97 protein-coding genes, 7 tRNA genes, 2 pseudogenes and 1 other annotated feature (1 of these 107 only partly in view) are annotated in these 114,966 nt (G+C 62.5%); of the genes and pseudogenes, 49 read left to right on the top strand and 57 right to left on the bottom strand.

The features are described from left to right. A protein-coding gene (locus J9893_RS16620) for a SulP family inorganic anion transporter (protein WP_134997567.1) crosses the window boundary here: on the top strand, window positions 1-508 show its final stretch. The gene continues 983 nt to the left of window position 1, outside the view; only the last 508 of its 1,491 coding nucleotides appear in the window; its start codon lies beyond the left edge, outside the window; it ends in the stop codon at window positions 506-508. A 145-nt stretch (window positions 509-653) separates the two neighbouring features. On the opposite strand, the gene J9893_RS16615 is transcribed toward J9893_RS16620, so the two are convergent. After that, entirely contained in the window at window positions 654-1,733 is a 1,080-nt protein-coding gene (locus tag J9893_RS16615; RefSeq protein ID WP_210601688.1) for an ATP-binding protein, read from the bottom strand. Next, complete coding sequence (locus J9893_RS16610; RefSeq protein ID WP_201892295.1) at window positions 1,730-2,458, bottom strand: response regulator; 729 nt, start codon at window positions 2,456-2,458, stop codon at window positions 1,730-1,732. Before J9893_RS16610 ends, J9893_RS16615 begins: the two co-directional genes overlap by 4 nt. Before the next feature lie 155 nt (window positions 2,459-2,613). Between J9893_RS16610 and J9893_RS16605 the strand changes: the two genes are divergently transcribed. The 6 genes from J9893_RS16605 (at window position 2,614) to J9893_RS16580 (ending at window position 12,527) form a co-directional block, all read left to right on the top strand. After that, the gene (locus J9893_RS16605; protein WP_210601689.1) at window positions 2,614-3,771 is read left to right on the top strand and encodes an efflux RND transporter periplasmic adaptor subunit; all 1,158 of its coding nucleotides are present in this window, start codon (window positions 2,614-2,616) and stop codon (window positions 3,769-3,771) included. A 14-nt stretch (window positions 3,772-3,785) separates the two neighbouring features. Next, the gene (locus J9893_RS16600; protein WP_210601690.1) at window positions 3,786-6,911 is read left to right on the top strand and encodes a multidrug efflux RND transporter permease subunit; all 3,126 of its coding nucleotides are present in this window, start codon (window positions 3,786-3,788) and stop codon (window positions 6,909-6,911) included. Between the two features lie 833 nt (window positions 6,912-7,744). After that, window positions 7,745-9,070 carry a putative glycoside hydrolase gene (locus J9893_RS16595; protein WP_155397123.1) on the top strand — a complete coding sequence of 442 codons (1,326 nt, stop codon included), beginning with the start codon at window positions 7,745-7,747 and terminating at the stop codon, window positions 9,068-9,070. Between the two features lie 61 nt (window positions 9,071-9,131). Next, the gene (locus J9893_RS16590) at window positions 9,132-10,421 is read left to right on the top strand and encodes a carbohydrate porin (RefSeq protein ID WP_246875621.1); all 1,290 of its coding nucleotides are present in this window, start codon (window positions 9,132-9,134) and stop codon (window positions 10,419-10,421) included. 74 nt (window positions 10,422-10,495) lie between these two features. Next, window positions 10,496-11,365 carry a MalM family protein gene (locus tag J9893_RS16585; RefSeq protein ID WP_039041337.1) on the top strand — a complete coding sequence of 290 codons (870 nt, stop codon included), beginning with the start codon at window positions 10,496-10,498 and terminating at the stop codon, window positions 11,363-11,365. Between the two features lie 139 nt (window positions 11,366-11,504). Continuing rightward, entirely contained in the window at window positions 11,505-12,527 is a 1,023-nt protein-coding gene (locus tag J9893_RS16580) for a LacI family DNA-binding transcriptional regulator (protein WP_041201452.1), read from the top strand. Between the two features lie 339 nt (window positions 12,528-12,866). On the opposite strand, the gene J9893_RS16575 is transcribed toward J9893_RS16580, so the two are convergent. From J9893_RS16575 to J9893_RS16565, 3 genes are all read right to left on the bottom strand, one after another. Further along, window positions 12,867-14,198, bottom strand: a complete 1,332-nt coding sequence (locus J9893_RS16575; RefSeq protein WP_210601691.1) for an extracellular solute-binding protein — start codon at window positions 14,196-14,198, stop codon at window positions 12,867-12,869. Window positions 14,199-14,208: 10 nt separating this feature from the next. Beyond that, window positions 14,209-16,182, bottom strand: coding sequence for a methyl-accepting chemotaxis protein (locus J9893_RS16570; RefSeq protein WP_210601692.1), 1,974 nt, complete (start codon window positions 16,180-16,182; stop codon window positions 14,209-14,211). Between the two features lie 93 nt (window positions 16,183-16,275). Then, entirely contained in the window at window positions 16,276-18,954 is a 2,679-nt protein-coding gene (locus J9893_RS16565) for a glycoside hydrolase family 3 protein (RefSeq protein WP_210601717.1), read from the bottom strand. A gap of 841 nt (window positions 18,955-19,795) precedes the next feature. Between J9893_RS16565 and J9893_RS16560 the strand changes: the two genes are divergently transcribed. From J9893_RS16560 to J9893_RS16535, 6 genes are all read left to right on the top strand, one after another. Next, window positions 19,796-22,024, top strand: a complete 2,229-nt coding sequence (locus J9893_RS16560) for a glycoside hydrolase family 9 protein (protein WP_232090119.1) — start codon at window positions 19,796-19,798, stop codon at window positions 22,022-22,024. Window positions 22,025-22,863: 839 nt separating this feature from the next. Next, window positions 22,864-23,169: a PTS sugar transporter subunit IIB gene (locus J9893_RS16555; protein ID WP_210601693.1), complete on the top strand. Its 306-nt coding sequence runs from the start codon at window positions 22,864-22,866 to the stop codon at window positions 23,167-23,169. Window positions 23,170-23,196: 27 nt separating this feature from the next. Next, window positions 23,197-24,549 (top strand): PTS cellobiose transporter subunit IIC, encoded by a 1,353-nt coding sequence (locus J9893_RS16550; protein ID WP_010673338.1) that lies wholly within the window; start codon window positions 23,197-23,199, stop codon window positions 24,547-24,549. Window positions 24,550-24,606: 57 nt separating this feature from the next. Next, window positions 24,607-25,986, top strand: coding sequence for a glycoside hydrolase family 1 protein (locus J9893_RS16545; protein ID WP_210601694.1), 1,380 nt, complete (start codon window positions 24,607-24,609; stop codon window positions 25,984-25,986). Window positions 25,987-25,996: 10 nt separating this feature from the next. After that, window positions 25,997-26,308 (top strand): PTS lactose/cellobiose transporter subunit IIA, encoded by a 312-nt coding sequence (locus tag J9893_RS16540; protein ID WP_010673336.1) that lies wholly within the window; start codon window positions 25,997-25,999, stop codon window positions 26,306-26,308. 240 nt (window positions 26,309-26,548) lie between these two features. Continuing rightward, window positions 26,549-27,244, top strand: coding sequence for a family 16 glycosylhydrolase (locus J9893_RS16535; protein ID WP_080560416.1), 696 nt, complete (start codon window positions 26,549-26,551; stop codon window positions 27,242-27,244). Between the two features lie 94 nt (window positions 27,245-27,338). Here J9893_RS16535 and J9893_RS16530 read toward each other — a convergent pair. Continuing rightward, window positions 27,339-27,426, bottom strand: a tRNA-Ser gene (locus J9893_RS16530). Window positions 27,427-27,624: 198 nt separating this feature from the next. On the opposite strand from J9893_RS16530, the gene J9893_RS16525 reads away from it, so the two are divergent. Beyond that, window positions 27,625-28,374: a DsbA family protein gene (locus J9893_RS16525; RefSeq protein WP_039041345.1), complete on the top strand. Its 750-nt coding sequence runs from the start codon at window positions 27,625-27,627 to the stop codon at window positions 28,372-28,374. A 174-nt stretch (window positions 28,375-28,548) separates the two neighbouring features. Here J9893_RS16525 and galE read toward each other — a convergent pair whose 3' ends face one another. From galE to J9893_RS16425, 20 genes are all read right to left on the bottom strand, one after another. Next, complete coding sequence (gene galE / locus J9893_RS16520) at window positions 28,549-29,574, bottom strand: UDP-glucose 4-epimerase GalE (RefSeq protein WP_049637027.1); 1,026 nt, start codon at window positions 29,572-29,574, stop codon at window positions 28,549-28,551. 84 nt (window positions 29,575-29,658) lie between these two features. After that, a complete protein-coding gene (locus J9893_RS16515) occupies window positions 29,659-30,678 on the bottom strand; it encodes a hybrid-cluster NAD(P)-dependent oxidoreductase (RefSeq protein WP_049637026.1) in 1,020 nt (339 codons plus the stop codon). A gap of 100 nt (window positions 30,679-30,778) precedes the next feature. Next, window positions 30,779-32,428: a hydroxylamine reductase gene (hcp, locus tag J9893_RS16510; protein WP_109112613.1), complete on the bottom strand. Its 1,650-nt coding sequence runs from the start codon at window positions 32,426-32,428 to the stop codon at window positions 30,779-30,781. 236 nt (window positions 32,429-32,664) lie between these two features. Further along, on the bottom strand, window positions 32,665-33,132 hold the full coding sequence (locus J9893_RS16505; protein WP_210601695.1) for a Dps family protein: 468 nt from the start codon (window positions 33,130-33,132) through the stop codon (window positions 32,665-32,667). Window positions 33,133-33,263: 131 nt separating this feature from the next. After that, entirely contained in the window at window positions 33,264-33,806 is a 543-nt protein-coding gene (locus J9893_RS16500; RefSeq protein ID WP_103244407.1) for a DUF3833 domain-containing protein, read from the bottom strand. Between the two features lie 11 nt (window positions 33,807-33,817). After that, window positions 33,818-34,360, bottom strand: a complete 543-nt coding sequence (locus J9893_RS16495) for a chalcone isomerase family protein (protein ID WP_210601696.1) — start codon at window positions 34,358-34,360, stop codon at window positions 33,818-33,820. Then, on the bottom strand, window positions 34,317-34,535 hold the full coding sequence (locus tag J9893_RS16490; RefSeq protein WP_010673326.1) for a TIGR02450 family Trp-rich protein: 219 nt from the start codon (window positions 34,533-34,535) through the stop codon (window positions 34,317-34,319). The genes J9893_RS16495 and J9893_RS16490 overlap by 44 nt, the downstream gene beginning before the upstream one ends. Beyond that, window positions 34,532-35,011, bottom strand: a complete 480-nt coding sequence (locus J9893_RS16485) for a DUF2878 domain-containing protein (RefSeq protein WP_210601697.1) — start codon at window positions 35,009-35,011, stop codon at window positions 34,532-34,534. Before J9893_RS16485 ends, J9893_RS16490 begins: the two co-directional genes overlap by 4 nt. A 2-nt stretch (window positions 35,012-35,013) precedes the next feature. Next, window positions 35,014-36,270 (bottom strand): cyclopropane-fatty-acyl-phospholipid synthase family protein, encoded by a 1,257-nt coding sequence (locus J9893_RS16480; protein ID WP_210601698.1) that lies wholly within the window; start codon window positions 36,268-36,270, stop codon window positions 35,014-35,016. A 106-nt stretch (window positions 36,271-36,376) separates the two neighbouring features. Then, window positions 36,377-37,156, bottom strand: coding sequence for a DUF1365 domain-containing protein (locus tag J9893_RS16475; protein WP_042017709.1), 780 nt, complete (start codon window positions 37,154-37,156; stop codon window positions 36,377-36,379). Continuing rightward, complete coding sequence (locus J9893_RS16470) at window positions 37,153-38,412, bottom strand: FAD-dependent oxidoreductase (RefSeq protein ID WP_210601699.1); 1,260 nt, start codon at window positions 38,410-38,412, stop codon at window positions 37,153-37,155. The genes J9893_RS16475 and J9893_RS16470 overlap by 4 nt, the downstream gene beginning before the upstream one ends. Next, window positions 38,409-39,143, bottom strand: coding sequence for an SDR family NAD(P)-dependent oxidoreductase (locus J9893_RS16465; protein WP_210601700.1), 735 nt, complete (start codon window positions 39,141-39,143; stop codon window positions 38,409-38,411). The genes J9893_RS16470 and J9893_RS16465 overlap by 4 nt, the downstream gene beginning before the upstream one ends. Further along, window positions 39,140-39,568: a nuclear transport factor 2 family protein gene (locus tag J9893_RS16460; RefSeq protein ID WP_210601701.1), complete on the bottom strand. Its 429-nt coding sequence runs from the start codon at window positions 39,566-39,568 to the stop codon at window positions 39,140-39,142. The genes J9893_RS16465 and J9893_RS16460 overlap by 4 nt, the downstream gene beginning before the upstream one ends. A 1-nt stretch (window position 39,569) precedes the next feature. Continuing rightward, on the bottom strand, window positions 39,570-40,994 hold the full coding sequence (gene phrB, locus J9893_RS16455; protein ID WP_202041094.1) for a deoxyribodipyrimidine photo-lyase: 1,425 nt from the start codon (window positions 40,992-40,994) through the stop codon (window positions 39,570-39,572). Then, complete coding sequence (locus J9893_RS16450) at window positions 40,991-41,878, bottom strand: MerR family transcriptional regulator (protein ID WP_111896709.1); 888 nt, start codon at window positions 41,876-41,878, stop codon at window positions 40,991-40,993. The genes phrB and J9893_RS16450 overlap by 4 nt, the downstream gene beginning before the upstream one ends. A gap of 139 nt (window positions 41,879-42,017) precedes the next feature. Beyond that, window positions 42,018-42,962 (bottom strand): DUF523 and DUF1722 domain-containing protein, encoded by a 945-nt coding sequence (locus J9893_RS16445; RefSeq protein ID WP_010673317.1) that lies wholly within the window; start codon window positions 42,960-42,962, stop codon window positions 42,018-42,020. 173 nt (window positions 42,963-43,135) lie between these two features. Beyond that, window positions 43,136-43,765: an autotransporter outer membrane beta-barrel domain-containing protein gene (locus J9893_RS16440; protein ID WP_210601702.1), complete on the bottom strand. Its 630-nt coding sequence runs from the start codon at window positions 43,763-43,765 to the stop codon at window positions 43,136-43,138. Between the two features lie 178 nt (window positions 43,766-43,943). Beyond that, the gene (locus J9893_RS16435) at window positions 43,944-44,498 is read right to left on the bottom strand and encodes a DUF3157 family protein (RefSeq protein WP_210601703.1); all 555 of its coding nucleotides are present in this window, start codon (window positions 44,496-44,498) and stop codon (window positions 43,944-43,946) included. Window positions 44,499-44,586: 88 nt separating this feature from the next. Further along, window positions 44,587-45,417: a hypothetical protein gene (locus tag J9893_RS16430; RefSeq protein WP_069651771.1), complete on the bottom strand. Its 831-nt coding sequence runs from the start codon at window positions 45,415-45,417 to the stop codon at window positions 44,587-44,589. A gap of 147 nt (window positions 45,418-45,564) precedes the next feature. Then, window positions 45,565-46,164, bottom strand: a complete 600-nt coding sequence (locus J9893_RS16425; protein WP_210601718.1) for an HAD family phosphatase — start codon at window positions 46,162-46,164, stop codon at window positions 45,565-45,567. 191 nt (window positions 46,165-46,355) lie between these two features. Further along, window positions 46,356-46,489, top strand: a sequence feature (Phe leader region). Between the two features lie 38 nt (window positions 46,490-46,527). Here J9893_RS16425 and pheA point away from each other — a divergent pair. Beyond that, entirely contained in the window at window positions 46,528-47,700 is a 1,173-nt protein-coding gene (gene pheA / locus J9893_RS16420) for a prephenate dehydratase (RefSeq protein ID WP_010673312.1), read from the top strand. Window positions 47,701-48,280: 580 nt separating this feature from the next. On the opposite strand, the gene J9893_RS16415 is transcribed toward pheA, so the two are convergent. Next, window positions 48,281-48,706, bottom strand: a complete 426-nt coding sequence (locus J9893_RS16415) for an LPP20 family lipoprotein (RefSeq protein WP_010673311.1) — start codon at window positions 48,704-48,706, stop codon at window positions 48,281-48,283. Window positions 48,707-48,794: 88 nt separating this feature from the next. Then, window positions 48,795-49,415, bottom strand: coding sequence for a FlgO family outer membrane protein (locus J9893_RS16410; protein WP_010673310.1), 621 nt, complete (start codon window positions 49,413-49,415; stop codon window positions 48,795-48,797). 265 nt (window positions 49,416-49,680) lie between these two features. Here J9893_RS16410 and J9893_RS16405 point away from each other — a divergent pair, with 265 nt between their 5' ends. From J9893_RS16405 to J9893_RS16390, 4 genes and pseudogenes are all read left to right on the top strand, one after another. Next, the gene (locus tag J9893_RS16405) at window positions 49,681-50,832 is read left to right on the top strand and encodes a flagellar assembly protein FlgT (RefSeq protein ID WP_039041370.1); all 1,152 of its coding nucleotides are present in this window, start codon (window positions 49,681-49,683) and stop codon (window positions 50,830-50,832) included. A 50-nt stretch (window positions 50,833-50,882) separates the two neighbouring features. Further along, a tRNA-Arg gene (locus J9893_RS16400) sits at window positions 50,883-50,959 on the top strand. Window positions 50,960-51,223: 264 nt separating this feature from the next. Further along, window positions 51,224-52,048 (top strand): polyphosphate kinase 2, encoded by an 825-nt coding sequence (ppk2, locus tag J9893_RS16395; RefSeq protein WP_210601704.1) that lies wholly within the window; start codon window positions 51,224-51,226, stop codon window positions 52,046-52,048. Between the two features lie 159 nt (window positions 52,049-52,207). Then, a pseudogene (locus J9893_RS16390) lies at window positions 52,208-53,405 on the top strand (PQQ-dependent sugar dehydrogenase); the annotation flags it as partial. Window positions 53,406-53,483: 78 nt separating this feature from the next. Here J9893_RS16390 and J9893_RS16380 read toward each other — a convergent pair. After that, window positions 53,484-54,278 carry a DeoR/GlpR family DNA-binding transcription regulator gene (locus J9893_RS16380; RefSeq protein ID WP_010673300.1) on the bottom strand — a complete coding sequence of 265 codons (795 nt, stop codon included), beginning with the start codon at window positions 54,276-54,278 and terminating at the stop codon, window positions 53,484-53,486. 256 nt (window positions 54,279-54,534) lie between these two features. Here J9893_RS16380 and ltnD point away from each other — a divergent pair, with 256 nt between their 5' ends. The 14 genes and pseudogenes from ltnD to J9893_RS16310 all read left to right on the top strand — a co-directional run bounded on the left by ltnD (window position 54,535) and on the right by J9893_RS16310 (window position 72,359). Then, on the top strand, window positions 54,535-55,443 hold the full coding sequence (gene ltnD / locus J9893_RS16375; RefSeq protein ID WP_210601707.1) for an L-threonate dehydrogenase: 909 nt from the start codon (window positions 54,535-54,537) through the stop codon (window positions 55,441-55,443). Next, on the top strand, window positions 55,440-56,690 hold the full coding sequence (gene otnK / locus J9893_RS16370; RefSeq protein ID WP_210601708.1) for a 3-oxo-tetronate kinase: 1,251 nt from the start codon (window positions 55,440-55,442) through the stop codon (window positions 56,688-56,690). The genes ltnD and otnK overlap by 4 nt, the downstream gene beginning before the upstream one ends. Next, a complete protein-coding gene (locus tag J9893_RS16365; RefSeq protein ID WP_041214644.1) occupies window positions 56,683-57,315 on the top strand; it encodes an aldolase in 633 nt (210 codons plus the stop codon). Before otnK ends, J9893_RS16365 begins: the two co-directional genes overlap by 8 nt. After that, entirely contained in the window at window positions 57,312-58,085 is a 774-nt protein-coding gene (gene otnI / locus J9893_RS16360; protein ID WP_210601709.1) for a 2-oxo-tetronate isomerase, read from the top strand. Before J9893_RS16365 ends, otnI begins: the two co-directional genes overlap by 4 nt. Before the next feature lie 11 nt (window positions 58,086-58,096). Next, window positions 58,097-59,071: a D-erythronate dehydrogenase gene (gene denD / locus J9893_RS16355; protein ID WP_246875620.1), complete on the top strand. Its 975-nt coding sequence runs from the start codon at window positions 58,097-58,099 to the stop codon at window positions 59,069-59,071. Next, window positions 59,068-60,573 carry a gluconate:H+ symporter gene (locus tag J9893_RS16350; protein WP_010673294.1) on the top strand — a complete coding sequence of 502 codons (1,506 nt, stop codon included), beginning with the start codon at window positions 59,068-59,070 and terminating at the stop codon, window positions 60,571-60,573. Before denD ends, J9893_RS16350 begins: the two co-directional genes overlap by 4 nt. A gap of 90 nt (window positions 60,574-60,663) precedes the next feature. Continuing rightward, on the top strand, window positions 60,664-61,554 hold the full coding sequence (locus tag J9893_RS16345; RefSeq protein WP_103859117.1) for a DMT family transporter: 891 nt from the start codon (window positions 60,664-60,666) through the stop codon (window positions 61,552-61,554). 59 nt (window positions 61,555-61,613) lie between these two features. After that, on the top strand, window positions 61,614-63,551 hold the full coding sequence (locus J9893_RS16340; RefSeq protein WP_128313715.1) for a methyl-accepting chemotaxis protein: 1,938 nt from the start codon (window positions 61,614-61,616) through the stop codon (window positions 63,549-63,551). Window positions 63,552-64,232: 681 nt separating this feature from the next. Next, complete coding sequence (locus J9893_RS16335; RefSeq protein ID WP_210601710.1) at window positions 64,233-65,633, top strand: OprD family outer membrane porin; 1,401 nt, start codon at window positions 64,233-64,235, stop codon at window positions 65,631-65,633. A 114-nt stretch (window positions 65,634-65,747) separates the two neighbouring features. Beyond that, window positions 65,748-66,011 (top strand): annotated as a pseudogene (locus J9893_RS16330) (SDR family NAD(P)-dependent oxidoreductase); the annotation flags it as partial. Between the two features lie 60 nt (window positions 66,012-66,071). Continuing rightward, entirely contained in the window at window positions 66,072-67,892 is a 1,821-nt protein-coding gene (locus J9893_RS16325; RefSeq protein ID WP_210601711.1) for a recombinase family protein, read from the top strand. Window positions 67,893-68,564: 672 nt separating this feature from the next. Then, entirely contained in the window at window positions 68,565-69,494 is a 930-nt protein-coding gene (locus J9893_RS16320) for a hypothetical protein (RefSeq protein WP_210601712.1), read from the top strand. A 323-nt stretch (window positions 69,495-69,817) separates the two neighbouring features. After that, window positions 69,818-70,905, top strand: a protein-coding gene (locus tag J9893_RS16315; protein WP_088821966.1) for an IS3-like element ISAs22 family transposase whose coding sequence is annotated in 2 segments (ribosomal slippage) — window positions 69,818-70,070 and window positions 70,070-70,905 — 1,089 coding nt in all. Because the reading frame shifts where the segments join, the coding sequence is not laid out codon by codon here. A 425-nt stretch (window positions 70,906-71,330) separates the two neighbouring features. Further along, the gene (locus J9893_RS16310) at window positions 71,331-72,359 is read left to right on the top strand and encodes an MBL fold metallo-hydrolase (protein WP_104455875.1); all 1,029 of its coding nucleotides are present in this window, start codon (window positions 71,331-71,333) and stop codon (window positions 72,357-72,359) included. Window positions 72,360-72,542: 183 nt separating this feature from the next. Here J9893_RS16310 and yjfF read toward each other — a convergent pair whose 3' ends face one another. The 5 genes from yjfF to J9893_RS16285 form a co-directional block, all read right to left on the bottom strand. Continuing rightward, a complete protein-coding gene (gene yjfF, locus J9893_RS16305) occupies window positions 72,543-73,550 on the bottom strand; it encodes a galactofuranose ABC transporter, permease protein YjfF (protein ID WP_010674604.1) in 1,008 nt (335 codons plus the stop codon). Next, complete coding sequence (ytfT, locus tag J9893_RS16300) at window positions 73,543-74,562, bottom strand: galactofuranose ABC transporter, ATP-binding protein YtfT (protein ID WP_210600947.1); 1,020 nt, start codon at window positions 74,560-74,562, stop codon at window positions 73,543-73,545. The genes yjfF and ytfT overlap by 8 nt, the downstream gene beginning before the upstream one ends. A gap of 1 nt (window position 74,563) precedes the next feature. Beyond that, window positions 74,564-76,072 (bottom strand): galactofuranose ABC transporter, ATP-binding protein YtfR, encoded by a 1,509-nt coding sequence (gene ytfR, locus J9893_RS16295; RefSeq protein WP_210600948.1) that lies wholly within the window; start codon window positions 76,070-76,072, stop codon window positions 74,564-74,566. Window positions 76,073-76,157: 85 nt separating this feature from the next. Next, window positions 76,158-77,117, bottom strand: a complete 960-nt coding sequence (gene ytfQ / locus J9893_RS16290) for a galactofuranose ABC transporter, galactofuranose-binding protein YtfQ (protein ID WP_010674607.1) — start codon at window positions 77,115-77,117, stop codon at window positions 76,158-76,160. Window positions 77,118-77,400: 283 nt separating this feature from the next. Beyond that, complete coding sequence (locus J9893_RS16285) at window positions 77,401-78,354, bottom strand: LysR family transcriptional regulator (protein WP_210600949.1); 954 nt, start codon at window positions 78,352-78,354, stop codon at window positions 77,401-77,403. A 129-nt stretch (window positions 78,355-78,483) separates the two neighbouring features. Between J9893_RS16285 and J9893_RS16280 the strand changes: the two genes are divergently transcribed. Next, window positions 78,484-79,335, top strand: a complete 852-nt coding sequence (locus J9893_RS16280; RefSeq protein WP_210600950.1) for a type 1 glutamine amidotransferase domain-containing protein — start codon at window positions 78,484-78,486, stop codon at window positions 79,333-79,335. A gap of 62 nt (window positions 79,336-79,397) precedes the next feature. Here the strand turns inward: J9893_RS16280 and J9893_RS16275 are convergent, their stop codons facing one another. Further along, complete coding sequence (locus J9893_RS16275) at window positions 79,398-80,276, bottom strand: LysR family transcriptional regulator (RefSeq protein WP_210600951.1); 879 nt, start codon at window positions 80,274-80,276, stop codon at window positions 79,398-79,400. Window positions 80,277-80,437: 161 nt separating this feature from the next. Here J9893_RS16275 and fdhD point away from each other — a divergent pair, with 161 nt between their 5' ends. Both fdhD and J9893_RS16265 read left to right on the top strand, forming a co-directional pair. Continuing rightward, the gene (gene fdhD / locus J9893_RS16270) at window positions 80,438-81,223 is read left to right on the top strand and encodes a formate dehydrogenase accessory sulfurtransferase FdhD (RefSeq protein ID WP_210600952.1); all 786 of its coding nucleotides are present in this window, start codon (window positions 80,438-80,440) and stop codon (window positions 81,221-81,223) included. Further along, window positions 81,207-83,504 carry an FdhF/YdeP family oxidoreductase gene (locus tag J9893_RS16265; protein ID WP_010674611.1) on the top strand — a complete coding sequence of 766 codons (2,298 nt, stop codon included), beginning with the start codon at window positions 81,207-81,209 and terminating at the stop codon, window positions 83,502-83,504. Before fdhD ends, J9893_RS16265 begins: the two co-directional genes overlap by 17 nt. An 83-nt stretch (window positions 83,505-83,587) precedes the next feature. Here J9893_RS16265 and J9893_RS16260 read toward each other — a convergent pair whose 3' ends face one another. Continuing rightward, window positions 83,588-85,162 carry a sensor domain-containing diguanylate cyclase gene (locus J9893_RS16260; RefSeq protein ID WP_210600953.1) on the bottom strand — a complete coding sequence of 525 codons (1,575 nt, stop codon included), beginning with the start codon at window positions 85,160-85,162 and terminating at the stop codon, window positions 83,588-83,590. 101 nt (window positions 85,163-85,263) lie between these two features. Beyond that, on the bottom strand, window positions 85,264-86,181 hold the full coding sequence (locus tag J9893_RS16255) for a LysR family transcriptional regulator (RefSeq protein ID WP_210600954.1): 918 nt from the start codon (window positions 86,179-86,181) through the stop codon (window positions 85,264-85,266). 163 nt (window positions 86,182-86,344) lie between these two features. Between J9893_RS16255 and J9893_RS16250 the strand changes: the two genes are divergently transcribed. Beyond that, window positions 86,345-87,778, top strand: coding sequence for a glycoside hydrolase family 1 protein (locus J9893_RS16250; RefSeq protein WP_039039079.1), 1,434 nt, complete (start codon window positions 86,345-86,347; stop codon window positions 87,776-87,778). 95 nt (window positions 87,779-87,873) lie between these two features. Here the strand turns inward: J9893_RS16250 and J9893_RS16245 are convergent, their stop codons facing one another. Continuing rightward, complete coding sequence (locus J9893_RS16245; RefSeq protein ID WP_010674615.1) at window positions 87,874-88,632, bottom strand: SDR family oxidoreductase; 759 nt, start codon at window positions 88,630-88,632, stop codon at window positions 87,874-87,876. 130 nt (window positions 88,633-88,762) lie between these two features. On the opposite strand from J9893_RS16245, the gene J9893_RS16240 reads away from it, so the two are divergent. Next, on the top strand, window positions 88,763-89,698 hold the full coding sequence (locus J9893_RS16240; RefSeq protein ID WP_048207600.1) for a LysR family transcriptional regulator: 936 nt from the start codon (window positions 88,763-88,765) through the stop codon (window positions 89,696-89,698). On the opposite strand, the gene J9893_RS16235 is transcribed toward J9893_RS16240, so the two are convergent. After that, complete coding sequence (locus tag J9893_RS16235) at window positions 89,678-90,688, bottom strand: AraC family transcriptional regulator (RefSeq protein ID WP_210600955.1); 1,011 nt, start codon at window positions 90,686-90,688, stop codon at window positions 89,678-89,680. The two genes, J9893_RS16240 and J9893_RS16235, sit on opposite strands and share 21 nt — an antisense overlap. 231 nt (window positions 90,689-90,919) lie before the next feature. Here J9893_RS16235 and J9893_RS16230 point away from each other — a divergent pair, with 231 nt between their 5' ends. The 3 genes from J9893_RS16230 to J9893_RS16220 all read left to right on the top strand — a co-directional run bounded on the left by J9893_RS16230 (window position 90,920) and on the right by J9893_RS16220 (window position 94,996). Beyond that, window positions 90,920-92,956, top strand: coding sequence for a glycoside hydrolase family 3 N-terminal domain-containing protein (locus J9893_RS16230; protein ID WP_210600956.1), 2,037 nt, complete (start codon window positions 90,920-90,922; stop codon window positions 92,954-92,956). A gap of 169 nt (window positions 92,957-93,125) precedes the next feature. Beyond that, the gene (gene nfo / locus J9893_RS16225) at window positions 93,126-93,983 is read left to right on the top strand and encodes a deoxyribonuclease IV (protein WP_210600957.1); all 858 of its coding nucleotides are present in this window, start codon (window positions 93,126-93,128) and stop codon (window positions 93,981-93,983) included. A 35-nt stretch (window positions 93,984-94,018) separates the two neighbouring features. Beyond that, on the top strand, window positions 94,019-94,996 hold the full coding sequence (locus J9893_RS16220; RefSeq protein ID WP_210600958.1) for a Gfo/Idh/MocA family oxidoreductase: 978 nt from the start codon (window positions 94,019-94,021) through the stop codon (window positions 94,994-94,996). 85 nt (window positions 94,997-95,081) lie between these two features. On the opposite strand, the gene J9893_RS16215 is transcribed toward J9893_RS16220, so the two are convergent. Further along, on the bottom strand, window positions 95,082-95,966 hold the full coding sequence (locus tag J9893_RS16215; RefSeq protein WP_039039086.1) for a LysR substrate-binding domain-containing protein: 885 nt from the start codon (window positions 95,964-95,966) through the stop codon (window positions 95,082-95,084). A gap of 103 nt (window positions 95,967-96,069) precedes the next feature. Between J9893_RS16215 and J9893_RS16210 the strand changes: the two genes are divergently transcribed. From J9893_RS16210 to J9893_RS16195, 4 genes are all read left to right on the top strand, one after another. Further along, the gene (locus tag J9893_RS16210; protein WP_210600959.1) at window positions 96,070-97,050 is read left to right on the top strand and encodes a TDT family transporter; all 981 of its coding nucleotides are present in this window, start codon (window positions 96,070-96,072) and stop codon (window positions 97,048-97,050) included. Between the two features lie 220 nt (window positions 97,051-97,270). Continuing rightward, the gene (locus J9893_RS16205) at window positions 97,271-98,260 is read left to right on the top strand and encodes a lipid A biosynthesis (KDO)2-(lauroyl)-lipid IVA acyltransferase (protein ID WP_010674623.1); all 990 of its coding nucleotides are present in this window, start codon (window positions 97,271-97,273) and stop codon (window positions 98,258-98,260) included. 154 nt (window positions 98,261-98,414) lie between these two features. Further along, window positions 98,415-99,410 (top strand): lauroyl-Kdo(2)-lipid IV(A) myristoyltransferase, encoded by a 996-nt coding sequence (locus tag J9893_RS16200; RefSeq protein WP_210600962.1) that lies wholly within the window; start codon window positions 98,415-98,417, stop codon window positions 99,408-99,410. 94 nt (window positions 99,411-99,504) lie between these two features. Next, a complete protein-coding gene (locus J9893_RS16195; RefSeq protein WP_029314478.1) occupies window positions 99,505-100,365 on the top strand; it encodes a PA4780 family RIO1-like protein kinase in 861 nt (286 codons plus the stop codon). A 59-nt stretch (window positions 100,366-100,424) separates the two neighbouring features. Here the strand turns inward: J9893_RS16195 and J9893_RS16190 are convergent, their stop codons facing one another. Continuing rightward, window positions 100,425-101,303: a pirin family protein gene (locus tag J9893_RS16190; RefSeq protein WP_210600960.1), complete on the bottom strand. Its 879-nt coding sequence runs from the start codon at window positions 101,301-101,303 to the stop codon at window positions 100,425-100,427. Window positions 101,304-101,542: 239 nt separating this feature from the next. Here J9893_RS16190 and J9893_RS16185 point away from each other — a divergent pair, with 239 nt between their 5' ends. Then, window positions 101,543-103,945, top strand: a complete 2,403-nt coding sequence (locus J9893_RS16185; RefSeq protein ID WP_210600961.1) for a DNA polymerase II — start codon at window positions 101,543-101,545, stop codon at window positions 103,943-103,945. A 140-nt stretch (window positions 103,946-104,085) separates the two neighbouring features. Here the strand turns inward: J9893_RS16185 and J9893_RS16180 are convergent. From J9893_RS16180 to J9893_RS16150, 7 genes are all read right to left on the bottom strand, one after another. Further along, window positions 104,086-104,162 (bottom strand) — tRNA-Val (locus J9893_RS16180). Window positions 104,163-104,201: 39 nt separating this feature from the next. Further along, a tRNA-Val gene (locus J9893_RS16175) sits at window positions 104,202-104,278 on the bottom strand. Window positions 104,279-104,399: 121 nt separating this feature from the next. Beyond that, window positions 104,400-104,476, bottom strand: a tRNA-Val gene (locus J9893_RS16170). A gap of 17 nt (window positions 104,477-104,493) precedes the next feature. Beyond that, a tRNA-Val gene (locus J9893_RS16165) sits at window positions 104,494-104,570 on the bottom strand. A gap of 11 nt (window positions 104,571-104,581) precedes the next feature. Then, window positions 104,582-104,658, bottom strand: a tRNA-Val gene (locus tag J9893_RS16160). A gap of 194 nt (window positions 104,659-104,852) precedes the next feature. After that, a complete protein-coding gene (locus J9893_RS16155; protein ID WP_029314480.1) occupies window positions 104,853-106,232 on the bottom strand; it encodes an MATE family efflux transporter in 1,380 nt (459 codons plus the stop codon). 151 nt (window positions 106,233-106,383) lie between these two features. After that, a complete protein-coding gene (locus J9893_RS16150; RefSeq protein WP_010674629.1) occupies window positions 106,384-106,590 on the bottom strand; it encodes a YaeP family protein in 207 nt (68 codons plus the stop codon). 133 nt (window positions 106,591-106,723) lie between these two features. Between J9893_RS16150 and J9893_RS16145 the strand changes: the two genes are divergently transcribed. Beyond that, window positions 106,724-107,335 (top strand): riboflavin synthase, encoded by a 612-nt coding sequence (locus tag J9893_RS16145; RefSeq protein ID WP_010674630.1) that lies wholly within the window; start codon window positions 106,724-106,726, stop codon window positions 107,333-107,335. 102 nt (window positions 107,336-107,437) lie between these two features. After that, the gene (locus J9893_RS16140; protein WP_113978641.1) at window positions 107,438-107,728 is read left to right on the top strand and encodes a YciI family protein; all 291 of its coding nucleotides are present in this window, start codon (window positions 107,438-107,440) and stop codon (window positions 107,726-107,728) included. A 78-nt stretch (window positions 107,729-107,806) separates the two neighbouring features. Here the strand turns inward: J9893_RS16140 and J9893_RS16135 are convergent, their stop codons facing one another. The 4 genes from J9893_RS16135 to J9893_RS16120 form a co-directional block, all read right to left on the bottom strand. Further along, window positions 107,807-108,010: a CPXCG motif-containing cysteine-rich protein gene (locus J9893_RS16135; RefSeq protein WP_005336871.1), complete on the bottom strand. Its 204-nt coding sequence runs from the start codon at window positions 108,008-108,010 to the stop codon at window positions 107,807-107,809. Between the two features lie 130 nt (window positions 108,011-108,140). Further along, window positions 108,141-108,800 carry a hexitol phosphatase HxpB gene (gene hxpB, locus J9893_RS16130; protein ID WP_069785071.1) on the bottom strand — a complete coding sequence of 220 codons (660 nt, stop codon included), beginning with the start codon at window positions 108,798-108,800 and terminating at the stop codon, window positions 108,141-108,143. A 128-nt stretch (window positions 108,801-108,928) separates the two neighbouring features. Beyond that, window positions 108,929-110,107, bottom strand: a complete 1,179-nt coding sequence (purT, locus tag J9893_RS16125) for a formate-dependent phosphoribosylglycinamide formyltransferase (RefSeq protein WP_041211381.1) — start codon at window positions 110,105-110,107, stop codon at window positions 108,929-108,931. A 73-nt stretch (window positions 110,108-110,180) separates the two neighbouring features. After that, window positions 110,181-111,071, bottom strand: a complete 891-nt coding sequence (locus J9893_RS16120) for a DMT family transporter (protein ID WP_104455889.1) — start codon at window positions 111,069-111,071, stop codon at window positions 110,181-110,183. A gap of 226 nt (window positions 111,072-111,297) precedes the next feature. Here J9893_RS16120 and J9893_RS16115 point away from each other — a divergent pair, with 226 nt between their 5' ends. Beyond that, complete coding sequence (locus J9893_RS16115; protein ID WP_010674635.1) at window positions 111,298-111,885, top strand: FMN-dependent NADH-azoreductase; 588 nt, start codon at window positions 111,298-111,300, stop codon at window positions 111,883-111,885. A 91-nt stretch (window positions 111,886-111,976) separates the two neighbouring features. Here the strand turns inward: J9893_RS16115 and J9893_RS16110 are convergent, their stop codons facing one another. The 5 genes from J9893_RS16110 to tnpA form a co-directional block, all read right to left on the bottom strand. Continuing rightward, entirely contained in the window at window positions 111,977-112,156 is a 180-nt protein-coding gene (locus tag J9893_RS16110; protein ID WP_010674636.1) for a hypothetical protein, read from the bottom strand. 161 nt (window positions 112,157-112,317) lie between these two features. After that, window positions 112,318-112,506: a DUF4250 domain-containing protein gene (locus tag J9893_RS16105; RefSeq protein ID WP_010674638.1), complete on the bottom strand. Its 189-nt coding sequence runs from the start codon at window positions 112,504-112,506 to the stop codon at window positions 112,318-112,320. After that, window positions 112,503-112,973: a MarR family winged helix-turn-helix transcriptional regulator gene (locus tag J9893_RS16100; RefSeq protein WP_010674639.1), complete on the bottom strand. Its 471-nt coding sequence runs from the start codon at window positions 112,971-112,973 to the stop codon at window positions 112,503-112,505. Before J9893_RS16100 ends, J9893_RS16105 begins: the two co-directional genes overlap by 4 nt. Window positions 112,974-113,123: 150 nt before the next feature. After that, on the bottom strand, window positions 113,124-114,293 hold the full coding sequence (locus J9893_RS16095; protein ID WP_010674640.1) for a UPF0149 family protein: 1,170 nt from the start codon (window positions 114,291-114,293) through the stop codon (window positions 113,124-113,126). An 86-nt stretch (window positions 114,294-114,379) separates the two neighbouring features. Further along, window positions 114,380-114,784 carry an IS200/IS605-like element ISAs26 family transposase gene (tnpA, locus tag J9893_RS16090; RefSeq protein ID WP_202211882.1) on the bottom strand — a complete coding sequence of 135 codons (405 nt, stop codon included), beginning with the start codon at window positions 114,782-114,784 and terminating at the stop codon, window positions 114,380-114,382. Window positions 114,785-114,966 lie beyond the last annotated feature (182 nt).

The following is a 114,966-nucleotide window of genomic DNA, read 5'->3' as shown; positions in this document are numbered from 1 at the left end:
CATGGTCTCCATCGGCACGTTTTCCTGGGAGTCGGTACGCAACCTGAAGAGCCACCCCCTCTCCACCAACCTGGTGATGGTAACCACCGTCGCCGTGGTGGTCGCGACCCACAACCTGGCACTCGGGGTCTTCGTGGGGGTGCTGCTCGCCTCCCTCTTCTTCGCCCACAAGGTTGCCCGCGTCATGCTGGTCAAGAGCGACAGCGAGCGCAGCGGCGCCGTGCGTACCTATCTGGTGCGGGGCCAGGTCTTCTTTGCCAGCGCCGAGCAGTTCCTGGCCAGTTTCGATTTCAGGGAGGAAGTGGAGAAGGTGGTCATCGACCTGACGCACGCCCACTTCTGGGACATCACCGCCATCACGGCCCTCGACAAGGTGGTCATCAAGTTCCGCCGCGAGGGGAAAGAGGTGGCGGTCATCGGCCTGAACGACGCCAGTGCCACCCTGGTCGATCGCTTTGCCATCCACGACAAACGCCAGGAGGGAGAGCCCCTGCTGGCCGAGCATTGATCCCGGCGCCCCCATGAGGGCGCTGCCTGCAAGCCATAAAAAAAGCCCGTCTCTCACCATGAGATGGGCTTTTTTTGGGCTGTTGGATCACAGTCAACACACGCGCCTCGGCGCGCCCATCCCGAGCCGATGCGGCAACGCGGGGTCATGACCTGCCGTCAGGGTGCAAGAGGGGCCATGAAAGCAGGAACAGGGTGCCGCCCCGCCCGCCGGGTTGGCAAACCGCGCTGCCGCCGTGGGCCTCGGCAATCGCCTTGACCACCGCCAGCCCGAGCCCGCTGCCGCCACTCTTGCGCGAGCGTGACGGATCCCCTCGGCGAAACGCCTCGAAGATATGGGCGGCGACCTCCTCGCTGATACCAGGCCCCTCATCCTCCACGCTCAGGATGCACTGGGGGCCCGAACGATGCAGGCGCACGGTCAGCATGCCCGGCACCGCGTGCTTCTGGGCATTTTCCAGCAGCGCCATCAGGGCCTGACGGATGCGAAGAGCATCACAACAGACCCAGAGCTCGGCATCGAGCTCCCGCTTGAGGGTGAAACCGCTCGCGGCCAGAGGGGTGGCAAACGCCTCAAGCACCACGGCAAGCTCGTCGACCAGCCTGATCTCCTCTCGTTGCAGCTCCAGGTGGCCGCTGTCGTTGAGACTGAGTACCCGCAAGTCTTCGATCAGGTGGGTCAATCCCTCCACCTGGCGCAACAAGCCTTCAAAGAGCGCACGCTCTGGCGGAAATACCCCTTCGGCCAGCCCCTGCAAGCGGCCACGCAAGATGGTCACCGGGGTGCGCAATTCGTGGGCGATGGCGGCATTCCAGAACTCCCGCTCGCGGGTCATGCTTTGCAGTCGCTCGGCCATGGTGTTGAAGTCCCGCACCAGTTGCGCCGTCTCCCCGATCGCCTGTTCATCCAGCGGCACGCGCGCATCGAGTTTGCCCTCTGCCACCTCGCGCAGGCTGTTCGCCACCGAATTGAGCGGGGTCAGGATGCGCCGAGAGAGGCGCACCGCCACGTACAGCGCCATCCCCAATGCAATGAGAATGGTCGAGCCGATCCAGATCATCTCGACCCTGGAGGGCATCCAGCTCTCGGAAATGCTGTCAGGCACATAGGTCACGGCAATGGCGTAGAACACATAGGTGCCGATCACCGCGAGGCAGATGATGCCGAGCGCCATCAGCCCCAGGGAGCGGATGATCTGCCTGCGCAGGCCGGGTGCCGATGTCACGCATCGCCCCCGAAGCGATAGCCGACGCCCCAGACACTGGCGGGCACCCCCTGGATGCCCTGTGCCTCCAGCTTCTTGCGCAGCTTGCTGATGTGGCTGTCCACCGTGCGCTCCTGGGTATCCCCCTCCGGCAGGCAGTGGGTCAGCAGTTCGGCGCGGCTGAACACCCGCTTGGGTGCCCGCATCAGAGAGGCGAGTAACTTGAACTCGGTCAGGGTCAGATCCAGCATCTGCTGCCCCTCATCGCGGCAAAGGCTGGCCTCGTGGCTCTCCAGATCGATCTGGAAGGGGCCGACCCGCAGCACCCGGGCCGTGGTCTGTTTCGCAGCCTGGCTGCGTCTGAGCACCGCCTGTACCCGAGCCACCACTTCGGCCGGGTTGAAGGGTTTGACCACATAGTCATCCGCCCCCATGCGCAGCCCCATCAGCTTGTCGAGGTCCTGATCCAGGGCGGTCAGCATGATCACCGGCGTGTCGCCACGGGCCCGGATCTCGCTGAGCACCTGCCAGCCATCGAGCTGCGGCATCTGCACATCCAGCAACAGGAGATCGGGTTTGCATGTCTGGTGCATGGCCAGGGCTTCGCGGCCATCGGCGGCATGCAGGGTGCGCAATCCGTGGCGTTGCAGGTAAGCGGCGAGGATGTCGGCTATCTCGGCTTCATCCTCTGCAATCAGTACCAGTGACTGGGCCGCCGGGTTGGCGGAAGCAGGAAGATACGACATGGTCGGACTCGAAAATGGTGGGCTTGAACTTTATCACCGCCTCCATGGATTCTCCACAAAGCCTCGAATCATTCGCAATAGCCCCTCTCCATAATGCCCGCTCGATGTGCTCTCGCGGCAGCACCATGCCCGGGAGGCGGTTTAACGAGGTGAGTATGATGTTTGTCAAACAGCGGTATGCGGGCACCCTGCTCGCCGTCATTGCCGTATTCGGATTGGCAGGTTGCGATGGGGCGTCGCAAGCGCAAGATGCGCCGACCCTTCCTCAGGTGTCGGTGATGACGCTGGCAGGTCAGGACCTGGTCATCAGCGAGGATCTGCCCGCCCGGGTGGCCGCGCTGCGCAGCGCCGAAATTCGGGCCCAAATCAGCGGCATCGTGCAGCGCCGCCTGTTCGAGCAGGGCGCCGAAATCGGCGCAGGCACCGTTCTGTTCCAGATAAATCCGGCCCCCTTCAAGGCGGATGTAGACAGCGCCGCCGCCGCATTGCAGCGCGCGGAGGCCGTGCTGGCCCGCGCCCGTATCCAGATTGACCGTCTGGTGCCGCTGCTGCGCACCGAGGCCATCAGCCGCCAGACCTATGACGATGCCGTCTCCCAGCGGGATCAGGCGGCCGCCGACGTGGCTCAGGCCAGGGCGACCCTGGCCCGGCACCAGCTGAACCTGCAATTTGCCAGCGTGGAAGCCCCCATCGCCGGGCGCATCGATCAGGCGCTGGTGAGTGAAGGGGCCCTGGTGTCCCCCACCGACGCCACCCCCATGGCCAGGATCCAGCAGATCGATCAGGTTTACGTCGATGTCCGTCAACCGGCCTCGGTACTGGACACCCTGCGCCAGCAGGCTGGCTCGACGGCACCGGAACTGGCGGTGGACATCCTCGGCAGCGACGGCAAGCCGCTCGGCATGCAGGGGCACATCCTCTTCTCCGGCATCGAGGTGGATGCCGGTACCGGTGACGTACTGCTGCGGGTACTGGTGGACAACCCGGAGCGGCGGCTGTTGCCCGGTCTCTACGTACAGGCGCGCATTCCCCGGGCTCACTATGCCCACGCCCTGAGCGTGCCTCAGCAGGCGGTGGTGCGTACATCGGGCCAGACCAGCGTGTGGGTGCTGGATGACCAGGGGCAGGCACAACTGGTTCCGGTCAACACCGCTGAGCTGATGAATAGCCATTACCGCATCACGTCCGGACTCAGCGCCGGACAGCGGGTGGTGATCGAGGGGATCGACCGCCTGACCCCGGGGACGCAAGTCATTGCCCATCCCTGGCAATCCCCCGCAGTCAGCCAGCAGGCTGACGCCGGTAACCGTTGAATCGGAGACATTTCATGCCGCAGTTTTTCATTCATCGCCCGGTGTTTGCCTGGGTGCTCGCCCTCTTCATCATGCTGGCGGGGGTCATCGCCATCCCCAAGCTGCCCATCTCCCGCTACCCCTCGGTGGCGCCGGTGTCGGTGACCCTCTATGCCACCTATCCGGGCGCCACGCCGCAGACCCTGAATGATGCGGTGGTGAGCCTGATCGAGCGCGAGCTGTCGGGGGTCAAGAACCTGCTCTACTTCGAGTCATCGGTAGATGCCTCCGGCAGCGCGCAGATCACCGCCACCTTCAAGCCGGGCACCGATCCGGAGCTGGCCCAGATGGACGTGCAAAACCGCATCAAGGCGGTCGAGCCTCGCTTGCCACTGGCGGTGCGGCAAACCGGCCTGCAGGTGGAATCCGCCTCGTCCGGCTTTCTGATGATGGTCGGCATGACTTCACCGGATGGCCGCTTCGATGAGGTCGCGCTGAACGACTACATGGCGCGCAATATCGTGCCGGAGCTGCGCCGCATAGACGGCGTGGGGCGAGTGCAGCTGTTCGGCGCCGAGCAGGCCATGCGCATCTGGGTGGATCCGGGCAAGCTCGCCGCCTACGGGTTGACCATCAGCGAGGTGGCGCAGGCCATCGAGCAGCAGAACGTGCAGATTGCACCGGGGCGCCTCGGCGACGAACCCGCCCTGCCTGGTCAGCGACTGACGGTTCCCCTCACGGTACAGGGGCAGCTGACCACTCCCGAGGCGTTCGCCGCCATCGTGCTGCGGGCCGGTAGTGATGGCGCCAAGCTGGTGCTGGGTGACGTGGCCCGGGTCGAGCTGGGGGCGCAATCCTACGCCTTTTCCAACCGCGAGAACGGGGTGGCTGCCACCAGCGCCGCCATCCAGCTCTCCCCCGGCGCCAACGCCGTGCGCACCGCCGATGCGGTACGCACTCGCCTTACCCAGCTCTCGCCAACCCTGCCGGCGGGCATGGCCTATTCGATCCCCTTTGACTCGGCCCCCTTCGTCAAGGTCTCCATCGACAAGGTGATCCACACCCTGCTGGAAGCCATGGTGCTAGTGTTCCTGGTGATGTTTCTCTTCCTGCAGAACCTGCGCTACACCCTGATCCCGGCTATCGTCGCCCCCATCGCCCTGCTTGGCACCTTCGCGGTGATGCTGCTGGCCGGTTTTTCGATCAACTCCCTGACCATGTTCGGCATGGTGCTGGCCATCGGCATCATCGTCGACGACGCCATCGTGGTGGTGGAAAACGTCGAGCGCCTGATGGCCACCCGGGGGCTCTCGCCCAGGGAGGCAACATCGCGGGCCATGAAGGAGATCACCGGGGCGGTGATCGGCATCACCCTGGTGCTCACGGCGGTGTTCATTCCCATGGCATTCGGCAGCGGCTCCGTGGGGGTCATCTACCAGCAGTTCACCCTGTCGATGGCGGTGTCGATCCTGATTTCCGCCTTCCTCGCCCTGACCCTGACGCCCGCACTCTGCGCCACCTTGCTGCGCCCGGTCAGCCCGAGTCATCATGAGAAGCGCGGCTTCTTCGGTGCCTTCAACCGGGGCGTCGAGCGCCTCACCACAGGCTACGGCGTTCGGGTCACCCGGCTGGTCGGGCGCAGCGGACGCGTGATGGCTACCTTCGCCGCCCTCTGCGCCGTGCTGGCCATTGCGGCCACCCAGCTGCCCTCCTCTTTCCTGCCGGACGAGGATCAGGGCTACTTCATGACCTCCATCCAGTTGCCGACCGGCGCCACCAGCGAGCGCACCCTGGCCGTCATCAAGGAGTTCGAGGCCCATGTGGCCTCTCGCGAGGCGCTCGACACCAACCTGGTGGTGCAGGGCTTCAGCTTCTCCGGCGCCGGCCCCAATGCGGCCATGGCCTTCACCATGCTCAAAGAGTGGGATCAGCGCCATGGTGCCACGGCTGCCGAAGAGGCGGAGCTGGCACAGGCCGCCATGGCCAACAGCAAGGAAGGCACTGTGATGAGCCTGTTGCCGCCCGCCATCGACGAACTGGGCACCTCTTCCGGTTTCACGCTCTTCCTGCAAGACAGGGCCAACCAGGGAGAGGCCGCGCTGCAGGCCGCCCAGGCGCAACTGCTGGCACTGGCGGCCCAAAGCGAGGTGGTGAGCGATGTCTATCCCGACAGCCTGCCCCCCGGCGAGAGCATTCACCTCGAGATCAACCGGCAGAAGGCCGAGGCCATGGGACTCTCGTTCACCAGCGTGAGCAGCACCCTGTCGGCGGCGATGGGGTCGCTCTACATCAACGACTTTCCCAACGGCGGGCACATGCAGCAGGTCATCCTGCAGGCCGACGCGTCGGCGCGCATGCAGCTCGATGACGTACTCGGCCTGCGGGTGCGCAATGCCAGCGGCGGCATGGTGCCCCTGAGGGAGGTGGTGACACCGACCTGGCGCCAGTCGCCGCAACAGATGATGCGCTTCGAGGGCTTCCCCGCCGTGCGTCTCTCCGGGAGTGCCGCCCCCGGGGTTTCCAGTGGCGCCGCGATGGCGGAAATGGATCGCCTGGTGGCGCAATTGCCGCCAGGCTTCGCCCTGGCCTGGACGGGACAGTCGCTGCAGGAGCGCCGGTCGGCGGCCGAGGCCCCCCTGCTGATGCTGCTGTCGGCGCTGGTGGTCTTCCTGGTGCTGGCCGCGCTCTACGAGAGCTGGTCCATTCCGCTCTCCGTGATGCTGGTGGTCCCCCTGGGCCTGCTCGGCGCCGTGGCGGCGGTGATGCTGCGCGGCATGCCCAACGACGTCTTCTTCAAGGTGGGCATGATCACCATCATCGGTCTGTCGACCAAGAACGCCATCCTCATCGTGGAGTTTGCCCGCCAGTTGCACGGCGAAGGACGCTCGCTGCTTGACGCTGCGGTGACCGCCGCCCGCCTGCGCCTGCGCCCCATCCTGATGACGTCGCTCGCCTTCACCCTCGGCGTGGTGCCGCTGATGCTTGCCAGCGGTGCCAGCGCCGAGACCCAGCATGCCATCGGCACCGGCGTGTTCGGCGGCATGATCAGCGGCACCCTGCTGGCCATCTTCTTCGTGCCGGTCTTTTTTGTCTTCGTCATCGGCACCCAGACGCGCATTCAGGCCTGGCGGGCACAGCGAGCACAGCACCGATCATGCTGACCGCTGCGCGGGTTTGCCGGCCCTGGGGAGGCGATGATCATGCAATGCATGCCTGGCACCATTTTGCGTTCCTTCGAAGAGGATGAGCGCGCCATGGTGCCGGGCCTGTGGTTCATGGCCGATGCTGCGGGGCGACCCTATCGCGGGTTGCCTCTCCAGGATTTGTGACCAACCCTCCGTCGCCAGCGCATCCTTGGTCTTCTCCAAGATGGCGATCTGCTATCTGGCACAGGGGGCTTGCACCATCCCGGGTCGGTGCCGACCCAGCAGGAACCCGGCCTCAGCATCGCTCTGAAGACCGACGCCATTGGCCTCATCGACTGCATGCTGTCTGCCATCACCAGTCAAGGCTGGACACTCCTGGTGCCTGAACCGCTGGAGAGGCCCCGCAAGGTTGATGACACCCTGGTTCTCAAGCAATACACCATGAAATCGAAGTCAATTTAAGTGTTGCTCAGAAATCGACACATCGCAATCACCTCAGATACATTGCAGATCTACTCCGATACTTTCCCTCTGATCGTCAGCCTCAAGAGAAAAAGAAAATAAGCCATTAAAAACAACACTATGAACTCTTTTCATTTAAAGATAACTCTTTCTTGCACATCCCATCAGCTGGTCATCAGGACACGCTTTCTGTGATTTGAAACACAAACTTTGATCATCACAGGGGATAAGCATTGCATTGGAAATCGATTTCAAGAAAATAAAGCCAGCATGATTTGTCTTGGCATCGATTGCATAGCGTCTGTTTGAGTCTTGACGGTTCATCGCGGTGGATATTTTTCCCATTGATTGGAGTGGTCAGTATGAATGCATCAAAAAAAGGACTTTTGGCGTCGTTGATCGCCGCTGCCCTGCTTGGCGGGTGTGGTGGGGCCGATAATATCGACTCGAATAGTGGCAACACCGGTGGTAATAACGGTGGCGACAACGGTGGCACCACGCCCCCTGGCGACAGCACCCTGATCCTGTTCGGGGTCGGTGCCAATGGGGGTACAACCCCCAGCATCCAGTCAGAGAAGGACAACTGGAGCTTGCAACCGGTCACCGCTTCTCCCGTCGCCATGACCAGCATCAGCGCCGTGCTCATCAACAATGCCGGTACCGATGACACCGCCGATGTGCAGGTAGCCGGTGACGGAGATGGCACCTTCATGCTCAAATCCGCCACCCCTCTGAACCTGAGCAAATACGCCTCCGGTTTCATCGAGTTCCAGTTGCGGACCAAGAGCAAGGTGCCGGAAGTGCTCAATGCCTCCATCGACAACGAATATCCCAACCGCAGCAGCCTGCCCATTGCCAGCGCCCTGACCGGTTCGGGCGACTGGGAAACGCTCACGCTGCCCATCAACTGCATGAAGCCCTTCCCCGGTGCCACGGCCATCAACCTCGCCACTGTGGGCACACCGTTCCACCTGGCCACCAAAGAAGCCTTCAACTACGAAATCACCAACATCAAGTACCTGCTCACCACCTCGGCCAAGCCCGTTGTCGACCCGGTCACCTGTGAAGCGCCTGGCGGCGCTACCGACCCGGGCACAGACCCAGGCACCGATCCGGGAACCGATCCCGGTACCGATCCAGGTACCAATCCGGACACAGGCTCCGGCGTCAACAATGCCCCCGCGCTGGTGGCCACCGATGCCGCACTCTACTACTCCGGTGACAAGAGCCAGGCCTTGGACCGCAGCGCCGATTACCCGGCAGCCAGCTTCGGCGGCACCCTGACCGATGAAAACCAGGTCATCACCATGGACCTGCCAGGCAATGGCGCCGCCTTCCTCGGGACCGACAGCGCCAATGGGGATCTCTCCGCCTATCAGGACGGCGCCATGCTGCTCGACCTGAAAGTCTCCAGCTACGGTGACTCCCCCAACATCCAGATCCGCATGGACGGTACCGCCGGCCCGGACTTTGGCACCTTCTTCACCATGGACAGCAACATCGTGCCCGATGACGACACCTGGTACCGCTGCATCCTGCCGGTCGCCTCTCTCATTCCTGCGGCCAACACAGGCTCGGTGCAAAAGGCGCTCTACCTGAGCGGGGCCTGGGACTCCATGGCCGGTCTGCGCTTCGCCTTCACCAACGTGGCCCTGAAAACAGCCATCCCGGCAGACTTTGACAGCAATCAGCCCTGCCAGCAGATCAAGTGACAAGGCATTGAATCTTCGAGAAATCGATTGAAAATAATTTTCTACGGATTGGAGCAATAAGATGAAATTGAAGTCACTCGCCTTGTTTGTCGGGGCATGTTGCGGGCTGGTAGCGCCCGCAGTATCGAATGCCGCCGAGAGTTTTGGCTTCCACGGTTATATTCGTGCCGGCTCGATGTTTGACGCCAAGGACAACTTCGCCAAGGCGGGGTACGAATATGAGATGGACAAGACCATGGGGCGCCTGGGCTCCGAGCTGGACAACAGCTGGGAAGCGGGCCTGAACAAGTTGTGGGATCTGGGCAGCAACAAGTCGGTCAACATCCACTTCAAGGTGGAGTCCGATGCCGACGGCCTGCAAACCCGTGCCGCGCCTCGCGAAAGCGGTGTGTCAGAAACCTATGTGGAGCTGGGTGGCATCACCCCGACCGGGACCATGTGGGGTGGCCTGCGCTATTACGACCGCGAGAACTACATCTGGACCACCGACTATTTCTACACGGACTACTCGGGAACCGGCGTCGGCATCAAAGCCATGGAGATGGCGGGTGGCAAGTGGGACTTTGCCTATATCAACAGCAACGACACCAGCCACTCCGACCGCGCCAATGGCACTGAAGCCACCATGCACACCCTCCACACCAGCGCCCTCTATGGTGCCTGGGACATGGAGATCGCACTCAAGCAGATGCCCAGCAACGAGTTCACCGGCGATAACAAGCAATATGCGACCAAGGGGGCAGAAGGAACCGTCATCTATTCCCGCGACGACTTCTTCTTCATGCCGGGGGGCTTCTCTAAGTTCATCGCCCAGGCAGGACGTGGGCTGGGTTCAGGAGACTTGCTGGGTGCCAACCTGACCAATACCGCCATGTATCGCAAGGGCTCCCTGTATCAGAAGACACTGCAGGACAAGGCGGATGGCTATAAACCCTACCAGTCCAAGGTGATGGAAGGCGATCAATCCTACCGCCTCTTCCTCTGGGGTGGCTGGTATGGCGCCAATATTCATCTGCTGCCGACCCTCTCCTATCAATACAACGACTACGAGCTGGGTGGCCATGATTCCTGGTATGCCGCATCTCTGCGCCCGGTATTCCCGATCAATGAGTTCTTCTCCATCCAGACGGAAGTCGGATATGTGAAAAACAACCTGATCATCGACAACGTCGAACGGGGTGGCACCTCTCACAAGGTCAGCATAGTGCCGACCTTCACCGTCAATACCGGCATGGGGCCCTCACCGGAGATCCGCATTCTGACGACCTATGTCGATCACAACAACGAGACCCCCTGGCAGGAAGACCGGGAAGATTTCCTGGTCGGTGTACAGGCGGACATGTGGTGGTAGGTTAGGTCGCGATACTTATCTGCACTATAATCTCGGGTCCCTTGGAGGACCCGCATTGCATACGAGGAAACACGATGAAGGGAACGAAGCAGTGTCTGCCTTTCCTGGTCAGTCTGCTGATGGCCGGATGCGCCGGCATGGGCCCGGAGCATTCGCCAGGATCGGCAGTCTCCGCCCTGCAGCAACAGGTTGAACAAGGTCGGGAACAATTGTCGAACAAGGTGGCGGTCGAGTCGTTCAAGGAACTTCGCTTCCAGTCCCTCGGGCAGGAGAGCCGCTGGGTCGATGTGAGCACCGACAGCCAGGTCTATGCATTTGATTCAGGCAAAAGCTATGTAATGGCCTTCTCGCTGCCCGAAGTCAGCCAGGCGACTCGCGTCAAAATAACCATTCCGGTCGACTATACCGTCTTCCTGCCCAGCATCCTGTTGCTGGACGAGCAATACAACGCCGTTCAAACCATTCCCGGTTCCACATTCAGTTATGACGGTCGTTCGTTAATTTCAGGGCAGAACATTCAGGGGGAATTCACCATTCCAGCCCCCATCGGCAGCGCTCGGGCCGCCTATATGGTGATCTATTCCACGGCGAAGGACATGCAGGGCAGTACCCGGCTCAACCCGGACGATCTCCAGCGCGCCATGCAATATGATCGCACCACGGATGTCGCCCGCCTCATCAATGTGGAAGTGCCTCACTCTGCTACCGGACGCCTATATTTGACGCTGGACGCAGAGCCCGCTGCAAATGCGACGCAGATCGCAAAAACCATATCGCCCGTGATGGTCTCACCCGATAAATCGTTGGGTGAGCTGGATTATTATCAGCATATTCGCACTGCCGTTCAGAGCAAAAACTATGAGCAGGCGCTCGCCTGGGTCAAAGCCGCCGAGCAAGCCGGTTTTACCAAGGCAAAAGAGGTCTTTTTTGCCGCCCAGCAGTAGCATTCCCTCCCCTGGCAAGGCGCATCATCGCTTGTCACCACCAGGGGAAACGGGTATCCTAACTTGCTGATTTATTAAGAAGATATTCATATAACACTGGCCATGACCAGGGGTTTTCACAGTCGAGTACGGAGGGGGGATGTCGAAGTCAGCTCAGGAGAAAAAAGCCACTGTCTATGATATCGCCCGCCGAGCCGGTGTCTCGGCAAGCACTGTATCCCGGATATTGAACGGCTCGGCCAAAGTGGCCGCAGATAAACGTCAGGCGGTGGAAGATGCCATTCAGGAATTGAATTTTCGTCCCAACCTGATGGCGCAATATTTGAAAACGGGTCAGTCCATGACCCTGGGTGTTTTGACCCAACATGTGGAGAGTCCATTTTCCAACGAAATGTTGCGGGGTGTTGAACACACTCTTCAGGGCATGGAGTATGTGCCGCTGATTGTCAGCGGTCACTGGAATGCGGAAGAAGAAGTTGAGCGGTTGCGTCTGCTGGTGGCCCGGCGGGTTGATGGCCTTATTATTTTGACCGGCCACGTCAATCAGCAAACACTGCTCGAGTTTTCCCAGCAAATACCGATTGTGGCCACAGGTCACAATATCATGACCGAGCGGGTACACTCCTTCAGCATCAATAACCGGCTGGGTGGCTACATGGCGACTCGCTATTTATTGGATCTGGGTCATCGTGACATCGCCCATATCGTCGGTTTACCGGATCATAACGATGCCATCGAGCGTCATCATGGCTATCGCCAGGCCCTGGTGAGCGCAGGTATCGAATATGACCCCTCCCTGGTCATCCAGGGGGATTTCGCCGAGGTCGGCGGGCTCAATGCCGTCAAGAAGCTGGTGGAGAGCGGCCGGAAATTCTCCGCCATCTTCTGCGCCAACGATCAGACCTGTTACGGGGCCATTCTGGGGCTCAAGCAGTGCGGCTTGCGGGTGCCTGAGGATGTCTCTCTCATCGGTTTTGACGACCTGCCCTTCTCTACTTATTCCAACCCGCCATTGACCACGGTACGCCAGCCCATCTACGAGATGGGGGTCAAGATGGTCAAGACTCTGTTGGGTTTGATCGAGAACACGGAGCTGAACTCGGACGAACTGCCCGAATTGAGCATTGTGGTGCGTGATACCACACTGCCCTACAAGGGGTGAACACAGACCGGGGCAGTTCCCTGCGCAGCATCAGATCCCTGCACAGCATCAGCGCAAAGCGGCCTTCGGGCCGTTTTTCTTTTGTCAGCCACCTGTCCAGCGAGCGACGAGCCCCTGCCGCGACTTCCACCTTGACTCTCTGACATAGCACAGAGACTACACACAACCTGGCGTCCCTCTTCTGCCGACCCCTCAATCCGGCCTGGCCCCATGACACCAGCCAAAGCCTAGCAATGGCAATGGCAATGGCAACCCGATGAACCCGGTCGACCTGAATGAAACAAGGCGCCTGAAGGCGCCTTGGGGAGTGTGCAGATCCCTGCGGGAGCGTGGCCACCGTCAAGGCGCTGCAAAGGGGGATTCCGTCCCGGTGGCCGCGCTGGTTGCCAGCGTGGGGAGAGGCTCGTCCGCTTCACACAGACTGGCTCTTCTCGTGGCCGCCTTCTGGGGGGGATACCAGCTTGCCAACCCCTGCTGGATGCGCGCGGCAGCCGCTTCCGGCGTCATGGTGCCGAGCACCACGGATTGCGATACCTCCGCAAGCTCTGTGGTAAGCAATGGCTCACCCCGGGTGAGGAACTGCGCCCCCAGACGCAAGGTGGAATCGCAGGTATCCCGCCAGCCCATCATGGTGCTCGCCACCGGATCCTTGAGCTCGAAGAAGTGATTGGAGAGGGAGAAAAAGCCGGGCACCGAATTGGAGAAACGCTCGGCAAAGTCGGCGCTAGCCATCCACTCCACCAGTTTCAGGGCGGCCTCCTTGTTCGGGCTGGCGGCATTGATGCCGATCCCCATGTCGGTGTGATCGGTGAAATAGCAGGTGTCCCCCTCCCGTGCAACGGGGGGCGGGAAGGCACCAAAATTGACCTTGCCGGTGAACTGGGCCAGCGACCAGGAGCCCGCCACTATCATGGCGGCCTTGCCCGCAGCAAAGGCATCCACCGCCTGTGCTTCGGTGGCATCGGCAGGATGGTCCCCTATGTAGGGCCGCCAGCTCGCCAGCTCACGAAACGCTGCCACATAAGGGGCATCGGTCACTCGCGCCTGACCGTTGATCAGCGCCAGGCGGCCATCTTCCCCATGCCAGTAATTGGGACCGATATTCTGATAACCAAGCTCGGAGACCACCCAGCTGTCGTGAGCCGCCAGTGCCAGCGGCAGATAGCGGCCATCCTGCTTCATCTTCTCCAGCACGGCGAAGAAGTCGGCACGGGTTCGCGGCGGTGTCAGCCCAAGGGCGTTGAAGATATCGACATTGAAGTAGAAACCCTGGATCACGGAGGCAATGGGCAGGCAGAAGGTCTGGGCCCCGGAGTCGGTCTGCCAGGCGGCCTTGGCAAAGCTCGGGAAGTTCTCCATCCCGGGCAGGTCCGTCAGATCCAGCAGATGCCCCTGCTGGAACAGCCGCAGGGACTGATCATAAGGACGGCAAGTGATGAGATCCCCTGCCTTCCCCGCTGCCAGCCGCTCGGCAAGCTCCCGATCATAATCCGCCGAGCGCTGCGAATGCAGCTTAAGGGTGATCTCGGGATGGATCGCCTGAAAACGGGGCAGAAACTGCTCCTTCCAGAGCGCCTCGTCATCCACGCGCCAGGTTTCCAGCACCAGCTCCTGGGATACCGCCGCCGTACTCAGCCCCCAGACCAGCAGGGCACTCACAGATTTCCACATCGCCTCTCTCCTACACCTTGAAACGGGCCACCAGACTCTGCTGCTGGCTGGCCAGCCCCGACAACACCTCACCACTGCTCGCCGATACCCGGGACGCCTGCTCGGTCTCGTGAGCCACGTCTGCGATGGCCGCCACGTGCTGGGCCACTCCCTGACTCACCGAAATCTGCTCCGCTGCGGCATAAGCCATGTGATCCGCAATATCCTTGATGGCCTCCATGCGCGAGGCGATCCCCGCCAGGGCACTCTCGACATCCCGGGTCTGCAGCACACTCTGCTGGGTCTGCTCATGGCTCTGGGCCATCACGCTCGCCACATCGCGGGCGCATCCCTGCAGGTTGTCGATCATCACCTGGATCTCCTGGGTCGCCCCTTGTGAACGGGTAGCCAGCGCCCGCACCTCCTCGGCCACCACGGCAAAGCCCCGCCCGGCCTCCCCGGCACGGGCCGCTTCGATGGCCGCATTGAGGGCCAGCAGGTTGGTCTGTTCAGCCATGCCACGGATCACCTCGAGAATGTTGCCAATGTTGCTGCTGTAGCCTTCGAGCTTGCGGGTGATCGCCATGGCCCCGGCGATGTCGGTCGCCAGTTGCTCGATGCCATCCCGATTGGCCTGCATCAGATGACGTCCGCGCCGGCTCTCGTCATTGGCCTCCCCCACCTCCCGACGAACATGATCGCTCGAGCGCGCCACTTCGGTCGCACTGGTCTCCAGCTCGAAGATGGCGGCCGCTACCTGATCGGTCTGGGCCTTCTGCGCCTGCACCTGCGACATCACCTGCTCGCCGATCTCTGCGGTCTTGCGCGTCTCGCTCACCAAGTACTCAGAGCCGGTCTGGACCTCCATCAGAAGCGTCTTGGTGTGGTGGGCCAGCTGGTCGATGGAGTTCGCAACCTCACCAAGCTCGTTCCTGGCGGGGTAGCGAACCCGCAGCGTCATGTCACCTTGTGCCATCAGACCGAGAACCCGATTGATCCGCACCAGCGGCACCTGGATGCTGCGGGCCGTACTCCAGGCAACAATGAGGGCGATGAGCACGGAACACAGGGCCACCATCACGATCCAGGTGCGGGCGCTGTCAACCGCGACGTCGGCACTCAGCCTGTCCTCCTGCATGCTCTGGTTGCTGATGGCGATAAGCCTGTCCAGGACCTCCCCCAGTTGCTGGCTCTGCGCCTCCTGCTGTTCACGCAAGCCATGGAGTTGCTGGCTGATTTGCTGACGGCGCACCAGGGTGGCAATCAGCCCCTTGTCGCCAAATACCAGCTGGGGAATGCGCGCCACATGGCGGGTGAACCTGGCCTTGACGTCATCGGGGACAACAATCCGCTCCAGACGCTGGTTCGCAATGTCGATGTCTTTGGCCAGCACCCCCTGTAGCGCCACCAGATCCGTGTTGCCGTCGGCACGCAGGATCAGCTTGAGATCCCGTGCAATACCGCTGGTGATGAGCTCCGCCTTGTTCTGCAAAGAGCGCCGCCCTGCCGTGTAACGCACCAGCAGGTCTGCCGCCGAACGGTAGTTGTCGTCCAGGTGCAGCAGCTCGCTCCGCATCCGTGCGAGCACCCGTTCCAGCTCGACCGACTCTTCGTGCAGGCTCATCAACTGCTCAGAGATGGTAAACAGCCGGGGGGCCTGGTCGGTGACCCGGGCGAGTTGCCGCTCACTCTCGGTATCGAGTGTCAGGGCCGCGAATGCCTTGATGTGCTGCTCATAGCGGACCTTGTCATGGGCAACACGCTGACGGGACTCGGGGAACGCCGACGTCTCCCGGATGGCGAGATGCGCCAGGCTGTCCCTGTCAGCCATCAGCAATGCGGCGCGCAGCCGGCTGGCGGTCAGGGCCTGAGGCGTCGCCTCCTCGGTCACCTGCTGGAAACGACCGTGAATGGAGGTCGTCTTCAGGTAACTGATGGCCCCGAGCAATAGCAACAGGACCAGCAGCAGCGTAAAGCCCAATCTGATCCGCTGTACGATCGACATCCTTCTCTCCCACCTCTCCCTCCGCATCGGGGCGGAGCCGGTTATCAAGGCACCAGGAGCCCGACAGGCATCCTGGTGCATCTGGCTGACGGCTTATCGACTCAACCTGCCCTGGCAATCGAGCCTGACCACTTCCCCTGAGGCCCCCAGCAGAGAAGCCGGTACCCAGCGTACGGTCGCCATGTCGATGCGTGCCTGTCCACTGGTGCCCAGGATGAAGGGGGTATTGACCTTCGCGAAGTCCATGCCCTCTTCGAGGCAGCGCAGGGGCAGACTCAGGGTCACCCACTTCTGCGGGGGCAACTGGCGCAAGGCCGGCGCAATCTCGATGGACTTGCCGCAGGGCCAGCCACACTGCAGCCCCAGCGTCATGTCCCCCGCTGGCGCCTGCTGCACCCGCAGCGTCACCTGCAGCTCGCTCTCGCCCTTCAGGTAGGTGCGACGATCCGCCCCCTTGACCTGGGTGGTCTGCAACTGGATCGTGGCCCCGGAGTCGACACCCGGCTTGTTAGCCCCGAGGAAGGTGACCGCTCGCGCATCCTGCTGGCGCAGGTAGTCGATGGGCTGAACCTTGATGAAGGTCATCTCGGTCACGCTGTTGCCGGAGACTTCAGTCCCCGTCCAGTTGCTGGCATCCCCCATGCGCAGACGGTGTTCTTCACCCGCCTTTGGCCCGAACAGCTCGAGCACCTTGTCAGCGGCGCTCAGTTTGGCAGGGTCGCTCTCGTTGCAGCCGAAGGTACGATTATCCAGGGTCAGGGTATTGAGGTTGCTGACCCGGGCCGCCACAGGGGAAGGCTTGCCGTAGCTGAGCCCGTAGCCATAGGGGAAGAGCGGTGCGTACTCACCCGCGGGATCCTGCTCGAAGGCTGGACGCTGCCAGCCCGGGATATGGGTGGGCGTGCGATTGATGGTGGTGGCGCACTTGCTGAAGGGCCACGAGAAGGAGAGGCGTCCCTGGAAGTCATGGGCCACCTTGCCCTTGGCATCCCTGAACAGCAGATCGGTGATCCCCTCCCCCTCGGTGCCCGGTAGCCAGGCGGCGACAAAGGCGGAAGAGAGATTGAGCTCCTCATTGACGTAGAGCGGACGTCCGGAGAAAAGCACGGTCACCACGGGGATGCCGGCCGCCTTCAGCCGCTTGAGGGTCAACAGATCCTCGTGATAGCTGCTCTTGAGATCCCCATAGGCAAGGGTCTTGTTGTCAGGAATGTCGCCGAACCACTCGGCATAGGGATCCTCCCCCATGACCAGGATGGCGACATCGGGCTTGGCTCCCGCAAACTCACCGGATCCCGTGCTCACCTGCACATGATCCGCACCGACGGTGGCGGTCACCGCATCCAGCACGCTCTGGGCACCGGGGAAATCACCGCGCCCGTTTTCGCTGCCTTGCCAGGTCAGGCTCCAGCCCCCCACCTGCTTGCCCAGATCGTTGGCGGCGCTCCCAGCCACCAGCACCCGGCTCTGCCGGCTCAGGGGCAGGATCCTGCCCTCGTTCTTGAGCAGCACCAGCGACTTGCGTACCGCCTCCCGGGCAAGCGCCTTGTGCGTCACGGCACCAAGTTCACCCTGCTTGCCCGCCAGCTCACGGGCCGACGGCATGGGTTTCTCCCACAGCCCGGCCCGCATCTTGACCCGCAGGATACGCGTCACGGCATCGTCGATCCGGCTCATCGGGATCTGCCGGCTCGCCACGCCATCGAGCAGGCTCTGGCGAAACTCCATCCAGTCCTTGCGCGCCGTGACCATGAAAATGTCGACCCCGGCCAGCACCGCAGGCAGGCAGCTCCCCATGGTGCAACCGGCGATCTCGCTGTGACCGTTCCAATCAGAGACGACAAGGCCATCAAAGCCCATCTTGCCCTTGAGCACGTCGGTCAGCAGATAGCGGCTGCCGTGCAGCTTGCCGTTGTACTCAACCCCGTCCTCTGGCAGCACATCGCGGTTGAGCTCGTTGTGCCAGCTGTTGAACGAAGCCATGACCACCTGGGCACCGGCATCCAGCCCCGAGAAGTAGCCCACCGCGTGCAGGTTGCGCAGGTCCTCTTCCGAATAGAAGTTCTGACCCCGGTCGACCCCGTTCAGGGTGCCGCCGTCCCCCACGAAGTGTTTCACGTTCGAGATGACATGGCGCTGGCCGCGCAGATCCGTCGCGGAACCTTGCAGGCCACGCACCATCTCGCCAGCATAGTGATAGACGATGGCGGGATCTTCGGAATAGCCCTCATAGGTCCGGCCCCAGCGATCATCCCTCGGCACCGCCACCGTCGGGGCGAAGGTCCAATCCAGCCCGGTGGCGGCCACTTCCCGCGCCGTCACCTGGCCGATACGGTAGATAAGATCCGGATCCCGCGCCGCCCCCAGGCCGATATTGTGCGGGAACAGGGTCGCCGCGAAGACGTTGTTATGGCCGTGCACCGCATCGGTCGCCCACATGAAGGGGATGCGATACCCCCTGCCCTCAAAGCCCGCTTCCGCCGCCTGCCAATAGGTGTCGGCCTGGTGTGCCCAGTCCTGGGCCGACGCGTGTTTGTTGTTGCCGGGCCAGCCACCCCCCCCGTTGAGGACGGAGCCAATCTTGTAGCGCGTCACCTCCTCAGGTGTCACTTCACGAAAGTCGGGCTGGATCATCTGGCCAACCTTCTCCTCCAGGGTCATCCGGGAAAGCAGAGCCTGGATCTGGCGCTCCATCCCCTCGTCCCTGGCAATGGCGCTGTGGATCTGCGGCCAGGTGGAAAAATAGGGCATGGTCGACAACTCATCCGCCATCCCGGCACTCCAGATGCCGCACCCCACGAATAGGCAGGTCATAGACCTGGTGAGACCTGTAGTTTTACGCATTTTCCTTATGACTCTCCGGATGTTCTCGTTCATCGCCTGGACTCATCGTTCATGGCGAGTCGTCTTGAAAAACAGTCGAATTTGAAATCGATTGCAAGAATATTAAATGGTAAACAGAAATCTCTTCGTCATTCCAGCAGTATCTTTGTCATGCCATGACAAAGATCCCGCTGAAAGAGAAAATAGTGATGCAACTCACAAACTCGGGGGCGTGTCTCATCAGCAGAATACCCAGGAAGGAACAGAGAGAACGGGTAGACTCATTGCAGGAAGATCAACAAAATAAAATCAAAACAATAATTTAAATGCAGTCAATCACGTTAATTTGCCACATGAGCTGCCTGGAACGACACCGATATGGCCAAACGGCTGGGGAGTCAGAGGAATGTTGAAAGGATTCAATGGAGTTCAATTCAAGTGCATGAATATATCAATAAACGAAAATTTGCCGTCTCCATCACATTTCATAAAAGCAAACTTGATCTGCCAAAAAATTTACTGTTACCTGAATCATGAAATCGATTTCCACTCAAGGATTGTGTGTGAATCTTGACAGTGAAATGCGGGCCGCAGGATGACTCGGTCATTTTCTGCGTGAGTGCGAAAATCGACGCCATTATTTCCGTCTGTGATCAAAGGGGTAACAATGAAAACATCTCGGCTTAGAGCCCTGACGCTTGCCATGTCTTGCGTCATTGGCTTGCATGGCTGCTCCCTGCCCAGTGCAGGAGCATCTGGTTCAGCGACCTCCTCGGCATCTGCCGGACCTGTGGGTGAATTGCTGACCAATGGGGGCTTCCAGGGAACCGATGGATGGTGGACGGCCGGGGGGACCCTGAACGCCGAGAACCAGATGGGCTGTATCACCTTCACCGAGTCGGGCTCCAATCCCTGGGATGTCATCCTGGGTCAGTCCAATCTCGGCCTGGTGCAGGGGCAAACCTACAAACTCCATTTCACTGCCATGGCCAAGAGCGACATCAACGTCAAGGCCCTGATCCAGCATGATGGCGCCCCCTACACCAACTACATGGTGCAGGACCTCGCCCTCGGCAGCACGCCCAAACCGTTCGATATCCAGTTCACACCTTCTGCCACTGACGAGAAGACCCAGTTCCAACTTCAGATGGGCACCCAGACACCGACCACTGTCTGTATCGGTGAAGCCACGCTATCGGGCCCCTCCTTGATCAAGAAATCGGAGCTGGGCAGCGTGCGCGTCAACCAGGTCGGCTATCTGAGCAAGGCTCTGAAACGGGCGACCATCGCCACCGACAGCAAGGACGCGCTCCCCTGGACCCTGCGCAATGCCCAGGGTGAGACCATCGCGGAAGGCAAGACCACGCCCTTTGGCCTGAATGCCGCATCCGGCGAGAACGTGCAGATTGCCGACTTCAGTCAGGTCACCACCCCGGGCACCGGCCTGGTACTGGAGGTCGCCGGCCAGAAGAGTCATCCGTTCAGCATCGGCGATGACATCTATCACACCATGAAATTCGATGCCCTCTCCTTCTTCTATCAGCAGCGTAGCGGCATCGACATCGAAGCCAAATATGTCCAGCGCCCCGACCTTGCTCGCCCGGCAGGACACAAGCCCGAGAACGTAACCTGCTTCAACAAGCAGGACGCCAAGGGCAACCAGTGGCCTGGCTGTGACTTCACGCTGGATGTGACCGGCGGCTGGTACGACGCTGGCGATCAGGGCAAGTACGTGGTCAACGGGGGGATCTCGGTATGGACCTTGATGAACCTTTATGAACGGGAGCAGCTGGCGAAAGAGGGTGACAAGAGCGCCTTTGCCGACGGCAAGGTCAAGATCCCGGAACAGCACAACGGCTACAACGATCTGCTGGACGAGTCCCGCTGGATGATGGAGTTCTTCCTCGCCATGCAGGTGCCCGAAGGCAAGAAGGCCTGGGTGCCGGTAGGCGATCAGTCCAAGCAGCTCGACAGCCTGAAACTGACCGAGATCGATGCCTCCGGCATGGTCTTCCACAAGGTCGCCGACGAAGCCTGGACCGGGATGCCGCTCCCGCCCCACAAGGATCCACAACCCCGTTTCCTGAGCCACCCCAGCACGGCTGCGACTCTGAACCTGGCGGCCACTGCCGCCCAGTCTGCTCGCGTATGGAAAGATCTGGATCCGGCCTTCGCACAGCGCAGCCTGCAGGCAGCGGAACGAGCCTGGAAGGCGGCCAACCGCCATCCGGACGTCTATGCCTATGACAACTTTGTGGGATCCGGTCCCTATGATGACACCAACCTGAAGGACGAATTCTACTGGGCTGCCGCCGAGCTGTTTGCCACCACCGGCAAAGCCGAGTACAAGCAGGCCGTCCAGCAGTCCCCTCTCTATCTGGCTGCCCCCAAGGGGGATCGCAGCGCAAGCGGTGATCTCTACTGGCAGGATCTCAGCAGCGCAGGGACCATCACGCTGGCCATGGTGCCCAACAAACTGGGCAAACAGGAAGTGGAGAAGGCGCGCGCCGCTATCATCGCCGCAGCTGACGGCTACCAGAAGAGCGTGGCGACGGAGGGCTACCTTATCCCCTATCAGGCGACCGAATACCCCTGGGGCTCCAACTCCAACCTGATGAACCGCAGCATCTTCCTCGGGTTGGCCCATGACTTCACGGGAGAGCGCAAATACCTGCAGGCCATGTCCGATGCCATGGATTATGTGCTCGGCCGCAACCCCCTCGACCAGTCCTATGTGTCGGGCTACGGCAGCCGTCCGCTGAAGAATCCGCACCACAGGTTCTGGGCTCACCCCATCGACCCCGCGTCTCCCCTGGTTCCGCCAGGTGTACTCTCGGGCGGACCGAACTCCATCAACTTCAGCGATCCCGTTGCCTCCACCCTCAAGGGCAAGTGTACCGGCCAGACCTGCTGGAAAGATGAGATTGGTGCCTGGACGCTGAACGAGGTCACCGTCAACTGGAATGCCCCCTTCTTCTGGACGGTCAGCGTACTGGATGAAGGTGGATTGACCCGCTGATCACCCTTCCAATGCTCCGTCCCCATGACGGAGCATTGTTTTACTCCCCTGCCGACCTTGCCCAGGACAGCTCCCGCACCGGTCGCCACCCTCCGCTTTACGTTTCCCTTTTCCCTTTTCCCTTTTCCGTCATCATTCAGAGGCTGACGGCAGCAGAACCCTCTCTTATCGATCATTTCATTGCATCTGACCGCACCTTCGCAACCCTGCCTTTTACATGTCCGTCTCTTGGCCACCTTATTTGCGCATCCACTTGATCCCTCATTTGCCATCAGATCTGCTGACGCCATCTGGGCATCACCCGCTCCCCGCCTCTTCTACAGTGCCCCGCGCGCGAAGAAGGCGGGAAAGCAGGATACCCGGCTCCTGAATCGGGTTTCGTGACCCTCAGCGAGAACCACAAGGCAACCCCAGGCTGAGCCCGCAATCTGAGCAAGACACTGTACAGAGCCCCTGAGCCGACACCATGACCCCCTGCCACCAGGGGGTGAAGGAGCACGGCGATGGGCTCGGTTACCCGGGGTTGCTGGCATGGTCGCCGGATCGACACCATGCCGAAAGCGCCCCCTGCATCATGCAGGGGTCCAGGAGCAGCATGAAAACCACGACAGATTTGAAATCGATATTTCAAAATACCAAGTCGAATAAACATGGCGTAAATCACATCATAAAAACAATTACAACCAACTGATAGATAACGATATTTTATTTTGTATACCTTATATCAAATATCCATCAAGTGATCGCGATCACAATTACATAACCCGATTTGTGAAATCGATTTCCCACTTTGTTGCATCGATCTATAGTGAGCCCAGCTTAATAACTGAGGAATGATCATGAAAAAAATCATGTTGTGCTGCTCTGCCGGGATGTCCACCAGCCTGCTGGTGAAAAAAATGCTGGTAGAAGCCGAAAAACGGGGCCTGGCTGCCGAGATCAAGGCTTTTGGCGCATCGGAGTTCGATGACCAGATGCCCCATTACCAGGTGGTCTTGCTGGGACCGCAGATCAAGTACATGCAACCGGAGTTGCAAGCCAAGGCGGCGGCTCTCGGCATCAAGGTACAACCTATCGACATGATGGATTACGGCATGCAGCGCGGCGACAAGGTGCTGGACTACGCCCTCTCCCTGATTGGTTAAGCGTGCTCACAAGGAAGGACACACACTATGAGTTCACTCTATGGGATGCTGGTCAAGTTGATCGAACAACGGATCGGCCCATTGGCAGGAAAACTGGGCCAGCAACGCTATGTTCTGGCCATCCGTGACGGTTTTATTGCCGCGCTGCCGTTCATGATCGTCGGCAGCTTCATGCTGGTCTTCATTTTTCCACCCATCTCCAGCGAAACCACCTGGGGCTTTGCCAGAGCCTGGCTCGATTTTTCCAACACCTATCGTGCCGAACTCATGTTGCCCTTCAACATGAGCATGGGGCTGATGACGGTCTTCATTTCGGTGGGCGTCGCATCTAGCCTGGCCAAACAATACTCCCTGGACCCCATCACCACGGGCCTGCTGTCGCTGATGTCGTTCATGCTGGTGGCGGCGCAATATAAAGACGGCACCATCTCCACCCAGTATTTCTCCGGTCAGGGCATCTTTACCGCTCTCATTTGTGCCATCTATTCGACCGAGGTCTATGCCTGGCTCAAGCGCAACAACATCACCATACGTCTGCCCGAGCAGGTCCCGATGGGGGTCGCGCGCTCCTTCGAGGTGCTGATCCCGGTCCTGGCGATTATCCTGACCCTGCACCCCTTCAACATGCTGCTGCAGGAAACCACAGGCATGATCCTGCCCGAGGCGATCATGTCCATGCTCAAACCGCTGGTAGCGGCTTCCGACAGCCTGCCTGCCGTCTTGCTGGCGGTGCTGTTGTGCCAGATCCTCTGGTTTGCCGGCATCCACGGCACCATGATCGTCACCGGCATCATGAACCCCTTCTGGATGGCAAACCTGGCCAGCAACCAGGCCGCATTGGCCGCCGGCCAAGCCATTCCCCACACCTTCCTGCCCGGTTTCTGGGATCACTTCCTGTTTATCGGCGGCGTGGGCTCCACCTTGCCACTGGCATTCCTGCTGATGCGCAGCCGTGCCGTGCACCTGCGCACCATAGGGCGAATGGGCGTGGTCCCCGGGTTCTTCAACATCAACGAGCCGATCCTGTTTGGTGCTCCCATCATCATGAACCCGGTCTTCTTCCTGCCCTTCATCCTGGTGCCGGTGATCAACGCCATCCTGGCCTGGTTCGCGGTGGATCTGGGTCTGGTTGAGAAGGTCGTGATGCTGACCGCATGGACCACGCCGGCCCCCATCGGCGCCTCCTGGGCGACCAACTGGGCCTTCAGTCCGGTCATCATGTGCTTCATCTGCATGGGGATCTCCGCCCTGATGTATTACCCCTTCGTGCGGGCTTACGAGCGCACCCTGCTCAAGCAGGAAGCCGAGACGGCTGAAGCGGAAGAAGCCGCCAGATCAGAAAAAGCAGACACAATCACACCGATTCAGAGTCAGGCGTAAGCGCCAGGCGTGCGGGCGCCACGCCGCCTGCACGCCGGTCATCAAGAGGAAACTGCAATGCAATATACATTCCCCGAAGGCTTCTGGTGGGGTAGCGCCTCGTCGGCCGCACAATCGGAAGGAGCTGCCAATGTGGGCGGCAAGGCACCGACCATCTGGGATCACTGGTTCGAGACGGAGCCACACCGTTTCCATGGTCAGGTTGGCCCGGCCAACACCTCCACCTTCTACGATCGTTATCGTGAAGACATCGCATTGATGGAACAGATTGGCCACAACAGCTTCCGCACATCCATCTCCTGGGCCCGGTTGCTGCCGGATGGCCACACCGTCAACCAGGAGGCCGTCGACTTCTACAACAAGGTTATCGATGAGCTACTGGCCAAGGGGATCAAACCCTTCATCGGCCTGTTCCACTTCGACATGCCGATGTACTGGCAGGAGCAGGGGGGCTGGGAGAGCCGCGAAACCGTGGCGGCTTATGCCGAGTACGCAGCGCTCTGCTTCAAACTGTTCGGTGATCGCGTCGCCTGCTGGATGACCTTCAATGAACCCGTTGTGGTAGTGGAAGGAGGGTATCTGTATGACTTCCATTACCCGAACCAGATGGACTTCAAACGGGCAGCCCAGGTGGCCTATCACATGATGCTGGCCCACAGTCTGGCGGTGAAGCGTTATCGCACACTCTCCCTGCCCGGCCAGATCGGCATCGTCCTGAACCTGACCCCCTCCTATCCGCGCTCTTCAAACCCGGCAGACTTGAAGGCCTCGTTCATTGCCGACCTGTTCTTCAACCGCGCCTTCCTCGATCCTGCGGTGAAGGGGGTTTATCCCCAGGAGCTGATCGATATCCTGCGCGAGCACGATCAGATGCCCGTGGTGCAAAGCGGCGACTGCGAACTGCTGGCCGCCGGCAAGATCGATCTGCTCGGCATCAACTACTACCAGCCGCGGCGAGTGAAGGCACGCATGACGGCCATCAACCCGGACTCCCCTTTCCTGCCTGACTGGTTCTTCGAGAATTACGAGATGCCAGGCCGCAAAATGAACCCTTATCGCGGCTGGGAAATATATGAGCGCGGTATTTATGACATATTGATCAACCTGCGCGACAACTATGGAAATATCCCAAGCTATATCTCCGAAAATGGTATGGGTATCGAAGGGGAACACAGATTTATTGGTGAAGATGGTCAGGTAAAAGACGATTATCGTATCGACTTCATTCGCGGCCACCTCCAATGGATTCATACCGCCATTGCCGAAGGAAGTAATTGCCGTGGTTATCACCTGTGGACCTTTATTGACAACTGGTCCTGGATGAATGCCTACAAGAACCGTTATGGATTCATCAGCCTTGATTTGGAAAGCCAGCAGCGCACCGTCAAGAAAAGTGGTGAATGGTTCGCCAACGTCTCTCGTAATAATGGATTTTAAGGAGTCATAAATGATGGATCTTGAAGAAGCAGTCATGGGCATCATCGTCAATGCCGGCCAATCTCGCAGTCTCTGTTTCGAAGCCCTGCGTCAGGCTCGTGCTGGCCAGTTCAGCGAAGCGGATGCCTTGCTGCTCCAGGCCACCGACGCGGGGAAGGCTGCCCATGCCGTACAAACCAAACTGATTGAAGCCGATGAGGGCGAAGGCAAGACCAAGATGACACTGGTCATGGTACATGCCCAGGATCACCTGATGACCTCCATTCTGTGCCGCGAACTGGCCACCGAACTGGTCGAGATCTATCGCCGCCAAGCCAGCTGATTTTAACTCATCGGATCGGGAGTCCGTGCTTTTGCCACCGTTATATACGGTGGCTTTTTTTATTCTGGTTATACCAGCCAGCCGTCATGTCTTTCATACCTTTTTCAGGCAATTTCAAAAATATGAAACTGTCATGACGCGATACCAGTATAAGTTTCAACATCTGTTTATGGCTATTCTGGTGCTGCTTGTAGTCATCAATAAAACACTCATTAATAAACACACAGGAATGTGGATAATATGCGTAAACTTGGACTGATGTCAGTATTGCTGATGGCGGGAGGATTATATTCCACTCAGGCATCGGCATGGTGGTGGAGCAATCAGGATTGGCAGGTCTCTGATGGTTGGCGCAATGGCGGGTCAGAATTCGACTGCACCTGGCGCGCCGCCAACGTCTGGATGGAGTCCGGCACGGCCATCCTCCATGCGAAATCCGACAAAGGAAACAAGAGCTGCGCTGAGCTGCGAACCTACAACTACACCCGCAAGGGTCGTTATGAGGTGCAGATGCAGGCAGGATCGGTGCCTGGCACCATCAGCTCCTTCTTTACCTATACCGGAGATGCAGGCACCAGCTCTCACTATGAAGTCGACATCGAGCTGATGGGAGGCACAAACCTGCTCCATACCAACGTCTGGATCCAGGGGCGTCAGTATCCTCAGGACATCGACCTGGGCAAGTACGGTATCTCCATCTGGAACATGGAGCGCTACGCCTTCAACATCGACGAGGCGGGAGTCACCTGGCAGGTCTTCAGCCGCACCCAGAACAAATGGGTGAGCGTGCGCCGCGAGAGCCGCCCCGTCACCAGCTGGATGCAGACGTTTGTGAATAACTGGATCAGCGCCAACCCGAGCTTCCCGCCCAGCTCCTACAACGGCCAGCCCGTCTACGCCAAATACAAGTACGCCAATGTGACGCCCTGGGAGTGATCGCGATGGTCAACTAAATCCGGGCACACGGCGGCATACCCAAAACCGAAGACACAAAAAAGCCCAACTGAATAAATCAGTTGGGCTATATGGATGGCGGAGGAGGTGGGATTTGAACCCACGGATGGTCGCCCATCGCCGGTTTTCAAGACCGGTGCATTCAGCCGCTCTGCCACCCCTCCGCAGCAGTGCGACGCATATTACCCATGCCCCCAGCCCTTGTAAATCCCCACTCCGTTTGTTTGCCCATTTATTGGGCTATCTGGCGCACAAAACCGGCAAAACCACTGCAAACCGTGCTTTTTCAAGCGGATGGCTTGACTTGAAAACAGACTCACCCACTATAGGGGCCACTACCACATCCCCAGCAAGATGGACTTATGAGAATCAAACATGCCCTGTTCGCCGCCCTGACCGGCGCGACCCTGCTTGCGGCGCCCGTGCAGGCGAGCGAGCTGACCAAGAGCGATGTCGAGCAGATCGTGCGCGACTATCTGGTCAAGAATCCGGAGATCCTGGTCGAGATGTCCAACGCCCTGCGTGCCAAGCAGGAGAGCCAGCAGGCCGAGAACGACAAGACGCTGATAGAAGCCCATGCCAAGCAGCTCTTCGCCAACCAGGATCCCGAGAGCGGCAATCCCAAGGGCAGCCTGACGGTGGTGGAGTTCTTCGACTACAACTGCGGCTACTGCAAGCGCGCTCATCCCCTCATTCAGCAACTGCTCTCTGAGGACAAGGAGATCCGCTACATCTACAAGCAGTTCCCCATCCTGAGCGAAACTTCCTACTACGCCGCCCGCGCGGCGCTGGCGGTGAAGCTCGGCCAGCCCGACAAATACCAGGCCTTCCACGACAAGCTGTACGCCCATCAGGGACCCCTCTCCGACGAAGCCCAGGTGAAAGACGTCGCCAGGGCCGCCGGCGTGGACTGGAGCAAGGTCGAGGCGAAGATCAAGGACGGCAGCATCGATCAGAATCTGGGTACCAACCGGGCGCTGGCCGAAGCCATGGCCATTTCCGGTACCCCGGCCTTTATCATCGGCGATCAGATCCTGCGCGGCGCACCGCGGGATCTGGCCAGCCTCAAGGCTATCATCAAGGATGTCCGCGCCGGCAAGAGCATTCAGTAACCCGCGCCTTGTTCATGAAAAAACGCCCCGGCATGCCGGGGCGTTTTGCTATTCAGGCTGCAAACCATCAGGCCTGATGGGCCGTCGCAAGAAGCTGTCAGCAAGGCGAAGAGCAGCGCTGGGACCCGAGTTGATATGAATAAATGAGGCTCCCGAGCAACGCATGACCCGTGATCACGGCTTCGCAGCAGGGCCATAACCGTTCGGATTCTGGCTTTGCCAGCGCCAGGTATCGATCATCATCTGCTCCAGACCCCGCTCAGCCTGCCAGCCCAGCTCGTCACGGGCCAGAGCCGGTTCAGCCCAGCACTCGGCAATATCGCCGGGGCGACGGGGCTTGATCTGGTAGGGAATGGCACGGCCACTGGCTGCCTCGAACGCCTTGACCATCTCCAGCACGGAATAGCCCTGACCGGTGCCAAGGTTATAGGTGAAGACGCCGGTATCACTCTTGATGCGGGCCAATGCTTTGAGGTGACCGATGGCGAGATCCACCACGTGGATATAGTCGCGCACCCCGGTGCCGTCCGGCGTCGGGTAGTCGTTGCCAAAGACCCCCAGCTCCTTGAGCTTGCCCACGCCGACCTGACTGATGTAAGGCAGCAGGTTGTTGGGGATGCCGTTGGGATCTTCACCGATGAGGCCGCTCTCGTGAGCCCCCACCGGGTTGAAGTAGCGCAGCAGCACGATGGCCCAGCGAGGATCGGATTTGGAGAGGTCACGCAGGATCTCTTCGACCATCAGCTTGGAGCGGCCATAGGGGTTGGTGGCGCTGGTGGGGAAATCTTCCCGCAGGGGTACCGAGGCCGGATCCCCATAGACGGTGGCCGAGGAGCTGAACACCAGCCGGAACACGCCGGCCCTGGCCATCTCTTCGCACAGCACCAGGGTGCCGGTCACGTTGTTCTGATAGTAGGTGAGCGGGATCTGGCCGGATTCCCCCACCGCCTTGAGGCCGGCGAAGTGGATCACGGATGCTATCTTGTGTTCGGCAAACAGCCGTTGCAGGCAGGCTCTGTCCAGAATGTCCCCTTCCACGAAGGTGACCGGCTTGCCGGTGATCCGCTCTACCCGCTTGAGAGACTCGGGGGAAGCGTTGGAGAGGTTGTCCAGTACTACGACCTGCTGCCCGACGTTCAAGAGTTCAACCAGGGTATGGGAGCCGATATAGCCGGCGCCCCCTGTGACCAGAATTGTCATTTTGTATCCCGTGTTCGACTGAAACTGGAGCTGAGTCTACCCGCCCGGCCCCGTTGCGAAAAGAGCGGGATGCTCATGGCCCCCTCAATAGTCGACGCTGACATCCCCGCTGGCGGTGCAGGAACAGGCCAGCGCCACCCCGTTCTCGAGATCTTGCGCGCTCAAGGTCATCACGCTCTGGCGCTCGATTTCGCCTTCCGTGGTGCAGCGACAGGCGCCGCACACCCCGGCGCGGCAAGCGGCCATCATGGTTTCCCCCGCCCCCTCCAGCGCCGCCAGCAGGGTCTGGCCAGGCAGTATCTTCACCTTCTTGCCGCTCTTTTTGAGGGTCAGCCAGAAGTGGTCGCTATCGGCCGCAACTGGCGCCGCACCCGATGTAACAGCAGGCAGGCCGAACGACTCCTGATGCAACTGCGCTGCCGGCAATCCCAGCTCCGCCAGCATGGTGCAGACTGCGGTCATGTAGGGGGCAGGCCCGCACAGATAGACATGGCGGCTCAAGAGATCCGGCGCCAATTCCTTGAGCATCCCCGGTGTGAGCCGGCCAACCCAGGGATGAGCCGTTGGCGCCTCTTCCCCTACTTTCTCCAGCACTAAAGCATGGCGCACACCGGCATGAGCCTCAGCCAGCGAAGCCAGTTCCCTTGCGAAGATCACATCCCCGGGGGTTCTGGCGCTGTGAATAAAGCGGATGTCTGCATCCGGCCGTTCGGCCAGCTCGTCCCGCAGCATGGCCCACATGGGGGTGATGCCGGAGCCGGCGCTGAGCAGCAGCGGCCGCTCGCAGGGGAGCGCGGTCAGGTGAAAATCGCCGAAGGGGCCGTCTACCCGGATCTCGTCCCCCACTTGCAGGCTCTGATGCAGATGGTGAGAGACCAGCCCCACATCCTTGATGGTGACCTGCCAGAAAGGATCCTGCGGGCTGGAGGAGAGGGTGTAGGCGCGGCAGTGGGGCTGGCCGTCAATCATCGTGTGCAGGGTGACGCACTGGCCAGCCAGCACGGAGGGCAGGTCGCCAGCCAGGGGTTCAAATTGCCAGCTCGCCACGTCGTGGGTCTCTGCCCGGCGGGCTATACAGCGCAGGCTCAAAGAGGTGGAGGTCATCGCAAGGCTCCTCTTGCTCGGAAATAGCGTTGAAAAAAGGCGAGCCATCAGGCTCGCCAAAGGCTTACAACATGCTGAGCGTGTAAGGCTGTATCTTTGCTCAGGCCGCCAGGATCTCGGCGAGATCCGCGTCTGCCGTGGTGGTTCCTTTCAGGCCGAACTGCTCCTCCAGCACCTTGAGCAGGGCCGGGGTGAGGAAGGCCGGGGCGGTCGGGCCGGTGCGGATGTCCTTCACACCGAGCGCCAGCAGGGTGAGCAAAATGACGATGGCTTTTTGCTCGAACCAGGAGAGCACCAGGGTCAGGGGCAGATCGTTGACGCCGCACTCGAACGCGTCGGCGAGCGCCAGCGCCAGCTGGATGGCGGAGTAGGCATCGTTGCACTGACCCACGTCCAGCAGACGGGGAATGCCGCCGATGTCGCCGAAGTCGAGCTTGTTGAACTTGTACTTGCCGCAGCCCAGGGTCAGCAGCAGGCTGTCCTGCGGGATCGCCTTGGCAAACTCGGTGTAGTAGGCGCGCTCGGCACGGTCACCGTCACATCCCCCCACCAGGAAGAAGTGGCTGATTTCGCCAGCCTTGACCTTGTCGATCACCGCAGGAGCGGCCTGCATCAGGGCGTTGCGGGCAAAACCGATGGTGATGAAGTGCTCGAGCTCAACGTGCTTGAAGCCTTCCAGCGCTTGCGCCTTGGCGATAACGGCGGAGAAATCTTCCCCTTCCAGGTGGGTCACACCGGGCCAGCCGACGATAGAGCGGGTGAAGATGCGATCCGAGTAGTTGCCCACGTTCGGGTCGATGATGCAGTTGGAGGTCATCACCACGGCGCCCGGGAAGTTGGCAAACTCCTTCTGCTGGTTCTGCCAGGCGGAGCCATAGTTACCCACCAGGTGCGGGTACTGCTTGAAGAAGGGGTAGGCCAGGGCCGGCAGCATCTCGCCGTGGGTGTAGACCTTGATGCCAGTGCCCCTGGTCTGCTCCAGGATGAGCTTGAGATCCACCATGTCGTGGCCGGAGACCAGGATGCACTTGCCCGGTACCGGAGTGACGCGTACCTGGGTCGGCTCGGGGTGGCCGAAGGCGGTGGTTTCACCGAGATCCAGCATCTCCATGATCTTGAAGTTCAGCAGGCCAATATCCATGGCGCACTTGAACAGGAGATCCAGATCGCAGGGATCCGTGCCGAGCCAGCTCATGATGCGATGGAATTCGGCGGCGACCCCGGCATCCTGCTGATCCAGCACCCGGGCGTGTTCCATGTAGGCGGCGGCGCCCTTGAGGCCGTAGAGGCAGAGCAGGCGCAGCCCCATGATGTCTTCGTTGACCTCGTTCTTGCCCCGGTTGACCGCGGTCTGCGGCGCCTGGGCAAGCTGGGCCAGCAGATCGGCACCCGGTTCGAAGCTGGCCGCGGCGGGCAGCGTGTCGGCCTGCACCGCCAGCGGTGCCAGCTTGGCGGCCAGTTGCTGGCGATAGGCCAGCGCCTGGTTGACGTAGGCGACGATGCGAGCGGAGTCGAAGTTGACGTTGGTGAGGGTGGCAAAGAACGCCTTGGGCACGAAAGCGTCTATTTCGCTGTCGACGATGCCGTGCTCGCGGGCCGCCAGGGCCCAGGCGCTGAGCCCTTGCAGGGTATAGATCAGCACATCCTGCAGATCAGAAGTTTCAGCCGTCTTGCCGCACATGCCTTGTGCATAGGCGCAGCCGTTGCCTGCCGGGGTACGAATAGTCTGTTCACATTGCACACAAAACATCATGTCTCTCCTAATTGGACATTTCAGTTATCTGTTTTGTGGCGATTCTATTCCGCTCCTGGAAAACTTAATAGGCATTCAATTTACCAATTAACATTTCATTGATGCAGATCAAATAGAAAAAAGCCGCCCAAATCGGGCGGCAAGCGGGTGGGAAATCAAGGAGAGACAACTCGGGTTTGCAACAACAGGGGCAATGATACGGGCCGGGGCATGGGCAGCCGGCCCCAGGTTCATCAGGCCAGATAGGCGCGCAGCATCCAGACCAGTTTCTCCTGCTGCTGCACATAGTCGGAGAGGATGGACGCAGTCCCTTCATCACCGGCATCGGCGGCCTGACCCAGGATGCGGCGCTGGGCAACCAGCAGTTCGCGGAAGCTCGCCAGCAGGGATTCCACGCAGGCACGACCGTCATGCAACCCCTTCTGCTCGGGGATGGCGGACACCTGGATGTAGTCGCTGAAGCTGTGCAGGGGCACCCCATCCAGGGTCAGAATGCGTTCGGCCAGGGCATCGACTTTCAGCAGCAGGTCGTTGTAGATCTCTTCGAATTTCAGGTGCAGCTCGAAGAACTGGTTGCCGCGGATGTTCCAGTGGAAGCCACGGACGTTCATGTAGAGGATCTGGTAGCTGGCCAGCAGCTTGTTGAGCTCGGCGGCCAGGGCTTGTGATTGAACGGTATCAAGACCAATGGAGCTCTTCATGATTCACCTCCAGGTGGTAAGCATTATCGGGAACGGAGTCAGCTTATCCAGAAGAAGACTCAAAGGACAATCGTCCGTGCCTTGCCGATCCATAGCCAATGGCTATCGTCGGCAAAAAAATGCACCGGCTTTCATTGCTCAAGCCGTTCGATATAGAGGATCACCTCGCCGAGATGAATACCGAACTTGCTGATCTTCGCGCGGTTGATCAGGCGGTCGTCGTCCAGCAGATACATCCAGTCATCAAAGCTCACCCTCACCACGCTCTCATCCGGCAGAGCCAGATCGAGTTGATAACGCCAATTGAGGGCAAAGCCCGCTGTCTTGCCTACCGCCTCCCCCACCACGTCTGAAGCCGTGCCGCGCCAGTGGCCATCCGCCCCCTTGCTCAAGAACCAGGTGCGGGTCTGCCGACGGCCATCATCAAAGTAGAACTGCTCGAACAGCTCCCCCTTGCCCTCTCGCCAGTGCCCCTGCATCTCGACCCGAAAGCGACTGGTCACTTCGCCGCTGCGGTCCGTCACCAGGCCATGGGCCACCAGCTTGCCATTGAAGAAACGGGCGAGATCCCAACCCGGCCGGGAGCCGCGATAATCGTCAAGACCCGCGCCGCAACCAGAGAGCCACAGCAGGGGCAGCAACCAGGCAAGACGCCACCAAGAAGAGAACTTCATGGAATACTCCATCAGGATTGGCCGCGCAGGCGGCGGGTCAGAGCGGGATCCCGGCTGTCGTCAGTCAGCCAGATAGCAAGAAACGCGGGGGCGAAGGCGGGATCATCGAGAGAGCCAAGGAGGCGATCTCGCAACCAGAAGTGGCCCGTGCCTTGCTTGTCCACATAAAAAACCAGCTTGTCGCCGGGGGCGACATCCGGCCAGAGCGTGGCCAGTCGAGCCAGCCAGCGTTGGCGCTCACTCTCGCTGCCAAGGCCGAGCCGCTGCCACTCGGCGGCGGTCGCCTCCAGCAAATCCTGGCGCTCGATGGCCCTCGCGTAGGTAATGCTGAGGGCCTGCGGGTAGCGCCCCGGCTGATAGCGGCCGCTCTCGCTGTAGAGGGTGGCGTCATAGAGCTTGAACCAGAGCCAGCGCATCTCCCCCTGTCCCACGGTACGCAGCCCCTGCCAGGGGGCGGCAACGCTCTGGGCGGTCGCAAACAGTGGCAGGCTCAAGGCCGCCAGCAGCAGGCTAGTTCCACCCCATGTGCCAACGGGCGGGATCCTCCAGTTCATGCCAGTCCATCTCCTGTTCCTGCAGGGTGTTGATATCCTGCATCACCACGCTTGCCAGATGCCCCTGGGCATCGCGCTGGCAGGCCACCACCAGGTAGAAACGCTCGGCCAGCTCGCACTGGCCATCCCTGGTCCACTTGGAAAACAACAAGGTGTCGGTCGAAAAGGTGTTCATCTCGTCTCACCCTCCAGCTTGACCGTTACCCACAGGAGTACGGGTAACCACCACATCCAGATCACCGCCAGCAGCACTGTGCTTGTCCAGATGCCCCAGGGTAAGTTTACTGCCCCCATGGCGGCCCCCGCCATATAGGAGGAGGCGCCCCCCACCATGCCGAACAGCCCCTGTTGCCAGCGCGGCAAGGGGCGAAGCCAGGGAAGGCCGTGGGAGAGGGTCAGGGCGAAACCGCACCAGAGCAGCAACAGCCAGAGCGGAAAACCGGACGGAAAGTGAAACAGGCCGAGGCGCCAGAGCAGGATGTCGAGCAGGCAGCCTGCCAGGGCGACCGGGATGAGGCGCCAGTCCTGCCCGCGGCGGGGGGAGAAGATGAAATGGAGCAGCAGCATCCCGAGCAGCGGGCCCGGTTGCTGCCATGTCACCGCCAGCAACCAGTAGAGGTTGAATCCCAGCAGGTGGGCCCACTGCCACATGATCAGCGACCGCTTGCCGGCAAGTCCCCGGACCAGCCATGGGGCCCCGGCTTGGCGGCCTCCAGTTGTACCAGGCTGATGGCCCGCTCCCAGAATCCCCCTTCACAGTAGGCGAAGTAGAAGTGCCAGAGCCGGATGAAATCCTGGCTGTAACCGAGTTTGGGCAGCTCCGGGGCCAGCGTCAGGAAGCGTTCGCACCAGTGGGCCAGGGTACGGGCATAGTGGTGGCCGTGATCGTGCAGCCGTACCAGCTGCATGTCGGTCTCCCGCGCCAGCAGACCCGCCATCTGGGAGACGCAGGGCAGGCAGCCTCCCGGGAAGATGTAGCGCTGGATGAAGTCCACCCCGCGCAGATACTGGGCGTGGCGCTGATCGGCGATGGTGATGGCCTGGATCAGCAGGCGTCCGCCGGGCTTGAGCAGGCGCGACAACTGGCGGAAATAGTCGGGCAGGAAGGCGTGCCCCACCGCCTCGATCATCTCGATGGAGACCAGCTTGTCATAGCGTCCCTCCAGCTTGCGGTAATCCTCCAGCAGCAAGGTGATGCGATCCCCCAGCCCCTCCCGCTCGATCCACGCCTTGGCATAGTCGTGCTGGGCCCGGGAGATGGTAGTGGTGGTGACCCGGCAGCCGTAGTGACGGGCCGCATAGACGGCAAGACCGCCCCAGCCGGTGCCTATCTCCAGCAGATGGTCGTCCGGCCCAAGCTCAAGCCGCTCGCAGATGGTGCGCAGCTTGGCCTGCTGCCCCTCCTCCAGGGTGGCATCCGGGTGGGGATAGATGGCGCTCGAATACTGCATGTGGCTGTCGAGAAAGCCCTGATAGAGGGTGTTGCCAAGGTCATAGTGGGCGGCGATGTTGGCACGCGAACCGGTCAGGGTATTGCGATTGAACCAGTGGCGCACCTTGTTGAACGGGAAGCTGAGCCAGCCGAGGCGCCGTTCCAGGGCGTCGAGCAGCGGCAGATTGCGGGCCAGCAAGCGCACCAGTGCCACCGGCTCCGGGCTGGTCCAGAGACCCTCCACCCAGGTCTCTCCTGCGGCGATGCTCCCCCCCAGCAGCAGGCGGCGATAAAACGCCGGATCCTGCACCACCAGCTCGGCAGGCAGGTCGCTGCCCGCCTTGCCGAAACGGTGGCACTCGCTGCCGTCGTGGAGCACCAGCTGGCCCTGCTCAAGGCGCGCCAGCAATTTGAGCAGCAGTTGCTTGGCCCCCTTGTCGATGAAAGAGGCAGAGAGGGTTGATTGAGCAAGTTCCATTAGCGGCTCTCCGAATGGGTCAAGAGTGGGGTCGTTCGGTTGGGATGAACCCGCACCATGGGCTGCTGACAACACCTGGAAGCGGAATTAAACGGGTGTATCAGCGTCACGGGCGGCTCTCCGGATGGGTGAAGACGGGGGTGCGTTTGATAAAAAGGCGCAGGGCCTGCCAGTAGATCCCGAGCAGCACCTTCAGGGTCATCCAGGGCCAGCGAGCCAGCAGCGCCGCCAGCCCCTTGCGCGACAGCGGCGCGCGGCGCAGGGCCAGGGTGGCGTCAAACAGCTTGCTCTCACCGGATACGGGGTGGCTCTCGATATGGATCAGCGCCTCCTCTTTCGGCGCCCGGATGCGCCAGTGGTAGCGCATCCCCAGTCCCATGAAGGGGGAGACATGAAAATCCTTGTCATGGGGGGAGAGCGCCGCCAGATCCAGCAGGTAGTAGTGACGCTCGTTCCAGGGGGTATTGGAGACCTCAGCCAGCAGGTAGCGGGTCTCCCCCGCCCGATCGCAGAAGTAGAAATTGACCGGGCTGAAATAAAACCCGAGGCAGCGCACGTTGCCAAGGAGCAGCACCCGCCCGCCGGGCTCCGCATCCCCTCCAAGGGCCGCCACCTTGTCCCAGACCGCCTGCTTGAGGGGCCCTTCGCTGCCCCGCAGATAGTCCTCGCGGCGAAACGAGAGCAGTCCGGCCCGCTCCACGGCAAACCAGCGCCCCTGCTCAAGCCCGGGCAGTTCGTCCAGATCCAGCCCCAGCATGAAGAGGCTGTATGAAAAAGCGTGGGCCCTGGGGGCGAAGCGGCGGTGGCGCACCGAGCCTTGCCAGATGGCGCTGATCCCCTCCCCCATTCCCTCGTCCCCTTGCGTCAAGGCTGCGGCGCCGCTCATAGCTCGGCCCCGAAGCGTCTGGCCACGTCCAGGGCGCTGCGCACCCCGTCCTCGTGAAAACCGTTGTACCAGTAAGCCCCGCAGAAGTGGGTATGCTGATGGCCACAGATCTCGCCCCGTCGCTGCTGGGCGGCGATGGAGCCCTGATTGAATACCGGATGATGATAGACGAAACGGCGCAACACCTTGCTCTCGTCCACCCGTCCACGGGGATTGAGGCTGACGCAGAAGGGCGCGGGGGAGCTTACCCCCTGCAGGATGTTCATGTTGTAGCTCACCAGGGGGCGCGCCCCGTCATCCTCACCGAGCTGGTAGTTCCAGCTCGCCCACGCCTTGCGGCGCATCGGCAGGCAGGAGGCGTCGGTGTGCAGCCAGACGTCGTTGGCCTGATAGGGCATGTTCCCGAGGATGGCCCTCTCTCCCTCGCTCGCATCCGCCAGCAGGGCCAGGGCCTGATCGCTGTGACAGGCGAAGATCACCTCGTCAAAATGGGCCTCCTGCCCCTGGCTGGTGACCACGACGCCATCCGCCACCCGGCGCACCGCCTCCACCGGGGTAGCGAGGCGGATGCGCGACTGCCAGCCCGCCGTGAGCGGCCCTATGTACTCTCGCGAGCCACCCGGGATCACATACCACTGGGGCCGGTTCGCCACCTCCAGCAGCCCGTGGTTGGCGAAAAACCGCAGGAAGAAGCTCAAGGGGAAGGCACGCATGTCCGCCAGGGTGGAGGACCAGATGGCCGCTCCCATGGGCAGGATGTAGTGGCGGGCGAAATAGTCGCTGAATTTCCCCGCCTGCAGGAAGTCCCCCAGGGTCAGCTCGGGGGTCAGCTCCCGCTGGCGATGCGCGGCCAGCCAGGCCCGCGCCTCCCGGTTGAAGCGCAGTATCTCGGCGACGAAGCGATAGAAGCGCGGGCTCAGCAGATTGCGGCGCCGGGCGAACAGGGTATCGAGGTTGTGACCGTTGTACTCCATCCCCTCGGGACTCTTGACCGAGAAGCTCATCTCGGCGGGTTGGCGCCCCACCCCGATGCGCTCCAGCAATTTGAGGAAGTTGGGATAGGTGCGGTCATTGAAGACGATGAAGCCGGTGTCGATGGCATAGTGGCGCCCAGCCTGTTCCACCTCCACGGTGGCGGTGTGGCCTCCCAGGGTCGGCGCCGCCTCGAACAGGGTGATGTCATGCAGCTTGTGGAGCAGAAAACCGGCGGTGAGACCGGAGATACCGGAGCCGACGATGGCGATCTTTTTCTTCATGAAGGGCGTCCTTTCGAAACGAGTGTGCGGCCAAGGCGCAGCCAGAGCCCTGTCGGCAGGGCGCCGAGCAGGCGCAGCAGCCAGATGAAGCGACGGGGAAAGTGGATCTGGTGGCGACCGGCGGCAAGCCCCGTCATGATGGCGCGGGAAGCCTCTTCCACCGTCACCAGGCAGGGCATGGGAAAATCATTCTTGTCGGTGAGCGGCGTCTGCACGAAGCCCGGGCGGATCAGGGTCACCCCGATGCCCTTGCTGGCCAGATCCAGGCGCAACGTATCCGCCAGATAATCGAGGGCCGCCTTGGAGGCGCCATAGGCCTCCGCCCGTGGCAGGGGCAGCCAGCTCACCGAGGAGCTGACGATGGCAAGCCGTCCACCTGCCCCCAGCCGCGGCAGCAAGGCGGCCAGGGCGTTGCCGGTGGCGATGAGGTTGGTCTCGATGACCCGGGCAAACAGGGCGCCGTCAAAGCCTTCTGCCGGATCCATGTATTCACAGTTGCCCGCATTGAGGATGAGCAGGTCGAGGACGGGCAGGCTCGCGGCCACCCCGGCCATGGCGGCGCTGTCGCGCGCATCGAATCGCAAAGGGGTGATCCCCAGCTCGGCCAGTGCCTGCAAGCGCACCTCGTCACGGCCACAACCCCACACCTGCCAGCCGGCGCGCCGATAATCCAGCGCCAGCTGGCGGCCGATGCCCGAGGTGGCCCCGGTGATCAGCACCCGGCCGCTCATGTCCCCAGCCTCCCCTTGATGGCCCGTACCACGGGCCCCAGCAGCGGCAACTGCTCGTAGAGCATGGCCCCGAGATCGAAGTAGTCCCGGTGCAGGCACACCTTACCCCAGGAGTCGAACGTCAGCCGGGTGGCCCCCTCCACCCTGACGGCCTGGCCACCGGCAATCCTGGGGTGGGAAAAGGTCATGACCCAGGCGAGCCAGGCTTCGTTGCCCGACTGCTGCTGACTCGTTATCTCGAAACTGCACTGGGCAAGGCGCTCATAAAGGGAGGAAAAGTAGCGGGTGAGCGCGGCCAGCCCCTCTATCCGGTGCGCAGGATCGATGAAGAGCACCTCATCGGCATAGACCTCCGGCAAGCGGTGCAACTGATGCTTGTCCAGTTGCAGATAGAGGATGACAAAGCGGGCCAGCGCGTCATTCATGCTAGTTTTTCTCCAGTTCGCGGAACATCTCGATGGCCCTCACCCGTGCAACGGCATGATCCACCATGGGGGCCGGATAATCCTGCCGCCCCTTGAGCCGCAACCAGTCGTGGGGCTCGTGGAGATAGGCAGCAGGCACATCCGCCAGCTCAGTGACCCAGGTACGAATGAACTCCCCTTGTGGATCAAATCGTTGCCCCTGGGTGGTGGGGTTGAAGACCCGGAAATAGGGCGCCGCATCGGCCCCGGTCCCCGCCGCCCACTGCCAGCCACCATTGTTGGCCGCCAGATCCCCGTCGATGAGCCGACTCATGAAGTAGTCCTCCCCGAGCCGCCAGTGGATGTGGAGATCCTTGGTGAGGAAGCTCGCCACTATCATCCGCAGCCGGTTGTGCATCCAGCCCGTGGCGTTGAGGCAGCGCATGGCCGCATCCACCACGGGGTAACCGGTGCGCCCCTCGCACCAGGCGGCGAAGGCATCCGGATCCCAGCTCCACGGCAGGGCCGCCGTCTCCGGCTTGAAGGGGCGGTTCATGGAGAGGCTCGGGATCAGCACCAGCAAGTGGCGGTAGAACTCGCGCCAGATGAGCTCGTTGAGCCAGACAAAACCGGGTTGTGCCTTCGACTGGGGCCGGTAGCCGAGACGCTGCTGCAGCGCCCCCACGCACTGGCGGGCACTGATGATGCCCGCCGCCAGATAGGGGGAGAGCACGGAGGTGCCCGCCAGCGCCGGAAAGTCCCGGGTCTCGCCGTAATCGAGCACCGCCTGATCCAGAAAAGCGTGCAACCGGCGGCTCGCCTCGGCCTCCCCCACCGGCCAGCGGGTGTCCGGCGTCAGATCCCCCAGCCCGTCGTCCACCCACTCCCGCTCGGCCAGGGGCAGCCACGGCAACGGCTCGCTGCGCTGTGCGGGGGCACGGTGAATGACGAAGCCATCCTCCTCGAGAGCCTTGAGCCAGGCGCGGCTGAAGGGGGTGAAGACCTTGAACATCTCCCCCGACCCGGTCAGCACCCGACCGGGCGGCAGCACGCAGCAGCCGTTGAACCAGTGGCTGGTCAGGCCCTGCTCCCCCAGCGCGGCGCTGACGGCGTGGTCGCGGCGCAGCTCGTCAATCTCGATGGCCTGGTTGGCGTAGAGCTGGCTCACCCCGAGCTCCCGGCAGAGCGCCGTCAGCGCCGTCGGCACCTCGGCAAAGGTCTCGACCCGCAGCAGATGAAGCGGAATGCCGAGCGCCGCCAGCTCGCGGCCCATGGCATCCACCTGTGCCAGCATGAAGCGCTGGCGGACCGGGGCCAGCTTGTGCGTCTGCCACTGGGTCGGCGAGACGATGAAGAGTGCGGCGACCGGTTCATCTCCGGCGCAGGCGTGGCGCAGGGCCGGGTTGTCGGCCAGACGCAGATCGTTGCGAAACCAGACCAGCCTCATGACGGTGTTCTCCCGCCCTTGCCCTTCGCCTTGGCAGTGCGGGGCGTCGCACTGACCTCTGCCAGGGTGGCGTGCCAGTTGCGGGCACGCCGCCACGGCTCATCGTAGAGGCGTCCCAGCTCGCCAAAGAAGCGGGTGCCCTCAGGCCATTCGGCGGCCTGGTCCTGCTTGCCGAGCCCGGCCCCCAGCAGGATCAGCCAGGGGGGAGTGGCGCGCCCCTCCAGCAAGGTGGCATGGCGGGGCTCCACCGCCCCCAGCAGTTGCACCTCATATCCCTGACCGATGAGCTCATACGCAGCCCAGACCAGATCCAGCGGCCCCACCTGCCCCCAGCTTGCCAGGGTGACGGGGACGCCCTTCTCCTGCTCGATGAGGTGGCGGGCGAAGCGGGTATGCAGCCAGCCGAGCCACACCTGTTGCAGCAACTCGCCATCGGGGCGCTCGCGCCACAGCCCCAGCAGCCGCTCCACCAGGGGTTGCAGCACCCGGCTGCGCACCAGCTCGAAGGGGTAGCTCGCCAGCAGATCGCCAAGCTCGGCCTCCGCCTTGCGCTGGTTGAAAGCGAGCAGCGCCTGGCTGAACTGCTCCAGGGTCTGCTGCCAGTGATCGCTCACCGGCGCACTCTGGGGCTCGCTCAGCAGCCCCTTCACCTGACCTATGCTCACCCCCCGCTCCAGCCAGCTCAGGATCTCGCCTATCTGGCGGATATCCTGCTCGCTGTAGAGGCGATGGCCCTTCTCGGTTCGGGCCGGTTGCACCAGCCCGTAACGGCGCTGCCAGGCGCGCAGGGTGACGGCGTTGACACCGGTGAGGCGGGAGACCTCGCGAATGGGGTAGACGCCCTCGTCGGGGAGAGGCGCGGCTGCTTGTGATTCATCAGACATGAGAGAGTCCATCAGACGTTGGGAAGAGGCCCCGGTCATCCACCGGGGCCTGCACAGGGTGTTCAGAGCCCGTAGCGTAGCTTGAGCGTGTCGGGATGAAGGTCGAGGTAGGCCTGATCGGCCAAATCCAGCCACACCTTCACAGCCCGTAACGCAATTTCAGCGTGTCGGGATGAGGATTGAGGTACACCTGCTCGGCGAGATAGGGGTTGGGGTACTCGCGCAGGTAGTGGCGGATCAGGGTAAGGGGCACCAGCAACGGGAAGACCCCGGTGCGGTACTTGTCGATGGTGTCGCACAGCTCCTGCTTCTGGGCCGGGGTCAGCACCCGCTTGAAGTAGCCCTGCAGGTGCATCAGCACATTGGTGTGGCTGCGGCGGTTGGCGCGAAGAGTCAGCGCCGCCATCAACCCCTGGATGTAGCTGTCGGCCACCTCCTGCAAGTTGGCCTTGCCAAGGTTGGCGAGCAGGCGCCCCAGCGCCCGGTAGTGGGTGGTGGCGTGGGAGAGCACCAGGTACTTGTAGCGTGAATGGAAGCGGATCAGGGCTGAGGCGGTGATCCCCCGGGCGCAGAGCTGCTGCCAGTCGTGGTAGGCGAAGACCCGCAGCACGAAGTTCTCCCGCAGGATGGGGTCGCACAGGCGGCCATCTTCCTCCACCGGCAGCAGGGGGTTGGCCTCCATCAGCGCTTTGGCGAAAAGGCCGACACCCTCCTTGGCGCTCCCCTCGTTGTTGGCGCCATAGATGCGCACCCGCTCCATGCCGCAGCTGGGGGACTTGGCGCAGAGGATGTAGCCGGAGAGGAAGTCGAGCTGGCGTGCCTTCTGCTCGCTGAAGGCAATCAGCTTGTCGGTGACGTCGAAGCTGCCGTTGCTTGCCTCGGCCCGCACCTCGCCCTGGCGCTTCACCAGCCGGATGGCGGCGCGGGGTGCACCCAGGCCAATGGCCATCTCGGGGCAGACGGGGTGATAGTCGAAATGGGCGCCCAGATCCCGTTCGCAGAAACTGGATCGTTTGTGGCCCCCGTCGAAGCGCACTTCCTGGCCGAGCAGACAGGCACTGATACCGACCTTGATCTTGTACATGATGAAGCCCCTTGTATAAGCCTTGAGTAAGTTATAGCAGTTATACAAAAAATTGGAAGCTGTATAACTATTGCGAACTGATACGGCCAGGGGGCGGCGGGCGGATCAGCCCCCATAAAAAAAACCCATGACCGAAGTCATGGGTAAAGGTGAAGACCCTGCAGGAAGGATGATCAGAAGCTGTATTTCACACCCAGGCTGGAGATGGAGCCTTTTTGCAGATCCCAGTTGCGATAGGTGTAGTCGGCGGTGAGGGCCAGGTTCTGGGTCAGCTTGTACGCCGCCCCCGCCTTGAAGTCGTGCATGTCGTCGGTCATGTTGGCGTAGCGATAGCCGGTGGAGAGCTCGACGGCGCCGATGTCGTAGCGCAGACCCACTTCTCCGTAGAGGCTGCCGCTCTTCTTGCGGGCCAGGGTATCCCAACCGGAGTGGTTCACGTCGGAAGCCAGCTCCCGTTCCAGGCTGTAGCCCATCAGGCCGGTTTCACCGTAGAGGTTCAGGCCGGTGCTGAGGGGGGTGTAGACACCCATCCCCAGGCTGGAGATGGCCATGCTGTCGTTGCCGCTGCTGCGGGAGGTGTATTCGCTGCCGATCCGGCCATAGACATTGCTGGTGAAGCTCTTGGAGAGATCCAGGCTCAGGCCGCCGAAGTCGCGGTTCTCCCCATCCTTGCCACCGATGTAGTCAGACTTGGTGTGGGCCAAGGTGGCAGAGCCCTTGGCATAGCTGAAGGCATCTTGCGCCAGGACGGAGGTGGAAGAGAGACCGGCCAGAACCAGAACAGACAGTGCGATCTTTTGCATTTTGTTGACTCCATGGGTTGAGTTAGGCGGACCTAACTGGAATGGAGCCATTGTGACGGGCAAAGGGGGCAACGCCGAGGAGCAAGCTGTTGCCAAACCATGTCAGATGTAAGCGGATATTGCTGGCGGTTACCGGTGCAACACTCTGCGGGGGAGCGAGGGCTCCCCCGCCGTCATCCTAGCGGAACTCCACCTCGTCGATCTGCACCCGCACCAGCGGCTTGCCGGTGAGGCCGGCGGGTCGTGCCAGCTCGATGGCCCGGGAGGCGCGTGCCTCCCCCTTGCGCAGGTAGGAGTCAGGCAGGCGGTTCTCCCCGACCCAGAAGCGCACGGGTTCGGTCGAGAGCTGCACCCCGTCGGCGCTGAACAGGGTCAGGCTGCCGTTGACGCGCACCACGTTGCGACTGCCGGTGTTGCTCACCACGAACTGCAGGCTGAGGGGATCGTCCCCCGCCACCTGGTCCAGCTTCACCGTGATGCCGTCCCGGGTCGCCTGGGAGAGCAAGTCGGGATGGGCCATGGCCTGCTCGGTCAGCACCGGGGCCGCGACACTCGCCGTCACTGCCTGACCGGCTACCGTGGCTGCCGGCTTGACCAGCAGGTATTCCCAGGTGAAATCGTCATTGAGTTGCACCTGGCGACCATCCGGCAAGGTGATCTGGTGCAGGGAAGCCGCCTCGGCCAGCAGAGGGCACAGACAGAGAGCGACCAGCAGTCGGGAGAGGGGTTTCATGGGCAGGCACTCGATAAAGGATGCGAAGGGGGCAGTATAAAGAGTCGTGCCCTCCTTGCCTATGACCCCCCTCACGTTACGCCCCGGATCAGATGACCAGGGGGTGGGGATCCTCCAGCGTGGCCAGATCCAGGGTCACCAGATCGAACTGGGCACTCCTGAGGGCCTTCTGGATGGTGGGCTGCATGTCGAACACCAGGGCCCGCAGCCGTTCGGGCACCCGGATCCTCGCAAGGGTGGTGACCCTGTCACCCAGGGTATGGAAGAAGACCTGGGCTCCCCCCAGCCCCATGTCCACCAGCATCTGCTCGGCCATGTCGACCATCCGCAGGTGCCGCCTGTCTAGGGAGGTCATATCGACAAAGCGCCGGCTCAGGCAGGCCTCCCCCACGTCTCCCCAGAGCGCCAGTTGCCGCTTGTGAAAGCCGTAGCGAAAATCCCGGTTGGTCATCCCCTGCTCGGCAAAGATCCAGAGGGTGTTGGCGGGCAGGCTGTGGAATCGGCGCAGGTACTCCCGCTTCTCCTCCACCGAGGCCGACATCAGCAGCGGCGGGCCCTCTTCATGTTCGAGCTGCTGGCAGAGGTAGCGCACCGGGTCGGTCACCTCGGCGAGGTGGCCCAGGTGCGCGCTGAAGATCATCTCGTCGGTCTTGAGCACCTGATGGGGGATGCCGTAGTGCCGGCAGTAGCGCTGTGCCCTGGCCACCGACTGGCGGCTGAGGGTGGGGTTGTCCAGGGTGATGGCGCGAAATCGCACCCCGCTGGCCCGGCACAGATCCATGCTGTAGCAGGATTCCAGTCGGCCGGAGAAGGAGACAAGCAGTTCGCTGTAACCGGCCAGGATGTTGATGAGCCTCTGTTCCCTGGCTTGAAAGGTCTGATCGTATCCCCGATGCAGCGCAACGACATTGGCATCCATAACAACAACTCCGGATGATGAACTGGATACCAGTTTGCCCGCACCAAGCTGAATATACACTTAAAGAGCATGGATAAAGCTGTACGTTATTTGCCCTCAATCAAGGTTTTGCACACTTTTTTCGCTGCGAAGCGAAACTGGCTCTCCTCAGGCAGGCAACAACCCCTGAGCGATCAGATACGCCCGGCACCGGGCCGGATCGGTGAAGATCAGCCCCCGCAGACCGAGCGCCTCGGCCGCCGCCACGTTGGCCGGGCTGTCGTCGATAAAGAGGCACTCCCCAGCCTTGAGGTCGAACGACACCAGCAGATAGCGGTAGATGTCGGGCTCGGGTTTGAGCATCCGCACCCGGGCCGACACCACCTTGCCGCTGAAGAAGCGCCAGAAGGACTGATGCTGCTCCAGCCAGTCGATGCTGGCGTGCCCCATGTTGGAGAGGGCATAGAGGGGGTGGCCTGCACCGTGCAGTTCTTCGATGAGCGCCACCATGGCAGGATCCGGCACAAGGGAGGACGGCACCGCCTGCAAGATGGCCAGATTCTCCGCCATCGACAGGCCGATGCGCCCCTGCGCCTGACGGGCCATGGTGTGCAGGGAGAGGGTCCCCCTGTCCACCTCCAGCCAGTCCGGGTGGTTGAACAGCTGCTCCGCGATCGCAGTCGCCCCCTCGGGTCCGCGCACCCCACTCACTATGGCCACCGGATCCCAGCGCACCACCACCCTGCCCAGATCGAAGATCACCGCCATCGTCTCGTCCCCTCTATGTGTTGTTGCCACGGATGTGGTCACGGCGGTTGCCATAAACAGGGACCAGAACGACGCTCACTCTCCCCCGGCAACCCGAGCCACCACCCTGCCCCGTTCAACGCCCCCGGGCAAGTTTTACTTGCATCGCACCGCCAAATCCCTTAATGGTTATGGCGTTACATTCAGGACACGCCCATGAACACACCATTCTTCTTTGTTTTCTCGTTTACCCGGCCCACATGAGGGAAGGCCCGTCGTCACGTGAACCATTCGCGTAAACAGAAACCAAAGACGAATCGAGCCTCCCCAGCGGAGGCTTTTTTTTGCACCACACACCACAGAATCACTGGATAGGGAACCACCATGGCAACGCTCGACGAGATCAGACACGACATCACCCAGTTGGATCAGGAGCTGCTCGCCCTGCTGGCCAAACGCAAGACCCTCAGCATCGAGGTCGCCCGCGCCAAGCAGGCCAATCCCCGTCCCATCCGTGACCACCAGCGCGAGCAGGACTTGCTGGTCGCCCTGATCCAGAAAGGGCGCGCCCTCGGACTGGATGCCCAGTACATCACCCGCATCTACCACACCATCATCGAAGACTCCGTGCTCTCCCAGCAGGCCTACCTGCAGAGCCTGCTCAACCCCCAGCAGCAGGAGCCCATGACCAGCGTTGCCTACCTGGGACCACGCGGCTCCTACTCGAGCCTGGCCGCCCGCAAGTACCTGGCCCGCTACAAGGATCAGGTGATCGAGGTGAACTGCCAGAACTTCCGCGAGGTGCTGGACACGGTGGAGTCGGGCCGCGCCGCCTTCGGGGTGCTGCCCATCGAGAACACCAGCTCGGGCTCCATCAACGAGGTGTACGACGTGATGCAGCACACCACCCTCTCAATCGTGGGTGAGCTCACCTATCCCATCGAGCACTGCATCCTCACCGCCGTGCCCACCGAGATCGAACGCATCAAGACCTTCTACGCCCATCCCCAGGTGTTCCAGCAGTGCTCCCATTACCTCAGCAAGCTGGAAGGGGCGCGCCACGAGATCTGCGACTCCTCCTCCAGCGCCATGATGAAGGTCAAGGAGCTGGCAAGCCCGGAAGCGGCGGCCATCGGCAGCGCCGCCGGCGGCGAGCTCTATGGCCTGGACGTGCTGGCCGAGCAGCTCGCCAACCAGAAGGAGAACTACAGCCGCTTCATAGTCGTGGCGCGCAAGCCCATCGACGTGGCGCCCCAGATCCCGGCCAAGACCACCCTCATCATGTCCACCTCCCAGAAGCCGGGCTCCCTGGTGGAGGCGCTGCTGGTGCTGCGCAGCCACGAGATCAACATGACCAAGCTGGAATCCCGTCCGGTGCAGGGCAACCCCTGGGAGGAGATGTTCTACCTGGATGTCTCCGCCAACCTGCAGACCCCGGCCATGCAGGCCGCCCTGCTGGAGCTGACCAAGATCACCCGCTACATCAAGGTGCTGGGCTGCTACCCGAGTGAAGACGTCAAGCCGACCGCCGTGCCGCCCGTCTTGATGGGAAGCTGATGGGGAGCGGATCCCGCCCCTGCCACACAAAGGCGAGCCCCGGCTCGCCTTTGTGCTCTATGCGCCCTCCCCGTGAGACGCGGCCCAGTCCCGCCCTTCCCTTCCGGCGTTAAACCGCCCTCCACCCCCTTCCTCGTGGACCCGGGATCCTGGCGCTGCTGTCTTTCCACTCACCATCAGGCCATCTTCCTCCCGTTGCGGCCCCCTTTTGCCGCCTGCCGGGCCTTTCTATCGTTTGGCTTTATTTAACGACATGGCTATATCGTTAGATTTCCCTAAACAAAAAAGGCCGACATTCCGGCGCCCGGGCGCCTCTTGTACTACCTCAGCCCCCTTTTTCCTCGCCACAGGCCGGATCCCGCCCGGCCATCAACTCCGTTTCTCCTGCCGAAGACCAGTTCCCCACCAAGACGCCAACCCCGGTTATCCTCCCCAGGCCCAATGCAGTCCAACGCGCCAACCCCGGTTATTCCCCGCAGATCCGAGCCCCTTCCCGACCAAACAAAAAGGCGAGCCTGCGCTCGCCTTTGTCTGTGCCGTGATGATCGCCGGGCTCATGCCGGCGCCCCCCGGACCCGCCCTAGAACTGGCCCGCCATCAGCTGGTTCAGGTGATAGAGGTTGCGGGTGTCGAGCTCCAGCTCGGTGGCATAGGTGTTGCCACGGGGATAGGTCGCCACCACCCGGGCACCGCGCACCATACCCGCCACCGACACATCCAGGGAGTTGGAGGTCTGGGTCAGGTCCTTGTAGCTGCTCTGGCCGCGCACCTGCTGGCCGTTGAGCTGCTCCGCCAGCTCCCGGTAGGCGTCCATCTTGGAGGCGCGGATCGCCTGCAACATCTTCTCGGACTGGGAGGGACCGGGCTGGATGTCGATCACCGCATACCCCACCGCCTTGAGCACCGGGAAATCATCGGGCTTCTCGCCCACGTCATAGTTCACCACCCGGTTGCCACTGCACGCCGTCAGCAACATGGCCATCAGGCAACCCAACAAGATTTTCATCGCTGTTTCCCCGTTTTCCTGTTCACCACACCCGATGTTTCACGGCTCAATGTCAGCCAGCCCGCTTCACGCTTCATGACGCGCCACCTCAAGGGGTCAGGTTGACCAGATGGCCGGACGGGCTCTGGCCCCCCCGCATCAGGTAACCGCGATTGATGGAGGCCCGGCCAAAGGAGTTGCTGGCACCGGACAAATATTGTTTCGGGATCAGGCTCTGGGCCGTGGTCTCCACCATCTTGGTGCGCAGATCGATGATGCGGGCGTTGACCAGGATCCCCTGCTGATTGCGGCTGAAGGTGCCGGTCAGGATGCGGGAGATGGGCAGCCGGGACGAGAGATCCTTGTAGTTGCGGCTCATCACGAAATCCCCCTGCGGGGTCACCTGGATGTTGCCCGTGGTCTTGAAGTCCACCACCACCTCACCGCGCCGGTTCAGCTCGTAGATGAAGCTCTCCTCGATCTGCTGCCCCATCCAGTTGGTGTCCTTCAGGGTGTCGAGATCGACAAAGGAGGCGACCGCAATGGGCTCGGTCAGGGTCGTGAGGGACTTGCGCTCCATCAGCTGATCCGTCATGCGGGCCACCAGCCAGTTGAGCTCCATCCCCTTCGCCGCCTGGCGGGGGTCTCCCAGCTCCCGATTGATGGGGTCGGCCGACCCGCAACCGACCAATGCCAGCGCCACCGCCAGCACCGTGATAACTCTCTTCATGGATACCTTTCCTGTATCTGCACCTGACCTGTTATCGGTCGCAACCGCCAACACTTGAGGCGGGAATGCGCGCAGGATCCTCGATGATCCCCGGGCAAAGGCGCGCACTGTGCCACCGGAGCCTACCGCGCGTGCTCCGGCCAGGGAAGAAGGCATGGTTCTTGCTTTTATTTGGTCACCCGCTCCGGTGCAGACCGGATCTGTGTCCAGGATCCCTGACCCGCCCCACCGGCGGCAGCGGGGTCGCCCACTCAAGGTGTTTGTTATGAAAGTTTCGCTGCTGTTCACCCTGCTGCTGGCCAGCCTGTCGGCCAGGGCCGAACTTATCGAGGCCCAGGGCAGTGCCGCCATTCTGGGGGGCGACGAGGTCTACGCCCGCGAGCAGGCGACCCGGGATGCCCTGCGCCAGGCGCTGCTGGCCAGCGGTGCCTCCGTCTCCAGCATCCAGCGCCTGGAAAACGGCAGCCTGCGCTCCGAGCAGATCCAGATCCGCTCCGGCGGCGACATCCGCCAGTACCGCCTCAAGCGCGAAGAGGTGCGCAACGGCCGCATGTACATCACCCTCGTGGCCGACATCCAGGCGGAGCGGCAGATCTGCCAGACCCAGCACTACGCCAAGGATTTGACGCTGGTGCGTCTGCGCATGCGCTACCCGGACCAGGCGAGCACCGGTGCCCTGGACGACATGCCCGCCGATCTCTCCCGCCGGCTGTTTGAAACCCTGGCGACGACGCCCCAGGTGGTCGCACGCCAGTGGCTGGACGAGAACCTGCGCATCGACCCTCTCCATCTGCAACAGGGGGATCGCAGCGCCCTCGAGGAGATCAAGGCCCTGAGCCTGCGCACCGACAGCCAGTATCTGGTGCTCGGCAGCATCGACGACCTCTCCCTCGAGCCCCAGGGCAACGCCCTCACCAGCTGGTATGAGGATCCCGTGCGCAATTTCTCCATGCAGCTCTACCTGTTCGACGGCATCAACGGCAGCCTGCTCGGCCGCAAGGAGTACAAGGGCCGCGCCAACTGGACCTTCTCCAAGCGGGAACAGGTGGGCAGCAGCGGCGGCCAGTTCTGGCAGTCGAGCTTTGGCCAGGAGGTGGGCTACCAGTTGAAGGAGGCGGCCCAGGACATCGCCGCCGAACTCGCCTGTGCCCCCGTCACCGCCCGGATCGTGGCCCAGCACGAGCGCGGCCCCCACATCAACCTGGGCCGTCGCAACGGGGTCAAGCTCGGGGACCAGTTCCGGGTCCAGCACAGCGCCGACTTCGTCGACCCCTATGGCAAGTCCAGGGTGATGCGCAACCCCGCTGACGGTCTGTTCGAGGTGGTACAGGTGTTCGAGGATGGCGCCATCATCAGCAGTCAGAACAAATATTCGCCGTTCAATGTCCAAATCGGTGACCTGGCCGTATTGGAATAGGAATCAAGGGTTTAAAAGCACAATGCTTCTTGTATAATGCCCGCCACAAGGTTCCCGTAGCTCAGCAGGATAGAGCGGTCCCCTCCTAAGGGACAGGCCACTGGTTCGACTCCAGTCGGGAACGCCATACACAGCAAGGGGCTGGCATCGTCATGATGCCAGCCCCTTGTGCGTTTCTGCGCCATTTCCCCTGCATCCATGGCGGCCAGGTCCCGCCCCCCCCCCTCTTCAATGTCTCACTGCCACCAACAACCCCGCGAGCCCCACCAAAGATGATCCCGGCCATCCCCCGGTAGTTGCCACTCCCGGTGGCGGTACACCGTCATCTACCCTTGAAGGGCGCCGTCCTGCAGGACGGCCCTCCATTCGCCGAGACACAGAGAAGGACATCATGGGCAGCAAACGAAAATCCAGAACGGAAGAACCGGTCGTGGCCGAGGCGCAAAAGCCCCTTGGCAACAAGGTATACGAAAAGGCGCTGCGCCTCTTGCACGTGGAGCTGGTCAGGCTGCAGCAGTGGGTGGTGCACAAGGGGCTCAAGGTCTGCATCGTCTTCGAGGGGCGCGACGGGGCCGGCAAGGGGGGCACCATCAAGGCGATCACCGAGCGGGTCAGCCCCCGGGTCTTTCGGGTCGTCGCACTGCCCGCCCCCACGGAGCGGGAGAAGAGCCAGCTCTACTTCCAGCGCTACATCCCCCATCTGCCGGCGGCGGGGGAGATCGTCATCTTCGATCGCAGCTGGTACAACCGGGCCGGGGTGGAGCGCATCATGGGCTTTTGCAGCGAGGAGGCGAGCGACAAATTCCTGGCTGGCACCCCCATGGTGGAAAAAGCCCTGGTGGACTCTGGCATCATTCTGCTGAAGTACTGGCTGGAGGTGACCCCACAAGAGCAGGAGCGGCGGTTGCGTGATCGCATCGACGATGGCCGCAAGATCTGGAAGCTCTCCCCCATGGACATCAAGTCCTTCGATCGTTGGGATGACTACACCCGGGCGCGGGATGCCATGTTCATCGCCACCGACACCGCCTGGGCCCCCTGGTTCGTGGCCCACTCCGAGGACAAGAAACGGGTGCGCCTCAACATCATCTCCCACCTGCTGGCGCACATCCCCTACGAGGCGCTGCCGGCGGAGCCGGTGAAGCGGCCCAAGCGCAAGATAGGCAAAGTCAAACCATCGGAGCACCCGCTTCGCATCGTGCCAGCCCTCTTCTAGCCAGAGGGGGTGAGCCCTGGCTCACCCCCTTTCCCTTCCTGCCCCAAGGGACAACCGGCGCTGCCGGTATCATCCAATGGCTTGTTGTTGCTCACGTTTTCCCGTTTGCCTCCCCTATACTTCAGCGACATTCAGGTCTGGCCGAGCGAGGAGGCCCCCATGTTGCGACTGTTTGCCCTGCTGCTTGTCTGCCTGGTGCTCCCGGTGCGGGCGCTGACCCTGACCCCGGTGGCGGGGGAGCTACGCCACCCCTGGGGGCTCGCCTTGCTGCCGGATGGCGGCTACCTCGTCAGCGAGCGCCCTGGGCGCCTGCTGCGCATCGACGCGGGTGGCAACCGCCATGTGGTCTCCGGCCTGCCGCCCCTCGCCGCCACGGGCCAGGGGGGTCTGCTCGATCTCGCCCTGGACAGCGATGGCTGGCTCTATCTCAGCTACAGCGAGCCGGGGGACGGGGGCGCCGGCACCGCCGTGGCCCGGGCCCGGCTGCAAAAAGACGCCCTCGTCGACTGGCAACTGCTGTTTCGCCAAGAGCCCAAGGTGGCTGGCGGCGCCCATTTCGGCTCTCGCCTGGTGCTGACGGATGACCACCTCTTCATCACCCTGGGGGATCGCTACAGCGAGCGGGAGCGGGCCCAGACGCTGGACAACCACCTCGGCAAGACAGTACGCCTGCACAAGGATGGCCGGGTCCCCGCCGACAACCCCTTCGTCAAGACGCCGGGGGCCCTGCCGGAGATCTGGAGCCTGGGCCATCGCAACATGCAGGGGGCGGCCCTGCGTCCGGGCAGCCAGCAGTTCTGGGCTCACGAGCACGGTCCCCAGGGCGGGGACGAGGTCAACCTCATCCTGCCAGGCCACAACTACGGCTGGCCCAGAGTGACCTTTGGCGAGGAGTACGGGGGCGGCAAGATTGGCGTGGGCCAGAGCGCGCCGGGCATGACGGCACCGCGCTGGATCTGGGTGCCCTCCATCGCCCCCTCGGGCATGGCCTTTTATCAGGGGAACCTGTTCAGGGAGTGGCAGGGGGATCTGTTCGTCGGCGCCCTGCGCGGTCAGACCTTGTTGCGCCTGCACCTCGACGGAGACAAGATAGTGTCGGCAGAGCGGCTGCTGACCGATCTGGGGGAGCGGATCCGTACCGTCAAGGAGGGCCCCGACGGCGCCCTCTACCTGTTGACGGATTCAGGCCAGGGGCGCCTGCTCAAACTGACCCCATAGCATGAAAGGAGCAAGGATGAAGACGAATCGCATGCTGCTGGTGCTCTGCGCCAGCCTCTGGTTGCTGGGCTGCAACACCATCCACGGGATGGGACGGGACATCGAGAAGGCGGGGGAGGTGATCCAGGGCTCCGCCAACCTGGCGGAGGAGCCGGCGGCAGAGGGTCGCTGATCCCGGCCGGGTGACGCTGTGGTTCGCCGCCTGTCGCCCCTTTCCTTACCCCTGTTCGGCGCTGGCCACCAGACTGGCCAGCGGCGCCATGGTCACCCTGACCCCGTGCTGTGCCAATGCCTCGCGGGCGCTCTGGGGCAGTTGCTCGTCGGTGATCACCTGATCGATCGCATCCCAGCTCACCACGTTGAAGGTCCCCACCTTGCCATATTTGGACGAATCGCAGATGAGGATGCGGGTCGCCGCCGACTCCACCACGGCCCGCTTCACCGGCACCTTCTGTTCGCTCGGGGTGGAGATCCCCTGACTGTCCCAGGAGGAGGCTGACAGGAAGGCGATGTCCAGATGGAGGTTGCGCAGGAAGTGGGCGGTGGCCTCCCCGGCACAGGACTGGTTCTCGCGAATGACCTGACCCCCGGTGTGATAGAGGCGGCAGCGGCCGTGCTCGATGAGGTAGGCGCACACCATGAAGTCGTTCGTCACTATCATCAAGTCTTCCCGAAGCGCCAGCTCCCGGGCCAGCTCCAGGGAGGTGGTACCGGCATCCAGATAGACGGTGCTCCCCTCGCTCACCTGGGCGGCGGCAAGCCGGGCGATCGCCAGCTTGGCTCCCTGCATCAGGCTGCGCTTGGCGGCGTGTGAGGGCTCGCTCTTGATCCGCTGGGAGAGGCTGACCCCGCCGGAGACGGAGAGCACCCTCCCCTGCTCCTCCAGCTTCTGGATGTCGCGCCTGATGGTCATGTGGGAGACCTGCAGCCAGTCGGTCAGCTCCACTATGCTGACCACGCCGCGCTCTGCCAGCAGTTGCAGGATACGTTGCTGTCGCTCTACGGGAATCATCTTGCCTCGCGCCTCGGGAAAAGGAAGGTGCCATTCTACCCCAGCGACCTGGGAAAAAATGATAAATAACCTGAAACGGGCTCACAAATCACATTTATTCACACAAAAAACACCAAAATTTGACTCGAAAGAATCTCAATCCTCATAAATAACAAAAATTAACACGCAATAAGTTATTTTTTGTGATGCCTGCCTGATATTTCATCGCCGCAAGCCTCTACTATCTGCTCATCAGTCGTAATCGAGGAATCACGAGATGAGCACTCCCTATCATGTTGCGGTCATCGGCCTGGGCGCCATGGGCATGGGCGCCGCCCGTTCCTGCCTGCGGGCCGGGCTCACCACCTATGGCATCGACCTCAGCGAACAGGCCCGCGGCCAGTTGCAGCAGGCCGGTGCCGCCGCCGTCATGGCCGATGCAAGGCCCCTGGCCGAGACGCTCGATGCCGTGCTGTTGCTGGTGGTCAACGCCACCCAGGTGCGCCGCATCCTGCTCGGCGAAGCGGGGCTGGCTCGCCACCTCAAACCGGGCACCGCCATCATGGTCTCTTCCACCATCGCCGCCGAAGAGGCGAGCGCCCTGGCTGCCGAGCTGGCGCTGATGGGGTTGCCGATGCTGGATGCGCCGGTTTCCGGTGGTGCCATCAAGGCCGATACCGGCGAAATGACGGTGATGGCCGCAGGCGCCGACGCCGCCTTCGACAAGCTGGCCCCGGTGCTGGATGCGGTGGCCGGCAAGGTCTACCGGGTCGGCAGCGAGCCGGGCCAAGGCAGCACGGTGAAGATCATCCACCAGCTGCTGGCCGGGGTGCACATCGCGGTGGCCGCCGAAGCCATGGCCCTGGCCAGTCGGGCCGGCGTGTCCCTGGATCTCATGTATGACGTGGTGACCCATGCCGCCGGCAACTCCTGGATGTTTGAAAACCGCATGCCCCGTGTGCTGGCCGGTGACTACCAGGCCCGCTCCGCAGTGGACATCTTCGTCAAGGATCTCACCCTGGTGGCGGACACCGCCAAGGCGCTGCGCTTCCCGCTGCCGCTCGCGAGCACGGCGCTGAACATGTTCCTCGGTGCCAGCAACGCGGGCCACGGCCAGGAAGATGACAGCGCCGTCATCAAGATCTTCTCAGGCATCACCCTGCCGGGTCAGGAGGAGCAAGCATGAAACTCGGAGTCATCGCAGACGACTTCACCGGCGCCACCGACATCGCCGGTTTCCTGGTGGAGAACGGCCTCTCCACCATCCAGTTTGCCGGCATCCCGGCAGAGGCGGATCTGACCGGGGTCGACGCCGTGGTGATCAGCCTCAAGAGCCGCTCCTGCCCGGCCGATGAGGCAGTGCGCGACTCCCTGGCGGCCCTCGACTGGCTCAAGGCCCGCGGCTGCCCACGCATCTACCAGAAGTACTGCTCCACCTTCGACAGCACGGCGGCGGGTAATATCGGCCCCGTCACCGACGCCCTGCTGGCCGCGCTGGAGAGCAAGTTCACCCTGATCTGCCCGGCCCTGCCGGTAAACGGTCGCACCGTCTATCAGGGCAACCTCTTCGTCGGCGCCCAGCCGCTCGCCGAGTCCGGCATGCGCCATCACCCCATCACCCCCATGACCGACAGCAACCTGCTGCGGCTGATGGAGGGGCAGGCCCAGGGCCGTGCCGGTCTGGTGCCGTTCAATACCATCGCACAGGGTCCCGGCGCCATTGCCGACGCCTTTGAGCAGCTAACGCAAGCGGGTGTGCGCTACGCCGTGGTCGACACCCTGACCGAGCAGCACCTGCTGGACATCGCCACCGCCGCCCTCGACATGCCCCTGGTGACCGGCGGCTCCGGCCTCGCCATCGGCCTGGCCCGTCAGCTTGGCAGCGGCGATCTGCAGGGTGCCCGCGAAGCGGGCTGGCCCAGAGGCACCCGCGCCGCGGTGCTGTCGGGCTCCTGCTCCGAGATGACCAACCGTCAGGTGGCCCGCTATCGCCAGCACGCTCCTGCCCTGGCGCTGGATGTGGTGCGCTGCCTCGAAGAGGCCGACTACCCGGCCGAGCTGGCGCGCTGGGTACTGGACCAGCCCCGGACCCCGGCGCCGCTGGTCTACGCCACCACCAGCCCGGCAGAGCTGGCCCGCATTCAGGAAACCCACGGCCAGCAGGCGGCCAGCGACGCGGTGGAACACTGCTTTGCCCGCCTCGCCCAACTGCTGCAAGGCGCCGGGGTGGACCGCTTCATCATCGCCGGTGGCGAGACCTCGAGCCGGGTCACCCAGGCCCTCGGCGTCAAGGCGTTCCACATAGGCCCGCAGATCGCCCCCGGTGTGCCCTGGGTGCGGGCCATCGACGCCCCCCTGTCGCTGGCCCTCAAGTCCGGCAATTTCGGGAGCGACGACTTCTTCGACAAGGCTCAGGAGTACTTCCATGACTGAACAGGCACTGCGCGACACCATGGTGATGCTGGGGGCCTCCCTCTTCCAGCGCGGATATGCCACCGGGGGCGCCGGCAACCTCTCCGCCCTGCTGCCGGACGGCACCCTGATCGCCACCCCGACCGGCTCCTGCCTGGGACGGCTCAGCGCCGACAGGCTCTCTCACGTCAACCTGCAGGGGGAACACCTGGGAGGTGATCGCCCCTCCAAGGAGGTGGCCTTCCACCTCGCCATCTACCACAACAATCCGGACTGCCGGGCCGTGGTGCACCTGCACTGCACCCACCTGACCGCCCTCTCCTGTCTGGAGGGGCTGGATCCGGCCAACGTCATCCGCCCCTTCACCCCCTACTACGTGATGCGGGTCGGCCAGTTGCCGCTCATCCCCTACTACAAACCGGGGGATGCCCGCATCGCCGAGGAGCTGGGGCGCCGCGCTCCCGAAGGCAACGCCTTCCTGCTTGCCAACCACGGCCCCGTGGTGACGGGCAAGGATCTGGTGGATGCGGTCAACAACATGGAAGAGCTGGAGGAGACGGCGCGCCTGGCACTGATGCTCCATGGCCACTCCATCCGCTACCTGAGCGAACCCGAAATTGATGAATTGAGGAGGATGAAACCATGAGCAAGTTTGCCGCCAATCTCACCATGCTGTTTACCGAGGTGCCGTTCCTGGAGCGCTTCGCCGCCGCCCGCGACGCAGGCTTCGAGGCGGTGGAGTTCCTCTTCCCCTACGAGTGGCCGGCCGCAGAGCTGGGCCGCCGCTTGCGCGAGCAGGGGCTCTCCCAAGCCCTGTTCAACATGCCGCCGGGCAACTGGGCGGCAGGGGAGCGCGGCATGGCCGCCATCCCGGGGCGGGAAGCGGAGTTTCGCGGCCACCTGCCAAGCGTGCGTGACTATGCCCTGGCGCTCGGCTGCACCAAGGTACACGCCATGAGCGGCATCGTGGACCCTGCTCATAGCCTCTCGGCCCACCGCCAGACCCTGATCGACAACATCCGCTTCGCCGCCGACTTCCTGGCCGAAGACGGCATCAAGGTACTGCTCGAGCCACTCAACGATCGGGATGTACCCGGCTACTTCCTGGCCCACCAGCTCGACGCCCTGGCCCTGGTGCAGGAGATAGACAGACCCAACGTGGGGGTGCAGCTCGACCTCTATCACGCCCAGATCATGGACGGGGATCTCACCCGTCTCATCGGCAAGCTGGGCCCGGCCATCGGCCATGTCCAGATAGCCTCGGTGCCGGATCGCCACGAGCCTGACGAGGGGGAGATCGCCTACCCCCACCTGTTCAAGGTGCTGGCGCAGACGGGCTACCACGACTGGATTGGCTGCGAGTACAACCCCAGAGCCGGCACCCGGGAAGGGCTGGCCTGGCTGACACAACAATAACGACCCTGAACATGAACGAGTCTGAGGATAACAAGATGCAGATCATCATCACCGGCGGCGGTGGCTTCCTGGGCCAGAAACTGGCCCGGGCCCTGCTGCAAGGCCCCCACCCCTTCACCGAGCTGCTGCTGGTGGACATCCAGCAGCCGCAATCCCCCCTACCGGACCCCAGGGTTCGCTGTCTGCGGGCCGACCTCACCGAACCCGGTGTCGCCGAGTCCCTCATCAGCGAGCGGACCGCCGTGGTCTACCACCTGGCCGCCATCGTCAGCAGCCACGCGGAGCAGGACTTCGATCTGGGCTGGCAGGTCAACCTGGACACCACCCGCACCCTGCTGGAGGCGTGCCGCCATGCCCGGCCGGGCATCCGCTTCGTCTTCACCAGCTCCCTCGCCGTCTATGGCGGCCCGCTGCCGGAGCTGGTGAATGACGGTACCGCCCTGACCCCCACCTCCTCCTACGGCGCCCAGAAGGCCATGGGGGAACTGCTGGTCAACGACTACAGCCGCAAGGGCTATGTAGATGGCCTGGTGCTGCGCCTACCCACCATCTGCGTGCGGCCGGGCAAGCCGAACCGCGCCGCCTCCTCCTTTGTCAGCAGCATCATCCGCGAGCCGCTGCAAGGGGAGAGCGCCATCTGCCCGGTGAGCCCGGATCTGCGCCTCTGGCTCTCCAGCCCCGCCAACGTGGTCGCGAACTTCCTGCTGGCGGCCAGACTTCCCGCCACCGGTGACGCCCGCAGCATCAACCTGCCCGGCATCAGCGTGACCGTCGGCGAAATGCTGGAGGCCCTCGCACGGGCCGGTGGCCAGGCGGCCCGGGATCGGGTGCAGTTTGCCGCCGATCCGGCCATCGAGCGCATCGTGGCGAGCTGGCCGGGACGCATCGACAACCAGCGGGCCTACGCCCTCGGCTTCGCGGCAGACAGGACGTTTGCCGACATCATCGACAGTTTCATCACCCATGACATGCAGGAGGCATCATGAGCGACATCCCAACCCCCATCATCGGTCTCATCATCGCGGTCTTCGTGCTGGTGTTCCTGGTCATCCGCACCCGGGTGCACGCCCTGATCGCCATGCTGGCGGCGGCCTGCATCGCCGGGATCACCGGCGGCATGAGCATCGACAAGACCCTCACCGTGATCACCCAGGGCTTTGGCTCCACCCTCGGCAGCATCGGCATCGTCATTGGCCTCGGGGTCATGATGGGTCGCCTGCTTGAGGTCTCCGGCGCCGCCGAACAGATCGCCTACAGCTTCATCAAGTGGCTCGGCAAGCGCCGCGAGGAGTGGGCCCTGGCCATCACGGGCTACATCGTCAGCATCCCCATCTTCGTGGACTCCGCCTTCGTCATCCTCTATCCGGTGGCCAAGGCGCTGGCAAAAAGCGGCAAGCGCTCCCTGCTCACCCTGGGGGTGGCGCTCGCGGGCGGCCTGGTGGTAACCCACCATACCGTGCCGCCGACCCCGGGCCCACTGGGGGTTGCCGGCCTGTTTGGCGTGGACATCGGCGCCATGCTGCTGACCGGCATGGCCCTGGCCATCCCCTGCGTGCTCGGCATCGTCTTCTACGCCCAGTGGCTCGACAAGAAGTACCCCGAGTTCGGTGCCCAGGCCGCCCAGACCCCGGACGAGCTGCAAGCCACCTATGAGCAGTACCTCAAGGAGAAGGAGGGCAAGACCCTGCCGAGCCTGACCCTGTCGCTGCTGCCGATCCTGGTGCCCATCGTGCTCATCTTCGTCAAGGCCATCTTCACCACTCTGGCCACCCTGGAGGGCATGGACGGCCTGATGGCGAACCCCCTGGTGCAGGGCATCAACTTCATCGGCACCCCCATCATCGCGCTGGCCATCAGCGTGCTGCTGGCGGTCTACACTCTGGTGCCGCACATGGACAGGCACGCCACCGCCGCCCGCCTGGAAGAGGGGCTGCAGTCGGCCGGCATCATCCTGCTGGTGACCGGTGCCGGTGGAGCGCTGGGGGCCGTGCTGCGCGACAGTGGCGCAGGCCAGCAACTGGCCGAGCAGATCGCCCAATTGCCCATCTCCCCCATCCTGATCCCCTTCATCGTGGCGACCCTGGTGCGCCTCATCCAGGGGTCCGGCACCGTGGCCATGGTGACGGCGGCCTCCATCTCCGCCCCCATCCTGGCGCAGATCCCCGGGGTCAACATGCTGCTGGCCGCCCAGGCCGCCACCATGGGGTCGCTCTTCTTCGGCTACTTCAACGACAGCCTGTTCTGGGTGGTCAACCGCATGATGGGCATCTCCGACGTCAAGCAGCAGATGATCGTCTGGTCCATCCCGACCACCATCGCCTGGGCCATTGGCGGCACCGGCGTCGCCCTGCTGAACCTGCTGTTCGGCTCCGGCGGCACCTGGTTCGACCCCGTGCTGCCGCTGCTGGTGCTGGCCCTCATCGTCTGGTACGTCAAGGGGCAGTCCCTGGCTCCGGCGGCAGGGGCCGTCCCGAGCCGGGAGTCATAACCCGCACCGTCACGGCAACGCTGTGTGACGAGGGCCAGTCTGCTAGACTGGCCCTCTTTTTCGTTCATTCATCTTGCAAAGGAGTGTTGGATGCCTGCGTCTTCCTGGTGGGACAAGTCCACCGGTTTTGCCCTGCTCACCATCTTGTTGTGGGCCTCTCTCGCCGCGCTCACCTCCCGGATCACCAGCGTCTCGCCGCTGGTGCTGGTGGGGCTGGTGCTGCTGTTCTGCGGGGCGGGCACTCTGCCATTCTGGCGCCAGTGGCGCGCCAGCCCCCTCACCTGGCTGGTGACCATCACCGCCCTGCTGCTCTATCACCTGCTGCTGTTCACAAGCTTTCGCCACGCCCCCGTGCTGGAGGCAAACCTCATCAACTACCTGTGGCCGCTGTGCATCATCCTGTTCACCCCCTTGCTGCTGCCGGGTCATCCCCTGAGCCTGCACCATCTGCTGGCCGGGGCCCTGGGTCTCGCGGGATCGGTGCTGGTGATGGTCGATGGTCACCTGCAGTTGCAACAGGCCCATCTGCCCGGCTACCTGCTGGCCCTCGGCGCCGCCATCGTCTGGGGCGCCTATTCCGTGCTCTCCCGCCGCCTGCCTCCCGCTCCCGCCGTGGTCACGGCCGCCGCCTGCCTGCCCGCAGGGCTCCTGGCCCTGCTGCTGGCATGGATGCTGGAAGGCCCCTTGCCATTCGCCCGGATCCCCCTGGGGGACTGGCTGCTCATCGCCGGGCTCGCCCTCGGCCCCATGGGGGCGGCCTTCGTCACCTGGTATCTGGCGCTGCGGGACGGGGATCCGCGCCGCATCGGCGCGCTCGCCTACCTCACTCCCTTGCTTAGCACCCTGCTGCTGGTCTGGCTCAACGGCGAGGCGCTCACCCCGCGCCATCTGCTGGCGGGGGGGCTCATCATGGGCGGCGCCCTGCTCGGCCTGCTGGTGAAGAGCCCAAGTCAACGGGAGCTGGCACAGCCGCTGTCATAAAAACGCCATCAGACCTGATTAAGCTCGCGCCCATTGCGTGATTCAAGCAGGAATCTGATGTGAAAATTGCCCATTTTGCCTCCCTCTCTTCCCTCGTCTTGCTGCTGGTGGCCGGTGTCCAGGCCACCGCGCTCTATCATGGCTGGCAACAATTCAACCACTCGGCCCAGGCCCAGCGTCTGCAGGAGCGCCTGCAACAGCAACTGAGCGGTCCGTTGCAGGGGGCGCTTCGCGACTATCTCGGCAGCGGGGATCCCCTGCTGCTGGCCCAGGCACAGGGAGTGCGCCAGCAGGCGCTGGCGCTGTTGTCCCGCCTGGAGGATCCCCAGACCCAGCCGCTAAACGCCCGGCTTGAGCAGATGAAAACCCGCATTGACGGCGACTATCTGGCGGCGGGCAAGCTCTCCGGCAACAGCCAGTGGTTGCTGCAAAATGCCGAGAACGAGTTGACCACCCAGGCCAAAGCCTTGCTCCGTTACGGCCAGCAGGGAGCAGCCGCCGGGCGGGATCCGGTCCTGGCCGAGCAGTATCGCCAGGGGGCGGCCGACATCCTGACCGCCCTCCCCTCCCTCGCCCACCAGCGCCAGAACTACATGGAGCAGGCGAGTGCCAAGCGTCTCGAAGGGCTGCAATTCGAGCTGGCTGCCCTGCAAAAGCAGGCCGACGCCCTGGCCGCCCTGCCGAGCCTGGCACTTTTCGAGGAGGCACCGGCCGACGAATTCACCCTGGGAGAGCCAATACGCAAGGAGCTCGGGGATCAACCCAAAGCCGAGTTGACCTCCCTGCTCAAGCGCTATCCCCAGGAGCTGGAAAACAGCCGCAAGGCGCTGCAACAGCAGCAGGCCGCTCGTCAGATGGTGCAGCAGGACATCACCCAGCTGCTGCAAGCGGGGGAGCAATTGGGCGAACAACTCGCCGCCGCCCGTCAGACCATGAACCGGGAGCTGGCCACCGTGCTCGGCGTGCTGGCGCTCTGCCTGGTCGTGGTGGCCCTGCTGTTCGCCCTGGTGCAGCGTCGCTGGCTGGTCAGGCCCCTGCTGCAACTGCGGGCAGCCTTCCTGCAGCTCGACGCCACGGGTCAGGCCCAGCTGCTGACCCCGGGGCGCGAGCGCAACGAGCTGGCGGACATCGTCGCGAGCTACAACCGCCTGATACAGCGCCTGCAACAGGATCAGCAGCAGAAAGAGGGCCAGCTATCGGCGGTGTCGCAAAGTCTGCAAGGGATGGTCAACCAGGTGCAGGAGATCCATCACAGCACCCGCACCACGGAGCAGGCGGTGGACGAGAGCGACACCATGATGCAGGAGCTCAACCAGCTCGCCAGCGAGGTGCACCAGGTCGCCGCCGAAATCGCCCAGCACGCCCAGCACAATGAACACTCCATGAGCCAGAGCGAGCGGCTGGTCGGGGGCATGCTGACGGCTACCGCCCAGACCGGGCTCGCCATCGACGAGAGCAGCGGCGCCCTGGCCCAGCTGACCCGCTCGGTGGAGGACGTGACCGCCATCGTCGACGTCATCGGCCATATCTCCCAGCAGACCAACCTGCTGGCCCTCAACGCCGCCATCGAGGCGGCCAGGGCCGGGGAGCAGGGACGCGGCTTCGCGGTGGTAGCCGACGAGGTGCGCCACCTCTCCGCCGACACCCAGCGCTCCCTCGGCCAGATCACCGAGATCCTTGCCAGCCTCACCCAGGCGGGGGATCAGCTCGCCACCGTGCTGGCCCGCATCACCGCAGAGGCCGCCGAGCAGCGCCAGCAGGCGGAGCAACTGCGCCAGACCACCCTGACGGTGCGGGAGATGGCGCGCAGCACCGCCGTCATCGCCCTGCAGGGCGCCGACAATGCCAAGAGCCAGGAGCACAGGCTGGCGAGCTTCGCCGCCCTCATTGGTCGCATCAGCCAGCACGCACGCCAGGGCAGCCGCCTCTCGGTGCAGGTCTCGGAGCACATACACCACCAGGCCCAGCAGATCCCCCGGATCCTGAGCCAGGCCTGATAACCCCCGGGTCTGGTTCGCACCAGACCCGGGGCGCGTTCCCTGTCTACCTGCCCGCAGTACGGCCTTGCCGCAACCCTTCTCCTGATACTCCCGTCATGTCCTCACGGCCAATGACGGATTGCCTCATCCATTCAGTCACAGGCTCCCTCACCTCTTTCACATCCCTGGTCCCCCTGTCTGTCGGGCGACGGCTCACGCTCATGACAGTGGGCATCCCGCCGGGCCCATCTTTTTTTGTGATACAAAATTATATGTTGCCACCGGGTTAACAAAGAAAGTTCTGCCTTGACGGCAAGATCTGCGCAGGAGAACGGTGAAATCACCATGAAAGCGCTGTCATTGCCGACATGAGTGGCCTGGGAGTGCCCACACCAAGAATCATGATTATTTGCACTCGGTCATATTTTTGAAACTTGCCGGGAACTTTACATTGATATTTCGCACCGCGAACGTACTCTTGGTGATGTCAGATCGCCAAGGATCGACAGCCAAAAAATAACGACTGTAACGATGCAGATAGCCCCGACCGATGCGCCAAGGCATCAGGCACAAGGGCACGACAGAGAACCATTTTTTTTGCCCTTCGGGGTGTTGATTGCAATGCCAATACCGAGCGGCGGGTGCCTACCCGGCTGCCGGATAAAAAAGCTAAGTCCATAAAATCAGGAGCAATAACAAATGGAAAAAGTGATCTTCAAGCGCGCCGCGTTGAGTGCTGCCGTGGTCGCGACACTGGTCGCACCTGGCATGGCGTTCGCCGCTCAAGACATGATGAGCCCGGAATACGGCAAGTCCTACAGCGCCTTCATCGACGAAGGCAAGCTCACCGGTGGCCTGTTCTACTTCCAGCGTGAGCGTGATCGCGTCCAGGCCGGTCCGGGTCAGGATGGCAAATACCACTCCAACCTGAGCCATGCCACCACCCAGGCAGCCCTGAACTTCAACTCCGGCTATGCATGGGGTGTGGTCGGCGTCGACGTGGGCGGCTTCGGTGCCTACGACCTGGCCGTTGACGAAAGCAATGGCGTCAACGAAGAGAACGAGTTCTCCTTCTGGGGCGACAAGTGGGGTTCAGGTGGTGACGGCGTTCCCGAGAACGGCTTCAGCCTCTCCAACGCCGCCCTGAAATTCAAGTTCGGTGACGCCGTCACCGCCAAGGGTGGTTACACCCAGCTCTACGTACCCGGCATCCTCGGCGTCAACTGGTCCTATCAACCCGGTACCTACCGTGGTGGCCAGATCGAAGGCACCTTCGGCGGCCTCTACCTGACCTACGCCATCGCCGACGAGTACAAGGCTCCCTGGTTCAAGAACACCACCGGCTTCTCCAAGAGCAGCCCCTATGCCAGCGATCCCTTCACCGATGCGAACAAGATCGACTACATCCACGGTCTGGCCGCTCGCTACACCTTCGAGAACGGCACTGCCGTCACAGCCGGCTTCGGTCAGTCCGAAGGCTACATGGACAGCTACCACTTCAAGCTGGCCCACAAGTTCGACGTACTGGGTGGCCTGAACACCAGCTACCAGTTCTACGGTTCCGACACCGAGAACAGCGACTATGACGGCCTGGCCTGGCAACAAGCCCTGACCGCCAGCTGGGCAGCCGGCCCCTATGGCTTCCGTCTGGAAGGCCTGTGGACCAAGGCTGAAGGGGATCTGGGCAACTACCTGCCCCGTCTGACCCGCGGCTACGGCAACTCCCAGGGCGCGAACGAAATCTGGTGGGATTCCCGCTCCGACTGGAACCACAACGACGAGAAGGCCCTGTTCTTCGGCGTGACTCGTTCCCTGGATGATCTGGTGGGTGCACCGGGCTGGGGCGTGGGTGTCTCCGGTGCCTACGGCTGGGATGCCAACAACGGCGACAAGTCCTTGGAAGGCGGCAAAGAGTGGGCAGCCAACTTCGACGTCATGTACACAGTGCAGGACGGCAAGCTGAAGGGCACCCTGTTCAAGCTGCACTACACCGACTACAACAACGAACAGGACGACAAGGGCAGCTGGTACTACCCGAACATGTTCAGCTCCGAGCATGACGTCAAGTTCCACATCATCATGCCGTTCACCATCATGTAATCAGGCATCTGACGTGACCGAAAACCGGGCCTCTGGCCCGGTTTTGTTTTTGGTGGCACCACGCTACCATGCCAACTTCGGGCCACCTGCCGGCCGTCAATCAGGACCATGCTCATGCCCCATCCCTTCGTGCTCGTCACCGGCTGCTCCAGCGGCATCGGCCTCGCCGCCGCAAGAACGCTCGGCGCCCGGGGCTTCACCGTCATCGCTTCCGCCCGCAAGGGCGAGGATGTGGCCCTGCTGCAGCAGCAGGGTCTGTTGGCGGTGCAACTGGATCTGGCGGACAGCGCCAGCATAGAGCGAGGGGCGGCAGAGGCGCTGGCGCTGGCAGAAGGGCGCCTCTACGGCCTCTTCAACAACGGCGCCTACGGCCAGCCGTATCATCAATGTCAGATGTTTGTATATTATTGAATATATTGACAAAGATAGGTGATGTCGATGAATGGACCTAAAATTTATCCCTATAGCCGAATCAGCTCTTCCAAACAAGCAAAGGGCCAAGGGCTCACGATTCAGCAAGAGGACTCTCTGTTGCAAGAGCTCTCTGATCGCTACCAGTTACCCGTCTATGAACACCGCATGGTTGATAGCGGCAAGTCGGCCTTCCACGGTGATCACATCAAGGATGGGCAGCTTGGCTGGTTTCTAAACGCAGTTCGCTCTGGCGAGGTGGCAGAAGGCTCAATACTCGTCGTCAGCAGTCTTGACCGGTTTAGTCGACAAGAGATCAGGAAGGCAACCAGCGATTTAGCTGGTGTATTGAGCTGCAACATCGGTATTTATTCCGCGATTGAGCAACGCATGTTCTGCGACCCCTATGGCGATAAATCAAGCAATGTGCTCGATATTCAACTTGCCGTCATGATACTTGAACGGGCTCATGGGGAGAGTCGAACCAAGCAGGCCAGAACACTGAAGCTCCGGGATCTTGCGATTGGGCGCCACCTCAATGGAGAGCGACATCCGTCGGGATATGCCTATTCAATCAAGGTGGTCGGTAATGATGTGTGGTGGGTTGATAACTCGGACGGCGTTGTGCGTCCGCATCCAGTATATATACATGTGGCGAGACAAATAGCTTTACGTTTGATGGCAGGCCATAGCCCTCGCAAAGTGACCGACTGGCTCAATCGCGAAGGACCGGATTGTCCGATTGAGCGATTCGACAAGCGAGCCCCTAAAGTGTGGAGCCATCATGTCATCCGGCGCTTCCACCTTTCCCGTGCATTAGTCGGCGAGAAACAGATTAACGATATTATTCTTGAGGGCTATTATCCGCCCGTTCTGACCGAGGACGAATATGCAGCCCTCGTTGATGCTCGCACTCGCCGCAAGCGTCCAAGGACGACCGGAAAGGCTACGGCCATCAGTTTGTTCGCTGAGCTGCCACAGGCTACTTGCCGTCATTGTGGTGCTAGCATTCACATGAACCGGGAAACGGGCGGTGCTCTCAATTACCGCTGTAGTGGTTTTCGCGAAGAATATCGTTGTCTCGGATGGAGCAAGAGAGCCGCAGTAGTCGAGAAAGCGCTGCTTGATATCTGCTTGGACAAGGTCTGGAAAGACCCTGAAACGCTTCCATTAAGCCGAGTTCCAGCGCTTCAGGCTCAGATAGACAAGATTAATGGCCATATTCACAACTTGATGGAGCAGGCACGAGAAAAGGGCTTCCCCAAAATATTGACTCTGGAGATCGGTCGCCTCGAGTCCCAGTTGAATGATCTATCAACACAGATGGAATTGGCTAAGGCAGAGGAGGTTGCGTTACAAGCACGGACTTGCGCATCACTTGTACCGCGCTGGGGAGCCATATCGGATCGTGTGCTCGATACAACGAACGATGATGCCAGGATCGAATTACGAGAGCTGCTTCGTGACTCCATCGCGTCATTGACCATCGGCCGCCCTGGCTTGATATCGCTTCAGGATCGCCTGGCATTACTTTCAGACCCAAGTAAGAGTATCGATGAGAAGAACCGCCTATTAGCCGAGGAAGTTCCACGAGGCCCAGAACGCTTTATCTTCGTCATGGACGTTACTTTCAACGATGGGGCTCATCGTTGCGTGACAATGGATAGGCATGGCGTAACTGCGATTGTTGGTACGGATCGCTCGTCATTGGGGACGGATGTCGCGGCGAAGTTAGGCAGTGTCCCCACAAGAATCTTTAATGCGTATGCGCCGGATGAGATCGACGAAGAGCTTATGGCCGAGTTGGAAACATTGCGGAGATCCGACAGAAACGCGATTCCTGAATAAGATGAGCAGCAGATCCATGTGGTCTGCTGCTAAAAATTTGTAAAAAAGGTGAACAGGTTCTCCGTCGTTTCTAGCGTTGTCTCAGCAACACCATTTCAACGGCTTCTCATCTAATTAGCGCTCATGAGCGTCAACAGGCTGAATTCCCGAACGGGCAATTTACACGAAAAAAGCGCACAAAATGTGCGCCATTTCGATGAATGGTTGGTAGCCGCAGCTTTTCCTTAGCCCAAGGGTTCGGAAACCGACTCGTAAGTCGAACTACCGTCAGGTAACCAGCTACCTGACTGCCCAGTAAGCAGAAGGCCAATTACTGGCTGATGCCCCCTACAGATGCTCTTGCAGCCAGTTCAGTTTATCAAAGTAGATGAAAGCATCAAGGACATCGATTCGACGTCATTGCGTGACCATTTCCTTCATGCTGTTCCTTTCTGCACCGAGTCGGTGTGGTGTGATTCTCTGGATCGATATTACCGGCTGTTATCTGCATGCAGCCTTGGCCTCATATTGTGACTCGCGTCACACATAATCCAACTGCCTACAAACTGCCTCACTGCTGGGCATATTCGCGACCGAGCTCCTATCGATAGACTTATTACAGGGAAAACCGTGGGGTTGACCCTGTCTTGATAAGATTCGTTTGATAACATTTCACACATCGGGAACACGAGAATGATGAGCAGTAAAATCGAAGAAATTGGGGCGTTATGCGCGGGGCATTTTGACCCTGAACCGGCTGGATTTTATGAGGAGGCTACAGCCCTGAACTCTAGTCTGCATAAGGCGCTGATGCTACGGTCACTGAATGGCTCTGACCATCGCTCTATTACAGATACTAGACCTAATATATTCCCTCCTATTGTTCATCCTAAAAAGGATGTAGGTACACAGGAGTTCAAGGGGTGGTTTGCAGAGAAGAAGAGCTACTGCTTCAACGATCATCTGACATGTGGATTTCTCGAGCTTGCAAAGTTAAGCAAGCAGAACAAGCAAGAGATCCAGATGTTGAGTGTAACCTTCAACGATGAAACAAACGAGTGGCTACGGGCGGTCGACGCGCGGCCGCACGCCAGTAGAACCATGATCCAGACCCTGACCCGGTCAATCATGGATAACGGATGGACCACGGATAGCATCGTCGTCATCGAAGAGAGCAAAGATGACGTCGAGCTGACAGTCGGGAGCCTGAAAGGTCTGCACATGCACATTCTGACGTATGGAGATGAGGCTGCGATTAAGCGTTTAAAAGCGATTTTAAGGCTGTATGGTGATCGCGTACATGCCGAGTCGACCTGGAAAGATAAACGTCCGTATGGCGAGTTAGACGAGCTGGAAGAGGAGCAGTTTGGGGAGATGCCAGTTGGCGCTGTTGATGAACACGCGGCCCACTGGATAGGTCAGTACAAGAAAACTAAGGAGAACGGGAAAATTATAGTCTATATCGAACGCCCGGTCTGCTTGCGCTCAGCCGACTATCTGTCGAAAACATTGAATACCAATATTGGGAGAGGTCGGAACTTCAAGTTCATTGGTTTAGAAGGAGCCAAGACTCGTCGCCGCGATATGATTAAGCGTGCCAAGGAGTATCGCAACCAGCGATGATCCTGCATCCATAACCAGCCAAGTGTGAGAAACCGATCTCCCGAATTCGATGAAAGGTGGAGAAACCGATCTCCTGTGCTTGATGAAGTGTGAGAAATCGATCTGAGTCGTTCAAAAAACGGGCTAAGAACTCTCGTATCGCTCAACTCTGCGGATAACACGTACAAAACGCTTCCAATACAAGCGTGATAGCAATCAATAGAGCTCCAAGAAGATCAGTTTCTCCACCTTTCAGAGGGTGAGAAAGGCCGGGGTAATCCCCCCGAAAAACTGAGGTGCTCATAAGTAGAATTTTCTCGTATCTTGAACGCAGGAGGTTCTACATGAAAACATCACGCTTTAGCGATGCACAGATCATCGCCATCCTCAAGCAGGCCGAGTCTGGTTCACCCGTCCCTGAGCTCTGCCGTGAGCATGGCATCAGCTCCGCCACCTTCTACAAGTGGCGCTCCAAATTCGGTGGCATGGATGCCTCTCTCATGGCGCGCCTCAAAGAGCTGGAAGAGGAAAATCGTCGCCTTAAGAAGATGTATGCCGAGGAGCGCCTAAAGGCTGAGATCATCTCCGAGGCGATGGCAAAAAAGTGGTGACGCCATCTGCCCGCAGGGAGATGGCGACCAAGGCTGTGGCTCATTACGCCATTTCTATCCGTCTGGCTTGCCAGGTGTTCAAGGTGAGCGAGGGTTGCTACCGTTATCAGCCCGTGCTGGCTGATGAAAACCAGGAGATTGCCGACTGGCTGCTGCGCCTCACCGCCAACCAGCGCAACTGGGGTTTCGGACTGTGCTTCCTGTACCTGCGTAACGTCAAAGGCTTTGGCTGGAACCACAAGCGGGTCTACCGGATCTATCGGGCGCTAGAGCTCAATCTGCGGATAAAACCCAAGAAGCGGCTAGTGCGGGCCAAGCCGGAGCCGTTGGCAGTCCCTGACCAACCGAATCACTGTTGGTCGATGGACTTTATGCATGACCAGCTCAGCGATGGTCGTTCGGTGCGGTTGTTTAATGTGATCGATGACTTCAATCGCGAAGCACTGTGCATCGAGGTGGATTTTTCCTTGCCTGCCTCGCGAGTCAAACGGGTGCTGGAGCAGGTCATCGAGTGGCGGGGCAAACCAGCCGCAATCCGCTGTGATAATGGTCCGGAATACATCAGCGAAGAGCTCAAGCAATGGGCGCAGCAGAAGAGGATTGCGCTGAGGTATATCCAGCCAGGCAACCCGCAGCAGAATGCCTACATAGAGCGATTTAACCGCACTGTGCGTTACGACTGGTTGGGCCATTACCTGTTTGAGTCACTGAATGAGTTACAGGAATTTGCCACGAACTGGCTGTGGGTTTATAACCATGAGCGGCCCAATATGGCGCTGGGCGGCTACACGCCGAAACAGCGCTTGGCACAGGCCGCATGACCTCTACTTTTGAGTGCTCCAAAAAATGGGGGGATTACCCCGTGGCCTCTATGGCCCAGCCATCTTCTGACTTTCAGCACTGCAAGCTCTTGCAGTACGCCATCTGACGCCTCCTTTTGTTGGCGCCGGCAGAGCAGGTGAGGCCATGCGCTTGATGCGACACCATGCCGGGGCCACGCGGCAACGCGAACTCCTCTGGTGGCGGGAGCCCGGGCAGGCTATCTTGCCGTTGCTGAAGACGCCGGGCACCGGTTTCATACCGTGCGACTCTCCCGTTCTGTTTTATGGAAGGTGCGGCCCCGTGCAGGGGTTGCTCCCGACTCACCAGAGACCAGGCTGACAGGCGTGTCATGAATGCAGACCCGTCAGCCTCTTTTCGCGCCCCTGAGGGGCACCGTTTTCTGTGGTTGCTCAAAGGAGCCCTGATGATTGGCATGATCGCATCTCTACTCAAACCGGGTCTGCCCGAACACCCGGACTCTTCGCAATATCAGGGGGGCCGGTTCAACAATGCCGTGACACCCCAGGCGCGAAGCCTCTGGGAAGGGGTCAGGCTCTGGTGGGACTTCCTGTTCGCCAAGCCTGAGGGCACGGTGCCGGATCGCGCCATTCCGGTACAGGTCATGACCCGGGAGGGGCTCATCGCGGCGCCGGACAACAGCGTGTGGCGCCTCGGCCACTCCACTCTGCTGCTGAAGTTGCAGGGCACGTTCTGGCTGACGGATCCCGTGTTCAGCGAGCGTGCCTCACCGGTGCAGTGGTTCGGCCCCAAGCGCTGGCATCAGCCGCCCATCACCCTGGAGGCGCTGCCTCCCATCGAGGGGGTGATCCTCTCCCATGATCACTACGACCATCTCGATCACGGGGCCATACTGGCGCTGCAGGAGAAGGTCGGCCACTTCATCACGCCCCTCGGGGTGGGGGCGCGCCTCATGGCCTGGGGAATTGCGAAGGAGAAGATCCGCGAACTGGACTGGTGGCAGCAGACCCGGGTGGGCGGTGTCACCCTGGTAGCGACCCCGGCCCAGCATTTCTCCGGCCGTGGCCTCGGGGACGGCAACCAGACCCTCTGGGCCTCCTGGGTCATTCGCGGCGAGGGGGTCAACCTCTTCTTCAGCGGTGACAGCGGCTACTTCGACGGTTTCAAGGAGATTGGCAGGCGCTACGGTCCGTTCGACGTGACCTTCCTCGAGACCGGGGCCTACGACAAGCGCTGGGAGCTGGTGCACATGCTCCCGGCGCAGACGGCGCAGGCGTTTCACGATCTCGGGGGGAAATGGCTCTATCCGGTGCACAACGGCACCTTCGATCTGGCCATGCACCGCTGGAACGACCCGCTTGAGCAGATTGCCCGACTGGCTGCCGAGCAACAGATACCTCTGACCACGCCTCTCATGGGGGAGCCTCTGGAGGTGCTGAGCCCCCATGAGGGCAGCCCCTGGTGGCGCGATTGACCTGAGTGCCCTCCAAAGACGGTGTCACCCCTCAAAGGGGCGTGCGGGAGGCTGGGGGCGGGCCCTGTGAGCGCCCCCGCTGCCTCCCCATCCTCTGCGCCGGACCTGCTATGGCCAGGCGGGGAGGGCGCACGGGAGCGCCTTGCCCGCGTTATCTTCTGCTACCAGAGTCTTGCTGATACCTCACTCGGGCTGGGCGGCAACCTGGCGCTTGAAGGGACCTGGCTTGTTGGCCTTGCGGTGTTCCGAGACCAGGATCAGCAGGCGCTGCAGGGCGATGAAGCTGAACAGCAGCAGGCCGATGATGATCTTGGTCCACCAGGAGCTGAGGGTGCCGTCGAAGTTGATGTAGGTCTGGATCAACCCTTGGATCAGCACCCCGAACAGGGAGCCGAAGACGGTACCCACCCCGCCGCTCAGCAGGGTGCCGCCAATGACCACGGCGGCGATGGCATCGAGCTCCACCCCGACGGCGGCGAGCGGATAGCCCGCCGAGGTATAGAGCGCGAACACGATGCCTGCCAGGGTCGCCAGGGTGGTGGAGAGCAGGTAGATGCGAATGGTGGTGTGGCGCACCGAGATCCCCATCAGGGCCGCCGAGGTGGCGTTGCCGCCGATGGCGTAAACGTTGTTGCCAAAGCGGGTGCGGTTGGCGAGCAGGATGCCGAAGACCACCACCGCCAGCATGATGAGGGCCAGCAGGCTCAGGCGACCGCCCCCCGGTATCTTCCACGACAGGCTCGACAGGTAGGTGAAGGTGGGATGATCGATGGGCAGGGACTGCTCGGAGATGAGAAAACTGGCCCCCCGCAGGAAGAACATGCCCGCCAGGGTGATGATGAAGGCGGGGATCTTCAGGGTGTCGATCAGCCAGCCCATGAGGGCGCCAAAGCCTGCTCCGAGCACCAGTACCAGAGGGATGGCCAGCACGGGGCTGACGCCCAGCTTCCCGATGAGCGTTGCCAGCAGCACGCCGGTGAAGGCGATGACGGCCCCCACCGACAGATCGATGCCCCCCGAGAGGATGACGAAGGTCATGCCCACCGCCACAATTCCCAGAAACGCGTTGTCCGTCAGGATGTTGCAGATGATGCGGGTGGACATGAAGGCTGGGAAGGAGGCCAGGCAGAGCAGATAGCCCAGCACGAAGACCATGATGGTCACCATCAGGGGGAGGTTGCGTTTAAACATGGCGAGTCCCTCGCTGGAAGAGGTGGTTGAGGGCCGGTGACTGCATGACCAGCACCGCCAGCACCACCAGGGCCTTGACGATCTGGTTCCACTGGGGCTGGTAGCCGGAGAGCAGGATCCCGGTGTTCACCCCCTGGATGATCAGTATGCCGATCAGGGAGAGGGCGAGGTTGAAGCGCCCCCCCATCAGGGAGGTGCCTCCTATCACCACCGCCAGAATGGCGTCCATCTCGAGCCAGAGCCCGGCGTTGTTGGCATCGGCACCCCGGATGTCGGCGGCGACTATCATGCCGGCGACGGCGGCCATCATGCCGCTCAACAGGTAGGTGGCGATCACCACCATGGGGGTGTTGAGCCCGGCGTTCTTGGCGGCCTTGATGTTGATCCCCACCGCTTCGATGAAGAGGCCGAGGGCGGTGCGCTTGGTCAGCAGCCAGAGCAGCAGCGCCATGCCCAGGGTGATGATGACCGGGGTGGGCAGATAGAAGAGGGAGCCGCTGCCGATCCAGGCGAGTGCGTCGTTGTTGAAGGTGATGATCTGCCCCTCGGTGATGAGCTGGGCGATGCCCCGGCCCGCCACCATGAGGATCAGGGTGGCGACGATGGGCTGGATCTTGAACACCGCCACCAGCAGGCCGTTCCACAGGCCGCACAGAAGGCCCACCCCGATGACGGCGGCGAAGATGACCGGCAGGCTGTGACCGCCGGTGGCCAGGCTGGCCATGGTGGCCCCGCTGATGGCCATGACGGCTCCCACCGACAGGTCGATGCCGCCGGTGGCGATCACCAGCGTCATGCCGAGGGAGAGCAGGGCCACCGGGGCACAGCGGTTGAGGATGTCGATGAGGCTGCCAAACAGCCGCCCATCCTGGATGTGGATGGCGAAGAAGTTGTCGGCGACCAGGGCATTGATGAGCAGTACGCACACCAGGGCGGCGCACTGGGCCGAGCCCGTGGGCCACTCTCTGCGGGTGCGCGACCCCTTGGTGAGGGGGAGGATGGATGACGTCATATCAGGCCTCACATGCAATGGCGTTCATGATGGCAGGGACGCTCAGGGCGTCCGTCGCAAGCTCTGCCACCTGTTTTCTGTCACGAAGGACGATCACCCGATCGGCATAGCCCACCAGCTCCTCGAGCTCGGAGGAGATGACCAGCAGGGCCAGCCCGTTGGCGCAGAGGGATTCGATGAGGCGGATGATCTCGGCGTGGGCCCCCACGTCGATGCCCCGGGTGGGCTCGTCCAGGATCAGGAACTGGGGTTTGGTGAGCAGCCAGCGGGCGAGCAGCACCTTTTGCTGGTTGCCCCCGGAGAGAAACTGGATGGGCTGCTCTGGTCCCGGGGTCTTGATGGCCAACTGCTCGATGAGGCGGGCGGTGATCTCGTCCTGTTCCTTGCGAGACAGGGGATGCAACCAGCCCCGCTGGGCTTGCAGGGCCAGCACCATGTTCTCCCGCACCGAGGCCGAGGCGATGATGCCGGCGCTCTTGCGATCCTCCGGGCAGAAACCAAAGCCGTTGGCGGCCGCCTGGCGTGCAGAGCGGATGGTCACCGGCTTGTCCCGCACCCGGCACTCGCCGCTGTCGCTCGGCACTATGCCGAACATCAGCTCGGCGGTCTCGGTACGACCGGACCCGAGCAGGCCGGCGAGACCCACTATCTCCCCGGGCATGACGTCGAGACTGAAGGGGGCGATGACTCCCCGCTTGCCATAGTCCCTGAACGACACCATGGGCTGGTTGCTGCGCCGTGTCTTGCCCGCCCGCTTGAGGGCATTGTCGTCCAGCTCGCGTCCCAGCATCATCTTGACCAGCTCCAGTTGTGGCAGTGCCTGGGTGTCGCGGGTGTCGACCAGCTCGCCGTTGCGCAGCACTGTGATGCGATCGCTGATGGCGTAGACCTGATCGAGAAAATGGGTGATGAAGATGAGGCTCACCCCCTGATCCCGCAGGCGCGTCATGAGAGAGAAGAGCATCTGGACTTCGCTGGCATCCAGGCTCGCGGTGGGCTCGTCCAGGATCAGGATCCTGGCGGAGAGTGACACCGCCCGGGCGATGGCCACGATCTGCTGCATGGCGACCGAGTAGTGGTCGAGGGGCAGGGTGACATCCATCTCGAAGCCGTGGCTGGCCATGATGGCGCTGGCCTGCCGGGTCATCGCGTCCCGGTCGATGAAGCCGAAACGGCGGGGCTCATGGCCGATGAAGAGGTTGTCCGCCACCGACATGTTCGGCAGCAGGTTGACCTCCTGATAGACGGTGCCTATCCCCAGACGCTGGGCATGGGCGGTGTCCGTCGGGGAGATGGGGACGCCATCGAGTTCGATACGGCCGGCGTCTCGCTGATAGACACCGGTGAGGGTCTTGATCAACGTGGACTTGCCGGCCCCGTTCTCGCCGAGCAGCGCCATGATCTCTCCCCGGCGCAGGGAGAAGTCCACCTGATGCAGGGCTCGTACTCCGGGAAACGTCTTGCATATTCCGCGGGCATTCAATACGACATCGTGAGTGTTCTCTGACATGAACATTGGCTCTCCGATATAGCGCGCCATACAAGTTCAATCACTTATATGGCGCGCTATGTGACAGTCTGGCGGGGGAGCGGGATTAATAACCCATGTCTTTTTTCAGCTCGAGCTGCGCCTCGGCACTCCCGGGCTCAAACAGTTTGGACTCCGTCTTGATATGTTTGGGGGGCAGGGTGCCATCTTTCTTATAGGCCAGCAGGGCATCGAAGGCCGGTCCCGCCATATTCGGCGTGAGCTCCACCGAGGCATTGGCTTCGCCTGCGATCATCGCCTTGAAAATATCCGGCACGCCATCGATGGAGATGATCTTGATATCCTTGCCCGGTTTCAGCCCGGCCTCTTTAATGGCCTGGATGGCGCCGATGGCCATGTCATCGTTATGGGCGTAGACGGCACAAATATTCTTGCCGCTATTTTCCGCCTTGATGAAGCTCTCCATCACTTCCTTGCCTTTGCTGCGGGTGAAATCGCCGGACTGGGTGCGGATGATCTTGATGGTGGGCACGGCTGAGACGGTGTCGAGGAAGCCCTTCTTGCGATCCAGCGCCACGCTGGCACCCACCGTGCCCTGCAATTCCACCACGTTGCACGGTTTGCCATCCTGCTGCTTGATGAGCCACTGGGCTGCCACTTCCCCTTCGTGGACGCTGTCGGCGGCGACCCCGGTCATGAAGAGACCGTCATCTTTTACCGTGATATTGCGATCCAGCAGGAAGACCGGGATCTCGGCCTCTTTCGCCTCCTGCAATACCGGCTCCCAGCCAGTCTGTACCACGGGGGCAATAAAGATGGCATCCACCCCCTGGGCAATAAAGGAGCGAATGGCCTTGATCTGGTTCTCCTGTTTCTGCTGGGCATCGGCAATTTTCAGGATGATACCGCGTTTTTGGGCCTCGCTCTTGGCGACCGATGTTTCTGCAGCTCGCCACCCGGATTCAGAACCAATTTGAGAAAAGCCCACGGTCATCTCTGCAGAATATGCAGTGGCCGAGAGAATAAGGGTGCTGATAATGCTCGCCAGTTTCACTTTTTTATACATATGACACTCCTTTGTGATGCATGGTGAAATAAACCGGAACACGTCAGGTTTTTATTGTACGGGTCAAGGTTATAGGCTCTTGAATTAAACGGCGGGAGGTGGCTCACAGAAAATTTTCAGCAGCACGATGCTTCATACAAACAGCAGAAGAGTTCATATATCGAGCCCTGCCTGTATTGATTTTTATGCATATTTATTTAATTAGGCAACTATTGTGTCCAGAGTGCCACCTGCTTTTTGCCCCCGGTATCGGGGGCGCAGGCACGCAGATGAGGGGCCCTCGTCAACGAAGAGGGGGATATGCCCCTGGCACAGGCGACCCCTCTGGGCGCACCGCTGCCAGCAGATAATCCACGAAGGCCCGGACCCGGGCCGAGAGGTGACGGTGCTGTGGATAGAGGGCGTAGAAGGGGCGGGATCGCCCCGCAAAGGGGGTCATCACCTCGATCAGCTTGCCTTGCAACAGCGCCTCGGCCGCCACGAAATGGTAGATCTGGAACAGGCCGCCCCCTGCCACCGCCCAGCCCAGGCCCGCCAGCACGTCGTCCAGCACCCGCTGGCGGCTGTGCACATGGAGATCGACAGGGGATCCCTGCTCATCCACAAACTGCCAGGGGAAGGGGCGACCCGTGCTCGGGGTGATGAACTGGATCAGATCATGTTGCGACAGCATTTCCAGGGAGGTTGGCGCGGGGCGGCGGGCGACATAATCGGGGGCGCAGAAGACCCCGAGGCTGGCATCCTCCAGCTTGCGGGCGATGATCCGCCCATCGCGCGGCTCCCCCAGCCGGATGGCCAGATCGTAACCATCCTCCACGAAGTCGATGTTCCTGTTGGAGACATTGAGCTCCAGTTCGACCTCGGGATAGGCGGCCATGAAGCCTGGCAGCAGGGGTACCAGACGGTGGTGGGCATAGACGGTGCCCACGCTGATGCGCAGCACTCCTTTGGGGTGGCGCTGGCGACCGGTGATGGCCCGCTCGGCCTCGGCGATCTGCTCGAGGGCCTGCTGGCACTGCTCCCGATAGAGCTCCCCGTCATGGGTGAGGCGCACGCTGCGGGTGGTGCGATGGAAGAGTTTGACGCCGAGCCTGGCCTCGAGACGCTGGATGGAGCGGCTCACCGAGGCGGGCGTTACCCCCAGTACCTGAGCCGTGGCGGTAAAGCTGCCAAGTTCGGCTGCCTTGCAAAAGAGCTCTATGGTGCCGAGCTGGACGGGGTCGAAGGCACGGGACATATGTTCATCTATGTAAATAATCAAGTTCAATGGAGTGAGTTTATTCGTCCGTGGGTAATCAGTAAATTGCTCATCGAGGGCGGCCCGGTGGCCGACCGATCGATCACTGCCATCAAAAGGAAGATCACGATGAAGAACACCCTCAAGGCCGTGCTGGCCTCACTGCTGCTGGCGACCTCCGCTGCGGCCAGCGCCGCCCCGAAAGGCGAGATCCTGGTGCTGCTCTCGAGCGAGACCGAACTGCCGCTGCAAGGGGGCAAGAGCCTGACCACCGGCTTCTACCAGAATGAACTGGGGGTGCCTGCCGCCGCCCTGCTGGAGGCCGGTTATACCCTGACCCCGGTGACCCCGAGAGGGAACCGGCCCGTTGTCGACACGCACTCCGTCGATCCCCAGTACTTTGGTGGCAACCCGCAGGAGATGGTGCGCATCGGCGCCGTCGTGGAGGGGCTGCTTGGCGCCGGCAAGGTGCTCTCCCTGAGGGAGGTGCTGGCATCCGGTCCCGAGCGCTATGCCGGCCTCTTCATTCCCGGCGGCCACGCACCCCTCATCGATCTTGCCAAGGATCCCGAGGTGGGGACCCTGCTTCGCCACTTCCATGACAACCACAAACCCACGGCCGCCATCTGCCATGGCCCCATCGCGCTGCTGGCGGCGCAGGCGGATCCGGCCGGGTTCGAGCAGTCGGTCATTGCAGGCAAGGCAGACGGCGCCAGAGAGTGGATCTACGACGGTTACAGGATGACCATCTTCTCCGACAAGGAAGAGGCGGTGTTTGAAGGCTCCCTTGGGGGTGACAAGCTGCGCTACTACCCGGCGAAGGCCGTGGCCCAGGCCGGCGGCAGCATGCAGTTCGTGGCACCCTGGCAGCCTGGCGTTGTGATCGATCGCGAGCTCATCACAGGCCAGAATCCCTTCTCCGACCACGCCCTGGCGAGCGCCTTCATCGCGGCGCTGGACAAACAGCAAGGGGCAGGCTGACGCGAGGAGAGGCGCAAGTTCCCCCCTTGATCAGTGCAGGCAGCCCCCGTGGGCTGCCTTTTTCATGCCCTTGCCTTGGCGAGAAACGCCTTCATGGCGGGGGTGACACTGTGTTTTCGGGTGATGAAGGCGATGGTGCCTGCGCTCGCATCGCTCAAGGGGTGGCAGGGCAGTTTGAAGAGATGCTGGGCGGTGGCGGCGATGCCGGCGCTGACCACGGCGCAGCCCAGGCCGTGGCTCACCCCGTTGACCAGGTGGAACAGGGAGTCGGTCTCCAGCACCACCCGCAGGCTGATCTGCTGGCGGGCGGCGGCCTCGTCCAGGTAGCGGCGAAACTGCATGGTGGTGCTTGGCAGGATCAGGGGGAGATCTTGCAGGTCCGCCAGGGTCAGCGGCCCGGTCGGGGCGCAGTGGGCAGGCAGGGGGCCCAGCAGGGCCATGGGGTTGGGGTGGCGAAGCTGGACGTCGAGGGCCCGGCGCTGATGCTCGGTAAGCAACTCGTCAAAGCCGAGCCCGATGTCGATGCGATGCAGATCCAGCTGCTCCATCAGGGTGGCATGGGTCATCACGCAGAGGTGCAGGCCCACCTTGGGGTAGGCGTCGTTGAACCCCTTGAGCAGCGGCATGATGTCGATGCTCGACTGGGGCACGACGCCGATGCGCAGCGCTCCCGACAGCCCGCCCCGAAAGAGGCTCAGCTCCTGGCGCATGGCATCCTGCTCCTGCAGCATCCGCTCGGCGTGGTGCAGCACCACTTCCCCCGCCTGGGTCAGGGCCACGAACTGGCTGTTGCGCACCACCAGTTCGGTGCCAAGTGACTTCTCCAGGGCGGTGATGCTGGCTGACAGGGTCGGCTGGGTGATGAAGCAAGCCTTGGCCGCCTTGGCGAAGTGACGGTGCTGGGCCAGCTCGTAGAAATAGTGCAACTGCTTGATATTCATCGTGGTAATGGCAGCAGGCAAAGGCAATGAGCGACAAATTTAATCAATCGACATCCCGATAGCAATAGAAGTTATCTATTGGTGAATAGATTTGTTTCATTGGTTTTGGCGCGGCGGCTTATCTAAACTTGAGGCCCGAATACAGCTTATAAGCGTCTCGCATGATCCCTTTCAATTCACGGTTGCCCAGTCTGGATGAGCTGGTGGAGGAGGTGGCCGTGTCAGTCAACATCAACGGCATCAACCATGCCGTCATGATGGCCACCCCGGACGATCTCGACGATTTCGCTATCGGTTTTCTGTTTGGCGAGGGGATCATCGGGGGCAACCACGATGTACACGATATCCAGATCACCCCGTCCGAGCACGGCATCGTGCTCGATGTCACCATCGCCAACCGCTGTCTAGCAATGCTTGGCCAGCGCAAGCGCCGCCTGGCCGGTGCCAGCGGCTGTGGCATCTGCGGGGTGGAGGCCATCGAACATGCGTTGCCCGTGCTCACCCCGCTGACCCCGGGTGCCCCCTTCGACACCGCCTCTTTGCAGGATCTGCGGGAGCGCATCGTCCCCTGGCAGAGCAAGGCCCGCCAGAGCGGCGCCCTTCATGCCGCCCTGGCGCTGGATGATCGCGGCGAGATCCTGGCCTGCCGGGAGGACATAGGGCGGCACAACGCCCTGGACAAGCTCATCGGCATGCAGCTGCGCCAGCCGGTGCAGGCCGCCACCCTGGTGATCACCAGCCGCTGCGGCAGCGAACTCATTCACAAGGCGGTGCAATTTGGCGCCGCTCACCTCATCAGCCTTGCTTCCCCCAGTCAGCTCGCGGTGCGACTGGCCCTGAAGTACAACCTGACCCTGATCCATGTGCCCCGATCCGATGCCCCGGTCTGCTATGCCAGCCCCCGCGCCCAGGATCACGTTGGAGACTCCCATGTCCAGTCATATTGAAAAACCGGCCAAGGCCGGCGGCTTTTCCTCCCTGCAGTCCACCTTCAAGCAGGTGCTGCGCAGCCAGAAGACCCGCCAGAACATCAAGAACCTGCTGCGGGTCAACCAGACCGACGGCTTTGACTGTCCCGGCTGCGCCTGGGGTGACAACAAGCAGGGGGCCTTCCAGTTTTGCGAGAACGGCGCCAAGGCGGTGGCCTGGGAATCCACCGGCAAGACGGTGGGGGCCGATTTCTTCGCCGAGCATTCGGTGCGCCGTCTCGCCACCCAGAGCGACTACTGGCTCGAATATCAGGGGCGACTGACGGAGCCCCTGCGCTACAACCCGGCCACCGATCACTACGAGCCGGTGAGCTGGGATCAGGCGTTTGCCCTCATCGCCGACAAACTCAAGAGCCTGGCCAGCCCCGACGAGGTGGAGTTCTACACCTCGGGACGCGCCAGCAACGAAGCCTCCTACCTCTATCAGCTGTTTGGCCGTCTCTATGGCACCAACAACTTCCCCGACTGCTCCAACATGTGTCACGAGGCGAGCGGGGTGGGGCTTATCCAGTCCGTCGGGGTGGGCAAGGGCACCGTGGTGCTCGATGATTTCGACGCCGCCAAAGCCATCTTCGTCTTTGGCCAGAACCCGGGCACCAACCACCCGCGCATGATGAACGCCCTGCGCAAGGCGGCACGCCAGGGGTGCCAGATCGTCACCTTCAACAACCTCAAAGAGGTGGCCCTCGAGCGCTTCGCAAGCCCCCAGAGCCCGGCGGAGCTACTGACCCCGGCGGCAACCACCATCAGCCACCAGTACCTCACGCCAAAGCTGGGCGGTGACATGGCGGCCATTCGCGGCATGGCGAAATACATCCTGGAAGAGGAGGGGGGGCGCATCGATCTCGCCTTCATCGAGCAGCACACCGCGCACTTTGACGACTACCTGGCCCAGGTGAAGGCCACGGAGTGGACGCAGATCGAGGCGCAATCCGGCCTCGGTCGGGAGGCGATCACCCGGGCGGCGCAGATCTTCGCAAGCAGCGAGAGCGTGATCAGCTGCTGGGCCATGGGGATCACCCAGCACAAGCATTCGGTCGACACCATTCGCGAAATCGTCAACCTGCACCTGATGTGCGGCCAGATTGGCAAGCCGGGGGCCGGACTCTGTCCGGTGCGCGGTCACAGCAACGTGCAGGGCAACCGCACCATGGGGATCAACGAGAAACCCAATGCCGCCTTCCTCGATCGCCTGGAGCGCCGCTTCCCGGTGGGCTTCAAGCGCACGCCGGGGCACAACGTCTACGAGGCCCTCAAAGCCCTTCATGGCGGCAAGAGCAAGGTGCTCATCTGCCTTGGGGGCAACCTGGCAGCCGCCGCGCCGGATACCGAGTTCACCTATGAAGCGATGCGAAGGAGCGAGCTCAACGTGCAGATCAGCACCAAGCTCAACCGCAGCCACCTCATGGTGTCAAAAGATGCCCTGATCCTCCCCTGCCTGGGCCGTACCGAGCTCGATCAGCAGCGCTCCGGGGTGCAGAAGATCACCGTGGAGGACACCTTCAGCATGGTGCACGCCTCCACCGGGATGAACGAGCCGGTCTCGCCGCTCTGTCTCTCCGAGATAGACATCGTGGCTCGCATGGCCGAGGCAACGCTTGGCAGCGATCGGGTGGACTGGCTGGCGCTGCGGGATGACTACGGGCTGCTGCGGGATCTCATCGAGGAGACCATCGCGGGCTTTGGCGACTTCAACCGCCGCATCGAGGAGCCCTGCGGCTTCCATCTGGAGAACAGCGCCGCCCTGCTGCGCTGGAACACCGCGAGCGGGCGCGCCGAATTCAGGGCGAGCCGTTTGCCGGACTCCATCCTGCCCGAGTGCACCAGCCACGCGGAGCAGATGGTGGACCAGCCCGTGCTGCTGCTTCAGAGCCTGCGCTCCCACGATCAGTACAACACCACCATCTATGGCATGGATGACCGCTATCGCGGCATCAAGGGGCGACGCAACGTGGTCTTCATGAACGAGGAGGATGCCAGGAGGCTGGGGCTCGCCGAGGAGCAGCGGGTGGACATGAGTGCGGTGTGCAACGACGGGCGCGAGCGGGTGGTGCGGGGCTTTAGCGTCATCTTCTACGAGATCCCGAAAGGCAACATCGCCGCCTACTACCCGGAGACCAACCCCCTGGTGGCCATCGAGAGCATAGGGGAGGGCTCTTTCACCCCCACCTCCAAATCGGTGCCCGTACTGGTGACCCCGAGCGCCGCCTCGGTCGAGAGCCTGGCCGTCACGCTCTGATCTCCTGACATGGATACCGTCCGACCCCTGCCATGGCAGGGGTTTTTTTATGGCCGAACGGTGTCCGGCAAAGCCTGGGCCGATCAGCCCAGGGCCACCACCACGCAGTTTCGGCCCTGGCTCTTGGCATCATAGAGCGCCTTGTCCGCCTCCTTGAGCACGGCGGCGATGCTGGTGGCATCCGCCCCCCAGTGGGCGACGCCGAGGGAGATGGTGATGTGGCCTGCTACCTCCATGTCGTGGCTCGCCACCCGGGTACGCAGGCGCTCGGCGATCTTCTGCGCCTGTGCAAGGGAGACCCCGGGCAGCAGCAGCAGGAACTCTTCGCCGCCGCTTCGACACAAGGCGGCATCGGAACGCAGATCCTGCTGCATCAGGGTGGCGAGGGAGACGATGACGGCATCCCCCACGTCGTGACCGAAGCGGTCGTTGATGGCCTTGAAGTGATCGATGTCCAGGGCAATCACCGTCAGGGGCTGACGTTCGGCCTCGTACTCGTCCAGCATCTGCTGCATGGCCCGGCGGTTGAACAGGCCCGTCATGGGGTCGGTGTGGCTGTCGGTGTGCAGCTTGTCGATCTTGGTGTTGAGCAGCCCCAGCCCCTTGAGGATGGCCTGCTTCAACTGGGCCGCTTCGAAATACCAGGCGCGGATCCCCGAGATGCTGGTGGCGGCCCCCTGCTGATCCATGAGTCCGGCCCGGTTGGCCAGTTGTCGCAGGGGTCTGGCGATGATGGTGGCCGAGAGCCAGATGACGAAGAGAATGAAGAGGGTGACCGGGATCATCCCCTTGAGAATGTCGCTCATCTGTTGATCGAGTCTCGCTAGAGTGGCCCTGCTGGGGCGCTGGGCCACTATCCCCCAGCCTGCGTCCGCCACCGGAGCGAAGCCCGAGAGCATCTCGTTTCCATCGGTGTTGTACATGGTTTGTGCTCCCCCGTTGCCCTGTAACACCTCGTCTACTATCCGGTTGGACGCCACTTTATGGCCAATAAGTTCAGGATCCGGGTGGTAGATGAGGGTGCGCTGGCGGTCCACCACATAAAGATAAGAACCATCCTGGTAGTAGTGCTGCCCCAGCAGGCTGGAGAGCACGCTGGCGGACCCCAGATAGATGGTGCCGGCGACATAGCCGAGGTAGCGCTTGTCTGCCGAGAAGATGGGGTGGGAGAGGCTGATGAGGTAGTTGCCGGAGAGGGAGACAAAAGGATCCGAGATGATCGGCTTCTGCTTCTTCAGGGTGTTTCTCGCATGGGCCGAGGTCAGTTTGGCCCCTTTCACATTCAGAGTCTCGGGGGAGACAGCAACAATGGTTGCCTCGGTGTTGACCACGACCACTGAGTTGAAGGTATTGGTACGTCTACGCAGTTGGGTTACCTCCTCCTCGAGCCCTGCGATGTCATCGGTCTGCAGCAGGGGGGCAAGTTGGCTAGCGCTGTAAGCCAGTTGTTCCTGGGCTGAGTGCAGCATGGTCTCGGCGGAGGCGGCGAGCTTGGCGGCATAGACCCGGTTCGCCTCTAGCGTGTTGTCGATGAGCAGTTGCCGTTGTGCCTGATAGATGGCGTAAAAGCTGTTGCCAAAGGTAGCCAGCACACCTATGACGGCCAGCGCAAGGATGAGGCGATGCAGATCAAACCTCAGCAGCCAGTGAGAGTGCATGAACGAAACGGATCCTTGTCATGGTGTCGGGTTAGGAGGGCATTTTAAGGGGGGCGGACTGCCTAATGCCATCGTTAATGTGATTTTCGAATGATTCCCTTTCATGGGGTGTCCCAGGTGGGAGCCCCGTCCCCTGTCGTCATGAGGCCGGTGAGGGCGGGATCCGCCAGCTCCGCCACCGTCTGCCAGAAGGGGGCGACGAGGGGATTGTCGTTGCCCGGCGGGCGAATGAGCCCGATGATCCAGCTCGCGTCGGCCTCCCCGAGGGGCAGGGTCAGCACATCGGGATGCTCAATGGTGGTGGAGGAGGGGACCAGGGTCCAGGCGATGCCGGCCGCCGCGGTGGCGATGCCGGCGGCGAAGTCGTTGACGTACTGGATGTCCTGAAAGCGCAGGCCGCTCTGGGCGAGGTAATGGATGAACTGATCGTAAAAAGAGGGGGCCTTGTCCCGGCGCAGGATGGCGAGCGGCTTCTCCTGCAGATCGGCGAGCCCTGCCACCCCCTGATAGCCTGCGGGCAGCACGGCGACGAAATGGGCGCGCACCACGGGCAGCACCGGCCAGCCCTTGGGGGCGGGCAGGCGGCAGAAGCCGAGATCCAGCCGCCCCTCCGCCAGCGCCAGCAACTGGTGATGGGTGGAGAGATCGTTGAGCTCGATGGCGACCCCGGGGCGGCTGTCCCGAAAGCGGGCGATGGCGGCGGGCACCAGCAGCTTGGTGGCGACCCCGAAGCCGATGCGCAGGGTACCCGCGTGGCCCGCCAGCACGTCGCGGGCGCTGCGGGCGAGCTGCTCGCTCTGGGCCACCAGGGTGCAGGCGTCGGCGTAGAGGGCGCGCCCGAGCACCGTCAGCCGGGTGCTGCCGGCGTTGCGCTCGAACAGCTCGCCGCCAAGGTCCGCCTCCAGCCGGCGGATCTGCTTGCTCAGGGCAGACTGGGTGACGTGCTGGCGCGCCGCCGCCTGACCAAAGTGCAATACCTCCCCCAGGGTGACGAAGGCTTTCAGGTCTCTCAACTCCATGGTGCCTCGCTTGATTCCAGATAGGAATGATAGGTGGCCATATTTGTCATTGGACGGAATTCTAGAAGTGTTGGATGCTGGTGCCAACTCATTTCGGGCCCCTGTATGGGGTCGACGTATCACGGGATGGCCCCCGCCATCCGCGCAGAAGGAGCAACACCAGATGCATCATCACAAGTTCAACGACTTCCCGAACGGTTTCCTCTGGGGCGCCGCCTCCGCCGCCTATCAGGTGGAAGGGGCCTGGAACGAGGAGGGCAAGGGCCCCTCGGTATGGGACAGCTTCACCAAGCTGCCGGGCAAGACCTTTGAAGGGAGCAACGGAGACGTGGCGGTGGATCACTACCACAGGGTGGAAGAGGACGTGGCGCTGATGGCCGAGATGGGGCTCAAGGCCTATCGCTTCTCGGTGAGCTGGCCGCGCATCTACCCGACGGGGCGTGGCGAGGTGAACGAGGCGGGGCTCGCCTTCTATGACAGGCTCATCGACGCCCTGCTGGCCCATGGCATCGAGCCGGTGCTGACCCTCTATCACTGGGATCTCCCCCAGGCCCTGCAGGATGAGTACGGCGGCTGGGAAGACAGGCGCATCATCGACGACTTCGAGCGCTATTGCGTGACCCTCTATCAGCGCTTCGCCGGCAAGGTGAAGTACTGGGTGTCGCTCAACGAGCAGAACTACAACCTGACCAACGCCTACCAGCTGGGCACCCATCCTCCCGCCGTGCAGGACAGGAAGCGTTTCTTCGCCGCCAACCACATCGCGTTTCTCGCCAACGCCCGTGTCATCAAGGCGTTTCGCCAGCACGTGCCAAACGGCCTGATTGGGCCGAGCTTTGCGTACTCCCCCGCCTATCCGGCCTCCTGCGCCCCGAGCGACATGCTGGCGTTCGAGAATGCCGAGGAGTTCACCAACCTCTGGTGGCTGGATGCCTACTGCTTCGGCCGTTACCCCCAGGCGGCGCTCGCCTATCTGCGGGAGACCGGCGAGGCGCCGGAGATCCTGCCGGGCGATCTCGAGCTCTTGCGCGAAGGCACCCCCGACTACATCGGGGTCAACTACTACTACACCCTGACCTTCACCGACAACCCCCTCGGCGGCCAGACGATGCAGCGCATCAACACCACGGGCAAGAAGGGCACTACGCCCTCCAGCGGTATTCCCGGCCTTTACAAGACGGCCCCCAATCCGCACCTTGAGACCAGCAACTGGGACTGGGCCATCGATCCCACCGGGATGCGCATCGCCCTGCGTCGGCTCTCTTCCCGCTACGCCCTGCCGCTGATGATCACCGAGAACGGCCTGGGGGAGTTCGACAAGCTGGAAGCCGGGGACAAGGTGAACGACGACTACCGTATCGCCTATCTGCACAGCCACCTCAAGGCGTGCCAGGAGGCGATGCAGGACGGGGTCGAGCTCCTGGGCTACTGCGCCTGGTCCTTCACCGACATCCTGAGCTGGCTCAACGGCTACCAGAAGCGCTACGGCTTTGTCTACGTGGACAGGGACGAGCAGGGAGGGTCTCTTCGTCGCATCAAGAAAGAGAGCTTCCACTGGTACAGCCAGGTCATTGCAAGCGGTGGCAAGACCCTGTAACGGGCCCGGTGCGCCGCACCTCGTCTGCCCAATGCCGGAAGGCCCCCTCGTCGGAGGGGGCCTTCCTTGTTTGTGCAGCAGGCAACCATGACCGCCTAGATAAACATGCCGCCCGAGGCTTCGATGCGCTGGGCGGTGATCCAGCGGCAGTCATCGGAGAGCAGGGCGGCGATGGCGCCACCGATGTCGTCGGGCTGACCCACCCGGCCAAGGGCGGTCTGGCTCGCGAGAAAGTCGTTGACTCCCTTGTTGTCGCGCACCACGCCGCCGCCAAAATCGGTCTCGATGGCGCCGGGGGCCAGCACGTTGACCGCGATGCCCCTGGGGCCCAGCTCCTTGGCCAGATACTGGGTGAGCACCTCGACGCCCCCCTTCATGGCGGCGTAGGCGGCATAACCCGGCATGGCGAAGCGGGTGAGGCCGGTGGAGAGGTTGAGGATGCGACCGCCGTCTGCCAGGAGGGGCAGGAGCGCCTGGGTCAGGAAGAAGGTCCCCTTGAGGTGGATGTTGAGCAGGGTGTCGAACTGCTGCTCCGTGGTCTGCTCGAAGCTGGCATGAATGCCGATCCCGGCGTTGTTGACCAGGAAGTTGAAATGGGTGCGCTGCCACTCCCGGGCGAGCAGTTGCGTCACCTCCTCTGCAAAAGCCGCGAAGGTGGCGCTCTCGCCCACGTCCAGAGCCAGGGCATGGGCCCGAACGCCGAGGGCGCGGGCCTGGGTCACTACAGCCTCCGCCTCTGCGGCCTGGCTGCGATAGGTGATGATAAGGTCGACGCCTTTGGCGGCGAGGGCCAGGGCCCCGTGCTTGCCAAGGCCGCGGCTGGCTCCGGTGATGAGGGCGATGGGTCTGGTCATGGTATGACTCCTGTCAGGGTGGCGGACACAGGCTCGATACGAGCCGACCGGATCACTGTATTGTTCCTTTTAAACTGGATAAATAGCGTGATAATAGAATCACTGTTCCGTTTATCGAGACAATCAGACCATGGATCAACTGGATGCGATGAGAGCCTTCGTGCGGGTTGCCGAGCTGGAGAGTTTTACCCGCTGCGCCGAGCAGACGGGCATCCCCAAGGCGACCCTCTCTGCCGCCATCCGCCGGCTGGAGGAGCGCATGGGGACCCGGCTCCTGCTGCGTACCACGCGGCGGGTGCAGCTCACCACGGACGGCCAGCTCTGCTATGCCAGATGTCGGGAGCTTTTGGCGGACATGGAGGAGTTTGACGGCCTGTTTCGCCAGGGGGGGCAGATCTCGGGACAACTGCGGGTCGACATGCCAAGCCGGATGGCCCGCCATCTGGTGATCCCGGCCCTGCCAGATTTTTTGGCGCAGCATCCCGCCCTGCAACTGATGCTGAGCAGCACGGACAGGCGGGTGGATCTGGTGCGCGAGGGGTTTGACTGCGTGGTGCGGGTCGGGGCGCTTGAGCCCTCCAGCCTGGTGGCCAGGCCCCTTGGTCACTATCGCCAGATCAACTGTGCCAGCGCTGGCTACCTGGCTCGCCACGGGGTGCCCCGTACCCTTGGGGATCTGGCGGGCCACCGGCTGGTGCACTATGGTCCCGGGTTTGGTGCCGGGCAGGGGCGCAGCGAACCCGGCTTTGAATACCTGGCGGAAGATGGCCGCCGCGCCCTGCTGCCCATGGCGGGGGCCCTCATGGTCAATGACAGCGAGACCTACCTGGCGGCGGCGCTGGCGGGGCTTGGCATCATCCAGATGCCGCGGGTGGGGGTCGAATCCCTGCTCGCGGGGGGCGAGCTGGTGAGCATCCTGCCCCAGTGGCAGCCGCCACCGCTCCCCATCCACGCCCTCTATGCCCATCGCCGCCAACTGGCCCCCAGGGTCCAGCTCTTCATCCACTGGCTGGCGGGGTTGCTCGCCGCCCATCTCGGGGGCGCCTCAGAGGCGGCTGCGCCTTGAGCGAAACTCGCGGGGCGAGAGGGCAAACGCCTCGCGAAAGAAGCGGGTAAAGCTGCTCTGGCGGGCAAAACCCAGGCGCTCCCCCACTGTCTGCAGGGGGAGGGCGGGATCCTGCAACAGGCGGCAGGCCTCCTCCCGGCGTACCCGCTCCAGCAGGCCCGAGAAGTGGCACCCTTCCTCCCGCAGATGGCGGTTGAGGGTCCAGCGGGTCAGCCCGAGGCTGTCGCAGACCACAGCGAGAGGCGCTCGCTCGTCCAGGCCTTCCTGCCAGAGCGTTTGACGGATGAGATCGAGCACGCGATCCCGGTAGCGGGTGCGCGGGCGCAGCAGGGCCATCTGCCGGTTTATCTCCCCCAGCAGCAGGGGCTGCAGGGGGAGGTTGCAGCCCCCATGGGCGAGATCGAGCAGGGCCGAGGGGAAGCGCAGCTCGAACCCCTGGCCCCGCAGCAGGCGGGCGCCCAGCCAGGTCGCCAGGTCGCGCCAGAGCGCAGGCCTGACGAGGGCGGGCAGCACCAGTTGGCCCTGCCCCGGGTGATAGAACTGGAGCAGGGCATAGAGATTGCCCAGATTCGCCAGGCTGCTCATGGCGATGACGTCCGGGTGATCGGATTCCGAGTGGTAACTCAGCCTCGCCTGACCATCTTCCTCCCGCAGCACTATCCGGTCGCTCTCGCCGATGAGGGGGCGAAAGGAGAGGAAGAAGTGCAGCGCCTGGCGCAGGGTGGCGGCGTTGCAGCACAGGCTTGCGAGCGGCAGAAAGTCGGCGAACAGGCCGGTGAGCGTGGGGGGCGCCCCCCAGTGGTCACAGTTCATATGGGGGGCGGCCCGGGCTAGCAGCCGGAAGTGGCGCTGGGCGTCGATCCGCCCCTGGGGGAGCAGCAGCTCTTCTCTGGCAATCCCGGCACCTTGCAGGAGCTGGGCCGGATCTCGTCCCTGTCTCTGCCAGTGGGTGAGGCAGTGCAGGGCAATCCGGTTGGAGACGGTTTTCACGGCAAAAATCCTTGTCGGCGGTGGCCTTCCATCATCCGTCAGCGGCGCTGGATTGCCGTGAGCCAGCGCCGCTTTTATGTTTCGGATTTGTAACCAAGGGTAACCCTGCAACCCTTTTCACACTTTCCACCCCTGCTCCCAACCGGCAACTTCCTGCACCCGACGGGCAAGTGAGGGGGGCCGCATTTGCATAGAGTGGTCACTCCTACACACACAAGGAAGATAACAATAATGAAACACCACTCGCTCTCCCGAACCCGTGTCGCCCTCGCCATAGGGGCCCTGCTGCTGGCAGGGTGCAACGACAACGACTCCACTCCCAAACCGGAACAGCCCGTCCTGGGCCATCGCACCGTCACCCTCATCGAGCAGGACGGCCTGCAATTCAAGGATCTCGATGGCAGCGGCACCCTGACCCCCTACGAGGACTGGCGCCTCGGCGCCGCCGAGCGAGCCCGGGATCTGGTGGGCAGGCTCACCCTGGCCCAGAAGGCAGGGCTGATGATGCACGGCACCCTGGTGCTGGACGGGGCGGGGCGGGTGAACCTCGTGGCCATGGACAAGATGCTGCGCGAGGACGGGGTCAACACCTTCATCACCCGCATGGCCGGTGATCCGGCGGCCATCGCCGCAGACAACAACACCCTGCAGGCCCTGCTGGAAGGGGTGGGATTCGGCATCCCCATGACGGTGAGCACGGATCCGCGCAACCACTTCACCCATGATCCGAACGCCACCAGCATCGGTGCCGGGGCCTTCTCCCAGTGGCCGGAGACCCTGGGGCTGGCCGCCATCGGTGATGCCGCCCTGGTACAGCGCTTTGGCGACATCGCCCGTCAGGAGTACCGGGCCGTCGGCATCCACGAGGCCCTCTCGCCCCAGGCGGATCTCGCGACCGAGCCGCGCTGGGGCCGCATCAACGGTACCTTCGGGGAAGACAACCTGCTCGCCAAGTCCCTGGTCAAGGCCTACATCGAGGGCTTCCAGCAGGGGAGCGAGGGGATAGGCAAGGAGAGCGTGGTCACCGTGGTCAAGCACTTCGCCGGGGCCGGTCCCCAGAAGGACGGGCTGGATGCCCACAACCCCTGGGGCAAGGAGCAGATCTACCCCGGCGGCCAGTTTGCCTACCACCTGGTGCCCTTCGAGGGCGCCTTCGAGGCCAGGGTGGCCGCCGTGATGCCCTACTACGCCATGCCCCTGGGCCTGACCCAGGATGGGCAGCCCGTCGAGGAGGTGGGGTTTGGCTTCAACCGCCAGATCATCACGGATCTGTTGCGGGGCCACTTCAAGTTTGACGGCGTGGTGCTGAGCGACTGGGGCATCGTCAATGACTGTGACAGCCGCTGCGAGCAGGGGTTGACCCAGGATGAAGTCAATGCCGGGGTGAGCCCCTGGACCGTGCCCTTTGGCATGTCCTGGGGCGTGGAGAAGCTCACCAAGGCCGAGCGTTATGCCAAGGCCATCGACGCCGGGGTGGATCAGTTCGGTGGCGTGGAAGATCCGGCGCCCCTGCTGGCGGCGGTGCAGAGCGGTCTGGTGACCGAGGCGGCCATCACCACTTCGGCCGAGCGGATCCTGGCCCAGAAGTTTGCCCTCGGGCTCTTCGAGAATCCCTATGTGGATGCCGAGGCCGCGGTGGCCCTGGTGGGCAAGACCGAGTTCCAGCAGGAAGCCCAGGCCGCCCAGGCCGCGTCTCACGTGTTGCTGAAGAACGAGGGGGCCCTGCTGCCGCTGAAGGCGGACGGCAAGCGGGTCTATCTGCACAATGTCAACGCCGAGGTGGCCAGGGCCAACGGCTATACGGTGGTGACGAACCTGACCGACGCGGAGCTTGCCATCGTGCGGGTCAACGCCCCGGGCGAGCAGGATCCCCGCTTCCCGTTTGGCAGCATCCACTTCGGTCAGCTCGGTTTTGCCAGCAATGATCAGGTGGTGCAGGAGACGGCCCATGAAGGGGTCTACCGCGGCGCGGATGACTATGCCGCCATCCAGGCCATCGAGCAGGCCGGGGTGCCCCTGGTGCTCTCCGTCTATCTGGACAGGCCCGCCATCCTGACCGAGGTGGCCCCGTCGGCCCGGGTGCTGCTCGTCAACTTCGGCGCCCTGGATCAGGCCCTGTTCGATGTCATGAGCGGCACCCAGAAGGCACGCGGCAAGCTCCCCTTCGAGCTGCCCTCGAGCTGGCAGGCGGTGCTGGCCCAGTCCCCGGACGTGGCCAAGGACTCACAAAGCCCGCTCTATCCCTACGGGGCCGGTCTGGCCTATTGACGGACAGGGATGTTCTGTCTCTCATCAAGGCGCCTTCGGGCGCCTTTTCCATTGCCCCCATCGACAATCCCGGTTTGGCGCAAGGGGTTGGCTTGGGCATAATGGCGCCCCGGCAACGGGTGCGGTGGCCAGCGCGGCAGGCACCCGGTCACAGTGCACAGGAGATGAGATGAAATTTATCGGAGCCCACGTCAGTGCGGCGGGCGGGGTGGAAAACACCATCGCCCGGGCCAAAGCCATCGGGGCCAACGCCTTCGCCCTGTTTACCAAGAATCAGCGCCAATGGCAGGCGGCGCCCCTCTCCGAGGCCAGCATTCGCGCCTTCAAGGCCGCCTGCGAGAAGGAGGGCTTTCGCCCCGAGCAGATCCTGCCCCACGACAGCTACCTCATCAACCTGGGTCATCCCGACCCCGACGCCCTCGCCAAGTCCCGGGATGCGTTTCTGGACGAGATGAAGCGCTGCGAGCAGTTGGGGCTGTGCTACCTGAACTTCCACCCGGGCAGCCACCTCAAGCAGATCCCCGAAGCGGTGAGCCTCAAGCTCGTGAGCGAGTCCATCAACTGGGCGCTGGAGCGCAGCGAAGGGGTGACGGCGGTGATCGAGAATACCGCCGGCCAGGGTACCAACCTCGGCTGGTCGTTCGAGCATCTGGCCACCCTCATCGACGGGGTAGAGGACAAGAGTCGGGTCGGCGTCTGCTTTGACACCTGCCACGCCTTCGCCGCCGGTTACGATCTGCGTACCCCCGAGGGGTGCGAGGCGGTGTTTGTCGACTTCGACCGCATCGTGGGGTTCGAGTACCTCAAGGGGATGCATATCAACGGCGCCAAGTGTACCTTCGGTAGTCGGGTCGACCGTCACCACAGCCTGCGGGAGGGCAACCTCGGCGAGGCGGTGTTCCACCACATCATGAACGACGACCGTTTTGACGGCATCCCGCTTATCCTCGAGACCATCGACGAGTCCATCTGGGGCGAGGAGATAAGCTGGCTGCGCAGCCTGGCCGGGAGCCCGCGCCCGGCGTGATGCCGGGGTCCACCATTGGGTAGCAAGGAGAGACGATGCACGACGAGACAAGGGCGCCCCTGCGCTTTGGCATTGCCGGGGCGGGGGCCATCGCCCGGCGTTTTTGCCGCGATGTGAACGGGCACGCCAGGGGAGCCGAGGTGGTGGCCATCGCCGCCCGGGACCAGGGACGGGCGGACGAGTTCGCCCGGGATCTGGGGCTGCCCCACGCCTATGGCAGCTATGAGGCCCTGGCCGCCAGCCCCGAGGTGGAGGCCGTCTATGTGGCGGTCATCCACCCGGAGCACGCGGGCCTGGTGAGGCAGATGTTGCTGGCGGGCAAGCACGTACTGGTGGAGAAACCGGCGGTGACCCGGGTAGCGGATTGGGACGCCCTGGTGGCGCTCGCCCACGCACGGGGCCTGCTGCTGCTCGAGGCCATGAAGGTAATGTGCTTCCCCACCATGCGCGCCCTGTTGCAGCGCCTGCCCCTGCTGCCGCCGCCGCGCGAGCTGCGGGCGGCGTTCGGTTCGGCCCAGCCGAAGGTGGGCAAGCTGTTCGATCCGGCGCTGGATGGCGGCGCCGCCTGGGACGTGGGGGTCTATCCCCTCTGGCTCCATGCCGCCCTCTGCCATCGGCTGGGGCTGGGCTGCCCCGCCCCCGAGGTGACGCTGACGCGGGCTCCGGGGGAGGTGGATCTTACCGCCAGCTTCACGTTCGATGAGCCGTTTCGGGCCGAGCTCGAGGCCTCCATCATCGAGGATCTCGAGCGGGAAGCGTCCTTGTCCGGGGAGGGCTGGCGCCTGGTCATCGAGGGCAAGTGGTGGAATCCCCAGCACATTCGCTGGCAAGGGGGGCCTGCCCCCGTCATCTGGCCGGCGGACATCTACCTGCCGGTGGAGGGGGGCGGCATGCAGCACGAGGCGGATCACTTCGCCGATTGCCTGCGCCACCGGCTGCTGGACTCCCCCTGGGTGCCCCAGGCCGTGACCCGGCAGGTGCTCGGCTGGATTGAAGGGGGACTCGCAAGCTGAGGCCGGGGAAGGGCTGAGGGCCGGGGGGAGCATCGGCTGAACGACAAGGGCGCCAATGGCGCCCTTGTTGCATCCGAAGGGGTTCTCACGCCAGGGTCTGGGCGCGGCAGAAGGCCAGGAAGCGGCGCAGGGCGGCGGAGTGGAACTTCTGCTTGTGCCAGACGAGGGAGAGCTGGCGTGGGAAGCGGCGACTCGGGGTGAGGGCCACCAGGCGCCCCTGTGCCAGTCGGTCCGCCACCGCGAGGCGGGAGATGAAGGAGATGCCGAGCCCCTTCTCCACCGCCAGCATCACCGCCTCCAGGGTATTGAGCTCTATCCCCGCCTGCCAGCGGGGCAGGTGGGGCTGGAGCTGCTGCTCGAACTGCTCGCGGCTGCCGGATTGCGCCTCGCGCAGCACCCAGGTTTCCCCGGCAAGCCGGCGCAGGGGCAGCTCGAGCTGATCCGCCAGGGGGTGACCGGGGGCGGCGATGATGAGCATCTCGTCCTCCAGCCAGGGTTCGCTCACCAGGTCCGGGTGGTGGTTCTCCCCCTCGATGAGGGCGAGATCCAGTTCGAAGTGGGCGAGGGCATGGCACAGGAGGTGGGTGTTGGCGATGGTGACCCTGGGGGCGGCCCCCAGCTCCTGGGCCCCCTCCGCCAGCAGGGCGGGCAGCAGGTAGTTGCCGATGGTCTGGCTGGCCCCGAGGTGCAGCTGGCCGCTCGGCTCGGCATCGGGGCTGAAGAGCTGCTCTATCTCCTGCATCCGGGTCAGCAGCTCCTCGGCGGCCGGTTGCAGCAGGCGCCCCTCGCTGTTGAGCTGAAGCCTCGGGTGCACCCGGTCGAACAGGGGCGTGGCGAGCTGGCGCTCCAGCTCCTGCAGCGACTGGGAGACGGCCCCCTTGCTCAGGCAGAGTTCATTGGCCGCGCCCCCCAGGTTACCGTGGCGGGCGATGGTGGCAAACACCTTGAGTTGTTGCAGGGTGAGCTTCATATCGTTTGATTTTCCTAAACGCTAAGTTCAATTCATTTAGATATCGTAAACGATAGACCCCCTTTATCCTATGCCCATCGTCATCATCAAGAGGGTATTCGCCATGATCGCAAGAACCCGCCGCTCCCTGGCCGCCGCCCCGACCCCCATGGCCGGTCTGGCTCTGGGGATCGCCAGCCTCGGCTGGTGCTGGGAAAATGCCGGTCAGTTCGATGGCCGTCTGCAACTGCTGGGGGCCGCCATCGCCGCCGTGCTGCTCCTCGTCCTGACCTTCAAGTTTCTGATCCACCCGCGCCTGCTGTGGCAGGATCTCGCCCATCCCGTGGTGGGCAGCGTGATGCCTACCTACGCCATGGGGACCATGGTGGTCTCCAAGGCGGTCGGCCTGCTCGCCCCGACCCTGGGGCAGGGGCTCTGGCTGTTTGCGGTCATCATCCACCTCGTCTTCCTCGCGACCTTCGTCTGGCACAGGGCCAAAGCGTTTGAAATCCATCACATGGTGCCGAGCTGGTTCGTGCCGCCGGTGGGGATCATCGTGGCTGACGTGGCCTACCCGGGCGGTCCCTTCGCATCCCTGGCCACCGGCCTGCTCTGGTTCGGCATGGCCTGCTATGGCCTGATGCTGCCGCTGATGCTCTATCGCCTCATCTTCAGCCACGAGGTGCCGGATGCCGCCAAGCCCACCATCGCCATCCTGGCCGCCCCGGCGAGCCTGTCGCTGGCCGGCTACCTCACCGTGAGCCAGGACCCCTCCCTGCTGCTGGTGGCGGTGCTGCTCGGGATCGCCGTGCTGATGACCGGCATCATCTACCTGGCCTTCATCAAGCTGCTGCGCCTGCCGTTCTCGCCGGGTTACGCCGCTTTCACCTTCCCCCTGGTGATCGGGGCCACCGCCCTGTTCAAGGTGAGTCACCTGCTGTCGCAGTGGCCACAGACGGCCCGTTATGCCGAGCAGCTCCATCAGCTGGCCTATCTGGAGCTGGGGGTGGCCACCCTGGTGGTGGGTTACGTGGCCCTGCGTTACCTGATGTTCTTCCTGCCGGTCGTGCAGGATGACCTGCCGGGGCAGCCCGCACGCCGCTAGGCACAAGGTTTTCATCCCCCCTCGTCATCGACCCCGCCCATGCGGGGTCTGCCGTTCGTGATGCAGTGACACAGAGGGGAATCAAATGAAGCAGATTAATTTTGTCAATCCGTGAAGTGGCTTAAATAGTTGCCCATACAGGCGACATTCAGTTGGCGTTAACTGGTAATACCTGTCACGATGCGCGCCACTTTATCTTCCCACTGTTTTGTCGTGCCCCATGTCCTCATCTGATCCCGTGTTTGACGCCCGATTCCAGCCTCGTCTGCTGCACCCCCGTTACTGGTTGAGCTGGCTCGCCCTCGGCGCCATCGGTGTGCTCGCCTTCGTGCCCCCGCGCTGGCGGGATCGCCTGGCCGATGCTCTGACGCCCCTGGTATGCGCCATCTCGAAGAAGCAGATCTACATCGCCAGGACCAACCTCGCCATCTGCTTCAAGGAGAAGAGCGAGGCCGAGCGGGAGGCCATCCTGATGACCTCCATCCGGGTCGGCCTCAAGAGCCTGCTGGGCTTTGGCGAGTTCACCTGGCGCAGCCCCGCCCACGTGATGGGGCGGATCCAGGTCAGCGGCTGGGAACATATCGAGGCGGAGCAGGCCGCTGGCCGACCGGTGATCCTGGTGGTGCCCCACAGCTGGCCCATCGATGCGGCGGGCTACTACTTCGCCCAGCGGGGCCTGCCCATGTGCACCATGATGAAGAGCGCCCGCAACCCGGTGTTCGACTGGCACATCAACGGCGCGCGGGCCCGGCACGGCTGCCGCGTCTATGAGCGCAGCGCCGGCATCAAGCCGGTGATCAAGGCGGTGAAATCCGGTCTGAGCTTCTTCTATCTGCCGGATCAGGATCACGGCCGGGAGGCAAGCCTGTTCGCCCCCTTCTTCAACCACCCCAAGGCGACGTTGCCGGCCCTGCCACGGCTGGTGAAGCTGACCGGCGCCCGGGCCCTGCCGGTGCTGGCCTGCTATGACGAGCAGGCGCACGGCTACCGGTTGGAGGTCGAGGCTCCCTACGCCGACTACCCGAGCGGGGATCTGATGGCGGATACCTGCCGCATGAACGACAGCGTGGAGCGCCAGCTCTGCCGCCACCCGGGCCAGTACATGTGGTTCCTCAAGATCTTCGACACCCGTGAGGATCAGGTGGGGCCGGATGGCCTCTACGAAGAGGGGATCCGGCGCATCCGCCGGGGCCTTGCTCCTCACCCCTGAGCCTTGCGCTCACCCGGTGCAAAAATGTGGCCCCAAGCGGGCCACTTTTTATTTCTAACTTGTCTGATCAGTGACTTGGCGCGGGGGCGCTGTGCAGGGCAGGGTAGAAAAAGTTGTCAGGATCACTAAAATGACGCTCTGTTTTGATGATTCGATGGCGACCATGTCCGCACAAGATCCGGTGTTTGACACCTCTTTTCATCCGCGCCTGCTGCACCCCCGTCTGTGGGGCAGCTGGCTGGCCGTCGCTCTGCTCTCCCTGCTGGCCTGGGTGCCGGCAAGGGCACGGGACAAGCTGGCCGACTACCTGGCCCCCCTGCTGCTGCGCGTCTCCAGGAAGCAGGCCTACATCGCCGACACCAACCTCAAGATCTGCTTCCCCCATCTCGACGAGGCGGGCCGTCAGGCCCTGCTGCTGAAATCCATCCGGGTGGGGCTCAAGACCTTCCTGGGCTTTGGCGAGCTGACCTGGCGCAGCCCCGACTTCCTCAAGGGGCGCGTCAAGGTGAGCGGCTGGGAGCACGTGGAGGCGGAGCGGGCAGCCGGTCGCCCCATGATCTTCGTGGTGCCCCACACCTGGGCGGTGGACATGATTGGCCGCTACTTCCCCCTCCAGGGGATCAAGATGTGCACCATGATGAAAAGCCCCAAGGATGCGGTGTTCGACTGGTACATCAACCGCGAGCGCAGCAAGGGTGGGCGTATCTACGAGCGCAGCGTCGGCATCAAGCCCGCCATCAAGGCCCTGCGCAGCGGCGACAGCTTTTTCTATCTGCCGGATCAGGATCACGGCCGGGAGGCGAGCCTCTTCGTGCCCTTCTTCAACCACCCCAAGGCGACCCTGCCGGCCCTGCCCAAACTGGTGAAGCTGACCGGTGCCCGCGCCGTGCCCATTCTGGCCTGCTACGACGAGGACGAGGGGGGCTACCGGCTGGAGATCGAGGCGCCGTTCGACCCTTATCCCACCGCGGATCTGGTAGCGGACGTCAACCAGATGAACCGCATGGTGGAGCAGCAGCTTGGCCGCTTCCCCGAGCAGTACATGTGGTTTCTCAAGATCTTCGAAACCCAGGAGCACGATCAGGGCGAAGACGGTCTCTACGAGGCGGGGATCCGCCGCATCCGCCAGGGGCTGCCACCGGAACCTTGATCGACACGGCCCCCTTGCGGGCCGTTTCTGACAGGGGTGGCAGGCCACCAGCAAACAGGTGCAAACAAGGTGCAAATAGGGTAAAAGGGCGGTCATGAAAATTCCAAATCGAATCCAACCTCTGGTTGATGACGGCCTGGTGGACGATGTCATCAGCCGGCTGATGAGCGGCAAAGAGGCCGACGTCTATGTGGTGCGCTGCGGCGACGAGATCCGCTGCGCCAAGGTCTACAAAGAGGCGTCAAAGCGCAGCTTCAAGCAGGCCGTGGTCTATCAGGAAGGGCGGCGGGTACGCAGCAGCCGCGATGCCCGCGCCATGGAGAAGGGCTCCAAGTACGGTCGCAAGCAGCACGAAGAGGTGTGGCAGAACACCGAGGTGGATGCCCTGTTCAAGCTGGCGGCGGCCGGGGTGCGGGTTCCCAGGCCCTATGTCTGCCTCGATGGCGTGCTGCTGATGGAGCTCATCACCGACGCCGACGGCAACGTCGCTCCCCGTCTCAACGATGTGGCCCTGACCCGTGAGCAGGCTCTGGTGGATCATGGCAAGGTGATCCGCTACGTGGTGCGCATGCTCTGCGCCGGTCTCATTCACGGGGATCTCTCGGAGTTCAACGTGCTGGTGGACGAAGAGGGGCCCGTCATCATCGACCTGCCCCAGGTGGTGGATGCCGCCGCCAACAACCAGGCCAGGGCCATGCTGGAGCGGGATGTCGACAACATGCGCAACTACTACGGCATGTATGCCCCCGAACTGCTCAAGACCCGGTATGCCCGGGAGATGTGGTCCTTGTTCGAGGATGGCAAGCTGGGCCCCGAGACCGAGCTCACCGGCCTGTTCGAAGAGAGCCGGGAGGCCATCGATCTGGATGGCGTGCTGCACGAGATAGAAAGTGCCCAGGAGGAGGCCATGGCCCGCCGGGCCAGGTTGCAGGCGGAGCAGGAAGAGGAGTCCTGACGGGCCTTCATTCCAATCAACAAGAGCGCCATGGGCGCTCTTTTGTTTTGGACCCTGGCTCAGAGCCCGGTCAGGGGGGGCGCCTTGAGACGGGGCCCCTGGTAACCCGTCACCTCGCCAAAGCGCGGATGACCGCTCTCCCAGTCGGCGGTGGCGGTGCGAATGGCCTCCTTGTCGACGCTCACGAAGTTCCACCAGATCTGCAGCGGTCTGGGCAGGGGTTCGCCGCCAATGAGCAGCAGCCGGGCACCCGGGCGCAGGGTCAGCGCCACCTCCCGGTTGCCGGGGGGCAGGTAGAGCAACTGCTCCGGGGCCAGGGCCTCCCCTGCGATGATGGTCTCCCCCGCGAGGGGAAAGAGGCCGTGCTCGAAGGCGAGGTCCAGGGGGAGGGTGATCTCGCCTCCCTCGGGGGCGTGCAGATCCAGCCCCAGAATGGGGGAGAAGTGCAGGGTGGGGGCGCGCTGGCTGCCGTGCTCGCCGATGAGCAGAGTGAGGGTGATCTCCCCTTGCTGCCAGCGGGGGAGCGTCGGGTAGTGATCGAAGCGGGGCGGGGTATGCTGATCCGCCTCTGGCAGGGCTATCCAGAGCTGGGCGGCGTGCAGATCGGGCTGGTTTGGGACCGACTCCTCGGTGTGGGCGATGCCCCGTCCTGCGGTCATCAGGTTCACCTGGCCCGGACGGATTACCTGCTTGCTGCCCAGGCTGTCCCGGTGGAGGATCTCCCCCTCCAGCATCCATGTGAAGGTCTGCAGGGCGATGTGGGGGTGGGGCCCCACATCCATGCCGGGGGCGCCGGGGGCAAAGCGGGTCGGGCCGATATGATCGAGAAAACACCAGGGCCCGATGGTGCGCCGCTCCTTGACCGGGATGGCGCGAGCCACCGGGATGCCGCCCACATCGGTGAGGCGGGAGGCAATGCGTTGCCACTGTTGTGTCATGGGGTGCTCCTTGTCGAGGAAAAGGTTGGCGCGCGCGCAGGCCGCAGCGTCTGCCGGGAGTTGGACATGCCGTCTCGCCCGGTGCCGGTGAGTGATGCCGAGGTTACTATGCCCCAATCCGGCGCCGGATGGCAAAGAGGGGGCACAGCGCCTGCCCTGAGGGCCCAGCCCGGCAATTGCAGCCGGGTACTGTATGAACGTACAATAGTCCCATTCCACTTTTGAGCCCGACCACCTGCATGACCGACATCCAGCCCCTTCCTCCCGTGACCCCGCCGCTCGACGGCTTCATCCTGACCCGCCATGGTCGGGATGTGCAGGGGCGTACCGAGATCGTGATGTGGCTCTGGAGCGCACAGGGACCGGTACGGGTGGTGGTGCCGGGGCAGGAGCCGGTCTTCTTCCTGCCGGAACGCCACCTGGAGGAGGCGGCCGAGCTCTTCAAGGGGGCTGGGGTGAGGGGGCGTTTTCGCCGCCTCCCCATGCACACCTTCGAGGGGAGCCGGGTGGTGGGCTGCTACTTTGCCACCCTGAGCGCCTTTCACCGCGCCATCGAGCTGCTGCTCATCCGTGGATTGGAGCACTTCGAGGCGGATATCCGCCTGCCCGAGCGCTTTCTCATGGAGCGCTTCATCACCGCCGGGATGCGCTTTGACGGCAAGGCGAGGCGAAAGGGGGGCAGGCAGGGTTACTGGGAGGTAAACGAGGCGCGCTGTGCGCCGCAGGCGGTGACGCCGACCCTCTCCTGGGTCTCCCTGGACGTGGAGTGCGCCATGGATGGCACCCTCTTCTCGGTGGGGCTCCATAGCGAAGAGGACGCGCGGGTCATCATGATTGGCTCCCCGGAGCCGGGCTCGCAGGACTGGGAGACCCACGTCGAGTGGGTGGCGGACGAGCCCGCCCTGCTCGCTGCCCTGGAGGGCTGGTTCAGCCTGCACGATCCCGATCTCGTCATCGGCTGGAACGTGGTGAATTTCGACTTTCGCCTGCTGCTGCGCCGCGCCGAACTCCACAAGCGGCGGTTGCGGCTCGGGCGCGGGCGGGAGCTCTGCTTCTGGCGCTCGTCCCGAAACGACCCCCAGAGCGGCAACGTCATCATCCCGGGGCGCATGGTGCTGGACGGCATCGATACCCTCAAGAGCGCCACCTGGCAGTTCCCGAGCTACAGCCTGGATGCGGTGGCGAGCGAGCTGCTCGGGCGGGGCAAGGACATTGAGGACGTGGCCAACCGGGGGGAGAAGATCACCGAGCTGTTCCACTCCGACAAGGAGGCGCTGGCCCGCTACAACCTGGAAGATTGCAGGCTGGTGTGGGAGATCTTCGATTTCTGCCACCTCATCCCCTTCGCCATCGAGCGCGCCTCCCTCACCGGTCTCGAGCTCGACCGGGTGGGCGGGTCGGTGGCGGCGTTCACCAACCTCTATCTGCCACGGCTGCACCGCGGTGGCTACGTGGCGCCCAACCTGCCGGCAGACGGCGGGCTCGCCAGCCCCGGCGGCTATGTGATGGACTCCAAGCCGGGGCTCTATCGCCACGTGCTGGTGCTCGACTTCAAGAGCCTCTATCCCAGCATCATCCGCACCTTCTGCATCGACCCCATGGGGCTGGTGGAGGGGCTCAAACACCCGGATAACGCCATTCCAGGCTTTCGCGGCGCCCTGTTCTCCCGAACCCGTCACTTCCTGCCGGATCTCATCGCCACCCTCTGGGCGGCGCGGGATCGGGCCAAGGCCGCCAGTAACAAGGCCCTCTCCCAGGCCATCAAGATCATCATGAACTCCTTCTACGGGGTGTTGGGGTCGGGGGGTTGCCGCTTCTACGACCCGAGGCTCGCCTCCTCCATCACCTTGCGGGGCCACGGCATCATGCAGCAGACCCGGGAGTGGATAGAGGCAGAAGGGTTCGAGGTGATCTATGGGGACACCGACTCCACCTTCGTGCACCTGGGGAGCGATATCCGTCTCGAACAGGCGGACGAGATTGGCCAGCGACTGGCGAAGATGATCAATGACAACTGGGCCGCGCTGATCAGGCGGGAGTTCGGCCTGCCGAGCCATCTGGAGATCCAGTACGAGACCCACTACCGCCGTTTCCTGATGCCCACCATTCGCGGGCTGGAGAAGGGAAGCAAGAAACGCTATGCGGGACTGGTGGGCGAAGGGGAAGGGGAGCACCTGGTGTTCAAGGGGCTAGAGACGGTGCGCACCGACTGGACCCCCCTTGCCAAGGCATTCCAGACCCGGCTCTACGAAATGGTGTTCCACGACCAGGATCCCAGCAGCTATGTGCGCACCATGGTGGACGAGACCCGGGCCGGCCGTCACGACGATCTGCTCATCTACCGCAAGCGGCTGCGCCAGAAACTCGAGGAGTATCAGAAGAACGTGCCACCCCATGTGCGGGCGGCGCGCCTGGCGGACGAGGAGAATCTGCGCCGCGGCCTGCCCCAGCGTTATCAGCACAGGGGCACCATCGCCTACCTGATGACCCTGAACGGCCCCGAGCCTTTGGAGTACCGGCGCAGCGCCGTCGACTACGAGCACTACATCGACAAGCAGCTCAGGCCCATCGCCGACGCCATCCTTCCCTTTGTGGGGGAGTCGTTCGAGCGGATCTGCGGCCAGCAGCTCGATCTCTTCTGACGAAGCGAGGTAAACGCGGCCGCCATGGCACGACAATGGCGGCCCGCGGGCCAGAGGGGACAGGAGGCAGATGACGGGGGAGAGCGGATGTCAGAGCCGACCAATGCAAAAAGCCCGCTATCAAGCGGGCTTTTCAAATCTGGTGCGTCCTAGTGGATTCGAACCACCGACCCCCACCATGTCAAGGTGATGCTCTAACCAGCTGAGCTAAGGACGCAGGGTGCGCAAGGCGACTTTGTGTGTCATTGCAGGGGAGTGGTGGGTTTAATTGGATTCGAACCAACGACCCCTACCATGTCAAGGTAGTGCTCTAACCAACTGAGCTATAAACCCACATCTGCGTTCAACCGGATTCGAACCAACGACATTGCCTACGCCATGTCAAAGTACTGTTCTAACCGACTGAGCTATAAACCCACATCAAATTCATATCTGCAATTTATTCAAACTGTTATGGTGCGTCCTAGTGGATTCGAACCACCGACCCCCACCATGTCAAGGTGGTGCTCTAACCAGCTGAGCTAAGGACGCATAACAGGGTTTCGTGATGGTGCGTCCTAGTGGATTCGAACCACCGACCCCCACCATGTCAAGGTGGTGCTCTAACCAGCTGAGCTAAGGACGCATCACGAAAAGTGGTGGGTTTAATTGGATTCGAACCAACGACCCCTACCATGTCAAGGTAGTGCTCTAACCAACTGAGCTATAAACCCACTTCATAAACCGGGTTGAAAACCCGTTTTATCCCGCCAGCACTGCTGGCGTGGTCGGCATACTACCCATGGCCCCCAAGGCTGTCAACAAGGGACATGCACAAAGGAGACTGTTTGCCCAGTTCTTGTGCAGCCTGTTGATTTTACAGGCGAGCCGCCCCAAAAGTGCGGCTCCCCGTGCCCCTGGCCGCGCCCTATTGCGCCCGGGAGAGGGCGGTGCAGGCCGCGGGGCTGGCGAAGCGGCCATAGATGACGCGCAGCCGTGCGCCCAGCATCAGGGCGGCGGAGGTGAGACCGACGATGAAGCCTATCCAGAAGCCCTGCGGGCCCATGCGCGGTACCACCCAGTCGGTCAGCCCCAGGATCATGCCGGTGGGCAGACCCAGCCCCCAATAGGCGACGATGGTGACGTAGAAGATGGCCTGGGTGTCCTTGTAACCGCGCAGAGCCGCCGCGGCCACCACCTGTACCGAGTCGGAGATCTGGTAGATGGCGGCGAAGAAGAGCAGGGTGGCGGCGAGGCCGATCACCTGCAGGTCGTCGGTGTAGATCCCCGCGATGGGGTCGCGCAGCAGCACGGTGAGGGCGGCGGTCGCGGCGGCGACGCCCATGCCCAGCATCAGGCCGGTGCGGGCGGCGACCCTGGCCTGATCCGGTTGACCTTCCCCTATGTTGTGACCGACCCGGATGGTCACACCGACACCGATGGAGAGGGGCAGCATGAAGACCAGGCTGGAGAAGTTGAGCGCAATCTGGTGACTCGCCACCGTCTCCGCACCGAAGGGGGCCAGCATCAGGGCCACCACGGTAAACAGGGTCACCTCGCAGAAGATGGCCATGGCAATGGGGAACCCCAGGCGGAACAGGCGCCAGATCCGGCTGCCGTTGGGGCGTGCCAGCTGGGCGAACAGGTTGATGCGCTTGAAGTGGGCAGAACACTTCACATAGACGATCATCGCCAGCAGCATGGCCCAGAGCACGATGGCAGTGGCCACGCCGCAGCCGACGCCGCCGAGTTTCGGCATGCCAAAGTGGCCGTGAATGAAGATGTAGTTGGCGGGGATGTTGACCGCGAGCCCCACGAAACCGATAACCATGGTCGGCATGGTGTGGGAGAGCCCCTCACTGAAGTTGCGCAGCACCTGGAACATCACGAAGGCGGGCAGGCCCCACAGGATGGCGTGCAGGTAGCCGGCAGTCTTGGCCGCCATGACGGGATCCACATCCATGAACTGCAGTGCCAGGGGGCTGAAGTAGAGTGCCACCATGGCGATGGGCGTGACGATGAGGGCGAGCCAGAAGCCCTGGTGCACGGCGGGGCGCACCTCATCCTGCTTGCGGGCGCCGTTGAGCTGGGAAACGATGGGGGTGAGGGCCATGATGATGCCCTGCACCAGCAAGATGATCGGCAACCAGAAGCTGGACGCCACCGACACGGCGGCCAGATCCACGGCGCTCACCTGTCCCGCCATCACGGTATCGACGAAGTTCATGGCGATCTGGGCCACCTGGGCGACCAGAATGGGGCTGGCTAGACGAACGAGCTGCTTCGCCTCGGACCAATAACGTTGCACTGACACCTCCGAGTGGATCAGATAAAAGAGAAAGAGCGGGCAAGAGAGATGGGCTTTTGCCTCCTCGTCCTGAGGAGACAAAATGCGGGGGTGTCATTCTAGCCTGAAAAACCGCCAACGGGGAAGGTCGGCGGCAGATTTGTAGCCGGGATCAGGCGTCTTCGTGATCGCTGATCAGCAGGTTGGCCGCGGCATAGGCCGCCTGCTCGCGCAGATCCGCCGGTACCCGTTCGTCGGAGGCCACGGCGTTGAGCGCCCGTATGCTGGCGGCAATGGCCTGGGGCACATAACCCTGCTCACCGGAGCCAATCTGGTTGTAGGCGATGCGAATGGCTTCACAGCATTGATATACCTGCATTTTTGTTTCCTCGTTCAGTCTGGATTGATTGGGGTCACTATAGCGATCGCGCTTCTCCTTGTCAGCCGGCACCCTTGTCTTGCAAGGTGGCCGGGGGTAACCTGCCGACAATTTTCACAGCCTGGAGAGACTCATGTTCACCGGCATCGTACAAGGGACCGCCGAACTGGTGGCCATCGATTCACTGCCCAATTTTCGCACCCACGTGATCCGCATGCCGAGCCCGGCCTGGGGCGAGGGGCTGGCCCTGGGGGCCTCGGTAGCCCACAACGGCTGCTGCCTGACCGTCACCCGGGTGGAGGGGGATCTGGTCAGCTTCGATCTGATGCAGGAGACTCTGCGCCTCACCAACCTTGGGCAACTGGTGGTGGGTGACAAGGTCAACGTGGAGCGGGCCGCCCGCTTTGGGGACGAGATTGGCGGCCATGCCATGTCCGGCCACATCATGGGGACGGCCGAGGTGACCTCGGTCATCGACACCCCCAACAACCGCCAGGTGTGGTATCGCCTCGATCCTGCGCTCATGAAGTACGTGCTGACCAAGGGCTACATCGGCATCGACGGCATCAGCCTCACCGTGGGCGAGGTACGCGCCAGGGAGTTCTGCGTCAACCTGATCCCCGAGACCCTGGCCCGCACCAACCTGGGCTGGGTCAAGGCCGGCTGGCAGACCAACATCGAGATTGACCCCCAGACCCAGGCCATCGTCGACACGGTGGAGCGGGTGCTGGCGGCGCGCCAGTAACCACCTGAGCGCTGCCCCCAGGGTTCGAAGAGGAGGGCGGCATCACGGGAAAGGTGCCCTCTTGTGGAAGAGGCGCCGCCCCAGAGCCTTGGAGACTTCTCTATGTTTGTCGTGACATTGACTTATGTGAAACCGCTGGCGGAGATCGATGCCCTGATCCCGGCCCACATTGCGTGGCTGGAGCGGCAGTATGCCGCAGGCCATTTTCTGGCATCCGGGCGTCAGGTACCCCGAGTCGGGGGCGTCATACTGGCGCAGGGAGTGAGCCGAGACGCCCTGGAGGCGATGCTGGCAGAGGATCCCTTTAAGCAGACAGAGGCGGCCGATTATCAGGTGGTGGAGTTTGTTCCGACCATGACGTCGGCGAAGGCGGCGTGCTTGAGGGAGGCGTGACCCAGCCTGACGATGGCACCAGAACAAACGGGACCCACAGGGTCCCGTTTGTTTTTGTCTGTGTCTGGACAGGGGGATTCAGAACAGCTGCTCGTCGTCGGCATCCACGAAGAGTTGCAGGCAGTCGCGGGCTTCATCCCGGTGCAGCCGCAGATGGATGGGGTTGCAGCAGGCCATGCAATCTTCGTAGAACTCCTGATCCCCCTGGCTGGCATCCAGCTCGACCCGGGTGTGGTGGCCGCAGTGGGGGCAGACGATACGCTTGCTGGTGTATTCGATCATGGTGACCTCCTCGGGCCCGTGGGCCGTCTCTGTGCTCCTGCTGATTCTAGTCGCCACAAGGCGGCGCAACCGCGAGCAAGCGCACGTTTATGAGCGGGCTGAAGGGAGGCAGGAGGTCAGTCCGTGTTGCCTACTTGACCCAGTCGGCCAGCATCTCTGCGTTCAGCTCGGCAAGAGAGCGCAGCTCGTGGTTGGCGATGGCCAGACGGGGATCGCCGACCAGCGCCGGGTCCGGCACGATCAGCGCCGTCATGGAGGCTGCCTTGGCCGCCAGCAGGCCGGTGAAGCTGTCCTCGATGGCGAGACAGTGCACAGGCTCGACGCCGAGCTTCTCGGCGGCGTGGATATAGACATCCGGGTGGGGTTTGCCAAAGCGCTCCACCTCGGCGGAGTGGACCGCCATGAAACGGTCCTGGATGCCGAGTTTGCCGAGCACCGCCTCGACCATGGCAAACGGGGAGGAGGTGGCGAGCCCGATCTTGAGCCCTTGGGCCTCGATGAGGTCGAGGGCTTCCAGCACCCCGGCCTTGGGTTGTCCCTCTTGCAGGATGAGCGCGATCACCTGATCCAGAATGCGCTGTACCACCTCTTCCTGGCTGGGGCTGCTCCAGGGGCGGATCCGGTACCAGTGGGCCACCAGCTGATCGATGCGCACCCCTATGGTGGAGTTGCAGTCCTCCTCGGTGTGGAAGTGGCCCAGTTCGGCGAAGACGGCCATCTGGGCCCGTTGCCAGAAGGGTTCCGAGTCGATCAGAACACCATCCATATCGAAGATCACGGCAGTTAACATCTTGTACTCCTGACATAGGTGAAGGGGGGATTATAAGCCCGGTGCTTCAATGGGAAAGGGGCAGTCACCTGCCCCTTGCGTCGGATCACGCAGATAAACGTTTGTTTTTGCGTGGTAAAGCGGAGTGCCTAGAACAGTACCTCGACCCGGGCTGCCACCGTCTTGGCCTGCTCCACGGCTTCCTGGCAATCCTGCCCACGGGCGAGCGCCACCCCGAGGCGACGACGACCTGCGATCTCCGGCTTGCCAAAGAGACGCAGCTGGGCACCCGGCACCAGGGCCAGTGCCTCGCCAATCCCCTGATAGCGGATATCCTGGCTGTGGCCTTCCCGCAGCACCACGGCAGAGGCGCTCGGGCCGTACTGGGTGATGGTGCCGACGGGCAGCCCCAGGATGGCGCGCACGTGCAGGGCGAACTCGGAGAGATCCTGGGAGATCAGGGTCACCATGCCGGTGTCGTGGGGGCGGGGGGAGACTTCGCTGAACCACACCTCGTCACCCCTGATGAAGAGCTCGACCCCGAACAGACCGTAGCCGCCAAGGGCTTCAACCACCTTGGCCGCCACCTCCTTGGAGCGGGCCAGGGCCAGCTCGCTCATGGCCTGGGGCTGCCAGGATTCGCGGTAGTCACCATCCTCCTGACGATGGCCGATAGGCTCGCAGAAGTGGATGCCATCGACCGCGCGCACCGTGAGCAGGGTGATCTCGTACTCGAAAGGAACGAAGCCTTCGACAATCACCTTGCCACGACCGGCACGGCCCCCCTCCTGGGCATAGGTCCAGCTTTCATCCAGCCTGGCGAGATCGCGCAGCAGGCTCTGCCCCTTGCCGGAGGAGCTCATCACCGGTTTGACCACGCAGGGGAGGCCGATGGCCTCGACGGCGGCCACAAACTCCTCCTTGCTCTGGGCAAAGCGGTAGGCAGAGGTGGGCAGCCCCAGGGTTTCGGCGGCGAGGCGACGGATCCCCTCCCGGTTCATGGTGAGCTGGGTGGCGCGGGCATTGGGCACCACCTTGACCCCTTCCTGCTCGAGGGCGGCCAGGGTGTCGGTGGCGATGGCTTCAATCTCGGGGATGATGAGGTCGGGCTTGACCTCGGCCACCAGGGCGCGCAGGGCGGCACCATCCAGCATGTCCAGCACACGGGCCTGGTGGGCCACCTGCATGGCGGGGGCGTTGGCATAGCGGTCGGCGGCGATCACCTCGATACCGAGCCGCTGCAGCTCGATGGCGACCTCCTTGCCGAGTTCGCCTGATCCCAGCAGCAGGGCGCGGGTCGCAGTGGGGCGGGTGGCGGTTCCAAACATCTGATCTCTCCTGAGGTCGGTGGTCAGCAGGGCTGATCCGGGTGAGCAAAAAAAGAGGCACGCATGGCGTACCTCAGGAAGTGGGTGGGTGGGCGCGCTGCTCCAGATGGGTGAGCAGGGTGATGGCGCCGATGATGATGGCCGCCCCCAGCCACAAGCGACCGGGGGGCGCCCAGCCAAATACCAGCCAGCCGGCCAGCACGTTCATGGGCAGCTTGGCAAAATCAAAAGGTTGCACGAAGGAGGCCTCCGCCACGCTGTAGGCGCGGGCGATGGACATCTGGGCCAGTGCCGACAGTACGCCCGAGGCGGCCACCAGCAGCCACTGGGTTTCGCTCGGCCACTGCCATTCAGGGATCGCCAGCATGGCGTTGAACGGGGTGCTGAAGACGAGCAGGTAGACGACGATGGTGTGGGACGACTCGCTGGCCGCCTGATAGCGCACCAGCAAGGAGTAGCCTGCCCAGAAGAGGGCGGCCGCCACCGGCAGCAGGGAGGCCAGGGTGAAGTCGTCGGTCCAGGGGGCCAGGATCAGCATGGCGCCGACAAAGCCGGCCAGGGTGGCCAGGATGCGGGCCCGGCTCACCTGCTCTTTGAGAAAGAGGGCTGATCCCAGGGTGGCAAACAGGGGGGAGGTCATCAAGAGCGCGATCCCCTGCCAGATGGGGACGGGGACCGCCAGGGCCCAGAGCCAAAACTGGATGCCGGTCACCGCAAGGGCGACCCGCAGCAGGTGCAGGCGCAGCTGGTTCGTCATCAGGGACTGGCGCAGACCGTGGCGCACCAGCCAGGGCAGCAGGCAGACCAGGGCGATCAGATATTGGTGAAAGGCGACCTGGGTCGAGGGGAGGCCGAGCTTGAAGCTGACATACTGGCTCAGGCTGTTGACGGCGGCGAAGCAGAGGCCTGCCACCATCATCCAGACGGCGCCGGCAAAGGGGGAGTGCCTGCGGGAGGAGGTCATGAGATCCGGATCACGTACAAAAAGTGCGGCGGATCATAACGGCAATCGTTTGTCATGCCAAGGGTGCGGAGTTTGATGAGCCCCTCTCCGCCGAGGAAATGCACAGACATCAAATTTTTTGAATGACTTGAGCATCTATTTTCGCTATCAGGCTTTAATGCCAGTCTTTATAGTGACCTCCATCGACAGCCTGGCTGTTCAATTGACAATCAAATGGAGTTTCACCATGGCCAATATCCTCGTTCTGAAGTCCAGCATCCTGGGCCAGTATTCCCAATCCAACGCCCTGATCGACGGCTACCTGGCCGAGCGCCAGGGTGACACCATCCAGGTACGCGATCTGGCGACCCTGAACCTGCCGGTGCTGGACGGCGAGCTGGCCATGGGCCTGCGTGGTGGCGAGAACCTGAACGAGCGTCAGCAAGCGGTGCTGGCCCAGTCCGACGAGCTGGTCGCCGAGCTCAAGGCGAGCGATCTGGTGATCATCGCGGCCCCCATGTACAACTTCAACATCCCGACCCAGCTGAAAAACTGGATCGATCTGGTGGCCCGTGCCGGCGTGACCTTCCGTTACACCGAGACCGGTCCGGTCGGCCTGGTAGAGAACACCCGCGCCCTGGTGGTCAGCCCCCGTGGCGGCATGCACGTGGGCAATGCCACCGACCTGGTGACCCCCTACATGCGTACCGTGCTGGGCTTCATCGGCATCACCGAAGTGGACTTCATCTATGCCGAAGGCATGGGCATGGGGCCGGAGGCGCAAGCCAAGGGGATCGAGCAGGCCAAGGAGCAGCTGGAAACCCTGGCTTACTGATGCGACTCGGGGCCTCCCCAGTATCCTGAAACAACAACGCAGCCCTCGGGCTGCGTTGTTGTTTTTGGGCAGTCATCGCGCTCTGGCGTCGTTATTCGCGCAGGAAGTGGCGGCAGCCGCTGCCGACCATCAGAAAGACCGCCACGAGGGAGGCCAGCAGCAGGGTGGTGAGCCACTGCTCGGCGCTGTTGGGGACCTGGGGGAGGAAGAGGCTGATCACCAGCAATGTGCAGAGGGTGATCAGGCTGGTTGGTCGAATGAGGCGCATCATGGGTCATCCTTGGCTGCGGGTGGTGAACAAGAGGCTAACCGCGGTCTGTGACAACAAGATGTATCCATACCTCTTGCGAACATCAACGGACCGGGTAGCCACCACCTTAGCAGCTTTTGCCGACGGAGCCAGCGGCATGGGTCGGGTTGTGATCCGGATCCCTATCTGAACTGCTTCTGATCTTCCTGATAGTGAAAATCGCCACTGGCCAGCCTGGCAACCAGGGCCTCTTGATCGAGATCCTGCGCCCGGCAGAGATCATCGAGATCCTCGTAGTGATCACGCAACTGCATGTTGACCAGGCTCAGCAGCATGTTGACATCCATGGTGGCAAAGTTGTTCAGCTTCATGAGGGTTGCTCGTTGTCCAGCAGGTGAAGTTGTTCGATGGCATCGCTGACGCTCTGCAGGTGCAGGCGAATGCTCTGGCGCGCCTCGGCCGGCAGATAGTCGGTGAGAGTGTGCTGCCAGCTTCCCGCCTCCGTCTTGAGCTGCTGGAACAAGGTGAGCCCCGCCGGGGTGAAGGAGACCAGGCTGATGCGCTTGTCCTGCACGCTGTTCTCGGTGAACAGGATGCCTTTCTCCACCAGACGATGGATCTCGCGGGAGATCCGTACCTTGTCCATGCCGCTCGCCTCCACCAGCTCCTTCTGGCTGATGGGGTAGTGGGGGCCGAGCACCATCATCAGGCGCCACTGGGGCACGGTGAGTTGGTACCGCTGCTGATAAAACTGTTCAAAGGTATCGCGCACCATCTCAGCGGCGTGAACCAGCTGATAAGGAGGGTAGTGCGCGAGCAGCTCAATGATCTTCGACATATGACATCCTGCTGTGGCGGCTGCATCGGGTGCAGTTTCTCTTGATACTTTGGCCTTGATGATACGTAACACAGGGGCATTTGTCTGACCAGTCACCAGAAAAATGTGCGTTTGCGCACGTGTTCTGTCATCGAATCGGCAATTGGGGTCTCAACTGGCCTGCTTGCCCGCACTCTTTCGCAGCCATATCAAGGCGTTGTGGGTCAGCCAGGCCTCGCGACTCTGCAAGGCGTAGAGCGCCGCCTCGTCACGGCTGCCTCCCTGCCAGCGGCGAGGCTCCTGCTTGGGCAAGCGGCGCTGGCCCAGCAAAGTGGCGGGCACATGGGGATTGACCTCCATTGCCGCCGCCAGATGAGGGCGCGCCGCCGCTTCCCCTTCGCAGACAAAGCTCATCAAGGCCTTGTTGTAAAGCAGCCAGCAGGAGGCTTCATCAAAGCGCACCAGCAGTTGTTGCAGGGCATCCCATTCCCCTTGCCAGGCATAGAGGGTGGAGAGGGGGTGGCGGCAAGCGGGCTCGTCGGCGCGACAGAGGGCGAGCAGGGCCAGGTACTCATCCCGTGCCTGCCCAAGCTGCCCAAGTCGCAGCAGGCAATCGGCTCGACCGGCCCTGGCCGCGATCAGAGGGCGTGCCTCGGGGACCTGCCAGCCATGGCCCGCGTGGGCTTGCCAGAATGCCTCATCGAACAGGAGGTTGGCATCGGCAATGATGCGCTCGAACCAGCCAAGGCGAGCGAGGGGATCGCGGCTCTCTGCCGCCAGCTCGAACCACTGCTGCCACTGGCGAGTCTGCTCGTTGTCCAGGGACGGGCTCTCTTCAGGCTCGGCCTCGTAGTGATCCTGGCCGAGCAGGAGGTTGAGGGCCGTCTTCATCTGCTGGCGTTGACGCTTGCAAAAATCGAGGAAGGGGGGCTCGCTGGCCGTAGCCTGGTGCAGCATCATGGCCATGGGCTTGTCGCGAAACAGGCAGAGCTCGGCCACCAGGCTGAAGCGATAGCGGGTCGCCGGATCGTTCAGGTCGGTCGGCGCCGGCCAGCAGGCTACCCCCTGACTGAAGCCATAGCTCCATTGGCCCAGAGGATGGCGCTTGTCAAACACCTGCTCCGGGTTGTCGGTAGAGAGGCGACACTGGCTCGGCAGGGCCAGCTGCGCGTCGTCGGCCTGGGCTTCCAGCTCGGCGATCAGGTGATGCAGCGCCTCGGCACTCTTCTCGTCCAGCGCCGCATCATGAGGCAGCAGGCCGGCCAGCGGATCTTGCCAGTCGGGGGCTACGGGCCCCGCCAGACGGGCGCACAGGAAGCCGTGCAGGGCGGGGTAACTCATCTCCTGCTGGCTGTGGGTCTGGATCCATCTTAAATGCGAAAGGGGACTCCCTCCGACGTAGGTGGGAGGGGAATTTCGCCGGGGCGTCAGCCCCGCTGGTTTTGAATGTATTGCTTGATCACCTCCAACGGTGCTCCGCCGCAAGAGCCCGCAAAGTAAGAGCGTGACCAGAGTACGGTTTTGCTGTAAGCACCTCTCAAGTCCAGAAATTCATTACGCAGTCGCCTTGATGTGACCGCCTTTAACGAGTTCACCAGTACCGATAGCTGTACCGTTGGCGCGTACTCTATCAGCATGTGAACATGATCAGCCTCTCCGTCACACTCTTTCAGTTCCGCACCAAAATCTCTGCAAACCTCTGCCGCACACTGACTGAAGGAAGCGTGATGCAGATCCCCCAATATCGGCTTTCGATACTTGGTGATAAACACCAAATGTACGTGCAAAGCGTAGGCCGCATGGCGTGATTTATTAATTTTAGTGAATTGCATTCTGTCACTCAATCGGGCTTAATAGATATGGCAATAATGCTACACACTGAGCGCTAAATGCAAATTCTGAAAGCCTACAAATTCCGACTCGAACCGACCGAACAACAAGCGCAACGCCTGCGCCAGTTGGGCGGTTGTGCTCGTTATGTCTGGAATCACGGGCTGGCAGAAACCAAACGCAT

Source organism: Aeromonas sp. MaB10011B (genome assembly GCF_017939325.1).
GTDB classification, from domain to species: domain Bacteria; phylum Pseudomonadota; class Gammaproteobacteria; order Enterobacterales; family Aeromonadaceae; genus Aeromonas; species Aeromonas caviae.
Note: the sequence above shows the minus strand (reverse complement) of the source record. Positions and strands in the feature narration are given on the sequence as shown.

Coding starts and splice junctions, on each gene's coding strand:
- J9893_RS16435 (WP_210601703.1), bottom strand. CDS start 44,498: ATGAAACCCCTCTCCCGACTGCTGGTCGCTCTCTGTCTGTGCCCTCTG.
- J9893_RS16465 (WP_210601700.1), bottom strand. CDS start 39,143: ATGAGCGGCCGGGTGCTGATCACCGGGGCCACCTCGGGCATCGGCCGC.
- J9893_RS16255 (WP_210600954.1), bottom strand. CDS start 86,181: ATGGAGTTGAGAGACCTGAAAGCCTTCGTCACCCTGGGGGAGGTATTG.
- J9893_RS16250 (WP_039039079.1), top strand. CDS start 86,345: ATGCATCATCACAAGTTCAACGACTTCCCGAACGGTTTCCTCTGGGGC.
- J9893_RS16425 (WP_210601718.1), bottom strand. CDS start 46,164: ATGGCGGTGATCTTCGATCTGGGCAGGGTGGTGGTGCGCTGGGATCCG.
- J9893_RS16540 (WP_010673336.1), top strand. CDS start 25,997: ATGATGGATCTTGAAGAAGCAGTCATGGGCATCATCGTCAATGCCGGC.
- J9893_RS16260 (WP_210600953.1), bottom strand. CDS start 85,162: ATGCACTCTCACTGGCTGCTGAGGTTTGATCTGCATCGCCTCATCCTT.
- J9893_RS16590 (WP_246875621.1), top strand. CDS start 9,132: ATGAAATTGAAGTCACTCGCCTTGTTTGTCGGGGCATGTTGCGGGCTG.
- J9893_RS16185 (WP_210600961.1), top strand. CDS start 101,543: ATGACCGACATCCAGCCCCTTCCTCCCGTGACCCCGCCGCTCGACGGC.
- J9893_RS16380 (WP_010673300.1), bottom strand. CDS start 54,278: ATGATTCCCGTAGAGCGACAGCAACGTATCCTGCAACTGCTGGCAGAG.
- J9893_RS16230 (WP_210600956.1), top strand. CDS start 90,920: ATGAAACACCACTCGCTCTCCCGAACCCGTGTCGCCCTCGCCATAGGG.
- J9893_RS16100 (WP_010674639.1), bottom strand. CDS start 112,973: ATGTCGAAGATCATTGAGCTGCTCGCGCACTACCCTCCTTATCAGCTG.
- J9893_RS16600 (WP_210601690.1), top strand. CDS start 3,786: ATGCCGCAGTTTTTCATTCATCGCCCGGTGTTTGCCTGGGTGCTCGCC.
- J9893_RS16205 (WP_010674623.1), top strand. CDS start 97,271: ATGTCCTCATCTGATCCCGTGTTTGACGCCCGATTCCAGCCTCGTCTG.
- J9893_RS16105 (WP_010674638.1), bottom strand. CDS start 112,506: ATGAAGCTGAACAACTTTGCCACCATGGATGTCAACATGCTGCTGAGC.
- J9893_RS16585 (WP_039041337.1), top strand. CDS start 10,496: ATGAAGGGAACGAAGCAGTGTCTGCCTTTCCTGGTCAGTCTGCTGATG.
- J9893_RS16140 (WP_113978641.1), top strand. CDS start 107,438: ATGTTTGTCGTGACATTGACTTATGTGAAACCGCTGGCGGAGATCGAT.
- J9893_RS16285 (WP_210600949.1), bottom strand. CDS start 78,354: ATGTCCCGTGCCTTCGACCCCGTCCAGCTCGGCACCATAGAGCTCTTT.
- J9893_RS16500 (WP_103244407.1), bottom strand. CDS start 33,806: ATGAAGTTCTCTTCTTGGTGGCGTCTTGCCTGGTTGCTGCCCCTGCTG.
- J9893_RS16320 (WP_210601712.1), top strand. CDS start 68,565: ATGATGAGCAGTAAAATCGAAGAAATTGGGGCGTTATGCGCGGGGCAT.
- J9893_RS16135 (WP_005336871.1), bottom strand. CDS start 108,010: ATGATCGAATACACCAGCAAGCGTATCGTCTGCCCCCACTGCGGCCAC.
- ytfQ (WP_010674607.1), bottom strand. CDS start 77,117: ATGTATAAAAAAGTGAAACTGGCGAGCATTATCAGCACCCTTATTCTC.
- J9893_RS16570 (WP_210601692.1), bottom strand. CDS start 16,182: ATGTCGATCGTACAGCGGATCAGATTGGGCTTTACGCTGCTGCTGGTC.
- J9893_RS16325 (WP_210601711.1), top strand. CDS start 66,072: ATGAATGGACCTAAAATTTATCCCTATAGCCGAATCAGCTCTTCCAAA.
- J9893_RS16095 (WP_010674640.1), bottom strand. CDS start 114,293: ATGAGTTACCCCGCCCTGCACGGCTTCCTGTGCGCCCGTCTGGCGGGG.
- J9893_RS16610 (WP_201892295.1), bottom strand. CDS start 2,458: ATGTCGTATCTTCCTGCTTCCGCCAACCCGGCGGCCCAGTCACTGGTA.
- J9893_RS16470 (WP_210601699.1), bottom strand. CDS start 38,412: ATGAAGAAAAAGATCGCCATCGTCGGCTCCGGTATCTCCGGTCTCACC.
- purT (WP_041211381.1), bottom strand. CDS start 110,107: ATGTTTGGAACCGCCACCCGCCCCACTGCGACCCGCGCCCTGCTGCTG.
- J9893_RS16335 (WP_210601710.1), top strand. CDS start 64,233: ATGGAAAAAGTGATCTTCAAGCGCGCCGCGTTGAGTGCTGCCGTGGTC.
- J9893_RS16405 (WP_039041370.1), top strand. CDS start 49,681: ATGAAAGTTTCGCTGCTGTTCACCCTGCTGCTGGCCAGCCTGTCGGCC.
- J9893_RS16605 (WP_210601689.1), top strand. CDS start 2,614: ATGATGTTTGTCAAACAGCGGTATGCGGGCACCCTGCTCGCCGTCATT.
- hcp (WP_109112613.1), bottom strand. CDS start 32,428: ATGTTTTGTGTGCAATGTGAACAGACTATTCGTACCCCGGCAGGCAAC.
- J9893_RS16450 (WP_111896709.1), bottom strand. CDS start 41,878: ATGTCTGATGAATCACAAGCAGCCGCGCCTCTCCCCGACGAGGGCGTC.
- J9893_RS16150 (WP_010674629.1), bottom strand. CDS start 106,590: ATGCAGGTATATCAATGCTGTGAAGCCATTCGCATCGCCTACAACCAG.
- J9893_RS16480 (WP_210601698.1), bottom strand. CDS start 36,270: ATGGAACTTGCTCAATCAACCCTCTCTGCCTCTTTCATCGACAAGGGG.
- J9893_RS16220 (WP_210600958.1), top strand. CDS start 94,019: ATGCACGACGAGACAAGGGCGCCCCTGCGCTTTGGCATTGCCGGGGCG.
- tnpA (WP_202211882.1), bottom strand. CDS start 114,784: ATGCAATTCACTAAAATTAATAAATCACGCCATGCGGCCTACGCTTTG.
- J9893_RS16445 (WP_010673317.1), bottom strand. CDS start 42,962: ATGTACAAGATCAAGGTCGGTATCAGTGCCTGTCTGCTCGGCCAGGAA.
- J9893_RS16565 (WP_210601717.1), bottom strand. CDS start 18,954: ATGGCGGATGAGTTGTCGACCATGCCCTATTTTTCCACCTGGCCGCAG.
- J9893_RS16430 (WP_069651771.1), bottom strand. CDS start 45,417: ATGGATGCCAATGTCGTTGCGCTGCATCGGGGATACGATCAGACCTTT.
- otnI (WP_210601709.1), top strand. CDS start 57,312: ATGAGCAAGTTTGCCGCCAATCTCACCATGCTGTTTACCGAGGTGCCG.
- J9893_RS16490 (WP_010673326.1), bottom strand. CDS start 34,535: ATGAACACCTTTTCGACCGACACCTTGTTGTTTTCCAAGTGGACCAGG.
- J9893_RS16245 (WP_010674615.1), bottom strand. CDS start 88,632: ATGACCAGACCCATCGCCCTCATCACCGGAGCCAGCCGCGGCCTTGGC.
- J9893_RS16505 (WP_210601695.1), bottom strand. CDS start 33,132: ATGAAGAGCTCCATTGGTCTTGATACCGTTCAATCACAAGCCCTGGCC.
- J9893_RS16495 (WP_210601696.1), bottom strand. CDS start 34,360: ATGAACTGGAGGATCCCGCCCGTTGGCACATGGGGTGGAACTAGCCTG.
- ltnD (WP_210601707.1), top strand. CDS start 54,535: ATGAGCACTCCCTATCATGTTGCGGTCATCGGCCTGGGCGCCATGGGC.
- J9893_RS16475 (WP_042017709.1), bottom strand. CDS start 37,156: ATGAGCGGCGCCGCAGCCTTGACGCAAGGGGACGAGGGAATGGGGGAG.
- J9893_RS16350 (WP_010673294.1), top strand. CDS start 59,068: ATGAGCGACATCCCAACCCCCATCATCGGTCTCATCATCGCGGTCTTC.
- J9893_RS16515 (WP_049637026.1), bottom strand. CDS start 30,678: ATGACCTCCACCTCTTTGAGCCTGCGCTGTATAGCCCGCCGGGCAGAG.
- J9893_RS16275 (WP_210600951.1), bottom strand. CDS start 80,276: ATGAATATCAAGCAGTTGCACTATTTCTACGAGCTGGCCCAGCACCGT.
- J9893_RS16440 (WP_210601702.1), bottom strand. CDS start 43,765: ATGCAAAAGATCGCACTGTCTGTTCTGGTTCTGGCCGGTCTCTCTTCC.
- otnK (WP_210601708.1), top strand. CDS start 55,440: ATGAAACTCGGAGTCATCGCAGACGACTTCACCGGCGCCACCGACATC.
- denD (WP_246875620.1), top strand. CDS start 58,097: ATGAACGAGTCTGAGGATAACAAGATGCAGATCATCATCACCGGCGGC.
- J9893_RS16195 (WP_029314478.1), top strand. CDS start 99,505: ATGAAAATTCCAAATCGAATCCAACCTCTGGTTGATGACGGCCTGGTG.
- ytfR (WP_210600948.1), bottom strand. CDS start 76,072: ATGTCAGAGAACACTCACGATGTCGTATTGAATGCCCGCGGAATATGC.
- phrB (WP_202041094.1), bottom strand. CDS start 40,994: ATGAGGCTGGTCTGGTTTCGCAACGATCTGCGTCTGGCCGACAACCCG.
- J9893_RS16210 (WP_210600959.1), top strand. CDS start 96,070: ATGATCGCAAGAACCCGCCGCTCCCTGGCCGCCGCCCCGACCCCCATG.
- J9893_RS16215 (WP_039039086.1), bottom strand. CDS start 95,966: ATGAAGCTCACCCTGCAACAACTCAAGGTGTTTGCCACCATCGCCCGC.
- J9893_RS16145 (WP_010674630.1), top strand. CDS start 106,724: ATGTTCACCGGCATCGTACAAGGGACCGCCGAACTGGTGGCCATCGAT.
- J9893_RS16240 (WP_048207600.1), top strand. CDS start 88,763: ATGGATCAACTGGATGCGATGAGAGCCTTCGTGCGGGTTGCCGAGCTG.
- J9893_RS16310 (WP_104455875.1), top strand. CDS start 71,331: ATGATTGGCATGATCGCATCTCTACTCAAACCGGGTCTGCCCGAACAC.
- J9893_RS16120 (WP_104455889.1), bottom strand. CDS start 111,071: ATGACCTCCTCCCGCAGGCACTCCCCCTTTGCCGGCGCCGTCTGGATG.
- J9893_RS16535 (WP_080560416.1), top strand. CDS start 26,549: ATGCGTAAACTTGGACTGATGTCAGTATTGCTGATGGCGGGAGGATTA.
- J9893_RS16525 (WP_039041345.1), top strand. CDS start 27,625: ATGAGAATCAAACATGCCCTGTTCGCCGCCCTGACCGGCGCGACCCTG.
- J9893_RS16345 (WP_103859117.1), top strand. CDS start 60,664: ATGCCTGCGTCTTCCTGGTGGGACAAGTCCACCGGTTTTGCCCTGCTC.
- yjfF (WP_010674604.1), bottom strand. CDS start 73,550: ATGTTTAAACGCAACCTCCCCCTGATGGTGACCATCATGGTCTTCGTG.
- J9893_RS16485 (WP_210601697.1), bottom strand. CDS start 35,011: ATGTGGCAGTGGGCCCACCTGCTGGGATTCAACCTCTACTGGTTGCTG.
- fdhD (WP_210600952.1), top strand. CDS start 80,438: ATGATCCCTTTCAATTCACGGTTGCCCAGTCTGGATGAGCTGGTGGAG.
- nfo (WP_210600957.1), top strand. CDS start 93,126: ATGAAATTTATCGGAGCCCACGTCAGTGCGGCGGGCGGGGTGGAAAAC.
- galE (WP_049637027.1), bottom strand. CDS start 29,574: ATGACAATTCTGGTCACAGGGGGCGCCGGCTATATCGGCTCCCATACC.
- J9893_RS16115 (WP_010674635.1), top strand. CDS start 111,298: ATGGCCAATATCCTCGTTCTGAAGTCCAGCATCCTGGGCCAGTATTCC.
- hxpB (WP_069785071.1), bottom strand. CDS start 108,800: ATGTTAACTGCCGTGATCTTCGATATGGATGGTGTTCTGATCGACTCG.
- J9893_RS16580 (WP_041201452.1), top strand. CDS start 11,505: ATGTCGAAGTCAGCTCAGGAGAAAAAAGCCACTGTCTATGATATCGCC.
- J9893_RS16190 (WP_210600960.1), bottom strand. CDS start 101,303: ATGACACAACAGTGGCAACGCATTGCCTCCCGCCTCACCGATGTGGGC.
- J9893_RS16110 (WP_010674636.1), bottom strand. CDS start 112,156: ATGATGCGCCTCATTCGACCAACCAGCCTGATCACCCTCTGCACATTG.
- J9893_RS16550 (WP_010673338.1), top strand. CDS start 23,197: ATGAGTTCACTCTATGGGATGCTGGTCAAGTTGATCGAACAACGGATC.
- J9893_RS16575 (WP_210601691.1), bottom strand. CDS start 14,198: ATGTGGAAATCTGTGAGTGCCCTGCTGGTCTGGGGGCTGAGTACGGCG.
- ytfT (WP_210600947.1), bottom strand. CDS start 74,562: ATGACGTCATCCATCCTCCCCCTCACCAAGGGGTCGCGCACCCGCAGA.
- J9893_RS16265 (WP_010674611.1), top strand. CDS start 81,207: ATGTCCAGTCATATTGAAAAACCGGCCAAGGCCGGCGGCTTTTCCTCC.
- J9893_RS16555 (WP_210601693.1), top strand. CDS start 22,864: ATGAAAAAAATCATGTTGTGCTGCTCTGCCGGGATGTCCACCAGCCTG.
- J9893_RS16200 (WP_210600962.1), top strand. CDS start 98,415: ATGGCGACCATGTCCGCACAAGATCCGGTGTTTGACACCTCTTTTCAT.
- J9893_RS16410 (WP_010673310.1), bottom strand. CDS start 49,415: ATGAAGAGAGTTATCACGGTGCTGGCGGTGGCGCTGGCATTGGTCGGT.
- J9893_RS16280 (WP_210600950.1), top strand. CDS start 78,484: ATGAAGAACACCCTCAAGGCCGTGCTGGCCTCACTGCTGCTGGCGACC.
- J9893_RS16460 (WP_210601701.1), bottom strand. CDS start 39,568: ATGAATGACGCGCTGGCCCGCTTTGTCATCCTCTATCTGCAACTGGAC.
- J9893_RS16365 (WP_041214644.1), top strand. CDS start 56,683: ATGACTGAACAGGCACTGCGCGACACCATGGTGATGCTGGGGGCCTCC.
- pheA (WP_010673312.1), top strand. CDS start 46,528: ATGGCAACGCTCGACGAGATCAGACACGACATCACCCAGTTGGATCAG.
- ppk2 (WP_210601704.1), top strand. CDS start 51,224: ATGGGCAGCAAACGAAAATCCAGAACGGAAGAACCGGTCGTGGCCGAG.
- J9893_RS16545 (WP_210601694.1), top strand. CDS start 24,607: ATGCAATATACATTCCCCGAAGGCTTCTGGTGGGGTAGCGCCTCGTCG.
- J9893_RS16415 (WP_010673311.1), bottom strand. CDS start 48,706: ATGAAAATCTTGTTGGGTTGCCTGATGGCCATGTTGCTGACGGCGTGC.